Consider the following 82,930-nt stretch of genomic DNA (forward strand, 5'->3'; position numbering starts at 1 on the left):
ATGTTAGGTGCAATGGTCCACTAGGCGACGTGAAAGGGTATAGCGATCTTGTGGAAAAGCATGGCGGTATCGGCCTCCTCGTTGTGGATGTTGCTGTCAGTACGGATAAAAACGGCGACTTCAGAAGATGGCACGAAGAACTGAAGGGTGGATCAAGCGAGTATTCTATGGAACGTGAACGCGATGGGCGACCCCCGCGCGAGCGGAAAACGGAATATCTGATACTGGGAGTCTATGCTTATTTCTTCACCCTCGACGATCTGAACAAAGGCGTCATGGAAGGCTGGACTGACGACGATTTTCAGCGCACAATGAGAAATGCCAACGGAGAACGCCGGAAATCAAAATACCGCCTCAAGAGCCGCGAAATCCCAGATGAACACCTGCTGCTCGTTAAAAATTTCAATGTGGATCCGGAGGAGTTCGAGGAGCAATTCCCCGGGAATACATAATCTATTTTCTTCGGGCTCTTCTCTTGATTTCAGCGCCTTTTTTTCGTGATGTCTGCCATGACCTTGATACGTTGTGGCTTCTGAAATCGAGCGGGATGTTTGCCGTATCAAATGACGGCAGGTCACCACGTTTACCTTCCTTGTCGATGGATAGCACATTGACCAGGGCTCTACCGGGGGGACGGATTATCATAAGTCGCCGGGGCGCTCTGTATGTAACTCTTCGGGAATTCCGAATCGTTCGCTACCTTCGAGACTTTTATATTCCGCCGAGGGCTATAGTGGAGCATGGATGCGACAATCCGACTTCAACCCGCGACCAAATCTCGTCTGGATGCCGTGAAACTCAATCCGCAAGAGTCTGATGACGAGACGCTGAACCGGGTGCTGGACTTGGCAGATATGGCCTATGATCCTGAACCGCTGAGCGAAGAGACAGAGAAAAGGATCGAAGAGGGGTTCGCAGAAATACGAGCCGGACATGTTCACTCTCTCAAAGAGGTATGCCGGGATTTGGGTTTGGAATGATCTGGGACGTTGCCTTCACCACGAAGGCAAAACATGATTTAAGGCGTCTACCGAAGGCCGAGGCGCAACGGATCACGGATGAAGTGACGTCCCTTGCAAACGAGCCTTACCCCTTACACCACGTCAAGAAACTAAAGGACCACCAAAGCAACCCCGTGTACTCTCTTCGAGTGGGTGATTATCGAGTGATTCTCACAATCGAAGACAATCTGATGATTATTACCGTGATCGAGGTCGGAAACCGAAGAACAGTCTATCGGAAATATTGATGCGTCGCGAAAACTGCGAAACTGATGCGCGGGACCGGTTCTCTAATCATCATTTTTGAACGTCCCGCACAGGGGGCACCACCAGCCGACCGCTATCCACGTTCGCCGACCGTCGATCTGTCTCCGGACATGTGCGCGGTACATAGGGGAGGCACACCGGGGCAATGCAGATCTCCCCGTTGCATGGTATACCACATTCTGGATGTGGCAATATAAAAATCATTTGCACAATGCCCTCGAAACCGGATTACTTAGAACATACGGGCTTTTAACCCAAAACGGGATAGGCCAGGGCCGAGATTTGAACCCGGGTCGAGGGATCCACAGTCCCTTAGGATAACCGACTACCCTACCCTGGCAAGGTACTCATTATACTTGGTAGTCGGATTTGATTAAGGTATCTCTTCAGCACGCCTGCCCGGCACACTTTCCTCGCAATCACGAGTGTACAACCGGCCGATGCGTTGCCGGGTTCGAACGACGTTTCGTGAGAACCGGAACTTGAGCCCCGGTAAGTGCGGCGATTGGCGACGGTTCGCCGGGGGCGACTGGCAGGTGAATTATTAATAGACTCCATGTTCTATAACATACCAGTGTTCCGGGCGCCAAACAATGCCCCGGGGGTAGAAGAATCGCCCCTAATCTGGTGCGATTCACAAAAGGCGGTCAATACTCCAGATCTTTTGGGATAATTCATCAAGACCCCATATACCGGAAGGTGATAATCATGGCAAAGCAATCAACGATCAGAACCCCCATCGTCTGCGTGATGGGCCATGTGGACCACGGCAAGACGTCGCTTCTGGACAGGATCCGGGGCTCGTCCGTGGTATCGACTGAAGAGGGTGCGATCACGCAGCACATCGGCGCCACGCTCGTTCCCATCGACGCGATCACCCGCATGGGCGGAGCCCTGAGTAAGGTCAGCGTCAACGTCCCGGGCCTCCTCTTCATCGACACCCCCGGACACCACGCCTTCACCACCCTCCGTGCGCGCGGGGGAGCGCTTGCCGATATGGCGATCGTCGTGGTGGACATCAACGAAGGCTTCCGTCCCCAGACGATCGAGGCGCTCCAGATCCTGCGCAACTACAAAACGCCGTTCGTCATTGCGGCAAACAAAATCGACCGCATTCACGGCTGGCGCGTCCAGGAAAGCCAGCCGTTCGGCAAGACATTTGCGCAGCAGAACGAGCGCGTTCAGGGCATGCTTGAGACAAAGGTCTACGAACTCGTCGGTAAACTCTCCGACCTCGGGTTCAACTCCGAGCGGTTCGACCGGGTCTCGGACTTTGCGCGGAACATATGCATCGTGCCGACGAGCGCCCTTACCGGTGAGGGCCTCCCCGACATCCTGATGGTGCTGATCGGGCTTGCCCAGCGCTACATGACCGAGAATCTCAAGGTCAGCACCGATGGTCCCGGTGCCGGCACCGTGCTTGAGGTGAAGGAGGAGCGGGGGCTCGGGATGACGCTCGACGTGATCCTCTACGACGGCATCCTCAAGGTCGGGGACGAGATCGTCGTCGCGGGGAACGACCAGATCATCGAGACGAAAGTACGTTCCCTCTTGAAACCCCGCCCGATGAAGGAGATCCTGATCGAGGAGCGGTTCGAGCGGGTCAAGTCCGTCACCGCCGCTGCGGGTATCAAGGTTGCCGCCCCGAAACTCGACGCGGTCATCGCGGGTTCCCCCCTTCAGGTCATCCGGGGCGGCAACCGGGACGAGGTGATCGAGCGGGTCCGCCATGAAGTCCAGGATATCCAGGTGAATCTTTCCGACATCGGGGTCATCATCCGGGCGGATACCATCGGCGCTCTCGAAGCGCTCTCGAAAGAACTCGAAGGCCACCAGATCCAGGTGATGCGGGCTACCGTCGGGCCGGTCACCCGCCACGACGTCATTGAGGCCGGGACGATCAAGGACCCACTCTACAGCGCGATCGTCGCCTTCAACACCCCGGTCCTGCCGGACGCGGTCGACACGCTGGCGGATGTCGCGATGTCCCATGTCAGCATATTCGAGGGCGGGGTCATCTACCAGCTCCTCGACGACTACATCGAGTGGCGCGAAGAGAAGAAGCAGGAACTCGAACGGCAGCAGTTTGAGAAACTGGTCATGCCCGCAAAGATCCGGATCCTCCCGAACTGCATCTTCCGGCAGAGCAACCCGGCGGTCGTCGGCGTTCGCGTCCTCGGCGGGAAACTCCAGAGCGGTGTCGACCTTACTCTCCCGAACGGCAGAAAGGTGGGCCGGCTCAAGCAGATCCAGGCAAAGAACGAGACGGTCCAGGAAGCGGAAGCGGGGAAGGAAGTGGCGATCTCCATTGAGGGGCCGACCGTCGGCCGCCAGATCAACGTCGACGACGACCTCTACGTGGACGTCCCGGAGCGGCACGTGAAAGTGATCGAGCGAGAGATGCTCGACCACCTGAGCCCGAGCCTGCGCGAGATCCTCGAGGAGTTCGCCGCCCTTCGGCGCCGGGAAGATCCTTTCTGGGGGAAATGAACCGCTTCAACGTGGAGGGTCTCTACCGCCCAACATTTCTCCTCTACCCCGCAAAGGTAGACTTTTAATACCATATTCCCAAATTGTATAGGTACTTTCGAAGGAGTCGTCAACATGGTAGATTTCAAAATCATCCTCTCAGACCCGGAGACCGGGAGTTCCTATAAGGTTGATGCAACCGGCCCCGCTGCGGGGTCACTCATCGGCAAGCGCATCGGCGACGAGATCGACGGAGGCATCTTCGGCCTTGCGGGCTACACGATCCGGATCACCGGCGGCACGGACAGGACCGGTATTCCCGCACGCCGCGACCTTCCCGGACCTGCACGACGAAAGCTTCTCCTCTCCGAGGGCGTCGGGTTCCACCCGGTCATGGACGGGGAGCGCCGCAGGAAGTCGGTGCGGGGCAGTGAGATCAGCGCCGATTTCGTCCAGATCAACGCCGCTGTTTCACAGAGCGGTTCAAAACCCTTAGCCGAATATTTCAGCCAGCCCGAAGCGGCGGCCGAATAAACCAGAACCATCTAGTCCCGGGGGAGTCTTCTCCCCATATCCACGGGTGGCCGCACCCTCTGCAGCTGCAGGCAAAAATCCCCCGACCATGCTCTCGATCCGTTGCACCGCGTGACGATTGTGCGAACGGTATCGGGAGAGGTCGGTCTCTCCCGACCAGATATGATGCGCCGCGGGATATCGTTCCCCGGGAAGGAATATATTCCCTCCGATGGCCCCTCCCGCTGCCTACCTCTTCTTTTCGACCGCTCGCTCCAGAGCAGCGAGTTTGTCCTCGAACGCCACCCCGTACTTCTTTGCGAGGATGACCACCGCCGCTTCCACCCGGAGGTTGCCGTCGAAACAGTCGGTCACGATCCGGTTGAGTTCGGCGACGACCTCCTGCGGCGTCTTTCCGGTCGCGGCGGCGATCCGCCCAATCAACTCTTCGTAAGGGCTGCTCTCGGCGGCGAGAACATCGGAGGTGGGCTTGAACCCAAGCGGTATCGAGACCTCTGTGAGGTCAAAGAGCGGCCGGATTGCTCCTCCGTCCACCTCGACGAGCCCCTCTGACCGCGCCCGCTCCAGGAGGTGGTTCGCCTGCTCCTTGTTCATCCATTTCCGATCGATGGCGATGTAGAAGACGAACTCGCTCTTCTGCAGCCGTTCCTTGTGCATATGCTTGAACGGCGCGGCAACCGCAATTTTGACGCTCACTCGCAGGCACCCTTGAGCAGTCTTCGCAGGTCCATCGCGTCCAGGTCCCCGAGACGGTTTTCCTTCGCCACGTAACACTCCGTCACCGGACCTTTATCGACAATCCGGAGAAAGAAGACGCTCTCCGAGACCGGCAGCCTTTTTTCGGGGGTGAGCAGCGTCCTCTGAAGATCGACCCGGAAGTCAGCCATCTCGCTGACTTTCTCGGAGAGCGGCTGCAGGGCATCGAGATTCAGGAATTGCGTTCGTCCGTCCGTGATCTGGATGAGAACTCGTTCCTTGACGAGGCCGTCGGCTCCCCGCACGGTCGTATGGGTGTCGTGCATCCGTGCTATACAGGCAAGAACGTCCCGGAACGGCCGGGCGAGTTCAAAATCGAGGTCGATGGATTGTGGAAAACGATGGTATATCCTGCGCATCACTAGAATTGAGGTCTGCGGAACGTAAAAAGGATATGATCCTCCGGGAAGACGCAAAGGTTTTTGGCACCGTCTCTCCTTCCCTGCATCCGGTCACGAGAGAAGTGTATGACGGATCAGGTTACGCTCTTGCAGATGAACGACTCGCACGGGTATCTGGAGCCGCACCAGGAACTCTTCTATGACGCCGGCCGGCCCGAATACCGGGTGGCGGGCGGGTATGCCCGGGCGGCCGCGCTCATCGAGGAGATCCGCGATGCGCGGCCAGGTCGGATGCTCGCGTTCGACTGCGGCGACACCATCCACGGGACCTATCCCGCCGTCCGGTCTAAAGGCGAAGCGCTTGTCCCGGTGCTGAACGCACTCGGATTCGATGCCATGACCGCCCACTGGGAGTTTGCCTACGGCCCGGAGCAGTTCGGAAAGGTGGCCCGCAGGCTCGACTACCCGGTCCTCGCCGTCAACTGCTACGACAATGCGACCGGCGACCTCATCTTCCCCCCTTACAGGATCTGTGAGACAGATGGGCTGCAGGTGGGTGTCATCGGGATCGCGGCCGCAATCGTCGATAAGGTGATGCCGATGCCCTTCTCGGAAGGGGTCCGTTTTACCCTGGGAAATGCCGAACTCCCGGGCCACATCGCCCGTCTCCGCGACGAAGAGGGAGTTGATCTCGTTGTGGCGGTATCGCATCTCGGTTTCCCCCAGGAGGTGCAACTCGCCCGGGAGGTGGATGGTATCGACGTCCTTCTCTCGGGGCACACCCACAACCGCCTTTTTGAACCGGTGGTCGTGAACGATACCATCATCATTCAGTCCGGCTGCCACGGCTCCTTCATCGGGCGTCTCGATCTTACGGTGGAGAACCGGCGGGTGAAGCATTTCGACCACAACCTCATCGTCGTCGGCGAGGAGACCCCGCCTCACCCCGAAGTCGAGGAGATGGTCGGACGGGTCATGGACCCGCACCGCGACTACCTCTCCCGGGTCGTCGGGGAGACCCGGACGGGCCTTTCCCGGAACACGGTCCTTGAAGCCACGATGGACAATCTTCTCCTGCGGGCGCTGCTGTCCGCCACCGGTGCCGAGATGGCGTTCTCCAACGGCTGGCGCTACGGCGCTCCGGTACCGCCCGGCCCGGTCACGGTAAACGACCTCTGGAACATCATCCCGGTCAACCCGCCGGTCTCGACGGTCGAGATCACGGGCCGGGAACTCCGGGCAATGATGGAGGAGAGCCTGGAGCGGACCTTCGCGCGCGACCCCTACGAGCAGATGGGCGGCTACGTGAAGCGTTGCGCGGGAGTCAACCTCTACTGCAAGATCGAGAACCCGCCCGGACTTCGGATTCAGGAATTCTTTGCGGCCGGAAAGCGGCTCGACCCGGACGCTGTTTACCGGGCCGCGTTCTTCGCCGGTCAGGGCGTACCGGGGAAGTACGGGAAGAACCAGGAGGACCTCGACATCCGGGCGGTCGACGCGCTCGAACGCTGCCTGGCAGGGGGTCCCGTCAACGCCGATCTCTCCGGGAGCGTGACGGCGATATGACGTTCGCCTCCGTGAAAAATCTCATCATCGGCTGCAAGGCCGGCGTTAATCGTAGAAAAAAGATGAATCTCAGGCGATCAGGACGGCATTGACGACGCCGTCCTGACTCGGCCTGCTGACGATCCGCGCGCGCCCCATCTCGGTCCGGATGATGGCGCCCCGGGTCAGGAGGTTCCGCCGGACATAGTTCGGGTTGGCGCTGTTTGCCTCAACCGTCTCGATCTTCGCCTTCCGGGTCTCGCCGGTTGCAGGATTTGCAACCGTCGCGTAATCTACCCGGAGTGCCCGGACTTTCTGATTGCCGCCGTAGGTGCGGACAACCTTCTTGCGGTCTTCACCGATATGCGTCTCTGCCGGAGCTCTTCCGATCTCCGATCTCTTCTTGCCCTGGGAGGTGTGGTAGCGTCCACCCGATGGCTTCCGTACTGATCTTCCTTGCCACTGCATTTAACCACCGAACTACTCTCTCTGAGGACGCAATACCCGTTGCGGGATAGCAATCCCTCGTTAAAGTGCTATAACTGTTCGAGATGAAGATATTTAATCGTGCTGATCACGCGAGGATCGCGTCCAGCAACCTGTCTATCCCTTCTCCCGTCTTCATATTCGTCCGGAATACCTGCATCTCCGGGTTATAGCGGTGCATGTCCTGCTCCATCCGGTCGAGGTTGGCACCGACGAACGGGGCGAGGTCGATCTTGTTGATGACGCCGATGGTGCTGCTACGGAACATCATCGGGTGCTTGTTCACCACATCGTCTCCTTCGGTGGAACTGACGACGACGATCCGCTTCTCGGCGCCCAGCCGGAAGTCGGTCGGGCAGACCATGTTGCCGACGTTCTCGATGAAGAGGATATCGATCTCATCGAGCGGCAGGTGCTCGATGGCGTGCTCCACCAGGTGGGCGTCGAGGTGACACTCCTTTCCGGTGTTCGCGTTGTAGGCCGGGACCCCGAGGGCGACGATCCGCTTGAAATCGTCGTCGCCGTAGACATCTCCGGCGATGGCGCCGACGCGGAGCCCCCGCTCCCGGAATAGCGGCACGAGCCGCTCGATCGTGGCGGTCTTTCCGGACCCGATGGCGCCGAGGAGGTCGAACGCCCGGATGCCGTGACCCTTCAGGAGATTTGCGTTGGCGTCAGCGATGCGGTTGTTGACGTCGTAGATGTCCTTTTCCACATGGACGTCGATATGGTGCATAGTAATTACTGTGATCATGATCTGTTTATAGGTTAACACCCAAACTCTACAACAATGAGTGCAGAACGCATCCTGTACCCCTGTTACTTCGACGTCACGCTAACGCGGCGGGAAGGACGTCGCATCGCAAAGAATCTCGGCGTGAAATCCCCGGAGCTCTCTGCCGTCGAGACTATTCTACAGGGGATGAAGGTCCCGCACCGGGTGGAGGAGCGCCACCACCCGGCCCGGTGGGCGCAACACGAAGGCCGGATCGTCGCGGAGTGGGAAGGAAGCAAGGGAGACCTGATCCGGAAGGTCGCAAGCGGTCTTGCCCGCCGGAAGTGACCGGCATGTACGACCTGCACATGCACACCATCCTCTCCGACGGCGAACTCCTCCCGATGGAACTCGTCCGGCGGGCCGCCGTGCTCGGCTACGACACCATCGCCATCACCGACCACGCGGATGCCTCAAACCTCGCGCACCTGGTGGAGACTGTCGCTGCGATCCGGGATTCGGCGCGATATTACGGCGTGGACCTGCTTGCCGGGGTGGAGCTCACCTATGTCCCCCCACCCCTGATCCCGGCGCTTGCGCGCGACGCGAAACGGCTTGGCGCCGATATCGTTGTGGTCCACGGCGAGACGGTGGTGGAGCCGGTTGCTCCCGGGACGAATCACGCCGCCTGCACGTGCGAGTACGTGGACGTGCTCGGCCATCCCGGGCTTATAACGGTTGAGGATGCCCGCGCGGCTGCAGCGCATGGTATAGCGCTTGAGATCACCTCCCGTGCGGGGCACAACCGGACCAACGGCCATGTGGTGCGGGTGGCACGGGAAGCCGGTTGTCCTCTTACGGTCGATTCGGATACGCATGCGCCCTCGGATCTGCTGTCAAAGGAAGCGCGACAGGCGGTTGCACTCGGAGCCGGGTTAACGGAGGCAGAATCGCGGGAAATTCTTTTTCGGGATAGAAAACAACTGCTTCAGAAGTGAGATGAGGTATTTATAATTTAGCAAAAAATTTTTATACTCTTGGGGTTAATATAAATATGTTACTAAATACTTCCAGCTATAATACCCTCTAGAGGTTGCAGTTTGCGGTTAATCGGACGTTCTGTAAGTGTTTGCGGTAATCGCTTGTTAATCTTGCGATGTGATGCTGCACAGTTGCCTCGCCTCTATGGTGAGGCTCTGGATCGCCGGTTAAAACCGTTAGGGAAGGTAGTTGACATCTTTGGGAATATATCATCTCCCTATGCCGTGGTCCTCTGCTATAATAGCTGTCCCGTGCAGGTTGGCGAGAAGATCTTTGCAAAATAGGTGTATCATCAATGGCAGAAGTTGAAAAATTGAAACAGCTGCAGTTGCAGCGCGAAGCCCTGAAGAAGAGAGGGGAGCAGAAAGTCAAAGAGACGGAGAAAAAGCGTACCGAGGAGAGTGTCCAGACAGTCTGTCCCGAGTGCGGCAGCCGCCAGCTCGTCCACGACTATGAGCGTGCCGAGCTCGTATGCCAGAACTGCGGTCTCGTCCTTGACGAGGAGTTTATCGACCGCGGTCCCGAGTGGCGTGCGTTCGACCACGACCAGCGCATGAAGCGCTCCCGTGTCGGCGCACCGATGACGTTCACGATCCACGACAAAGGTCTCTCGACGATGATCGACTGGAGGAACCGCGATTCCTACGGTCGGGCGATATCGAGCAAGAACCGCGCCCAGCTCTACCGGCTCCGGAAGTGGCAGCGGCGTATCCGGGTCTCGAATGCAACCGAGCGGAACCTGGCGTTCGCGCTCTCGGAACTGGACCGGATGGCGTCGGCGCTCGGCCTGCCCCGGAACGTGCGCGAGACCGCGGCGGTGGTCTACCGTGACGCTGTGGATAAAAACCTGATCCGCGGGAGGAGCATTGAGGGTGTCGCGGCAGCGGCGCTGTATGCGGCATGTCGGCAGTGCAGCGTCCCCCGGACGCTTGACGAGATTGCGGAGGTATCCCGTGTATCGAGGAAAGAGATCGGGCGCACCTATCGGTTCATCTCGCGCGAGCTCGGCTTGAAACTCCTGCCGACGTCGCCGATCGATTATGTACCGCGCTTCTGCTCGGGCCTGAACCTGAAGGGTGAGGTCCAGAGCCGTGCGGTCGAGATCCTCCGGCAGGCCGGCGAACGCGAGCTTACGAGCGGCAGGGGTCCTACAGGCGTCGCTGCGGCCGCTATTTACATCTCGTCCATCCTCGGCGGAGAGCGGCGCACCCAGCGGGAAGTCGCCGAAGTTGCGGGCGTGACCGAGGTCACGATCAGGAACAGATATAAGGAACTGGCAGAAAAACTAGATATCGAGATCATACTCTGATCTCATATCCTCTCAAACCCTTGGGCTCGTAGATCAGGGGTAGATCGCTACGTTCGCAACGTAGAGGCCGCGGGTTCAATCCCCGCCGGGTCCATTCCTCTTTCTTCTTGATAACACATTGTAAGAAAATATCATCGGATTTATGGCGTGTTAACCTTCATGGGCGACCGCAGGTCGCCGGGGGTCTGCGAAAGGGGCGCAGCCCCTTCGGTCGGGACAGAGAGGCCGCGGGTTCAAATCCCGCCGGGTCCACTCTGTCTTCTATTTTTTTGAAACATCGGGCTCTCGATGATTATCTCTTCGAGAATTGCCTTTGCCCCAGCCTTTTATCGCCGTTTCGAGCGGTATCCACACAGCCTTCCGCACCGGTTCCAGAGCCGGATGTCACCCGATCTCTGTCGTCACTTCCGTGCGACCGCGGGATCGGCAACGGCTCCCGTCGGAGGACGCAGTCCGAGCACCCGCCGCAGGTCTGCGGTACCGAAGTTCTTTGCTGCGAGAGCCCGCTTCTCGATGACATGCCAGGAGAGGAACGCGAGAGCGAGCGCTGCCGGGAACGAGAGCCCGCAGAGCGCCGGAAGGAGGAGAGTGTTCCCCGTTACCTGAATCAGCATCTGCTGGACCGGGTAATGGTAGATGTAGATGCCGTAGGAGAAGTCTCCCGATCTGCCGAAGTTGTTCAGGAGCGGGATCGGGAGGTGCGCGGCGTAGATGACGAGGTAGGGGATGGCGAGCATCCCGGCAATGGACGGGAACGGGTAGGGTGTCAGGGCCGAGAGCCCGAGCACCAGCAGCAGCCCCCCGGCGACGACCGGCCGGTAAACGATACGTTCCCGGTGGAGGTAGAGGAAGGCCCCGATGAGGAAGTAGAGGGCGAACCGGATCTTTGCCATCCGGGGATCGTCGAACCAGGCAGCCCACAGGAGGACGTTTACGGCGGCGAGGGCAGCGAGGGCGCCCCACCGGCGAAGGAGCCCGGCGATCCCGAGGGCGGCGACGACCCCATACAGCAGGACCTCGACGGGAATCGTCCAGAGCGAACCGTTGACGTAGGTCCACGGGTTCTCCTGAAAGAGGCCTATCGCCGACCCGTCCTCAAAGAACGGGATGGTAGAGAGCCCTGCCGGGGAGAAGAGGGCGGCAAAGTACTCCGCCGGAGATAGGGTCGTCATCAGCGGGCCGATGACGAAGAGGGTGATGAGGATCGCGAGGACAAGGGCCGGAACGACCCGGAGGAACCGCTTCCAGGCGAACCGAAGCGGCGATGCGGTCGACTCCCAGCTTGCCGCGATCAGGTAGCCGCTGATGACGAGGAGGGTGGCAAGCCCTGTCAGTCCCATAAGCAGGACCGGGTCGGTGAGCCCGATGCCCGTATAGCCGAGCCTGAGCGCGTAGGCGTGCGTGACGACGATCATCGTCGCCGCGGCGAACCGCAGAAAGTCGAAGTTGTTCGAGAACCGAGCCGCACCGCCGGGAGTGCTTCTACCCGCCGGTGCCGCTCCCGGGTGCTGTAGATCCATGATTAATCCAGGTAATTTCTCAATTATTCTTCGACAAATATTAAATAGTTAGTCAAATACTCTCCAGCATGAACCTCTCGGTCGTCGCCACGTTCGCCGTCGTCGCCCTGCTCGAGATCGCCGTCCCGCTCGCGCTCGGCTACTGGATCGTCAAAAGGTTCGGTGTCTCATGGCGGATTTTCGCCCTCGGCGCACTCTTCTTCATCGCCGTGCAGGTCGTCCACGTCCCGCTCGTCTTTGTAACACAGACCCCGCTCTACCTCGCCTTCCTGCCGTTCGGACCACCAACCGCCGTCGCCGGTCTCGCCGTCTACCTCGGCCTCCTCGCCGGGCTCTTTGAGGAGATCGGCCGCTACCTCGTTTACCGCTACTACTTCCGACGTCGGGAGATCCCCCTCACCCGCGAGAACGGCCTCCTGTTCGGGACCGGGTGGGGCGGCGTCGAGAGCATGTCCGTCGCGCTCATCGTGATCGCGGGCATGCTCTCCTACATCGTCCTCACGAGCGACGGAGCGACGATCCCCCTGCCAGACGACCCCGCCGTCCAGGCCCAGATCGATGCCGTCCGGGCCCTCACCCCGCTCGATATCCTGCCCGGGCTTGCCGAGCGGATGATGACGATCACCCTGCATATCGCGTGGTCGCTCCTGGTGCTTGCCGCCGTTGTCTACGGCAGACCCCTGCTCCTTGCTCTCGCCGTTCTCTGGCACGCCGCCGTGGACGCCGTCGCCGTCTACCTCGCCCAGACGCAGGGGATTCTCGTGACCGAGGCGGCGGTCTTCGTCTTTGCGGTGCTTGGTCTCGTGTATATCCTGTGGGAGTGGCGGCGGATGGGGAAACGGGTCCCTGCCTAACCGCTCCACTCGTGCAGGTAGCCCCGGCGCTCAAGCGGTTTTCCGTCCGCGAGGACCACCCGCTCCGGTATGACCTTTCCGATGATGTGCGCCTCGACCCCAGGGATCGGGAAGATGGCGGGAGGGGCGGAGAAGAGGAGTTCGAAGTCCCCCCCGCCGTAAAGCGCGAGTTCTCTCGCCTCGTCCTCCGGGACCCCGGCCGGGAGCGGGAGGCGGGCGGTCTCGACGGCAAACCCGCGGTCGTTAACCGCCAGAAGGTCGTGGAGCGAGAGCGCAAGACCGTCGGAGATGTCCATCATCGCCGAGACCCCGGCCCGCCCGAGGACCTCGCCCTCCGCGACCCGGGGCTGCGGTTCGAGGAGTTCCTTTCTGTGCCGGTCGTAGCCGGCGAGAGCGGCCTGGGCTTCTCCGAGCGGTCCCGTGACCGCAATGACATCGTTTGGCCGCACTCCCCGCCTTCGCACGAGGTGCTCCGGGGCGACGGTCCCGAGCCCCGTGCTCACGATTGTCAGTTCCCGGTGGGCGTCGAGGTCCCCTCCCACGATCTCGGCGCCGAACGCCGCGCAGCAGTCCCGGGCGCCTTCCATGATGTCAAAAAGACGTTCCGGCCGGTCGAGGCCGACCGCGAGGAGCACCTCGCCCGGTGTCGCTCCCATGCTCGCGATATCCGAGAGCGTGACCGCCACCGCCATCCAGCCGACCTGCCAGTCGGTCATCCCGGCAGGAAAGTCGGTCGTCTCGTGAAGCATATCGGTGCTCGCGACCGCGAGAAGGTCGCCGCAGGGGATGACGGCGCAATCGTCCGCAAGGCGCTCAGGATCGATGATCGTCCCGATCAGCCGGTGCAGGGCCCGTTCATCCACCGCGGCGCACCTCCTTCTCCCGTTCGCTCCGGTACTCTTTGAAGAGGTACTCGACCCGCTCGGCTTCCTGTTCGCGCAGGAACACCTTCTGCTCCTTCTCCCACGCTCCGAGCGCCTCCTCTACGGCCCCGGTCTTTGCCGCTCCGGTCCTGCCCCGGATGTCCGGCCGGACGGCGTCGGCCGGAAGGAGGGGGAGGTCGGCCTCCCGGGCGATCCGGACAAGGTGCGGGTCGGGGGGCTCCCCGCCGACGACCAGTGCCCGCACGCCCGCCCCGGCAAGGTCTTTCACCACACCCCGCCCCCAGCCGTGAGCCCGCGAGACATAGAGGATATCCCCGGTGGAGACCCCGATCCCCTCCTGGAGGTCCCGCACCCCGTCCCGGGTGAGAGAGTCGAGCACCTTGAGCGGGGTGTAGTCCTCCGAGACCTCGATCTTCGCGACGGCCCGCATCCGTTCCAGGCGTTTCTTCAGTCGCCTGGACCGCCGCCGCTCGCTCCGGAGTTGCTCGCGCAGGCTCTCGATGGTTGCGTCCTTCGTCGCCAGTTCCGCGTCCCGCCGGACCTTCCGCTCGGTCGCGGAGCGTGCCCGCTGCAGGTCCTCTCGTAGCCGTTCCCCCTCCCGGTCGCGCTCCCGGAGGTCTTCCTGCAGTTCCTGAACGTAACTCCGGAGTCTTTTGACCATCCCGTCGAGGGCCATCACCCGTTCATCGTCGACCGGTCGTTCAGGAAGAGTCTCTTCGGGGGTTGCGGCGGCCGGCTTCGGTACCACCGCCCCTCCTTCAAGGTCCGCAAGGACCGTATCGAGAGGCTGGCCCCGGAGGACCCGCGCCCGCACCTCGTCGAGATCGACTCCCGGCCGCACCCTTTTGGCGATGTTCCGGAACTTGCTCTGGAGGCTCCGGTAGGCGTCCAGCGCCGCCGAGAGCGAGTCGCGCTCGTGGTCGTTCGTGTAGGAGAACCGGGCGGTCAGGTCGTACTTCGCCTCCACCGAGAGCGACTGCCTCGGGGTGTAGGGGATGGCGTTGAACGCCCGGCGGATCTTCTCGACCGAGTAGGGCATCTGCTGGACGTCGGAAGCGACGATGAGCGGTTTCCCGGCATGGTAGAGCTCCTCGATGATATCGGACATCGTCATCTGACGGGAACTCGTGAGGAGGACCAGGTTCCCGTCGAGGTCCACAGCGGCGATGCCGGTGGTCGTTCCCGGGTCAAGTCCGACGATCAGATACCGGGGGCGGCGGGAGAGCGGTTCGAACCGTATCCGGTCGAGTTCCCGCCCCGTCACCCGGACCTGCACGTCGGCGCCCCGGGAAGAATGGACCGGGACCATGTCCCGGGGAGCCGTGACCCGGAAGGCGACCCTTGAAAATCCGCCGAAGGCTTTTGTCTCCTTCTTATCGTAGTCGATCCCGGCGTTCCGGAGTCGGGCCTCGATCTCCCGGGCCTTCTGCAGCACGGCGCCGTGGATCTTTCGCACGTAGCGGTTCTGGCTCCACCCGCCCCGGCCCGGCGAGCGGTGTCTGCTCACCACGATGTCGGTGGTGTTCTCGAACGCGATCACCTCGACGCCCGCCCCGAGGGCGGCCACCCGGGCGGTGGTCCGGGCCTCGGCATAGGGGTCGAACCTGTTGAAACTGATGTTGTAGCGGGCGGCGACTTTCCCGAGGCTTTCTTTCCGTTCGCCGCCGGTCACCTGAACAAGTTTCGTCGAGGGAGGAAGCGCCTGCAGGAATCGGTGGAGTTCGTGCTGGTCGGCGGCGATCTCCTGGAGGCTGTCCACCGCAAGGATGTCGGGCTGCTCCGTGGCGAGGAGACGCTGGAGCCGGAACCCGGTGACCTCCTCGACGCCTTGGACCTCGCCGTCTTCCACCCGGCAAAGAGCGTAGACGGGCCGCCGGGTACGGGAGCGAACCGAGCCTTTGATGATATCGATCCCGAAGACCTTCACTCCACCACCCTTGCCAGTGCTTCGTCGAAGGCATAGTCCAGGCCGTATTTTCGTTTGAAGTACTGGAGGATGTTCTCGATATCCCGCGCGAGGATCTCACCGGCGTTCGGGTGGGCGGTCTCCACCCACTGCGGCCAGTCGATCAGCCAGCACTGCTCCTCGTCGACCATGACGTTGAACTCGCTTAAGTCGCCGTGGACGATGCCGAGGCGGTATGCTTCGCGGACGTTATCGAGGATCCGGTCGAGGATGGCCTGCGGCTCCGCAAGGGTTGCCCGCGAGAGGGTGACGCCGGGAACAAACGACATCACTACGACGTGCCGGTTCTGGTCGATGGGGAGCGGCACCGAGACAGCGGAATGAAGGGTCTTTAAGGCGTCGTACTCCATCTTTGCCGAGTTGCTGGAGGCAAATATCCAGGGGCAGTGCCCGGTCTCCGGCATGTAGCCTCGCTTTACGCGGGCCGACTGGAACGACCGCTGTCCGACCCGGTGGAACTTCAGTACGACGACCCCGAGTCCCATCGCCTCAAAAACCTCCGATTCTTTACCGACGCCGATCAGGGTCCCGAGAGCCTGGACGGTGCCCCGGCGGGTGAGGGTGTGGAGGGCCAGACTGTCGTAGCCGTTGAAGACGAGTGCGTAGCCTTCGTAGGGGACTTTCTCGTACCTGACCATGTCCATGGCCATCAACCTGCCCAGCCGGTAAGATAACTCGGACTCGGAGAACCCGGTCGCCGACTTGAGCACTTCGAGCGGCACCCACCGGTACCGCCGCATGAGACGTTCGAGAGCAAGCAGGATCCGGAGTTCGTAGGAGTGCAGGGATCGCACGTATTCTGCAGGAACGGGCATCTTCTACACCATTTATGTGACCAGGTGATAAAAGGATGATCGAGGATACATGCGATGCAGCAAGTGCCGCCGTGATGCGGTCGTCTACCAGCGATACTCCGGGCTGCACCTCTGCGAACAGCACTTCAACCAGGACGTTGAAGCGAAAGCAAAGCGGGCGATCCGGGAGCATCGCTGGGTCAGGTCGGGGGATACGGTGGCGGTGGCGTTCTCGGGTGACGGCGGCTCAAGCGCCGTCCTCTTCTTCCTCCATCAACTCCTCCGTGAGCGCCGGGACGTCCGGTTGATGGCGATCACCGTGGACGAGGGAGTTTCCGGCTACCGGAACCCGGAGCGGGCCCGGGCAATTGCCGAGCACATCGGTGTCCCCTGGGTTATGGCTTCGTTTCGTGATGAGTACGGGGCCGCGTTCGACGAGAAGTTTTCCTGCCGCGCTACACTGCGGCGGACGCTGCTCTCCCGGATCGCCCGAGCCGCGGGCGCAACGAAACTCGCCTGCGGGTATAACCTGGATGACGGGGCCAGGTCGGTGCTGGAAGCCGTTCTCCGGGGCGATCCGGGGAGGCTCACCCGTCCTATGCGGGAGGAGGAGAACGCAATTCCCTGGATAAAGCCCTTCATGTACATTCCTGAGTGCGAGGTGGCGCTTTACGCTTCCCTCCACGTCGAGGGGTACGACCCTGCAGGCTGTCCCTGTGCGGCCGACGCCCTGCAGAATGACGTCCGGGAGTTCCTCGACGACTACACCTCCCGCCACCCGGCGACGAAGTACTCGCTCGTCAACCTCGGCGAAGCCCTCCGGGAAATGGTGGAAACACCCGCAGATGAAGGGTCGGAGGTTGAGCACCGATAGGTGTGCGGGCCGTACGGGGAGGTCTGCCGGACCTGCCGGGTCCTTGATGGGCGGCAGGGTGGGGCGCGGCTGAACCGCAACCCGACACGTTGGAGCGGCGTCCGCTCCACTCAGGTGCTCCCTTCTACCGCATCAGCAGGCACCCGCCGGTCACGTCGGCGAAGATCTCCATGAACTGCTCGGGGTGGTTCAAAAACGCGACGGACCGGGGCCGCCCGATGAGGTCGTAGAGCCCGACTTCTTTCTCGATGCCGATGTCCGGGACCTCCACCGGGTTGCAGTAGCGCACCGGCGGGGCGTCGGGGTAGTGCGGGTTCTTCACCAGGGCCCCCCCCTCCATCTCGTAGTAAGCGGCGCCCTGGAGGTCCACGTAAGGGCCGTAATTGCTGGAAAACTCCGTCGAGACCAGGTTCGCCATCGCAAGGTCTTCCCGACCCGGGTTGATGGTCACATGACCGTACCCCGGCGGGATCAGGATCTTGTCGCCGACGGTGCCCTCGATCATCACCACGTCGCCGGCGTTCTCGGTCTGGAGGAGGTAGTGGCCGGTCCCCGAAAGCACCTCGTAGATCTCCGGGTAGAGCGTCCCGGCCGGGTTCACGGTGTGGTAGTGTCCCTTTGTCTTGACATACTCCCCGCAGAGAGTCCGGGCCGGAATGACGGTGATGTCGTAGCGGACATGGTGCTGCCGGAGCCACTCCTGATCGCTCTCGGTTCTGGCGAGATCCCGGTACATAAAATAGAGGGGCTGATCGGAGGTGCAGCCGGGATCGGCGAGAACCACTCGCATTTCTTCGATTGTCCTCACCTGAGGCTCCGGTTTTGGCCCGTCCCAGTACCCGTTCATCACTTTTTCTTACGGTACACGAATATATAATACCCTGCTCCGATGACGACGGCCGCAACAATGACGATGAAGACCGAACTCGTGAAGGCGGCACTACTCTTCTGCAGTGCGACCGGGACCTTCATCGTGTCCGAGATCTTGCTGTTGTCGAGTTCGTCACGGTAGCGGATCTCGGAATCGATCCCGTATTCCTTCTCGGTGCCGTCGCTGTCGATGCTCACTTCGAACCGTGCCGTTGCGGTCTCTCCAGGGGCGAGGTCGCCAAGGTAGGCGGTGTCATCGCTGCTGGTGAAGGGGTCAACGGTGCTGATCCGGGCCTGGGCATTGTAGGCCGTTGCATCGCCGGTGTTCTTATACACGACCTCAAGGACGCTCTTGCCGCCCAGATTGAGTGTTTTCATCGGGGAGACAACCTCAAAGGCGATCTTTCCGCCGACGGGAAAGCCTATCGTCACCGGCTTGGAAGTCACGGTCGTCTGCTCGTAGTTCTCATAGGTGACCGCGACGTCCAGCGGATACGACTGGGGCTCGGCGCTGTTGGCGACCGAGACCTTGAACTTCACGTCAACCACTTCTCCGGGCTCGAACGTCCCGAGGTAGGCGCTGCCGTCGGTCGGGATGAGCGGGCTTGCGCCGTTCCTCACGATCTTCGCGACGGCGTTGTGTGCCGTGTCATGGCCGATGTTCTTTAAGGTCAGGTAAACGTAGCCTTCCGTGCCGACGTTCAGCGACTCGGACCGCACGTCCGTGACCTCGATGCGGAGATCTGGCGTGACCCGCACCGAGAGCGGCAGGGTCACGGTCTTTGTCTGGTAGTTGTAGCGGAGAACGTCGCTCCCGTACTCTTCTGCATCCTGCAGGTATTGGTAGGTCACGAGAAGCGGCAACGTGTAGGTGCCCGGTTCTGCGGAATCCGCCACCTTCACGTCGAATGTGGCAGTCCGGGAGGCGCCGCCCATGATGTCGCTCAAGAACTGGGGGTCCGTCTTGACGGTGAACGGTGTGTCGTCGCTCTTGAGCGCCACCGTGACCAGTTTCGCGGTGTTCGGCAGATCATCGGGGGCGATGAGCGTCGAACCGACGATCTTGTGGGTATTTACGCCGCTGTTGGATAGAACCACCGTCAGACCTGTCTCGGCGCCCGGTGCGAACTCATTGGTGCCGGCTATCGTAGCAGATAGTTCAGGGTTTCCATAGAGGTACTTGACCCCTGCCGCTGACCCCGGCACAGCCAGGAGTGCCAGCAGGAGGAGCAATACTGTTGCATGCTGCCAACGCATCTCTTCACCTTGTTGTTTTTTTAACAACAACATTTATTGCTGAACAGTATATATATATGCTGGATGAAGGTTCCCCGAGATATTTCAGGTGCTCTTCTCGAATCTCTTAAAGCGTTGGGACTTACGAAGTACGAAGCCCTTGTGTACATCGGACTCCTCCGGGTAGCTGGTGCGACCGCGACGGAGGTTCACGAGACCTCCGGTGTACCGCGCGCGTCCGTCTACCCGGTCCTGGACCGACTCATCGAGAAGGAGCTGGTCAGTGTTTCCCACACAACGCCTAAGCGGTTCGATGCGATTCCCCCCGACCGGGGTATCGAGAACCTGATGCACCGGATCGAAGCCGATGCAGAGAGCGCTAAACTGGCCCTCGATACAATATACCGGGAGAAGGGCCCGGAAGTCCGGGGGAACCAGGAGTTGATCTGGACGATCTATGGCGAGGAGAACATCAGGACCCGCCTTGCCGATATGTTTAAACATGCGGAACAGAGCGTGGCGATGCTCGCAACGTGGGAACTTCTTCAGGGGAGTGTGCTTGAGGTCCTTACGTCCGTTCCCGAATCCGTAGATGTCGAGATCGTCACCGATTGCTGGAAAGGCGAGCAGCCGCCCCGATTCCGGATACGGCTCCCGCTTTCCGAGTCCTTTCACGAGGTCCGTTCCGCGCAGGGAAAGCCCCTGCCGTATGAGAGGTCCGGCGTCTTCCTGGTAGACAACACCCGGACACTGGTCTGGCTGGGCTCGAAGAGCGAGCAACCCTCAGCCCTTTATTCAGAATCTGCGGGGCTCGTCCAGTTCGTCAGGCGGCACCTTGCGAGCGTCACGGAGCACATGAGTGCCGCGGGTCAATAATCCTCCAGGTAGCCCATCTCCCGGATATCGATCAGTCCTTTCAGCGCCCGGGTCACGACCGGCCTTCCTGCCTCCCTGACGGCTGCCATCGCGTTTGTGCCTCCGACTATCGCCACGCCCATGTATTGCGGGCTTACCGGAACCCCGAGCAGAGGGACGTTCGGGGCGCCGACGTCCAGGATGCCGGAGAACCCGATAGCCGAGAATTCGTCGAGCACCGTCCCCACGAGTTGTTCGGCCTCCATGTGGCACTCCCGGATGTTTGCAAGGATGCTGCCGTTCCCGTGGCGCATGACGCCGAGGATCGAGGTGGTCTCCTGGGAGATCAGGACCTCGAGGGGGTCGAGCGTGGTGTCGCGGTAGAGGATCATGCTCGTGAACCGTTGCGCGACCCTTCCGCTGACTTCGACGACCCCCCCGCCGATCGGGTTGAGCGGGATGCCGCGCTGGAGGAGGAGGGCATCGAGCGTGATGCTGCACAGCGTGCAGATCCCGTGATGGCCGTCGGGCACAATATAGCCGCCGACATGTTCTCCCGGTTCGGAGACCCGGATCCGGTCGCTGATGGTGATGCCTGTTCTGTGGGCCTCTTTCATGATGGCGAGCGCAAACTCGAGGTCCCGGCTCTCGATGAGCGAGAGGTTGTAGATAATTGTCCCGGCATCCTCCTCCGGGCGGTAGGTCACCCTGAGCGCGTACTCCTCGATACGGTGATTGGTGAATTTCAGGGGGACATGCATTATACGATCTCTTGTGCGGCAGGGGAAAAAAGGGTTGCTTTCGGTGATGAGATCTCAAGGGTGTTTCCACGGCCCCGGGGCGGTACCGGGCGGGGTAAGTGGTGGGTGCCCCTCGAGAGATGACCGGGTAAGCGTGACGGCACGGAGTGCGTCCTCCTGGCAAATGTATTCTTGGACCGCGTCCGGTGCAGATCTCTGTATCGGCGCCCGTATAACCTCTGATACGAGGCAAGCATGACGAATGAGATGCGGAATCGAGTTGCGGAAAGATGTCCGAAAATAGTGGGGTTAGGGATTACACGACGGTGTTTAGCGTATCGACCAATTCAGTCAGCATATGGAGGAACTCATCGATGGACATCTTGAAACTTGTGAGCATCCCCCGTTCCTCGGCGGGGAGATCGTGAACGGATATCCCGTTGACGTGAGCCTGAATCTGCTGGAGTTTGATCCGGGTATCTACAAACTCGGGTTTCGCCAGTTTTAGTTCTGATTTTGCGCCGGTCATATCTTTCCTGTCGGCGTACTCCTCGGCTTTGAGCATATGCTCCATGCCGTCGGCAAGATCGGTTTTCACTACATTGCAGAGGTCTTTTGCCGCCGTGCACATCACCACGCACGCATCGATCGTCCGCTTCTCTTCATCGTTTGCCGGCTCGATGGTGTAGAGGACCTTCACTGCCTCATCGAGATCGACCTCCGCACCGGCAAACTGGGCTTTAATGAATCCAAGGTTTTCCCGGTTCCATTCCAGATCTTCGACCTCTGCTATCTTCTCATCGGCCGACTCTATCAGTAGAGTTGCCTGTTCCAGTTTTTTTTCCGTATCAGAGATACAGCCGCATACTAGAGCGACGGTCAGAAAACAGAGGATGCAGAGAGTAAAAAGTTGTTTTTTTGCCATTCACTCGCCTTGATGCAACTAACGTCTATTGGGGTAATATTTTTTTCGAAAAGCACGCAAACGTGCCGGAGCCGGGAGTTACGCTGAATCTCTTTTAATCGGAAAAAGGTATCTTTATCCCCTGGAGGGCATTCCCGGCAGAACACCTTCTCCTCCGGGAAGGTGCCCTGAGCCACTCCGGCCGTCCTTATTTTTTATTTCCGTCAACCCGCTCATAGAATCTCTAGATTTTGTTCCGGAACCTCATCCGAATTTTTATTGACATCCACTCGAAGAAATCACGACCCACGGCCGCTCTCACGACGCAACCGTTTGCCTGCTCCTGTTGCGAACTGATGATTGACTCTGATAGTGCGCGGTCCGCCTGCCTGACCGACTCCCAGCCTCCGCTCTCCACGCCAGCCGGCCGACGAAAGGGAAAACTAATTCAACCTCCCTGTGGTATTGTATGGTGAATGGAGAGAGGGACTCGGGAAAAAGCCCGGAACGTGCTGAAGCGGATCCTTGTCGCGGCCTCCTACGATGTCGAAGAGGTCGGCGAGCCGCTGGATCTCTCCGCAATCGGGAGTGAAGACGCCCTGGTGGTGCTCTGCTCAGACGACCCGGAGACGATTAAATCTTTCGATTCGATGACCTACCGGCTACGCACCGGCGACGATGATGTGGTCTGCAGGAAACTGCTCTTTGCCCTTGATCCGGCGGTGCTGCAGACGGAGGACTGCATCCGGTGGGGTGCGGACGAGTTTGTCCGTTACGCGGGCAGGGCTATGCTTGCGGAGGTGCTCGGGCAGAACCTGATCCTGGACTTCGGCGAGCCGGCCCCCGTGATCCGGAGCGACCCGGCAGATCCCGCCTCTCCGCCGGAGGCGGAGGGTCCGGAAGCGGGGCCCGACCTGCCTCACCTCCCCGCCCAGGTTACTGAAAAGCGCGCCTGCGGCATCGCCGGGCTGCACGGGTCTGCGAAGTGCCGGTTCATCCCGTACTGGAGTTACCACTATGTGAGCACCGGCGAGCGCGAGGTGAAGGACCGGCTGGTCTCTTTTGATTCCGAAGCATCCGGGGCCATAAATGCCATCAACGGCTTGAAGATGGAGATCCCCCCCGGCGCCGTCGAGCGCGGGCCGGTCCCGTTCGGCTCCGAGATCTCATCGGCGCGGCTCGTGCGTGAGGACGTCGAGGAGCAGCTCGTGCGGGATGTCATCGACCGGCTCACCCAGCGGGTGCGATTCCGCTACGAGAAGGGCGATGCCATCTTCTACGAGGAGAAGACCCTCAAACCCGACCGGAACAACATCAAGGTCGACCTGGAGATCATTTACGTGCCGGTCTGGCAGGTGCGGGGAGGAAGCAAGATCGTCGAGATCAACGGATCCACCGGCGAAATCCTCTCGATGCCGATGGACGAGGGCGTCGAACTTCTGTAGGTAACCATGATCGTCGTCATCGGCGGCGGACCCGCGGGAAGGTTCGGGGCGATGCACCTGGCACAGGCCGGGAAGGAAGTCCGGCTCATCGAGCAGCGCAGGATCGGCGGCCAGTGCCTCCACGAGCGATGCATGCTGGTTTGCGCCTTAAACGACGTCGCGCGGCTCATCGAGTACGCCCGGACCCAGAAGGACCTCGGCATCCTCGACTCGGTCCCGGCCGTCTCCTATCCGATGATCCGGAGACGGGTCTGTGAGGTCCAGGAGAAACTCTCCTCGGTCCTCGATGCCGAGACCCGCGCGGCGGGTGTCGAGGTCGTCTACGGGGCCGAAGGCCATCTGGAAGGCAGTCGGGCCTTCATCGACGATGAAGAAATCCGGGCCGATGCGGTCCTCGCGGCCACCGGGTCGCGGGCGGCAATCCCCGCTGTCCCCGGCACCGATCTTTTCGGCGTCTACACCTACCGGACGCTTTCGGCGATGCCCGACCTCCCCCGGCGTATGGTCGTTATCGGCGGCGGAGTGGCGGCAGCGGAGTTCGCGCATATATTCCGGGCATTCGGGTCCGAGGTTGAGATCGTCGCCCGGCACGGGCTGCTCCGGGACCTCGATCCGAAGGTGCGCTCGGCCGTTTTGCGCGATCTTGCCGGGGTTTGCATCCGCGAGGGGACCCCTGTCGCGAGTATCGAAGGTGCGGGAAGGGTCCGGTCGGTCCTCCTCTCCGACGGCGGGGAGATCGAGGCCGATGCCGTCCTGCTTGCTACCGGGCTCGTCCCCCGGTCGGAATCGCTGCAGGGTCTCCGCAAAGGCCCGGACGGCGCAATCATCGTTGACCGGCAGATGCGCACGAGCGTGGAGAACGTTTACGCCGCCGGCGACGTCATCGGCCCGCCCTATCTCACCCCGGCCGCCCGGCGGGAGGGTGTGGTGGCGGCCGAGAATATCCTCGGCCGCGACACCGTCATGGACTACGAGGGCATCCCTCAGGCGCTGAGCCTCCGCTACGACTACGCCTTCGCCTCGACCGGCGCCGACGGGGGCGTCACCCTCTCGGCCCCGGCACCTGCAGGCCCCGGCTCGTTCTGGGACGTGACGAAGGGCTGGGCCGGGCTTACCCAGATCCGGGTCGATCCGGAGACCGGCTGCCTTATCGGGGCCGCTGCCGGCGTCCCGGGGGCATCGGCTCTCCTTTCTTACCTCGGCTACCTGATGAAGCGCGGCATCACCGTCTACGATTTCGACGATATCGTCGAGGTCCACCCCTCGACCGACGGCGTCTCCGGACTCTCCCGCTACGCTGCCGGAATGCTTCGGAAGAAAAAGGGTTGAACTGTTCCGGCAGGCTTCTACAACTGCCGGAGCATCTGCCCGAACTTCGGGATAAAGTCTTTTTTCCGGGACATGACGCCCTCAAGCCGGGCGGGCTGGTCCCGCAGGTTCAGTTTATTGATGCAGGCCTCGTCTCCGGCGGCGAAGAGGTCGCTTGCATTGCTAAAGACATTGGTAAAGAGCGCTAAGAAGCAGTCGACCCCCATCGTCGTCCGCAGGTGTTCGAGCTCGGCGCGGATCTCGTCGGCACGGGTCTCTGCGAACGTAAACGACGACGCCATCACCTGAGACACCATGATGCTCCGCCCGAAGAGGTTGTAGCGCTTCATGTCCCGGGTGAGGAGTTCCTCCATCGGGAGGGCGTCGAGATCCATGCCCCTCTGGATCAGTTCGGGCCCGAACTCGGCCGGGTCGACGCCGGCGATCCCCGCGAGGTAGTCCGCCGCCCGGATATCCCCCGGCGTGGTCGTCGAGAGTTTCATCACCATCGTATCCGAGAGGACCCCCGCGAGGAGGAGGCCGGCGGTCGACGGCGTGGGCTCCACGTCGGCCTCGATGAACTTGGTCGTCACGATCGTCGAGGTCGATCCTACGGGATCGTTGAGGAACTTCACCGGCTTGAGGGTGGATATTGCGCCGAGGCGGTGGTGGTCGATGATCTCCAGGATGTCCGCCTGTTCGATCCCGTCCACGGCCTGAGAGTACTCATTGTGGTCGAGCAGGATCACCGACTTCTGGACGTCCTGCATCAGCGTCGTCCGGGATACAAGCCCGATGTGCTTTCGGTTTTCATCGACGACACATGCCGTCCGGAACTTGGAGTTTGAGACGACGCTTTTTGCGAACTCAAGCGAGTCTTCCATCCGCACCGTGGGAACGTCGGTCTCCATGATCATGCTCGCCGGCAGGGAGAGGCTGATCATCTTGCCGACGCTGAATGCGTCAAGCGTCGTCGCGAGCACCGAAGCCCCTCTTTCCCGGGCGGCGGCGATCACCCGCTCGCCGACCGGCGCCCCTTCGGCGATGATGAGCGCGGCGACCCCTGCCGATATCAGGGCAAGTTGGGCCGGTTCATTATCCCCGACGATCGCGATGTCGTCCGGCGTCATCCGGGAGAGGGTGACGTGCAGAGCATCGATGACGGTGTAGACCCGGCCCTCCCCGAGCATTTCACGCGCCGGCACGACGACCCGGGCGTCGAGGATGCGGGCGAGCGTTTCAAGCGGCATCGGGATGAGCGAGAGCCGCTCCCGGGGGTTCTTCCGGACGTATGCCCGGGCGAGGCCGTACTCGCTGACGAGGCCGACCAGCGTCTCCTCTTCGTCCGTGATCGGCATGTTCCGCATGTCGTAGGTATCCATCAGGGCGGCGACGTCGATCGTCGGAACGTCCTTCCTGACGCTCCGGGTATCGAGCGGTATATCGGACACGGCGGGCTCGACGCTTGCTATGTAGACCGGCGCCTCAGCGTTGAACGTCTCGAGCGCAAAACTCGTCTCCGCATTTATCTCCCCGCACCGCGCGGGGATGTACTTCCCCGGCTCGGCGTGGTTGCGGAGTTCCGCGTAGCCGATGACGCTGCAGATGCTGTCGGTATCGGGCTGCTTGTGGCCGATGATATAGATGTTGTTCTGTCCCATGTTTCCTCGGACCCCCGTCGTCAAATGCTTGTTTTTAGAGGTTATCTCTCTGCCGTCAAAGGCTTTATGCCGAATCGCGGGAGCAGGGTTGAAGCAGGAGTTCCCATCGTTCTCCCATGTGGACTCACGACCGTCGAAGACGAAGCAACTCCGGGGCTGTGCCGAAGCGGCCCGACAGATCTTCGAAGGTGACGGACCCCCGGGTCGCAGTTCGCTCGTACCTCCTCTGGCCCTGGAACCGGGCCTTCCTGCCGTATTTTTCGGTTTGCTCATCTCTTCCGAGAATGATACGGCCACTTTTGATTAAGACCGAAGTGAATATCCTTTCTTTAAGGTGGAGTGCAGATGGCCGCTTTCTTCCCGAAGGGGTGCCTCGGTGCCGTTGCAATTGGGGACGGGTATCTGTGGACAGGCCCGTGCATTGTACGGGCTTTTCGTCCCTGATCTCTCACTACAGGAAGAATATATATGGAAAAAGAAAAGGAGAATAACCCCATTTCCCTGCTTCGCCGTTTTGCCCGGCCATATAAGGGCAAATTCGCCGCTTCGGTTTTTCTGGCGGTTCTGGGCGTTGCCTCGGGGCTTGTTCCGTATCTCGCCGTGGCGCGGATGGTTGTCGGGCTGCTCGCCGGGGAGGGGGGGATCTCGTTTTATCTGTTCTGGTGCGCCGTCGCGGCGGCCGGATACCTGGGCAAGGCGCTGCTTGCAAACTGGTCGACGACGATCTCCCATACCGCCACGTTCATGACGCTGCGGGACATCCGCAAAAGCCTGGTTTCAAAGCTTTCCCGGATGCCGATGGGCGCCCTGCTGGACACACCCTCCGGCCGGTATAAGGACGTCATCGTGGACCGGGTAGAGGGGCTGGAGCCTACCCTTGCGCACATGCTGCCCGAGATGACCGCCAGCATCCTTGGCCCGATCCTGCTGTTCGTGTTCCTTTTTGTGCTGGACTGGCGCATGGCGCTTGTATCCCTCATTACGTTGCCGGTGGGAATGATCTTCATGGTGCACGTCATGAAGACCTATCCTGCACAGTATGCCGGGTCGGTGGAGGTCGGAAAAAGGATGAACAGCGCGGTGGTGGAGTATATCGGCGGCATCGAAGTCATCAAGGGGTTCAACCAGAGCGCCAGATCCTACCAGAAGTATGCCGACGCCGTCAACGACAATGCGGCCTATTTCTACAACTGGATGAAGAGCTGCCAGCTTCCGCACGCCGCGTTCTTCGCCATCTGCCCCGCCACCCTTACGACCGTACTGCCGATCGGCTTCTTTTTTTACGCGAACGGCAGTCTGCCGGCGCCCGAATTCATTACCGTGATCATCCTCTCGCTCGGGATTATTGGGCCCATTCTCACTGCCATCAACTTTACCGACAGCATCGCCGCGATGGGGACGGTAGTGCAGCAGGTGGACGACATCCTCTCCGCGCCGGAGCTTGGGCGCCCCACAAAGGACGCGAAGATCTCCGATCCGACCATCGCCCTGAAGAACGTCTCCTTCTCCTATCATGAAAACAGCGCCGAGCCCGCGCTCTGCGGCGTCGACCTCACGATCCGTCCCGGCACGGTCACGGCGCTGGTCGGCCCGTCCGGCAGCGGAAAGTCCACCATCGCCAGGCTGATCGCGGGCTTCTGGGACGTGACGGAAGGCGAGATCATGATCGGCGACGTCAATTTAATGGAGATTCCCCAGCGCCAGCTTTCGAGCCTTATCTCCTACGTGGCGCAGGATAACTATCTCTTCGACGATACCGTCCGCGAGAACATCCGCATGGGCCGACGCTCGGCCTCCGACGCCGAGGTGGAGGCTGCCGCAAAGAACGCCGGATGCGACGCGTTCATCCGCGGGCTGGAGCACGGCTACGATACCCGCGTCGGCGGGGCGGGCAGTCACCTCTCCGGCGGGGAGCGTCAGCGCGTCGCCATCGCCCGCGCCATGCTCAAGGACGCGCCCATCGTCATCCTTGACGAGGCGACGGCTTACACCGATCCCGAAAACGAGGCGGAGATCCAGCGGTCGGTGTCCAGGCTGGTGGCGGGAAAAACACTGCTTGTTATCGCACACCGGCTCTCCACCGTGACCGATTCCGATCAGATCGTGCTCGTAAATAAAGGCAGGGTCGAGGCGAACGGAAAACATGAGGAACTGCTTGCCGCTTCGGAACTGTACCGAACTATGTGGCAGGCGCACATCGGCGTAAGGGATGGTGCATAAGGATGATAGGCGTATTAAGAAAGATCTGGGCGTTTGCAGGCAACAAGCAGAACGAGATCAAAAAATCCGTGATTATAGACTTTTTCAACGCTGTATTCTACGCGTTGATGTTTGTCGCCATCTTTGTCGTTTTGAACGCGCTGGTCACAGGAAGTACCGACATGCGGGTCGCCTGGGCGGCGCTCGGCCTGATGCTGGCAAGCATTCTCGGGAGGATCGTAACGCGGTACTTCTCCATGCTGCAGCAGACCAACGCGGGCTACTTCATGGTTGCCGAAAAGCGCATTCGGATCGGCGACAAACTGAAGGTTATCCCGATGGGGTACTTCAACCAGAACAGCCTGGGGAACATTACGGCGATGGCCACGACGATTCTGGGCGACGTGGAGAATCAGGCGCCAAGGGTTCTGGTGCTGGTGCTGGGAGGACTGATCACCACCGTGGTGTTTACCCTGGCAATACTCCTTTTCGACTGGCGGATCGGCCTCGTCGTGGCGGCCGGCCTCCTGGTGTTTCTCTGGACCGCGTCGCTTACGGAAAGGCGCTCACGCAGCGATTCGCCCAGACGTCAGGCCGCGCAGGAGGGGCTGGTGGAAGCCGTGCTGGAGACCGTCCAGGGTATGGGCGTCGTGAAAGCCTTTAGCCTGGATGCAGAGCGGGACAAAAAAGTGGACCGGGCCATCGAAGAGAGCTGTGCGAAAGAAACAGCGCTCACGAAGGCCCTGACGCCGTATAACGCCCTGCAGCAGGTCGTGCTCTGGCTGTTCTCGGTCGGGATTATACTCGCGTCCATTCTGTTTTACCTCGGGGGCAGTATGACGCTTGTCGTCTGCCTGATGATGCTGATCGTGTCGTTCGTGGTCTTCGAACAGCTTCTGTCTGTGGGAAACGGCGTGGCCCTGCTGCAGCTGACGGCGGCCTCCATCGACCGGGCCAACGAGATCGACAGGGTGCCCGTGATGGGCGAGGGCGGGAAGGCTATTGCGCCCAGGAGCTTTGACATCGAATTTGAGAATGTCGGCTTTTCCTATGGGAAGCGGCCGGTGCTCCAGGACGTGAACTTCAAGATCCCTGAAGGGACCACGACGGCTATCGTGGGGCCGTCGGGCAGCGGCAAGACGACGATATGCAACCTGATCGCGCGTTTCTGGGACGTGGATTTCGGCAGCGTCAGGATCGGCGGGCGGGGCGTGCGGGAATACACTCCGGACAGCCTGCTCTCAAACATCAGCATGGTGTTCCAGAACGTGTATCTCTTCAACGACACGATCGAGAACAATATCAAATTCGGCTCTCCGTCTGCGACTCACGAGCAGGTGGTGGAAGCGGCGAAGAAAGCCTGCTGCCACGACTTCATCACGGACCTGCCGGATGGCTACGATACCGTTCTCGGGGAGGGCGGCGCCACCGTATCGGGCGGCGAGCGGCAGCGCATCTCCATCGCCCGTGCGTTGCTCAAAGACGCACCCATCGTGCTGCTGGACGAGGCGACCGCGAACGTGGACCCGGAAAACGAGGACCAGCTTCAGCGTGCCATTGAATCCCTGACAAGGGAGAAGACCATCGTCATGATTGCCCACCGCCTGAAGACGGTCCGAAACGCCGACCAGATCCTTGTACTGAACGGCGGCAGGGTCGTGCAGCGGGGCACCCACGAGGAACTGCTTTCCCGGCCTGGCTTTTACGCCGATTTCGTGGATGCACGCAAGAAGGCGATCGGCTGGAAACTGGGCGGGACTGTCCCGGCCGCCGGATGACGGGGAGGAGGAAGATGATTCCGCTTAAGGGTGTACAGGAGACGATGCTGATACCCCTTGCCATTAAGGCAAGCGAAACAAAACGGCCCAATGCAAGGATTCACGATCTCAAGGCTGTGGAGATCATAGAAACGTTGAACCTGGATACTTCCAGATATGATATATTCATGAGCCACGAGGGGGTCGTGGCGAGGACCATTCTCTTCGATGAGGCCGTCAGGCGCTATTTGAAAAAATATCCCCGATCTGTGTGTATTTCTATCGGCTGCGGCTTTGATTCGAGATTTTCAAGAGTTGACAACGGAGTGCTGACCTGGTATGATCTGGACTTCCCCGAGGTGATCTGCGCCAGAAAACAATTCTTCCCGGAGCAGGAAAGGGTGCATTTGATAGCGAAATCCGCTCTGGATTCTTCATGGCCCCTGGAAGTAAAAAAAGGCGAGAAAACCATTATTCTCCTGGAGGGGGTGCTCATGTATTTTAACGAGGAGGAGGTAAGGCAACTGTTACGGATTATAAAAGACAATTTCGCTGATGTCATATTGCTGGCAGAGTTGATGCCGCCGATTTCAGCAAAAGGCAGCAAGTTGCATGATACCGTCAAAAACACGGAGGCTACCTTCAAATGGGGCGTAAAGTCGGGGAAAGAGGTCGAAAAACTCTGCGATGGCTTGAAGCTCGTTGATGAAAAGAGTTTTAATTGCGAGATGAAAAAACACTCTCTCAGAGGCAGACTGTTCGCCTCCCTTCCTGTTATTCGAAATTTTAACGACCGGCTCGCTATCTTCACGTTGAATTGGAGAGGACAGGATGTTTAGTTCACAATCCGCACTCCTCCGGCACTTTGCATCCAATTGCATTCGTATTAACGAGAATAACAAAAATTACAACTGATCTCTGACTCCGGTCCTCCGGACAATCGCTGATTGGGTAGACCCCGTAGGGGAAAAGGAATGATAAGCGCCCTTATCTTTCTCATCGGCCTAAAAGCGGCTAAAAACGACATTACTCAGTGTTACGGCGAATCATTCTATAAGGATTTCAAGGCCAGAGCAAAGCGGGAGTACCGGGCGATACGCCCGCAGGTGCCCGATATAGGCGACAGCATATTCAAATTCAACTATGCTTTTACCCCCGCGTACATTGCATGGTATCGGTCGTTCCGGGTCATGGGGCTGGACAGAGCCGGCACTGTTGAGTTGATCTGGAGCATAAACGAAGATATGATTCGGCTCATTCCGTCATGGCTGCTAAAACGATATGGGACGAAAATATACCTTGGCGGGTTTAGAAAGAGAGCGCCCGGGCATGCCGTGAAGTCGGCTCAAAACGACCTGCATAAATATGATTACAAAATCCGGTTTCGTGAGATCGACGGCAACGCCTTTGAAATCGATATCTACGCATGCGGGATGAAAAAGTTATGTGAGAAACTGCATGCTTCGGACCTGTTGCCGGGCGTTTGCCGGCTCGACTATCTGGTCTCTCACTATATGGGCTGCGGGTTTTACCGGACCAAAACACTCGGTGACGGCGACGATTGCTGCAATTGTCGATACGAGATGATGGGAGACTGTGCGTGGGAGCCGGAGCGGGGATTCGAAGACAGGAAATAATCTATGAGGGAAGAGGACGTATTGAAGAAAAATAGGCGCATTGCTAAAATTGAGGTTAGAAACCTCTACCCAGGGGTGATCCCTTGAACGATGGGATAATTTGCCCGTGGTGGGCAGGGCATATGCTGGCCGGTCCGGTGCGCGGGCTGTTTCACAGCCCCTACCGCATAATAAAGCCTTATCTATCCGAAGGCATGACCGTCATGGACGTCGGCTGCGGGATGGGGTTTTTTACTGTCCCGATGGCGAAGATGGTCGGCCGCACGGGGAGGGTTATCGCCGTCGACATTCAGCGGCAAATGCTTGCGGGTATGGTTCGGTATGCAGGCAGGGAAACTGTAGCAGACCGGATTGAACCGCACCTGTGCGGCGCGGATTCCCTGCGCGTCGAACGGTGGAACGGTACGGTTGACTTTGTCCTTGCTTTTATGATGCTGCACGAGGTTTCCGATCAGGAGCGGATGATCCGGGAGATGCACAGCGCGCTTAAACCGGGCGGCAGGCTCCTGTTCGCGGAGCCGGTCATCCATGTCGGCAAAAAGACGTATGACGGAGAACTCTCCGGAATGAAAGCCGCGGGTTTGCGCGTGGCGACCGTCCCGAAAATCCCGATCTGCAGGGCTGCCTTGCTGGAAAAACCGTGCTGTATGGATGAGGGGGTCATCGAATGCCCAGTTTAACATATCGGATTACGGAACGATTGATTGCTTTATCCGGGGCCAGGCGGATGATGGCAAAGGAAGGTGAGGCGTTTTCGAAGATGATCATGAAAATGGGGCGGAAACAATCGGTCAGGGTGCCCCGTTCAATCAATAAAAAATGCGATCTCTCGGAAGGGAAGATAGGCAAACACAGGTACTTTGTCATTTCAAAGAAAGATGCGAAGCCCCGGAGAGCAGTTTTGTATCTGTTTGGCGGCGGATATGTTCTGCCCCCGGATAAAGGCGATTTTCTGTTTGCCGTGGAAACGGCAGAAGCAACGGATGCAGAGGTGTGGTTCCCGGTATATCCTCTTTTGCCCCGCTACAAATTGGTGGATGCCGTCAGGATGGTGATGGAGATCTATGGGATGATGCTGGAGCGCTTCCCGGCCGAACAGATAACCTTCATCGGTTTTTCTTCCGGCGCCGCACTGGCCTGTTCCGTGTGTATACAGAACAAACAGGAGGGCTTCAGGTATCCAATGCCGAGCAGCCTCATTTTGGTATCGTCGGGAACGCAGCTGCCGCCGAGCGGGGAGCAGATGAGAGAGATGGAGCGGCTGGCGCCTAAAGACCCGATGATACCTCCCTCCTTTTTTCAAAACATCGGCCCGCTCTTAGCCGCGCAGGAAGACCGGTACCTCCTGTCGCCCGCGCTGTATGACCTGACAGGCTTTCCCAAGCTGGTTCTTTATTACGGGACGCATGAAGTTATGCTGGCCTTTTTACCGGCCATGCAGGCCGCTGCCGGACGGGCAAACGTGGAATGTACGGTACATATCGGGGAAGGCCTGTGCCATTGCTGGCCCATGCTGGGTTTTACAAAAGAAGGCAGGCAAAGCAGAGAAGAAATATATTCATCCGTCGTTGAACCGCGCAAAAGCCATGCGGCCCTCACCGGAGGGATGAATCAGGAAGGTACAGGAAAAGCCTGAATCCGCAGGCTGACACCGTGCAGCTGATCGACCTTGCGGTCAACTGCGTAAATCCTATGTTCTTTTTCGACTATCCTACGCCCACGCGCCGCTTTCCTGCGAAGGGAAGCAGGCCGTTCGTTTGAGAATGTTCCCCGAGGCTGCAGTCCGCCCGCACCTCCTCTAACCGTGGAACCGTCTCCTCCCATCGTATCTTCGGTTTGCTCACCTCTTCCGAGAATGATGCGGCCACTTTTGATTAAGACCGAAGTGAATACTCTTCCTTGAAAGGAGTGCAAATAGCCGATTTATCCCCGGACGAGTGCACGGGTTCTGCTGCAATCCGTTGTTCGGGCTTTTCATTCGTGAGATCTGACAAAAGGAGAAATGTACATGGTTTCTGCGAAAGGAGATGCGGCTCGGAATTATGGGATCTCCCCGAAAATACAGACGAAACGGCGTAAGATAGGAGCGTGCTGCAATTGACTATCCTGAAGAATTTTTTTCAAAATGCGCGAAAGCCTGAAAGCATAGGCGGCAGGCTGGCTCTGTCCATGATGAACGCCTTTCACAACCCCGTTGCGCTCTGGGGACTTACGCACCTTGAGATCCCGCCGGCAGCCAGGGTCCTGGACATCGGCTGCGGCGGCGGGAAAAATATCAGCAACCTGCTTTCCCGCGTGCCGCAGGGAAGCGTACACGGCGTGGACTACTCGCCGGTAAGCGTGGAAAAATCCAGACGCAAAAACAGAGCGGCGGTCCTTGCGGGACGGGTAAGCGTCCTGCAGGCAAGCGTCTCCTCCCTGCCTTTTGAAGACGGGGAATTCGACATAGCAACCGCGTTTGAAACCATTTACTTCTGGCCGGACCTGCTCCACGATTTCATGGAAGTCCGGCGCGTCTTAAAGGAAAACGGCGTTTTTTTCATCTGCAATGAGGCCGCCCGCCCGGAGGACGCTGAGAACTGGATAAAAATGCTGGATCTGTCTGTATACACCAGGGAGGATCTGTCCAGAACACTCCTCAAAGCCGGATTTTGCGGCATATCCTGCTATGAACATCCAAACGGGAGATGGCTTTGCGTAACCGCGCAAAAGCCATGTGGACCTCGCCGGAGGGACAAATCATGAAGGTGCAGGAAAAGCCTGATGCGTTCGCCTATCTCCATTGGGACGAAAACGGCGTTTTGCTGGATATCGGCTGCGGCAGCGGTACACTGGCCGTCGGGGCGGTAAAATTTATCCACATTCTGCGTAACTGGAAAGGAACTTCATGCTATGGGAGAAGCAACCACCGTATTGAATAAAAACCTTGTTCTCAAATCATTATCCGCCGTCGTTCTGGTTGCGGCCCTGATCTTCATCTGCGCGGGCAAATGGCTGTTCTGGCAGGGCATCCTGTATTCCTTACTGATGATATCCATGTTTATTGTTTCATTCCTTTTCGTCGCGCATAACCCCGGTCTGATCAACGAAAGGCTGAAGCCGGGCCCGGGCGCCAAGGCATGGGATAAAATCTATCTGGCGCTTTCAACGCTTCTTTTTTTCATCACCATCAGCCTTTCCGCGCTGGATTCCGGGAGGCTCGGCCTGTCCCCCGAGCTGCCGGCGGCTGTGTATGCGGTCGCCTCCGTTGTTTACATTGCGGGCAATCTGATCTTCGCCTGGGCCAAGGGGACGAACAATTTCTTCTCTTCGGTCGTGCGCGTACAAAAGGAGCGGGGCCACGCAGTATGCCGTGACGGCCCCTACCGCTACGTCAGGCATCCCGGTTATCTGGGCGGATTTTTATATATGGCCGTCACGCCGCTGCTCTTGGGCTCGCTGTGGGGGCTGATCCCGACCGGCATCATACTCGTTCTGATGCTGGTCCGGACCGCGTTGGAAGACAGAACGCTTGCAGATGAACTCGAAGGATATCAGGAATGTCAGGCGAAGGTGAAATACAGGCTGATCCCGTTGGTCTGGTAAGCATGCATGCAGAATTTTCGCAGAAGAGCAGTTACAATCCCTCCTTCATCCTCTGCAGAGTTACCGGATGCACGGCGCCGCGGCCTCCCCGAAGATCAGGATGGCGACATATCGCTCGTCGGCATAATCATCGTCGTGCTTGTCGCGTTAGGGATAACCGGAGTAATTATCTACTCCCGAAGACGGACGTAACGGCAATGCCCATCATCCGGTTCGAGGACGTTAGCAAGATCTACCGGCTCCCGGCCGGCGACGTTGTGGCGCTCGATCACGTCTCCCTCACGGTGGAACCAGGGGAGTTCATCGCCGTGATGGGGCCGTCCGGCTCCGGAAAATCGACGCTCTTAAACATGATGGGCTGCCTCGACATCCCTACCTCGGGGAGGATCTACCTTTCCGGTCAGGATATCTCCGGGCTCGGCGACGACGCCCTCACCCGGCTCCGACGGGATCGCATCGGGTTCGTCTTCCAGAGTTTCAACCTCATCCCGCTGCTTTCGGCGGTCGAGAACGTCGAATTCCCCATCGTCCTCACCACTGGCCGGGCGGAGAGCCGGCGGCGGGCGGTCGAGGTTCTCGCGGCGGTGGGGATTACCGAGTCGCGCTTCACTCACACGCCGGGCGAGCTCTCCGGCGGGCAGCAACAGCGCGTGGCGATAGCCCGGGCGCTCGTGAACGACCCCGACCTCCTCCTCTGCGACGAGCCGACCGGGAACCTGGACTCGAAGACCGGGACTGCGATCATGGACCTCCTTGCGGGGGAGAACCGGGAGGGTAAGACGATTGTCATGGTCACCCACGACCCCAACGTCGCCGCATACGCTCACCGCACGATCCGGATCGTGGACGGGAGGCTCGCGTGATGTTTTTCTCGTTCGCGGTCCGGAACCTCCGGAGGCACTGGATACGTTCGGCGCTCTCGATCATCGGGATCATCATCGGCGTCGTCGCCATCGCATCTCTGGGCATCATGGCGAGCAGCATCAACCTCCTGCTCGCCAACGTCATCACCGACGTCGGGGACACCCTGGTGATCACGCCACATACTGCGATCGGCGAGACCTTCACCGGAGACCCGCGGACGGCTGTGGATGCCGCCATCCCTGCGCGCGAGGTCGAGGAGATCCGGCGGGCGGCAAACCCGCACCGCACGATCCCGGTGCTCCAGGGCGCGGATGAGGTGGAGTTCAGTCGCGGTGAGGGCGGTTATGCTCAGATCATCGGGCTCGCGCCGGAAGACATCCCCGTCCTGCTGAACATCGCGAAAGGACAGTACCTCCGGCAGAACCAGCCGGGTGCGCTCGTCGGGACCCATCTGGCCCGGGAGTACGGCATAAGCCCGGGCTCGAGGATCACGGTCGGCGAGGAGAGTATCAGGGTGGCCGGCGTGCTTACGGAGCGCGGACTTGCCGCCGATATCAACCCCGATTACGCGATCGTCGTCTCCGATACCTGGTACGAGAGCCACTTCGGAGTCGGGGACGGTTACTCGATGGTCGTCGTCCGGATCGGCGACATCGCCGAGATCGATCGGGTGAAGGGGGTGCTGGAGAACCAGTTCAACCGGCGCGAAGAAGTGGTGGACATCTTCGACTCGCGCGACATGCTCCGACAGTACGAGGAGATCTACCAGCAGATCACGGTGTTCCTTCTCGGAATCGGAGGGCTTTCGCTCATTGTCGCCGCCGTCAACATCCTCAACGTCATGTACATCTCGGTCACCGAACGTATCCGGGAGATCGGCGTCATGAGGAGCATAGGGGCCCGGAGAAGGGAGATTCTCCGTCTGTTCCTGTATGAAGCGCTGGTCCTCGGGCTCATCGGAAGCATCGTCGGCGGCATCGCGAGCGCCATCTCTGGCTACCTGATCAGTCTCGTCGCGGTCGAAGTCTTCACGGCCGGGACGACCTTCGGCGAGGGTTTCACAGTCTTTAATCTCAGTGCGGTCGGGTATATCGTCTTCGGGATAGCGTTCGGTATAGGAACGAGCATCGCCGCCGGGTTCTACCCGGCGTGGAAAGCCTCACAACTGACTCCGATCGAGGCGATGCGGCATAAATGACGGAGTGTGACGGGGCATGATCTTCTTCGATCTCGCTGTACGGAATCTCCGGCGGCACAAAGTCCGCTCGGTCCTCGCAACGGTCGGCATCATCATCGGTGTCGTCGCCATCGCATCCCTGGGCATCGTGGGCGCAAGCCTCTCGGGGCTCATCAGCGGGATGGTCTCCGACGTGAGCGACACCGTGCTCGTCACCCCGCACCTGGCGGCATCGAGCGGCGACCCCTTCGACCCTCGAAGTGCCCTTGCCGCGCGCATATCCGAAAGAAATCTGGGGCTGATAGAGAAGGCCGCCGGGCAGGCCCGTGTCGTCCCCATGATTCTCGCATCAGATCGGCTGCAGGTCAGGGATAAGGGCGGCTACGTGACGGTGTATGCCATGCCGGTGGCCGACATCCCCTTCCTTCTGCAGCAGGAAGCCGGGATCTACCCGCAGGGCGGGTCTTCGGGCGTGATGGTGGGCTCGCTCCTTGCCGAGGAACTCGACCTCCATCCGGGAAGCCGCGTCGAGGTCGGGGGTGAGAGCGTCCGCGTTACGGGGATCGCGGCGGAGCGGGGGATGGGAATCGACATCAACCCCGATTATGCCCTCATTGTCACGGAAGACTGGTACACGGAGCGTCACGGCGCCGGGGACTACAGCCGGGTCGTTGTGAAGGTCGACGATCTCTCTGAGATCGAGGGGGTGAAGGAGGCCATCGACCAGCAACTCAACCGCAGGAAAGAGGTCGTGGACGTCCTGGACTCGCGCGAGATCCTGGAACTCTATTACGAGACCCTCGACGCCATCAACATCTTCCTCCTTGGTATAGGCGCGGTATCCCTCCTCGTCGCCAGTGTGAGTATCTTAAATGTCATGTTCATCTCGGTCACGGAGCGGACGGCAGAGATCGGGCTGATGCGGAGCATCGGGGCGCGGAAACGGGAGGTGCTCTTCATGTTCCTCTACGAAGGCCTGGTTCTCGGGATCGCGGGAAGTCTCATCGGCGGCATCGTCAGCATAACGATCGGCTATTACGTCAGTGCCACGGTAGCGGAGTTCTTCACCGACTTCGCCGTATCGGGAGGGGCGGGAGTCCCTGTTTCCGTGGTGGCCGGCTACGTCGCCTTTGCGATGGCGTTCGGGACAGGGACGAGCATCGTCGCCGGGTTCTACCCGGCATGGAAGGCGGCGCACTTGAACCCTATCGAGGCGCTCCGCTACGAATGACGTGTCGTCGCCGGGCGCGGTCCCGGGAAGGCGGGGTGCTCATCCTCCCGGCGCAGGTTATTTATACCTGGCGCGAAAGGGGGGTGCGGTGAAGAACATGCTTTTTGTCCTGTGGTATAAGTTCGAACCGGAGCACGCTCATCAGGTCCTGGAACTCTGGAAACACTTCCAGTTCCCGTCCGATGTGAAAGTCCATCAGCGCTACCTCCTCATCGGGAGACACATGTCGGTCGCCGTCTTTGAAGCGCCGGACGAGCGCTCCATTCTGAAGGTCACCGCGCCGTTCAGTTCCTACGGGGTTGCTCACGTCGTACCGGCAATGCCGCTCGAAGAGGCGATCAAGACGATCTAACCCCGGCGCCGCACCACATATCGGTAATCCACCTCTTTTCCGGCCCTGCAAGGCTACCGTGCGGCTATTCCTGAGTTTTCCTGAAACGTCGCCGGCTCTTCGCCCGGACAGGGTTGCCGCGACCGGTCGGGGCACGATCCCGGGTCATCATGAGGGTGGGCAATCACGGCGATGTCTTGAGGTCATGCGTAATTTCATAGTTCTGGAAACCGGAAACTCTATGAGCACTCATTGGGTGATAGACTACCCTTGTCAGGGAAGTGCTCCGACCCTCATCCGGTCTCAATACGATAACAATACTCAAGTTGTGTGGAACGAATGTTGCAGATGATAACGTGGCTCAACAAGAACTTCAGCTCGCTTCAGCCGACGCGGGCGATCATCATGAGAGCGCTGCGCCACATGCGCCCCGCGGATCGAAAAAAACTCTTCTCTGAAGATCTCCCCGAGATGCGGACCGCTGAAGGGCGGTGGTTTGAGGCGATTGTTTACGAGATGATCCTCGACCTCTCACTTCAGACCGACCTCATCCATTCCGTCGTGGCCCGGGGGGCCGACGGCCCGGCGAGAGTCAAACATGCGCAACTCGGGCAGAACGGGCTCTTTTACTCGAATATCGGGGATATCAAGGTCAGAGGAAACGGGCAGGACCTCGCCGAGGTCGACATGGTGCTCGTCGATCATACCGGCGCGCTGACGTTTGGCGAGATCATCACTTCGCCTGCCGACTTAAAAGAGTTTGAGGCGGAGATCCGCTACAAGAAACAACTCTTCGGCTATCTTTACGGGCAACCGACGGTGCCGTTCCTCCTCATCTCCTCGGTCGACATATCCCGTACAGCCGTCGTCCGTCGCCTCCTCCGGGAACCCGACAACGTCCTCCTCACGACGCCCACCTGCGAGGACTTAAAATCCCTGATCCGTCCCCGGGACCTGAAGCGAAGCCCGCCCCGCAAGATCCGGCACGAAAAATTGATCTCAATCGCCGACATCCCCCCACGGCGGCCGTTCGACTACAAGAAATTGCACGACGAACGGATGCAGAGCATCATCGCCGCCGTCACTTCCGGGCAGGGTGTCCGGGAACTCGCCACCCCGGACGAGATCCCGCCGATAGTAAAGAAAGTTCTCTTCGGCGGGCTCTATCCTTCGGCTATCCGGATGCTTGACTCCCGGTACCCCATCCATATAAAGGGGAAGACCTACGACCCCGACGCGATCCAGAAGCAGTTCTCAAAGGTCATCCTCGCAGTCAACATCCCGGAGTACCGGCCGATCATCTACCTCCGGGCACGGAACAAGAGGGAATACCTCAAGATGGTGCCCAACCGGACGGGCGGGTTCAAGTTCGAGAGCCGGCGGACGCCTCACATGGCCGGGTTCTTCCTCTGGCTCGAGTCCGTCCGGCCGTCGCTCGGGGCTGAATTGACCCGGGAACTCCTCGACACGTTCCCGGCAATCCATGTTCCCGAAGCGGTGGCTACCGAAGAACCGCAAGGTACCTATGGGGCCGGGGTACATTCATCATCATGATCGTCGGATGTGGTGACCCGGAATGGACCTGATCGCCGAAGTTGTCGGGTTTGTGGGGTTCAGCCTTGTTTCGGTCGCGTCCATCGTCGCGGTGATGAACCCGGCCTCCACGGTTGCCGTATATACGGCGCTCACCGAGGGGATGGGCTGGAGCGAACGCCATAAGGTTATCAGGACCTCCATGAAGATCGCGCTCATCGTGCTCGTCTTCTTCGCCCTCACCGGGCAGTTGATCTTCTCGATCTTCAACATCACCGTCCCGGCGTTCCAGATCGCCGGCGGCATCCTGCTCATCAGCGTGGCGACCGGGATGCTCGGTACAAAGTCCGAGACCTACTCGGCCGAGAACCTGGAAAACGTCGCCGTTGTCCCGCTGGCCTTTCCGCTCTCGTGCGGACCCGGGACGATCACGACGGTGATCCTGCTTGCCTCGGGGCCGGAGGGTATCACCGGCCTTGTTGCCGTCTTTCTCGGGATCGTCGTGGCCCTCGGCATCTCCTACGTGGGGATGATCTACGGCCCCCGGATCTTCTCGCTCATCGGGGAGGGAGGGCTGCGGGTCGTCCCGAAACTGATGGCGATCATCGTCCTTGCGATAGCCATCCAGTTCATCATCAACGGGATCGCGGCGGCGATGCCCCAGCTGCTGGCGAACCTTGACCTCACCGGGCTTGTATGATCGATAGCGAGATCGCGCTCATCCGGGCGCTTCAGGAGCAAGCGGCGTGGCTCGAGGCTCCGATGCAGTTTTTCTCGTTCCTCGGGCAGCCGGAGTTCTACCTGCTCGTCGTCCCACTCCTCTACTGGTGCCGGGACCCGCGCCTCGGCCTTCGTCTCGGGCTCCTCATGGGGATATCGAGCGGGATCAACGAGGCTCTGAAGGTCGCGTTTCACCTCCCCCGCCCCTACTGGGTGAGTCCGGAGGTTCGGGCGCTTGAGAGTTATCCGTCGTTCGGCCTGCCGTCGGCGCACGCCCAGGGGGCGGTGACGTTCTGGGGGCTGATCGCCGCCACCGTCCGGCGGAGGTGGTTCTCCGCTTTTGCGGTCGCTCTGATCTTCCTCATCGGCGCGTCAAGGGTCTTTCTCGGGGTCCACTACCCGGCCGACGTCGTTGCGGGCTGGGTTTTCGGTATCGCCGTCCTCATTGCGTTCTTTGCCCTCGAAGAGCCGGTGGGCCGCCGGGTCGCCGCCCTCCCGCTCTCCCGGCAGGTGCTGCTCGCGTTCGCCGGCTCTCTTGCCCTGGCCCTGGCCTCGTTTGCCGCCCTCGCGTCCCTCGGCGACTGGGAGGTTCCCGCGTCCTGGGCGGCTGGGGCGCTTGAACGGTCGGGGGAGCCGATCCATCCGCTCTTCCTCCGTGACGCCGTCACTGCGTCCGGGCTCTTCTTCGGGTTTGCGGCCGGTGCGGCCGCGGAGCATCGCCGGTGGAGCATGTGCGTCCTCGGAACGGGACCCGTCCGCCTGCTCCGCTACGTCTTCGGGATCACCGTGACCGGGGTGATCTGGTTCGGGCTCGGGCTTCTCGTCCCGCCCGACCCCGTCCCTGCTGCCTCTCTCGTCCAGTTCCTCCGGGCCGCCGCCGCCGGCGCCTGGGTCTCGTTCGGTGCTCCGGCGGTCTTTGCTCGCGCAAACCCGGCTCGGGGCGGAGCATAAGGCAGAAGGCTCCATCCCCCGGCAGATGAGGTCCGCCCTGCCGGCGCGGAGAGCGGAATGGAATCACTATCCGCGCTGGACCGGACGCCCGAAGATGGTTTTCGGACCTGCATCTCCGCCATGGAGCGGCCCCGTGCCGCCGCGGATGGAACCCGGTTGATAACGTCTTTTCAGCAGGCTTTTATAGCCTCAAGCCGACTCGATCTCTATGCTTGTAGAGGGGCTCGCTCTTGGCTGGATACTGATCGTTCTCGGGGCGGTGCTGCTCCTGGTTGAGGTCTACCAGCCCGGGTTCTTCATCGCCGTTCCCGCGACGGTCCTGATCATCCTCGGGGCCCTCCTCCTCCTCGGCGTCGATATCTTCAGTTCTCCCTGGGGCCTGATTATCGGGGTTCTGGCGGCACTCGCCGCGGCTGCCGTCACCGTCTGGCTCTACAGCCGTCTGACGCCGGGAAAAGAGCCGCCGAGGACGCTCTCCCGGGACTCACTCGTCGGTCTCGAAGGGACGGTGGTCGTGCCGGTCGATCCGGAGACGCTCGCGGGGAAGGTGCGGCTTGGAAGCATGGAGTGGAGTGCGCGTTCCGAGTCCGGGCGGATCCCGGCCGGAAGACGGGTTATCGTCGTCCGCTCCGAGGGAGTGCATGTTGTTGTGAAGGAGGTTATGTAAAATGCTTTTTACCGGGGATGTCCCCTGGATCGGTCTGATTACGATCTTTCTGATCATTGTTATCGTCATCATCTTCACCCGCGGCGTGGTGGTTGTGCAGCCGTACGAGCAGGGTCTCCAGATCCGTCTGGGGCGCTACATCGGGAGGATGAACCCCGGGTTCCGGTGGGTAATCCCGCTGATCACGGTGGTCAAGAAACTCGACCTCCGCACAGAGGTGATGGACGTCCCGCGGCAGGAGGTGATCACGAAGGATAACTCCCCGACGAACGTGGACGCGATCGTCTACGTCCGGGTGATCGACCCCGAGAAGGCCTACTTCGAGGTGATGAATTACCGGTCGGCGACTGTGGCGCTGGCACAGACGAGCCTGCGTGGGATCATCGGCGACATGGAACTCGACGAGGTTCTCTACAACCGGGATGTCATCAACGCCCGCCTCCGGGATATCCTGGACCGGGAGACCGACGCCTGGGGCGTGAAGGTCGAGCGGGTGGAGATCAAAGAGGTCGACCCGGCCGGTGCGGTCAAGCAGGCGATGACCGAGCAGACCGCGGCCGAGCGGGAGCGGCGTGCCGCGATCCTCCGTGCGGACGGCGAGAAGCGGTCTGCTATCCTCAAGGCGGAGGGTAACCGGCAGAGCATCATTCTGGAGGCCGAAGGCGAACGGCAGAGCAAGATCCTGCGGGCCGAGGGTGAGCGACTGTCGAAGATCCTGCAGGCGCAGGGTGAGGCGCAGGGGCTGCGCATCCTCTCGGTCGGCTCCCGGCCGCTGGACCGGCGTGCGATCACGGTGCTCTCTCTCGATGCCTTAAAGAAGATGGCCGAGGGCCAGGCGACGAAGATCATCTTCCCGTTCGAGTTATCGAGCGTTGTCAAGCAGGCCGCCGAGTACCTCGGCGCTACGGTTGAGGCTCCCGAGGTTCCCGAAGGCACGGAAGTGCCGCCGGAGGATATCCTCGGGGATATCCCGAGCCGGGAGGAACTCCGTGCCGCGGAGGAGGCGGCACGGAGCATCGAGACCGACGTCGACGTGGAAATACAGCCGAAGAAGCCGCGGGACGTGGTCGGGAAGGACGAGGGACTCTAACCCCTCCGTTCCTTCCGGGAATCGTCCTGCCCTATTTTTGTATGATGGTCTTTTAAATCGTCTATCCTAGAAAATTACTTACTGCCTTTCCCTTCTTGCCGGTACGGTCCGTCATCAGGGTTCCTTGACGTTCGCCCTCCCGCGCGGCGACCTCCCGCGCGGCGAACCCTGATGCACCGTGAACCCGGGATGGATCGACCGCCCGAAGAACTACGCGCCGGAGGAGGTCCTTGAAGTGGTGGCGTCCCGATGGGAAAAAGAGGGTTCTACCCGATCGTCAGCACGAATCGCACCGCTGCGACGATTATCGGCATCGTGATGAGGAGGATCAGCATCAGCATGACGAACCCGCTGATCGAGGCGACGACCCGCTGCGCATACCGGGACCAGCCCAGCCGCTCAAAGAACCGTTCGACCCCTTCCTTCATCATATAGCCGCCGTCGAGCGGGACGATCGGGATTGCGTTGAACATCCCGACCAGAAGGTTGAACCACCCGGTCCAGAAGAAGAGGTGGACCGTGCCCCAGAAGAAGGGGAACGGCTCCTCCCAGGCTATCTGCTCGGGGGTGTCGGTGAGGAGGATCCCGAGTTGCAGTGAGTTACTCAGGATGAAGGCGTCGATCGGCGCAATCGTCAGGTAGAGCGGAGCAAGAAGGCCGAGATCCGCAATTCTCCCGAGATTCTCCTTCACCGTGGGCGCGCTGTAGTAGTAGACTCCCATGAACCCGGAACTCCGGTCGTCGGCAAGTTCTTCCGGCCACTCGTCCAGGGTGAGCGTATACGTACTCTTCGCTCCGTCTTTCTCTGCCGTCAGCGCGACCGTGTCTCCCGGTTGCGTCCCTCCCATGACCGTCGCAATCTCTTCCTGGCTCGTCACCGGGACGCCGTTTATGCTCGTGATGACCGAGTAGCCGGGGAGGCCTGCTTCGGCCGCGGGGTAGTCCTGGTAGACCCCCTGGACGAGCGGTGTGGATAGGGGCGTCGCCATCCCCACGAGGAGGAACATCAGGCCGAAACAGACCAGGCCGACGACGATGTTGTTTGTGATCCCGGCGCCGAGCATCCGTATCTTCGGCATCCCCTTCGCCGCTTCCACATCTTCCTCATCGGGTTCGACGAACGCACCTATCGGGATCACGGCAATGAGAAGGCCCATACTCCGAACCCGCATATCCTCGACCCGGGCGAGGATGGCGTGGCCGAACTCGTGAATGATCATCGTGAGCAGAAGGCCGATGACGACGGCTGCAGTGATCGGTATCGCCTCGTTGACCCCGGGGATCGCGAGGATATTCCGTGGGTCGTAGATCCCGGTCGGGTCCGGAGTCTGCACCAGGTTCTGAGAGACCGTGAGAACCATGGCAAACGTCATGAAGGCCGAGACCACGACGACCATAACGACCCCGAGCGTTGCGTAGGCCCGAAGCGCCGTCTTGAATTTTCGGAACCAGTCGAAGAAGCCGACCCGGTCGGTCTTGATCCCCATGATGGGGCCGAAGAACACGACATGATCGCGAAACAGCCCCCGGTCACGAATATAATGGGCAATCAGGAGGTATGCCGCGACGAGCAGGAGGAGTATCAGGAGCCAGTTCATCACTCAGGGTTGGCGCGCACAAACTATAAATTCTTCCGGATTACGAGAAGTCCTGCATCGTTGTCTGGTAGAGGTTCGCCACCGTCTTCCAGCTCCGGCGGGCGCAGGGCGGCGGGCTCCCGTAATTCTTGATATAGTCCCGAAGAAAATCGATTGTCACCGCATCGGAGGGGTAACCGCTGCCGATCTTCCCGTACTGCTCCCCAAGTTCCTTGATTGCCCGGTCCCGGGTGACCTTCGCGACGATGCTCGCCGCACCGACGATCTTGTAACGGGCGTCCGCCCGATGTTCTGCGATGATCTTGCAGGGAAACCCGAGATGATGCGCAACTATCCGGCCGTAACGCTCGGCATTTACGTCGCAGGCGTCGACGTAGGCAGATTCCGGCTGAAGTCCCGTGATCGCCTCGGCATGGAGTTTTGCAACACACTCGTTCATGCTCATCCGCGTCCGAACCTCGTCGATCTCGGCGGCATCGATGGTGACGATCGAGATCGAAAAATCATGGAAGAGGATCTCGTAGAGGACCTCGCGCTGCTTCGGCCGGAGGACCTTCGAGTCCCGGATGGGAAGGGCTGCGAGGTCCTCAGTCGCCCGGCACCCAACGGCGGCAACCACCATCGGGCCGAGGACTGAGCCCTTCCCCGCTTCATCTACCCCGCAGATCACACTCTTTTGGTTTATTCGCAAGGTATTTCAATGCCGACGATTGAAACCCTCTGGAATGTACACCATCATTGTGGGCCTGGGTGGAATCGGCCGGAGTCTGGCTGCGATCGCTGTCAACGCCGGCGACTCCGTGGTGGTGATCGACCAGGATGAGGAGCGTGCGAGCGATATTCTGGAGCACTTCGACGTCCTCGCCATCACCGGAAACGCAACCGATAAATCCGTGCTGGAGGATGCCGGGATTGACCGGGCCGATGCTCTCGTCGCTACCACGAGCGACGACGCCGTAAACCTGATGACCTGCTGGCTCGCCAAACGCTACAAGGTCGGAACCGTCGTCTCGATCGTCAACCAGAAGGAGCACTCCGACCTTTTCAACGAGGTCGGGGTGAAGATCAGTGAGAATCCCGACGAACTGGTGGCGACCCGGCTCTACTACTGGGCAAAGAGCCCGAACCTCCAGCAGGTCGCCTCGATCCCCGGCGGCACCATCTTCGAGATTGTCGCTGAAGAGGGCGCACCCATCGTGGATCACGAGATCCGGGACCTTGAGGTCAGGGACTTCGTCTTCATCGCCATCCGGCGTGCCGGGGGCGACCTCATCATCCCGAGCGGCACCGTCCGTATCCGGCCCGGGGACGTCATCACGGTCTTTACAAAAAAAGAAGCGGAGGGGGAGACGCTAAAGACTCTCAACAGGCAACTGAGACGGTCAGGCTAGCATGTCTTTGAGCGCCTTGAGTTCGAGAAGCATCTTCGGGTTCCGCTTGATCAGTTCCTTGATGAGCGTCGAGACCGAGAACTCTTTGAGGCTGATATTGGCGATCGAGGCCGCGAGAGTGTTGAGTTTCTTATCGTCGAGAGTGATGAAATACTCCTTGACCTTGTAGTTCCGCTCGATGATCCTGCCCATGTGGGATGCCCGCCATCCGGCATCATAGGTCATCAGCGCTTCTTTCGAGCAGTCCCCCGCCGAGATGCACTCCGAGGCCACCTGAGCGGCAAGCCTTCCGGTGAACATGGCGTTGCCGATCCCGCCGCCGGTGAGGGGGTCGACGACTCGTGCCGCATCGCCGATGACCATGAGGCCGTCGGCGACCGTGCAGGCGAGCGGTCGGCAGACCGGAACGCCGCCTACGATTGCCTCGATCATCTTCCCGTCCGGGAAGTTCTTTGCAACGAACCGGTCCAGGTAATCCTTTGCCCGGGACCCGTCCCGGCTTTTGCGGCCGGATATGCCGATCCCGACGTTTGCCGTCCGGTCGCCTTTGGGGAAGACCCAGAGGTAACCTTCGGGCGCGACTTCGTTGCCCAGATAAAAGTCCGTCGAGCCTGCGTCGATGTCGATACCGGTCATCAGGTACTGGGCGCAGCTCATCATCTCCCGGAGGGGTACGGTGGTGTCGAGCCCGGCCCGGCGGGCGAACTGCGCCTCCGTGCCGTCGGCGGCGAGGACCACTTCGGCCCGGATCTCGGCCGGCGTTCCGGATGAGAGCACCTTCGCGCCCCGGACCCCCCCGTTCTCCATGATCGGTTCGGTCGCCCGGGTCTTGACGACGACGTCCGCACCGGCCTCGGCTGCCTGCCAGACGAGTTCCCGGTCGAAGACCTTCCGGTCGAGAACGTAGCCGACCTCGTTTCCGGCTTTGTCCTGCTCAAGACTGACGGTGGTGCCGTCCGGAGAGATGAGACGGGCGCGTTCGATCTCCGCGGAGATCCAGCGCGGGTCCGGCTTGATGTACTCCTTTAAGAGTTCTTTCCCTACCCCCTCCGCGCATCGGACCGGTGTGCCGATGGCGGAACGTTTTTCGATGAGGCAGACCGAATTCCCGGCTCTGGCTGCCGTCTTCGCCGCAAGAGCACCGGCGGGGCCGCCCCCGACGACGAGTATATCGTAACTACTCTTCATGGACGACCTCCAGTGCTCCGAGCGGGCACGCCCGTGCGCAGATACCGCAGGCGATACAATCCCGTTCAAGGCTGAGATAGGCATCGATCAGTTCGAGGGCATCCTCGGGACAGACTGCAACGCAGGTGCCGCAGTATCCACACTTGTCTCGGTTTATCCTGAGCATCGTATCTACGTTGTTGTTGTGATCGCAAAAACCTTTATGTTCTCCGGTTCCGGGATGCGCCGGGGCCCCCTGTCCGGTTGCGCAATCGACAGGGCGTTCTCCCGCGCCGATGACGACACAGCGTAACCCGGGTCATCCACTGGGCTATTTAATATAAACGAGCACAAATTTATCTGGGAAATGGGGATGCTATGGGACTGAAAGGTGGGCCTACGCAGGACGAAGTCATGGCCGTCTCTCTCGCGAAACTCAAAATTCGCCCGGGCGACCGGGTCGCCGACGTCGGATGCGGGACCGGGAAGGTCGCCATCGCTGCATCGAAGATCGCGGAGCACGTCTACGCGATCGACAAAAGGTCGGAGGCGATCGCCTGCGCCCGGGGGGAGGCGGCTGCCGTCGGCGCCGGGAACATCGAGTTTTTCGAGGGGGACGCAGTCGACATCCTCCCGGGCATCGGCCGGCTCGATGCTGCCTTCGTCGGGGGGTCCCGCCGCCTGCCGGAGGTCCTCGCTCTCCTCGCTGACGCGGTGCAGGGAAGGATCGTCGTGAACGCGGTGATGGTCGGGACGCTCTCCGAGGCGATTGCAAGCATGCAGCGCCTCGGGATCTTCGTCGAGGCCGTCCACCTTCAGGTCTCCCGGTCTGCCGAGATCGCCGGGGGAGTGATGTTTAAACCCATAAACCCGGTCTATGTCATCGTCGGGGGTTCCGGATGCTCGTAGGGGTGGGGCTCGGCCCCGGCGACCCGGAACTTCTGACGCTGCGGGCGGTTCGGCTCCTTCGCGAAGCAACGATGGTATTCGTCCCCGGAAACCTCGCCTTTGACCTTGTGCGGTCGTACCGTCCCGATGCCGTCGTCCTCAACTTCCCGATGACGAACGACGAGGCTTACATCCGGCGGTGTCTTGAAGAGAACGCCGACCGGATTGCTCCGTACGCAAAAGAGGGGCTTGCGGTCTATGGGATCATCGGGGACCCGAACTTTTACTCGACCTTCTCCCGGCTCTGCGAGGTGATTACCGCCCGCTATCCGGACGTTACCTTTTCAACCGAACCGGGGATCAGTTCCATCACTGCGTTCGCCTCGGTGGCGAACATCCCGGTGGCCGGGGGGTTCTTCGTCTCGGACGGGAATGGTCCCGAGTCGCGGATCTTCATGAAGGTCCGGCGCCCGGCGGCGCTTGCGGCCGACCTCCGGAGAGAAGGCTATTCGGAGTTCGTCCTCGTCGAGCGGATGTTCCTTCCCGGACAGCAGGTCTACCGGGGGGACGATCTGCCTGAAAAGAGCGATTATTTCTCGATCCTCTTTGCGAGGCGGTCGCATGCATAAGGTCTATATCGTGGGTGCGGGGCCCGGGGCGCCGGATCTTGTCACCGTCCGGGGGATGGACCTCATCCGGCGGGCGGATGTCCTCATCTATGCGGGGTCGCTTGTGAACCCGGCGCTCGTGGCGGAGTCCGGCGCGGAGCTGAAACTTGACAGCTGGGGGATGACCCTTGAAGAGATCGTCGATGCCGTCGAGGAGCACGCCCGGGCCGGAAAACTCGTGGTCCGGCTTCACTCCGGCGACCCGGCGCTGTACGGGGCGATTGTCGAGCAGATGGCGGAGTTCTCGCGGCGCGGGATCGAGGCCGAGATAGTCCCCGGCGTCTCGTCGCTCTTTGCGGCAGCTGCAGCGCTCAAGACCCAGTTCACGCTCCGCGACGTCTCCGAGAGCCTGATCGTCACCCGTCCGGCGGGGACGACGCTTGCGGAGGACAGGATCGCCGAGTTTTCCCGGCTCGGGCAGACGATGGTGGTCTTCCTCGGGACCGAGCGGATGGAGGAGGTCCTCGCCCGGCTGGAGTGCCCCCCGGACACCCCGGCGGCGGTCGTCTATCACGCCTCCTGGCCCGACCAGAAGATCGTCCGGGGGACGGTGACGGATGTCGCGGCAAAGGCCCGGGCGGCCGGGATCGAGCGGACGGCGCTGATCGTCATTGGGAAAGTGATTGACCCGGAAACGTCGGGGTTCGGGAGGTCGGTCCTCTACTCATGACCGGGACGGCCGTGATCGCGCTTGAGCGGTTCCTCCCCGACGCCCGCCGGATAGCGAACGCGCTCGGCGCCGACGTCATCCCCTACAGTCCGGAAGCCTTCCGGACGGCGTTTGCCGACTACGGCCGGATCATCGCCCTGATGTCGGCCGGGATCGCCGTTCGGGGGATCGCCCCGCTCCTCACCGACAAGTGGCGGGACCCGGCGGTGGTGGTGGTCGGCCCGGACCTGCGCTATGCCGTCCCGGTCGTCGGCGGCCACCACGGAGCAAACGACCTTGCCCGGGACCTTGCCGCCCTCGGGATCGAGCCGGTGATCACGACCGCGACCGAGGCCCTTGGTTTGGAATCGGTCGAGGGGTTCGCCGTTCGGTCGGGATGCGATATCGTGAATCGCGACTCCACCCGGGCGGTGAACGCCGCGATTCTGGATGCCGACGTGCCCCTCTACACGATCGCCGGTCCGGGGCTCGTCGTCGCGGGGCCGGGGGTCGCCCTCCTCGTCCGGAAGGGGGAGTACGCCGTCGGCGTCGGGTGCCGGAAGGGCGTCGGGGCGGACGAAGTGGCTGCCGCTATCCGGCAGGCGCTCGAAATGGCCGGGATCGCCCCCGAGGAGGTCCTCGTCTACGCGACGACCGCAAAGAAGCGCGGGGAGGAGGGCCTCCTCCGGGCCGTCGCGGAGATGGGCGGCAACCTCGTTTTCCTGGACGACGATACACTTAACGCGGAGGAGGCGCCAACCCCTTCACGGGCCTCCCTTATCGGGCTTGCCGGGGTTGCGGAACCTGCGGCCCTCGCGGTCTCGAAGCGGAAAGAATTGGTTCTTGCCAAACAGGCGTATGGGAGTGTTACCGTTGCAATCGCGCGATAGTGAAGGAAGACTGTATATCGTCGGGACCGGTCCCGGCAACCTGCTGCAGATGACGCCCCGGGCGTTCGCCGCCCTCGACGAAGCCGACTGCGTCATCGGCAACGGGTTCTATCTTGACCTGGTCAGGCCGATGCTCGCCGGAAAAGAGGTTATTCGGAGCAGCATGGGCCGGGAAGTCGACCGGGCGGAGAAAGCCCTTGCTCTCGCACGGGACCGCGTCGTTGCGATGGTGAGCGGCGGCGACGCCGGGGTTTACGGGATGGCGAGCATCGTCCTTGAGGTAGCCGAACGTTCGGCTACGGCGGTCCCGATCGAGGTCATTCCCGGCATCACGGCCGCGGTCTCGGCGGCAGCGCGGTTGGGCTCGCCTCTCTCGGGCGATTACGTCACGATGAGCCTCTCGGACCTCCTGACACCCTGGGAGGAGATCGAGCGAAGGCTCGACCTCGCGTTCCGGATGCGGGTGCCGGTCGTCCTCTACAATCCCCGGTCCCGGGGGCGGCCGCACAACCTGGATACCGCGATCGAGATCGCCAGCCGCCACCTCCCCGGCGAGACGCCGGTCGGGGTGGTCAAGAACGCCTACCGGGAAGGGGAGGAACGGTTGATCACGACGCTTGGAGAGTTTAACGACCACATTACCTTCGTGGATATGCACTCGATCGTCTTTGTCGGCGGAGGAGAAACGAGGATCTGGAGGAATGAGACGGATGCGAGAGGAATCATCACGCCCCGGGGATACCACCGGAAATACGTATACTGACCTTGCGGCGGTCACCCCGGAGGCTTATGCGATAGCGAGTATGAGCCGGAACCTGGCCCGGCAGCGGGTGGGGAACGCCACCCCCGAGGACCGGATCCGGCAGCGGTGCTCTATAGCGGTCGGCGATTTTGCGATGGCCGATCTGATGCGGTTTGCTGGCGACCCGGTTAAAGCGGGTCTTGCCGCACTTGAGCGGCGGGCTCCGGTCATCACCGATATCCGGATGGTGCAGGCGGGCATCCTGAAACGCGGGCATGCAAGCGAGGTCCTCTGCGCCCTCGATTTCGGCGAGGAGATCGCCCGGGAGCGCGGGATCACCCGGACGTCTGCCGGGTTCCTTGCCCTGCGGGACCGGATAGACGGTGCGGTTGTGGTCATCGGGAACGCCCCGTCCGCGCTCCTGGTCGTCTGCGATATGGTCCGGGAAGGCGTCCGGCCGGCACTGATTGTCGGGACGCCGGTGGGGTTTGTGAACGCGGCGGAGTCAAAGGAGGTGCTTCGTGCTCTCGACGTGCCGTCTGTCTCGAATGCCGGGACCCGGGGTGGAACGCCGGTCGCGGTAGCGGCGATAAACGAGATCGTCACGATCTTCGCCGAGCGTGCAGGTCATGCGGGACCCGGTTACTGACTTTGAGTATCCCGAAGCATGGGTTACGGCCTGCCGCTCCCCGGACCTCCTCCCCGACGTCCGGCGGGGCTTCGCGGTCCTGACGGCGTCGGGAACGGTCCTCCGCCGTGGGTTCACGACCGGGACGACGGCGGCCGCGGTCTGCAAGGCGGCGGTCCTCTCGCTCTCCTGCGAGACCGTGGACGGGGTGGAGGTCACCCTTCCCTGCGGTATTACGGTCAGGGTCCCGGTGGACGCCTATCGGGGACGGGCGTCGTGCTGGAAGGACGCCGGAGCCTATCCTTCGGACGCGACCGCGGGGCTCGAGTTCGTCGCGACCGCGGTCCCCTCTCTTTCGGGAGGGGTCCAGTTCGTCCCCGGTGAGGGTATCGGGAGTTTCGGCCGCAACACCCGCCGCCACCTGCAGGGGACGCCGGCGATCAGCGCCCCGGCACTCGACTGCATCAGGCGTTCAATCGATGAGGCGGTGGAGGAGGCGGGCCTTCATGGGACGACGGTCATTCTCACGGTTCCCCGGGGTGCGGAGGTGGCCCAGAAGACGCTGAATCCGAAGATCGGGGTGCATGGCGGGATATCGGTCCTCGGGACGACCGGGTTTGTGGAGCCCTGGGACGACCACGTGACGGAGGGGGTGCTCGACCGTATCGCCAGGGCTCCCCGGGGCGTCGTGCTGACGACCGGCCGGCTCGGCCTGCGCTATTCACGGCTCTTCTTCCCGGATCGCGAGGCTGTCCTCGTGGGGAACCACCTTTCGGAGGCGCTGCAGGCGGCCGACGGCGATACTGTGATCTGCGGACTTCCCGGCCTGATTTTGAAGTTCATGAACCCGAACGTGCTTTTCGGGACCGGGTGCGCAACGGTGGAGGAACTCTCGACGACACCGCAATGGGAAGAGGTGGCCGGCCGGGAACTTGCGGCGTTCCTGAACCGCTATCCCCGCGTCAGGGTTGTGATCGTCGATCGCGACGGCCGGGTCATCGGGGAGTCGCCGTGAAGATCGTCGGCGTTGGCTGCGGCCCGGGAATGCTGACCGCGGAGGCGGTGCGTGTTATCGCGGGTGCGTCGCTCATTTACGGGTCGGCCCGCGCAATCGCGCTTGCCCGGGAGACCATTCCGCCGGGATGCGAGGTGCACGAGATCACGGACTACCGGTGCCTCCGGCTTCTTCCGTCTCATGCGGTCGTCCTCTCGACGGGGGACCCGATGCTTGCGGGGCTTGGTTACCTCCCGGGCGAGGTGGTCCCGGGGATATCGTCCCTCCAGGTTGTTTTTGCCCGCCTGAAGGTTCCGCTGACGAAGGCGGCGGTTGTCTCGGCCCATGGAACGGACCACGCCCGGGCGGTCGCCGAAGCCCGGGAGGGAATCCTCGCGGGCCGGGTGGTCTTTCTCCTCGCCGATCCGGCCTTCTCGGTCGGGGCGCTCGCGGCCGTCCTCCCGCCGGAGACGCGGATCGCCGTCTGCGAGGACCTCGGGTACCCGGAAGAACGGATCGTCGTCGGGACGGCGGCGGAGCCCCCGATGCCCCGGGGAGGCCTGTTCGTGGTGGCGGCGGGAGAGTTTTAGGGTACGCCCACGGTGCATCGATTCAATCCGGGGGTGAGGCGCCCCTCAGTCCCGGTCTGGAGCCGCCGTCTTCTGCGGCGCACGGGCCGCTCGTCTCTCCCTTCCAGAACCAGTAGCCCGACCGGAGGAGGTCGAGGAAGATAGCCTGATATGTTCCCCGTTCGCAGAGTTCGAGGTGGTAGCGGTGCACCGTCGATTTCGTCCCGTACTTCCCCGGCACATCGCTCCAGGTGCACCCCGTGGTGAGGACATAGAGGACCCCGTTGAAGAGGTGTCGAGGATCTCGGCGGGGCCGGCCGATGTGAGGTTTCTGGGGCGGGAGATGTCTCTGAACGATCTCCCAGAGGTCGTCGTCGATCTCCCGGAATACCATGAATTTTCATATCGACCGGAGGGTCTTATACTTGTGGGATGGCCGGATCCTCCGGGGTTCCGGTCCCCGAAAATCGTTTGCCGGAGCGTTATCCTTCTCCGGAGTTTTGGGGATCGTAGTTCGTGACGATGATCTCGCAGATCTCGCCCCGCTTCCTCCCATCGCAGTTGATCATCCTTTTCGCCGGAATCCGGTCGATGTGATAGTCGGCGTAGAGTTCGTCAAAGAATCCGTCGCCTGGCTCGCTGTTCTTCGGATCGGAGTTGCTCAACATCAGTCTCGCACCCCTGGCGTCGCACCGTGCGTAGAATGCCGCAAGGCGCTTCTGGTCCTCATCGGTAAATCCGGTCTTTGAATACTGCGTGAACGACGACGTCCGGTTCAGGGGGCGGTACGGCGGGTCGAAGTAGACGAAGGCGTCTTCCGATACGTAAGGTTCCGACTGCGTAAAATCACCGAGATGAACGGTCGTATTCCGGAGTGCAGCGGAATCGGCCCGGAGCAGGTCTGCGCGCAGGATCTTCGGGTTACGGTACCTGCCGAACGGGACGTTAAACCCCCCGCGGGAGTTTACCCGATAGAGGCCGTTGAAGCAGGTCCTGTTGAGGAAGATGAACTGCCCGGCCCGTTCAATCCATCCGCTGTCGTAACGCCTGAAGTCGGTCTCTCCTCTCGCGCGGTTGAATGCCTCCCGCATGCGGTAATAATACTCTTTCCGCCCGGCATCGTTCTCCGAGAGAAATTCATTCGAGATCTCACTTAGATACCTGATGAGGCCAGAAACATCGTTCTTTACAACGTTGTACGCGAGGACCAGTTCCTCGTTGATGTCGAAGAGATGGCACTCCCGGAACCTGAAGATGCTGTTAAAATGGAAGTAAACCGCCCCTCCGCCGAGAAACGGTTCGACGAAGACCGGGAGGGCCCCCGTCTTGAGTTCTCCCGGGACCCTTCCGGTGAACGCATCAAGGAGTTGCGTCTTTCCTCCTGCCCATTTGAGGAACGGTCGCACGGTGGGTGCTGTCATCAGTCTCTTCCGTCGGCGTGGGTGCTTTTTTGTACCTCCAGAAGTTTGCTTTGAAACACATTAGTGTTGTCTGTATCCCGCGGCCGAACGACGATAGAGACAGTAGAGACGGTTGAGCTCGGCCCGTCCGCCCCCGTCGGGGAGCCTCACTGCCGGAGCCCATCCGCATACCCGGAGAACGCGTCCATATCCAGCAGGGTAAACGCTCCCTTCGAGAGCACGCCCACGCGGTCGCACATCACCCGCATCACCTCGGGGTCGTGCGATATGAAGACGGAGGCCGTGTTGTTCTTCCGCTGGAGGTCTTTCATCAGCGAGAGCACCTGCGCCTGCACGGACATGTCCAGCATCGACGTCGGTTCGTCGGCGACAATCAACTTCGGAGAGAGCGAGTAGATCTTCACCATCATCGCCCGCTGGATCTCCCCGCCGGAGAGCTGGTTCGGATAACTGTAGAACTGATCGGGCCGAAGACCGACGGCCTCAACCAGCGGCTGGAGTTCCTCAAAGACCTCTTCCCGCTCCTGCCCACGGTGGTAGACAAGCGGCTCGGTCACACTCTCGATCAACCGCATCCGGGGGTCCAGCGAGACCTCCGGGTGCTGGAAGATCATCTGCATCCCGGGCCGGATCGCCTCCAGGCGTCGGCCCCGGAGCCTGGAGATCTCGATTTCCTCGAAGAAAACCTTCCCTCCCGAAAGCCGTTCGAGCAGCAGGAGACAGCGGCCGAGCGTGGACTTGCCCGACCCGCTCATCCCGAATAGCCCGATCGTCTCCCCGGCGTCCAGCGTGAAACTCACGTCCCGGAAGATGTCCCCGTGGCCGTAGGTTTTGTGGAGACGCTCTACGCGGAGAAGTGGCTGCACCGCACCCACCTCCCCGAGACGTCCAGCATCGCAGGGTGGAAACCCTCACCTTCGGTGCAGGGGTGCGGGCAGCGGTCGCGGAAGTAGCACCCCTTCGGCAGCCGGGAGAGCCCCGGACAGATTCCCGGCATCGGTTTCATGCCGTTCTTCGGCAGCGCCGCGATCAGCCCTCTCGTATACGGGTGCCCGGGTTCCTCGAAGACCTCCGCCGTCGGCCCGAACTCTACAAGTTCCCCGGAGTACAGGACACCGACCGTATCGCCGATCAGCCGGGCAAGTTCCAGATCGTGCGTGATCATCAGGATTGAGTCGTGTCGTTTCTCTTTCAGCGTACGAAACATCGCGATCGAAGCGTTTCGTGCCGCGTAATCCAGACCCTTCGTCGGTTCGTCCGCCACCAGAAGCCGCGGCTCCGATGCAAGCGCGATGCCGGTCGTCAACCGCTGGCGCATGCCGCCCGAGAGCTCGTGCGGATAGGACGCCGCCGTCAGTTCCGGGTCCGGGAAGTTCAGGTACGAGAGAATCCGGCCGGTCTCCCCGCTCAGTCTTTCCCGAGGGACTTCGCGGCACTCCAGAACCTCGGCGATCTGCCGGCCGCACCGCATAAGCGGGTCCAGCGACCCGCTCGGGTTCTGCGGGATGAGTGCGATCTCACGGCCCCGGAGATGTGCATACGCCGCCTCGCTCATCGAGAGGATCTCTTGCCCTCCGTAGCGGATGCTGCCCGAGACGACCGCCGTCTTAGGCAGCAGGTGCAGGATCGCCTGGCCGATGACCGACTTACCGGACCCGGTCTCGCCCACAAGGACGCAGATCTCCCCTCTGTCGACGGAGAAACCGACGTTCTGCGAAGCCCGGATCATTCCCCGGCGGGTCGGAAACGTCACGTTCAACCCGGCCACCTCGAGGATCTTCATAGCGATCCTTCCCCGTCGGACTTCGGGTCCGTGATATCCCGCAGTCCCTCCCCTGCGAGGTTGAAGAGCAGCGTTACGATCGTGATCGCAATGCCCGGTACGATCACGTTCAGAGGCGCAGTCCGCATGGAGTCCAGACCTGCATTGATCATCGAGCCCCATTCGGGGATCGACGGCGGAATGCCGAGCCCAAGAAACGACAGCGTCGAGATCGTCAGGATCGTATGTCCGAGGTCCATCGTCGCCAGGACAACCACCGGCATAATGCAGTTCGGCATGATGTGTTTCGTCAAGATCCACCAGCCCGGAAGCCCCGACGCCCGTGCGGACAGAACATACTCCTGGTTCTTCTCAGAAAGAACCTGCCCCCGCATCAGCCGGGCAAACGAAGCCCACTGCGCTACCGCAAGCATCAGGATCATGTTCACGATGCCCGAACCGAGGAGAGTGATCAGGGCGAGAGCAAGAATGATCGACGGAAACGCAAGAAACACATCGATCACCCGGGCGACGACGTTGTCGACCCAACCCCCTCTGTACCCCGAGTAGCCGCCGATGGCGGTCCCGATGACGAATGTCGCGGCGATCGTCGTCAGGGCGATGGTCATCGAGGTCTGCAGGCCGCAGATCACCCGGCTGAAGAGGTCGCGGCCCAGATAATCCGTTCCAAGGATATGGGCGGCGGACGGACCCTGATTTTTCCCGTAGAGGTCGGTGGCGTTCGGGTCCTGCGGCGCAAGCATCGGCGCAAATGCGCTCGCGAGGATTACCGTCGCGAGCAGTGCGAGCACCACCTGCAGACCGGGTCGCTGCATCAGCCGGGAATACCAGTCCGATTCAAGGACGGATGCCCGCCATCTCCGGAGTTTTCTCGCGCTGCCCACTTCACTCATAGGTAATCCTCGGGTCGATTGCATGGTAGAGCAGGTCGATTGCGAAGTTCACGAGCAAGAAGAGAAGCACGATCACCATGATCGTGCTCTCGATCAGCACGAGATCGCGGGCGGAGATGGCCTTCATCAACAGGCTCCCGATGCCGGGCCACGCGAAGATCGTCTCGATCACCACCGAACCCGCAAGCAGGGCGCCAAACGACATGCCGACGACCGTCAGCACCGGCAGCAGGGCGTTTTTACAGGCGTGGGAGAGAAGCACCTGCCGGCCCGGGAGACCTTTTGCTTTTGCAAACACCACAAACGGTTTCTCCATCGTATCGAGCATGCTGGTCCGCATGATCCGGGCGATGGAGGCCATGGTATGCAGGCCCAGAGCGATCGCGGGCAGGACGATGAACTGCGGGCCGCCGTATCCGGCGACGGGTGTCAGGCGAAGCCAGATGGAGAAGACCAGCATCAGCATGACGGCAACCCAGAACCCGGGCATTGAGACGAAGAAGATCGTTGCTATCCGGATAAGGTGATCCGGGATTTTATTCTGGTGCAGCGCCGAGCAGATGCCGAAGAAGAGACCGAAAACTACGGCAAATGTCATGGATACGGTCGTCAGCAGAAGTGTCGGCGGCAGATACAACATCAGCAATTTATCCACCGGTTTATTGAACAGGATCGAGTAGCCCAAGTCCCCGTGAAGAACACCCCCCATCCAATCGAGATACTGTTCCAGCAGCGGCCTGTCGAGATTGTAGCGGCCGGAGACCTCGGCGATCAGTTCCGGAGGGGCGACCTCTTCCAGCCCGAGATACAGGTGCCGGGCGAGAACCTCGGCCGGCTCGCCCGGGGTGGCGTTCACTACCACAAACGTAAAGATCGACGCGATCAGCAGCGTCAGAATGAGGTATGCGGTGCGTTTGATGATGTAGTGATGCATATCTTTACGCCTGCTTCGTTCCTGAAATGAGATAATAGCACCAGTGATGGTTGATCTTCTGGTACCATTTCAGATATCGCCGCTGATGCTCGCGGATATGCATCAGGTCTTCCAGAGAAATGTCTGTAAGACCCGCATCCGCAAAGTATCTTCGTGCCGTATCCTCCGGAACGCCCCCGAGGTTCGGCAGGGCGGCCGAGACCTCTTCATCGTATGAAGACGGCGTAGAGAGGGGATCAAAAACCTTACCAAGAACCTGACTTACGGTTCTGCGGATCTTCGTCGTTGTCTTTCCGTCGTCCCAGACACCATCGATGACGATGACCCGGCCGCCCGGCCGGACCACGCGCTTCCACGACGCAAGGGCGACATCCGGATGCGGAAGCGTCCAGAGAAGGTGGCGGTTGACCACCGCATCGAAACTCTCATCTGCAAACGACGGGTTTTCCGCGTCCCCCTCCCGAAAGATCATCGAAAGCCCCCGATCGGCGTTTTTCTTTCTGCCGACCTCCATCATACCCTCCGAAAGATCGATGCCGGTGACGTCATGACCCATCTCCGTGAGGATCAAGCCCATCGCGCCGGTACCGCATCCGACATCCAGAATGGAGAGGGGATCTCCTTCCGGTAAAATTTTCAGGAATGCATCCATCCAGAGATCTTTTTCCTCTTTCGTCTGCACACCGTGGGAAACATGCAGGTCGTACCGGTCTGCACTCTTATCCCACTTGCTGGTGATGCCGGATTTGATCTCGCTGTCCTCCATCGTCTCCCCCTCAGGATACCGTCATGAACGGACTGAGCTTGTAGTCGTGTGCCGTCGGGTCGTAGGCGAACCCTTGCACATTGTCCCACATGAGAATGGCGACACCGTAGTAGGCGATGTTGATGGTCGCAACATCATCGTACACAATGCCCTCAACATCGCGGAAGTAGGCATACCGCTCCTCCGGGAGGGTGAGGTTGTGGCCCTCCGCAACGAGTCTGTCGACTTCCGGATTGCTGTAATGGCCGCGGTTTGTAGTTCCGTCGGTTGTGTACCAGGTCTTTAAAACATACTCCGGGTCCGGGACCATGGCAAGGTTCGCTGCGATCAGGTACAGGTCCCAGTCGCCTTCGTTCAGCATGGGAGAGATAGCCCCCGTCTCCATGGCAACCTCCGTCACCTCAACACCTACGTCTTTTAAGTTGGCGGAGATTGCCTCAAGCATCGGCACAAGACCGGGCCGCTCGGTGTAGGTGAGCAGTTTGAGGCTCAGCTTCTTTCCGTCTTTGTCGATGTATCCGTCGCCGTCCGTGTCCTTCCAGCCGGCTTCGGCGAGATACTGTTTCGCGAGAGCGGGATCATACGTGTAGGGAACGAGGGTGGTGTTCGCCCAGGTCATCGTCGGCAGGAACGGTCCTGCTGCCGCATCGCCGACACCGTACAGCACGTTGTCCACGATCCCTTCCCGGTCGATTGCATATGCCAGCCCTTTTCTGACGTTCAGATCGTCGAGCGGAGCATGGTCCATATTTAGATCGAGTTTGTAGGTCCGCGGGGTGTTGAACTTCAGCACCTCAACCCCCGAAAGAGCATCCAGCCGGTCGACGCTGCTGTACGGCGGGTCGAAGGTAAGGTCGACATCGTGATTTTCCAGGACCATTGAACGGGTTCCGGGATTCGGGTAGCCCCGGGTGATGATCTTTTCCAGTGTCGGCGTACCGCCCCACCACCCGGTGTGTTTGACCACAACGACCTCACCGGTCTGCTCGTTGAAGGATTCCAGTTTCATCGGACCGGTCCCGATGGTACCGACATAATTTCCCGCAGCGTCATAGGATTTCGGGCTGATGATTGCGGTATCCGGGGAGTGAAGCGCCGCAGGCAGCAACGGGTTTTTCTCGTTGGACCGGATGCGGAGGGTGTACCTGTCCACGATCTCGGAGCCTTTGTAGTCCAGCAGCGTTGTCCTGCCCGGCTGTTTGGCGTTGATGTTCTCGATGGAGAACTTCACGTCCTCGGCCGTCATCTCATCGCCGTTGTGGAACTTCACACCCCCCCGGAGTTTGAACTCCCAGGTGGTGTCGTTGATCATCTTCCAGCTCTCGGCAAGAATCGGTTTAAGGGAGAAGTCCTCCTCGGTACCGACGAGCGTCTCGGTGATGATGATCTTCTCGGTGATCAGCGTTCCGGTGCCGGTGCCCTGATCCAGCTCGCGTGCGTCGACCATCTTATGATTTCCGACGACCAGCACGTTTTTCTCGGCGTTACTGTCGGTACATCCCGCCGCGGCAATGCAGAGAAAAACCGCCGCGAACATACAGAGCAGGGGTGTCGTCTTCATTTACTCGATTCCTTTCCTGCCGGAGATCAGGTAGTAGGTGCCTCTCGGGTTGATCTTTTCGTACCACTTCAGCCGTTTGCGCTGATTCTCCCGGATGCGGGCAAGATCCTGCACCGCGATATCTCCAAACCCTGCATCGGTCAGATACCGGCGTGCGGTCTCCTCCGGAACGCCGCCGAGGTTGGGCAGAGCGGCGCGCACCTCATCGCTGTACCCCTTGTCGCCGTGGGGATGGGCTTCGACGATCCGGGCGATTCCGGAACTTACGCCGCGGCGGACTTTCGCACCGAAAGACCCGTCGTCCCAGACGCCGTCGATGACCATCACGACGCCCCGGGGCTTTAGCACCCGATGCCAGGATGCAAGTGCCGTCTCCGGGTGGGGAAGCGTCCAGAGCAGGTGGCGGTTGATGACCGCATCGAACGTCTCCGGTTCAAACGGCGGGTGTTCGGCATCTCCCGTCAGAAATGTCATCGGAAGGTTCTGCTCCTCCGCTTTTTTTCTGCCGATCGCCATCATGCCTTCTGAGAGATCGATCCCTGCGACGGTATGCCCCATCCCGGCAAGAATGAGCCCCATCGCACCGGTCCCGCATCCGACATCCAGAATGTGCAGAGCGTTTCCGGGGAGAAGTGCGGAAAATACCTCCATCCAGAGTTTTTTCTCCTCGTCGGTCTGAACCCCGTGAGACACATGATTGTCATAGTATCCGGCTTCCGCACTCCAGGTCTGTGCAATGTGCGATTTCATCGCGTTGTCGTCCATGTTCTCTCTCCTGTAAAATCCCTAATTACTCGCTTCAACGGTCTTTTTTGCTCACAGATTCTATAAATCCGTCGTCGGTATCTTCATCTTCGCGTCTCCTACGGTTACGCGGGCAGCGGGCATTCCCGCCGCTCTGTTTGAGAACTTTCTTCCTTCATGCTTCCGCCCTTCCCGGTTCTTTGCGATCGAAAAATGGGTTCATGCCGAGATGGACATGAACGGATCGATCCGGTAGTCGTGTGCGGTCGGATCGAACTTGTAGCCGTTTACGGTATCTTTCATGACGACGGCGACGCCGTAATAGGCGACGTTGATCGTCGGCAGGTCATCGTAGACGATCGCCTCGATCCGGCGGAAGTGGTCGTAGCGTTCGTCAAGATCGCTGATATTGTGCCCCTCTATGATCATGCGGTCGACCTCCGGGTTGCTGTAGCCCGCCGTGTTGCTGGACCCGGTGGTGGTGTACCAGCCCTTCAGGACATACTCCGGGTCGGGGACCATCGCAAGGTTTGTCGCGGAGAGATAGAGGTCCCAGGTGCCGTCGGCCATGGCAACGGTCAGAGCGCTGTTTTCCATCGAGAGCGTCTCGACTTCGATGCCGACGGACTTGAGGTTTGCCGCAATGGCTTCAAGCATCGGCGGCAGTCCCGGGCGCTCGGTATAGGTCACGACCTTCACCTTGAGGTTCTTGCCGTCTTTGTCGACGTATCCGTCGCCGTCCGTGTCGGTCCACCCCGATTCTGCAAGATACTGCTTTGCAAGCGCCGGATCGTAGGTATAGGGTTTCAGGGTGGTGTTCGCCCAGGTCATCGTCGGGAGGAAGACGCCTCCGGCCGGACTCCCTACCCCGTAGAGGACGTTGTCGACGATCCCGTCGCGGTCGATTGCGTGGGATATCGCCTTACGAACGTTCTTATCGTCCATTTGAGGGCGGTTCAGGTTGACGTCGAGTTTGTAGATCCTCGGCGTGTTGTACTTCTCCACGTGAACCCCGTCGAGAGCGTCCAGACGATCAACCTCGCTATAGGGCGGATCGACGGTGAAATCGACCTCTCCGCTCTCGGCAAGCATTGCCCGGGTTGCCGGACTCTCGTAGCCGCGGATGATCATCCGATCAAGACCGGGCTCTCCGCCCCACCACTCGCTGTTCTTGACGACGACAACCTCCCCGGTCTGTTCGTCGAAGGACTCAAGTTTCATCGGACCCGTTCCGATCGGCGTTATAAACTTCCCGGAGGCATCGTATGAATCCGGGTGGATGATCGCCGTGTCCGGATAGTGCAGCGTTCCCGGTACAAGCGGGTTCAACGTGTTTGTGTGGATGCGGAGAGTATAGCGGTCCACCACTTCGGAAGAGTTGTAGTCGAGAAGCGTTGCGGTGCCGGGAGAACTTTCGGCGACCCGGTCCAGAGAGAACACGACGCTCTCGGCGGTCATCTCCTCCCCGTTGTGGAACAGCACCCCTTCTCTGAGGTCGAACTCCCACGTCGTGTCGTTGATCTGCCGCCAGGCGGTGGCAAGGTTCGGCACGAGGGTGAAGTTGGCGTCCGCACCGACAAGGGTCTCGGTCACGATTGCCTTCTCCGTGATGAAGGTGCCTCCGTCGTGCCCGTCTCCGGGATTGATCGACGACACGCGCCACATCTCCCCTACGACAAGGGTGTTTTCCGGACCCGGCCCGGACGATTGGGTCGATGTACACCCGGCGGCCAGCATGCCTGCCGCCAGAATCAGAACGATGAACAATCCACACGTCTTTCTCATTGTTTTACCTCTCTATCGTCAACTCTGTCCCTGCGGGAGTACACGGAAAAGACCCGTCAACATGGCAATTGTCCGGGATCTCGCCCTTACAGAGTATGGTTTCTATTGAGATCCACCGGTCATAAATTTTACTAAATTATATCTTAATGATAATTGATGTGATGAATTCAAGAATTAATATGAAAAACCGGTTTGCTATTGCGGATAATTACGACCTTTTGTTAGGATCTGCTTAAAATATCCGATGATCGAAGATCCCCCATGGCTTAGAGCATTTTCGCATGTGTTTGCCGGGGGAAAGGTCATATCCGGTGAAACAACGGTAATCGAGAGGGCTAAAAGCCTTCGAGGCGCGAGCACAGTGAGCGTGAGCACCGAGGTGTGAATGGGTGTTCCCTCCGGCGTTCCGGGGCAACATCATAGCATGAACTCGTCTTGCCGTTCGGTCGCGGTGCCTCCCCGTTCACGGACCGGTTCGATCCTGCCTGGTTACGAAAGACGCCGTTCCCGGAGTCTCCTCCCGTGGACCCACCAGCCTGCGACCGCCGCGAGGACGACAACGACGATAGCGGCCAGAATCCCGGTGCCGAGCATCGGATCATCCCGGTAGATATTCAGAAGTACGTCGGCCCCGAGGGCGAAGACGAGGCAGGAGGCGAGCGACCCGATGCAGACGCAGCAAAAGACCCGAAACTCTGCCAGTCCAAGCAGCCGGCCGAGGACCGATCCGCTCATCGCCCCGGTCCCCTGGAGCGGGACAAAGACGAGGAGAGTGAGTCCGACCGTCGAAAACCGCCGTAGCCATGCCTGGCTCTCGATGTAGTCTCGGGCTATCGTCATCCCGCTCTCAAGCAGACGGCCGACGAGCGGGACCTTCAGTGCCAGGTCGAAGTTCCAGACGACAAAGAGGGAGACGGCTACGTCAAGGAGGAAGATCACGGCCGTGATGAGCCACCAGGAGTAGCCCGCCAGGATCGCGAGCGGAATGATCGTCTCATGCCCGGCGGGAGGAATGAAATAGGCGATGATCAGCCCGGACATGATGAGGAACCGTTCGTAGGGCTCGGTCAGGTAAAGGGCCGTAACGACGGCCGGGATGATGGCGAGCGGGAGGGTGAATTTCAGGGCACCTATGATGCAGGGATGCATAAGGAGGGTTTTCCAGCGGCCCTGTCCGGAGGTCTCGGTTGTATGGTCGTCTGTGGTCATGGATCGTCGCCCGGGAGGGAGGATCTACCGTTCAAGATAGTGGGCCGAGGATTCCTGCGACTTAAGTTGTGGGAGGAATCGGCCCTTCGCATATCCCGTTATACTTTCACCCCGCGCATGGGTATACTTAATGACGGAGGAAGTCCAACAGATGTTTGTTGCGCTATGGAAGGCACGAAGCAGGAGCATCTCCTGCGGATCACGGCTATACACCTGGCGCAAACGACACCACAGTGCAGCGACATTGCTGCCAGGGCCGCTGTCAACCGGCCTATTGCGGTCCGCTCCCCCGACATCGGGGGAGAGGTGGAATCGTGAAGCCCCTAAAGAGCATGGTGCCACCTACGGTATCATGCCCCCCACTTCAGTGGGGGGTAGTTGACGGTTTGGGACGTCGGGATAAGACATTGTCGGAGCGGGTTCCAGCAGGTTCAAGTTCCCGGAGGGTGAGGATAGGGGAGTATGACTCCTGTTCCTGTTACCCGGTCGCCCCGCACCCTTCCCATCGTCGATCCCGGTACCCGGGAGAGTGCCTTATGCACGATCGCCAATGTCGGGACCGCGCTCGAAACCCTTCGCGAGGTGAGAAAGCACGTTCGCGGCGACCACAAGCGCCGCCTCGACGACGTCGCGGTGATCCTCCGTGCGGTCGCGTTCGACGCCCAGGCAGCCTATGCGATCACCGACGAGGAAGCCCGGGAATTTATCCGAAAGTGCCGTTCCCCGTGAGTCTCGGGCCGCTTATCCGGCGCGGCTTGCACCGGCTTGCAGAGGATTTAACCGGTTCGGCGCCTATCATTGCAGATGAACGAGTCGCTCCGGCAGGTCGTCCATCTTGTCTTCGGCCTCGGGATCGCGGGTTTTGTCCACTTCTTCGACCGCGACATCACCCTCACCGTCCTCATACTCACGCTCTTTGTGGGGTTCATCTTCTCCGACGCCGTCGCCCGGGGCTACACCATTCCGGTCGTCTCCTGGGTCATTGCGGGTCTTGAACGGCGGGATGCCGTTCCGGGCAAAGGGGCCCTTTTCTTCGCTCTGGGGGCGCTCTTCTGCCTTTTCTTCTTCGGCAGAGAGATAGCCTTCGCCGGGCTCGTGGTGCTCTCGCTTCTCGACAGCGTCACCACCCTCGTCGGCGTCCGGTTCGGCAGGACCCGGATCTACAACCATAAATCCCTTGAGGGGACGCTTGCGGGTGTCGCGGTGACGACGGCCGCCCTTTGCCTCCTCGTCCCGCCGGCGGCCGCTCTGGCGACGGCCGCGGTCACGGGCCTTGCCGAACTGGTGAGCCCCGTGGACGACAACCTCGTTGTCCCGGTCGTGGCCTGCCTCACCCTTACGGTACTGCTCTGAAGCAGTGGCGGAACCGTCGAACCGGTCCATCGGGGACTGTATCTGCATGCCCAAAGATTATGAGGCTGGACCCGGGTTTGCCGGAGATTGAGGGCGTGATTAATGCTCCGCTAACCTCTTCGTGCGGTGGTCGCACACCGGGCAGGTGGTGAAGACCCCGCAGGCAGAGCAGTCCTCTCCGGTGCAGGGCTGGACCCGGATCGTAACGCTTGTCCGGGGGAACTCCCGCTTGACGTCGGTCTCTATATGTTTCACGATCCCGTACGCCTCCTCGAGGGTTGCGGTCTTCGGGACGACGAGATGGAGGTCCACGAACCGGTTCGGCCCCGAACGGCGGGTCCGGAGCCGGTGGAAGTTGATGACTGCCGAGCAGTGCTCGTTGATGATCTCCCGGATCCGGGCCTCCTCTTCCGGGGGCAGGCTCCGGTCGACGAGGTCTTCGAACGAACGCCGGATGAGGTCGAATGCCGCCTTCAGGATGATGACGGCGACCGCGAGCGCGATGAGGGCATCGAGGACCGTAAGACCGGTCAGCCGGATCAGAACGAGCCCCGCCACGACCCCGATAGAGGTGTAGACGTCCGTCCGGAGGTGCCAGGCATCGCTTTCAAGCGCGATCGACTCGGTTTTCTTTGCCACTCGCATCAGCCGGGAGGAGACGTAGAAGTTTACTCCGGCCGAGAGCAGCATGACCCCGATACCCAGTCCTAGCGCCTCCACGTTCAGCGTCTCTTCTCCGCCGAGAAGGTTTTGCGCTGCTTCATTGATGATGATGAGTGCGGCGACGAGGATGAGGACCGCTTCAAGAAGGCCGGATATGCTCTCGTATTTCCCGTGACCGAAGGTGTGACACTCGTCGGGGGGCCGGGCCGACTCCCGGACGGAGAAGTAGGCGATGGCCGCTGCTATCAGGTCGATGCCCGAGTGGATTGCCTCGGATATGAGCCCGACCGAGCCGATCGCGATCCCGGCCGCCAGTTTCGTCACGACGAGAAGCGTGTTGGACGCGACCGAGAGGCGTGCGGTCTTCTCTTTCAGCACGCCGTCCCGTCCCGGTGCGTCCAATCCGCCCAGAACGACCCCTCCCATGATTGATGAGTGTTCGCCCTCCACCGGGATAGGGTTTTTCATGCCCGAAGGGGGAGTCCAGAAGGGTCTCTGGCAGTGTTCCCTCCATCACCCGACCGTGAGGATGATGAGCGAGTCGGTCCCCTCCCGCCCGGGAGAGACCCCTTCGGTGAGCACCACGCGCTCGCCGGACCCGATCAGACCGGAGTCCCGGATTGAGTCGAGGATCGCCCCGTGCCAGTATTCCTTCTCGCTCCGGATCAGGAACGGACAGACCCCGTAGGAGAACGCCAGAAACTTGAGGGTTCCCGGGTTCCGGGTGAACGCAAGGATCCAGGCATCGGGTTTGAACCGCGAGATGCTCCGCGGCGTGCTCCCGGAGCGCGTGGGCGTCAGCACGAACCGGATGCCGAGCGCATCCAGCGCCTCGATGACGTTTAAGGAGACGACGTCGTTGACGGTGATCTTCTCCCGCCCCCTCCCCTGCCGGAAGTACTCGAGCGGGCTGCACACCGCCCCGACGGTCGAACGCTTCTCCTCGGTCGACCGGGCGATCTTTGCCATCATCGCGACCGTCTCGGCCGGGTACTTCCCGATGGCCGTCTCCTCGGAGAGCATGACGGCATCCGTCCCGTCGAGGATGGCGTTTGCAACGTCGGTCACCTCCGCCCGGGTGGGCCGGATGTTGTCGGTCATCGACATCAGCATCTGCGTCGCGGTGATCACCGGCCGACCGAGGATGTTGGCCTTCTGGATTATCCGCTTCTGCACCGTCGGGACCTCCTCGATGGGAATCTGGACCCCGAGGTCGCCCCGGGCGATCATGACTCCGTCGGTCTCCCGGAGGATCTCGTCGAGATTTGTGAGCGCCTCCTGCCGCTCGATCTTTGCTATCACCCTGACGGACTTCCCCGACAGGGCCGCGTGCTCCCGGGCTTTCAGGACATCTTCCGCCCGCTCGATGAAGGATATGCTGAAGGTGTCGAGCCCCTCGGAAAGCCCGAAGTCGATGCACTCGCGGTCCCGGTCGGTCACGGCGCTGAGTGCAACGATCCCGCCGCCGCCGACGAGGCTCATCCCTTTGCGCGAGAGGAGGGGCCCGCCGATGATCACCGTCGCCCGGACGTCGTTCTCCCCGACCTCGTCGACCCGGAGCTGAAGGAACCCGTCGCTGAGAAAGATGATGCTTCCCGGCGCGACCAGTTGCGGGAACTGCTCGAAATCGACGGGGATCTGGTCGGGATCGCTCTGAACCGGGGCGGTCGTGAGGGTGACGGTCTCTCCCTTGCGAAGTTCCATGGGCTCTTTAGCGAGGTCGCCGATCCGGATCTTTGGTCCCGGGAGGTCGATCAGGATCGTGACCGGGAGCCCGACTTCGTCCGCGGCGGTCCGGATGTTCCTGATGTTCTCCCGGTGCTCGTCGAACGACCCGTGGGAGAGGTTGAGCCGGGCGACGTTCATACCGGCCCGGATCATCCGGACGAGCACCTCCTGTGAGCGGGATGCGGGTCCTATGGTACAGACGATCTTTGTTTTGTGGTCGGGCAGGCTCATCCGTTTCCGTTTCGTCTGCTCCGATATCTGATGAATTACCTCTTCGAGCATCATAGTACCCTTCGGGTACCGGCACCGGATTAACCTTCGCCCGGGGTGCGGACATGCCGGGTGCGGACGTATCCCTGGGCAATGCGGCAGGGTTCACCCGCGGGAGGGGACCCGGACGGGTCTCTGACTCTCCGATTCCTGCACCGCGATCACCGCGAGTGCCTGTCCGCTCTCGGCGCTGTATTCGCCGATGCGGCGGTGGACGTGCTCGATCATGCCTCCGGTGGTGATGATGAGCGAGTCTTCTCCGATGAGGGCTTTTAAGATGCACTTGTCGATGACGCCGTAGGTGTATTCGAGAAGAATCCGCTCCCGGTTGGCGAACTCCTTGGCACGGGTTCCCATCGCCCCGACGTGCTCGGCCGTGCTCCGCTCGATGAACGCCTTCAGTTCGTCGCCGCCGATCCTGTCGGCGTTGCAGAGGTAGATCTTTCCGGTTTTGTCCCGAGCCGGGGCGCGGCCGCGCGTCTCCCGTTCGATCCTGTCGGTGAACTCAAGCACGCTCTTCGGGGGAACGCCCCGGTCGATGACTCCCCGGAGACCGAGTTCGTTGTAGAGGTCGAGGAGGGCGGGCGGTTTCAGCCTGGCGGCCGCGAGGAGGGTGTGATCCGAGAAGACCTCTTCCGGCGGCCCGCAGGCGAGGACGCGCCCGTGCTCCATGAGGATGATTGTGTCGGCCCAGCGGTAAGCCAGTTCTACGTCGTGCGTGGATATCAGCACCGTCCGGCCGCCGGCGGCGAGTTCGTCGAGGAGTTCCATCACCTCTTCGGAACTTGCGGGATCGAGGGTATTGGTCGGCTCGTCGAAGACAAGGACCGCCGGTTCCATTGCGAGGATGCCCGCGATGGCAACCCGTTTCTTCTCGCCGCCGGAGAGGTGGTGGGGCGGCCGTTTCTCGTAACCCCGGAGCCCGACGTAGCCGAGCGCGTCCCGGACGGCACGCCGGACGGCGTCGGGCGATAGGCCGAGGTTCACCGGTCCGAAGGCCACGTCCGCTTCGACGGTCGGGGCGATGATCTGGACGTCGGGGTTCTGGAAGACGAACCCGACCCGCCGGCGGAGGTCCCGGAGGCTCCGGTTGTCGTAGGCGAGCGGCCGGCCGGAGAAGCGGACTTCTCCCGAAGCGGGCCGGAGCATCCCGTTGAGCATCAGGAGAAACGTCGATTTTCCGGCACCGTTCGGGCCGACAATGGCGGTCTTTGACCCGGGAGTGATCCGGACGCTCACTCCGGTGAGGGCGGCCGGACCGTTTGGGTAGGTATAGGTGACGTTGTCGGTTTCAAGCAGTGGTGTCGTCATATGAGTGTCAGACCTCCGGTTCGGAGCGATACGCCCGCGACGGCGCCGATGTAGATCAGGGTCGTTGCGAGCGCGAGGCCGGATACCGGCCGGGTTTCGCCGGGTATCCCGAATTTCCCGTCGTAGCAGCGTGCGTCCATCGCAAGGACCAGGGCTTCGCCGCTCTCCCAGGTCCGGAGGAAGAGCGCCCCGGAGAGCATCCCGAACGAATGCACCGACTCCCGGAACCGGCCGTAGCCGAGGCGCATCACCTGCGAGCGGTAGATCTGGCCGGCCTCCTCGATGAGGATGAAGATGAACCGGTAGGTGAGCATGACGAGATCGATGAAGACGGCGGGCACCCGGAGCCTCCGGAAGATATCGAAGACCTCGGTCATCGGCGTCGTGAGCGCGATGAAGAACAGCGAGCACATGCCCCCGAAGACCCGGGCGAGGAGGAGGACGGCGAGATTCGCACCGTCCGCCGTAACTGCAAGGGGGAGGCCGGGGACCTCGAAGAGCACCGTCCCGCTCCCGGTGATGAAGAGAACCACGGCGATGCTCATCACCGCGAACGAGACCGGGATGAGGAGGATGCGGGCGTAAAATCGCGCGGGGATCTTTGCGAGGATAAGGATTGAGGCGCTCATCGAGGCCGCGACCAGAAGAGGGGCGACGGGGCCGGGAGACGAGATGCAGAGGAGGATGCTCGCAAGCCCGATAAGGAGCTTGAGAGCCGGGCTTACCTGACGGAGACCGTTTTCCTGGGCAAAGTCTTCGAGCACCTCATGCATTTGTGTCTCCTATCTTGCGGTACAACCAGAAAAATCAGGCGGTTTTTCTGTTGCCCTTCCAGTAGCCGAAGATGTAGCCGATGACTATCGCACCGACGGCGGCCTGCAGGGCGAAGAGGAGCGACTCAATCTCACCGCTCGGGGGCTCCCAGAAGGGCTCGATCCAGGGTTCGTAACCGGAGGACTCGATGAGCTCGGCGGCTTCGCCGTCGGCCCCGCCCCAGGCTTCCTCCCCGGAAGCCCGGATCGCGGCATCCTGGACGAGGAAGACAGCGGCAAAGATGAGGATGAGCGCGACGACCGCGATCTCCATGCCGTACTTCATGCCGCGGCCTCCCGGAGTTTCTGGATAGTCGCCTCAGGGAGGAGGTTTAAGCGGGTGAGGATCTCGGGCTTGAGCTGGACGATGTACTTGAAGACCAGCGCAATGACCGCACCTTCGATGATGGCGAGCGGGACCTGGGTGACGGCGAAGATTGCGGCAAAGGCCGAAAAGGCCCCGAAGAACCCGACGGTTCCCGGGAACGCGAGCGCGAGCTGGATCGAGGTGACGACGTAGGTGATGAGGTCGGCGAGGGCTGCGGCAACGAAGACCGTCGCATAGGTGTTCGCCCCCATTCGAGTCCCGGCCTTATAGACGAGGTACGCGACGAGCGGACCTGCGATTCCCATCGAGAAGACGTTCGCCCCGAGGGTGGTGATCCCGCCGTGCGCGAGGAAGACCGCCTGGAAGATGAGGACGATCAGCCCGAGGACGGCGGCGACGAAGGGGCCGAAGAGGACGGCGCCGAGCCCGGTTCCCGTGGGGTGGGAGCAACTCCCGTTGAACGAGGGGAGTTTGAGCGAGGAGAGAACGAAGACGAAGGCGCCCGCAACCGCAAGGAGCGGCAGGGTTTCCCGTTTTTCCTTGACGAGCCTGTTCACCTGGTAGAGCCCGATGATGATGAAGGGCAGGGAGACGAGGAACCATATCTCCCACCAGGGGCTTGGTAAGAATCCTTCCATAATATGCATGATTTCTCCACCTGGACCGCCATAGCAACGGCCCATCCAGATCACTTGTTTTAGTGCAAATTACCTTGGTATATGTTAGTTATTCCCGGTCATATTTATCCCCTGCGATATTCAACACTACTGGAGTGATATGCGTTCGATTTCGAGAGTTCTCGTCGCGGGAACCCATAGCGGCTGCGGCAAGACCACGCTCGCAAGCGGCCTGATGGCGGCGCTCGCCGCCCGGGGGCTTGTCGTCCAGCCGTTCAAGGTGGGTCCGGACTTCATCGATCCCACGCACCATTCGGCCATCTGCGGCCGCGTGTCGCGCAATCTCGACCCGTTCATGATGGGGGAGGCGGGGGTGCGGGAGACATTCGTCCGGGCATGTGCCGGCGCCGATGTCGCCGTCGTTGAGGGCGTGATGGGGCTCTACGACGGGATCGATGGCGGCGACGTCGCGAGCACGGCACACGTCGCGAAGATCCTCGACGCCCCGGTCCTTCTCGTCGTGGACGCAAAAGGGGCGTCCCGGAGCGTCCATGCGGTTGTCCGGGGCTACGCGGAGTTTGATCCCGGGGTCCGGGTCGCCGGGGTTGTCTTCAACCGGGTCGGGAGCCCCCGTCATCGGGCGCTGATCGCGGCTACGGAAAGCCTCCCGGTCTACGGGTGGGTCCCCCGGCGGGACGACCTCGTCGTCGGGAGCCGGCACCTCGGCCTCGCGATGGCGGCTGAGACCGGGACGATGGCGGGATTCGGTGCGGTGGTGGAGGAGACGTGCGATCTCTCCGGGGTCCTGGACCTCGCGCGGGCGGCCCCGCCCCTCCCTGCGCCGGCGGAGGCCACGGAGAAGCCGGATGTCGGAGTCCGGATCGGCGTCGCGAACGATGCGGCGTTCTGCTTTTACTATGCCGACAACCTCGACCGGCTCAGGCGGGCCGGGGGGGAGCCGGTCTTCTTCTCACCGATAGCGGACCGGCTTCCGGATGTCGACGCCCTCTATCTCGGGGGTGGTTACCCGGAGCTCCACGCGGAGGCGCTTATGTCTTCCCGGTGCCGGGAGGACGTGCACCGGGCGGTCGACGACGGCATGCCGGTCTACGCGGAGTGCGGCGGGCTTGTCTACCTCACGGAGCGGCTCACGGTCGGCGACGACGATTACCCGATGGCGGACGTCCTCCCGGCATCGGCCGCGATGACGAACCGCATCCAGGCCCTCGGTTACGTGGAGGCCCGGGCTGTCGGCGGTTCGCCGGTGCTTGCACCGGGTTCAACCTTCCGGGGCCACGAATTTCACTACTCCCGTCTTGACTGCGCTTCCGATACGAGATTTGCCCTGGAACTCCTCCGGGGCCGGGGAATCTGCAACGGCCGGGACGGACTCACCGTCCAGAACGTGGTCGGGCAGTACACCCACGCTTATTTCCCGGAGGGGTTCGCAGAAACGCTGGTGCGGGCCGCCGGGACATACCGGCGGGTATAGGACGGGTCCTCGTGCTTCGCCGGTGCGGAAAAAAAGGGGTTAGAAGGTGACGATGACTTCCCCGGAGAACCCGGACGTCATCGACTGGTAGGTGTAGTTACCCGGGGTGCTGAAGGTGTAATTGTACGATCCTCCCGGCTCGATCATCCCGGAATCGAAGAATGCCGCTTCTCCGGTTGCCGAGACGGTCTGGTTCGTCGAGGCGTCGTTGGTCCATTCTACCGTGGTGTCGGCAGGAACGGTGATTGTGTTCGGCACATACCCGTTGTCGGTGATGGAGATGGTCTCGTCAGCGGCGACCGCCCCCGGCGGTCCCGGCGGGGTCTCGGTCGCGTTCGCGTCGGCGGTGGTCATCGGGGTTTCGGTACCTACGGTCGTTGTCGTCGTCATCGGGGTTTCAGTGCCTGTAGCCCCGGTTTCTGCTGGTGTTTCGGTGCCCGTTGTGGTTCCGGTCTCTATCGGGGTTTCAGTGCCCGCGATCGTCTCGGTTTCTGCTGGTGTCTCTGTCCCTATCGGTGTTTCAGTTTCCATCGGGGTTTCGGTCAGTCCCGGTGTTGTGCCGGGGGTCGCCGTCTCGTTGCCCGAAGGCTGCACACACCCTGCGATCATGATGCTCGCGATCACCATGAGGGCAAGGATACCAAACATTCTCTTCATGGGGTGGATGATGCCTCTTTGCGTAGATAAACTTTACCCTCCTCTGAAAACTGAGCCTGTATTGGTCAAATCTTTTACAGCAGCGTTGTGTCCCGGCATCATGGAATTGAGCGACGTTTATTTACCGTTATGCCTGGAAAGCCCTGTAGATCTCACCTTAGACTGAATAGCCGTCAGTGAGTCCGGATCGAGGACTGGACCTGTGTTGCCCACCCCGGACGCTATGTTCTTTGGGTCCGTGGTGCCGCACCGGAGCGTATCTGCAGCTGAAGATATTTATAGCCGGGCACGGATAGGACGGCCCATGACGGCACTGGGCAAGCGCAGGTTCGGGAAGACCGGGCGTGGGGTTACCCCCGTGGGGCTCGGGGGAGAGGGTGTCCTTCGGACGTACGGGCGGCATGCGGAGGCAAACGCCGTCATTATGGAAGCGCTCAATCAGGGGATAACCTATTTTGACTCGGCGAAGGTCTACGCGGAGAGCGAGGACTACTACGGTGAGGTCTGGCGAAGCCGTCCCGACCTCCGGACATCAGTCTTTCAGGCAAGCAAATCCGCGAGCAGGAACCATGCGGATGCCGAGATGGACCTCCAGGAGACCCTTCAGAAGATGGGCATCGCGACCCTCGACCTCTGGCAGATCCACGATGTCCGGACCTTCGCCGAGGTCCGGGAGATCGAAGGAGCGAGCGGTGCCCTTGAGGCATTTATCGAGGCGAAGGAGTCCGGCATCGTCCGGCAGATCGGGGTGACGGGACACCACGACCCGGATGTTCTCTCGCACGCGGTGGAGAACTGGCCGGTCGATGCCGTGATGATGCCCGTAAACCCGGTGGAAGGTGCACTCGGGGGTTTTCTCTCCTCGACGCTCACGACCGCAAGGGAGCAGGGGGCTGCGGTCATCGGGATGAAGGTGCTCGGCGGGTCGAATTTCCTTGTTCCTGATGCGGGGGTGACGCCGGAGGCCCTCATCCGCTACGCCCTTGCCCAGGAGATCTCCGTTGCAATCGTCGGCTGTTTTACACCCGCCGAGGTGCAGGCGCTTGCCGCCGCCGGGAGGAGCGATCCGTTGCCCGACGACGACGCGGAGGCGCTCATTGAAGCGTTTCGCCCCTACGCCCGCGAGGTTGCGTACTACCGGGGGCCCCTGTGAGATCTCCTCCGGCCGGTTTTCTATATCTGCTGAAGGCGCCAATATACCGTGAGGGATACTGCCATGACAACCAGGGAATCGGACCGGGACCGCATCGCCGCATCTCCGGACGCGGTCATCGTGCTGGTCGTGCTCGTCATCTTCCTGGACATGATGATCTACGGCCTCCTCATCCCGGTCTTTCCGCAGTATGCCCCCCGGCTCGGGGTGGACGAATCGGTCATCGGGCTCATCTTCGGGCTCTACGCCGCCATGCTCCTCATCTTCTCCATCCCGATGGGCCTCCTCTCCGACCGTGTGGGCCGCCGCCCCCTCATCATCGTCGGGATGCTCCTCCTGGCCCTCGCGACGGCTCTCTTCGGCGTCTCGACCACGGTCGTGCACCTGGTCGTTGCCCGGACGGTCCAGGGGATAGCGGCTGCGGCAACATGGTCCGCGGGGCTTGCGCTCCTTGCCGAGACCTGCGACCCGGCCTGTCTCGGGGAGAGGATGGGGATCGCGCTCTCGGCGGTCGGGGTCGGGACCGTCCTCGGACCGGTTTTCGGCGGGCTGCTCTTCGAGTATCTGGGCTATGCCGCCACCTTCCTCATCCCGGCGGTGCTGGTGGCCGCGGTCGGCCTCCTTGTCTTCGCCGTCCCGGTGCGCACCGCAAGATCGGAGGAAGGTCCGGGGCGGTCGTCGATGTTGCCCCCGGGAAACCTCGTTCCGCTTGCAGCCTGCGCGGCTGCTATCATCGCGGTTGCCGGGACCTATGGTGTCGTGGACCCCTACCTCCCGGTCTACCTGCACGCCGCCTTCTCGGCCTCCCCGGCGACGATCGGATTCGTCTTTGCGGTGCTGGCGGTTGCGGCAATTTTCGCCATGCCGGCCGCAGGACGGGTCTACGACCGTTACGGGGGCAGCCGCTACCTCATCGGCGGCGGGCTCATTCTCTCGGGAATTGCAATTGCCGCCGCCATGCGGGCGCCGACCCTTGCGCTCGTCGCCGTCGCCGTCTTCGTGCTGGGGGTCACGCTGAGTTGCGTCGTGGTGTCGGTGGTGCCGATCCTCTCCGGCATCTACCGCAACCATGGTTCGCAGGGCGCTGCCTACGGCATCTACAACACTCTCTACTCGGTGGGGCTCTCGGTCGGCCCGTTCGTGGGTGCCGGTCTTGCGGCGAGGTTACCGTTGCCAGCGATATTCCTGCTGCAGGCGGCGGTCCTCACGGTTATGGGTGTGCTCGGCTGGTTTGTCATCGGGAGGCTCGGGTGGCGTTAAGTTATGTTCATCATGCCGCGGGGCCAACAGATCCTGGATCGATGATACCATGCCGATTGAACTCCGCTACCATGTCCCGGAACTACTGATCGTCTTCTTTGGCTTTGTCTTCCTGGTCGCGGCCTTTGGGGTTGTCGGCGGTGAGGCGGGGACGTTTCTCTCCTCCGCACTTGATGTGGCGCTCTTTGTCGTTCTCGCGATGCTTGTCTACCTGGCGGAGGACCGGTACCGTGTGTTCCGGTGGGTCGCCGTCGCCTGGCTCTTCGTTCTCATCGGGGGGCTTGCGGTCGCTGCGGCCGGTATCGGGGTGATCTCGATCCTGCCGGCAGAGGTGCTCACGACCGGAGAACTCGACCCGGACGCGGTCACGCTTGCCCTGGCCGCGGATGTGGCGCTTCTCCTCCTCGGCGTCCTTGTCGCGGGGCTTGCAAGCCTCATTGGGTTTTCCCGAAGGTTCCGGGTCCGGCTTGCCCGGTACCTTCCCTTCGACCCGGACTCCCTCCTTCATACGGTTGCGCTCGTGGTCGTCATTGCCCTGATCCTGATACCGCCGGTACCGCTCCTGGTGACGGGAGGTCCGCCCTTCCTCTCGCCGCAGTTCCTCGACCTCCTGCTCGAGTCCGGGGACCTCCTCGCGGACACGGTCACGCTGAACGCCTACACCCTCTTCTGGACGCTCATCGGCTCGTTCTTTATTGCGGGGGCCTACGTCCGCCGTACCCCCGGCGAGACCCTGAAACGGCTCGGGCTCGTCCGGCCGACGGGAAGGGAGGTCGTTCTTGCCGTTGCCGGAGCTCTCGCGCTGGTCCTCGCGTTCCACTTCATCGACCCGGTGCTTGCTACGCTGGTGGGCTGGCTCGGTCTCCCGGTCACCGACGGGGAGGCCGTCAACCTGCTTTTTTCCGGCTCGCTCACCCTGCCCGGGATCATCATGGCGTCCATTGCGGCAGGTTTCGGCGAGGAGGTGAGCATCCGCGGTCTGCTCCAGCCCCGGTTCGGCATCCTTCTCCCGGCACTCCTTTTTGCGTCGCTCCACGCATTCCAGTACAGCTGGGACGGGATCATCTCGGTCTTCCTTGCGGGGATCGTTTTTGCCTATATCCGCCGCTACTCAAACACTACGACGTCGGCGATCACGCATACGGTCTACGACCTGGTGCTTTTTTCCCTGCTCCTGGCCGGGATGTCGTCGTGAGCGGGACCCCGGGTTCAGTCGGGGAAAAGTGGGTCGGCGACGTCACCATCCGATATGGTTTCCGTCGCAGAACGGTTTGTTCCACGATCTCCCGCACCGGCAGAGCGTAACCCGGTTTCGGATCGTATAGGTTCTTCCGTCGGCGGACTCGACAGGGATTCCGCCGCGGACCCAGAGCGGTCCATGTTCGCTTCTGGCGGGGTTCTCTACCACGACAACGGAGCGTTCAAGAACGGGCTCGATCGTCTCTCCCGTCTTGCGGTCGCGGAGAACGAGCCGGCCGGAAGGACAGTTGCACGCTTCTTCTACTGCCGTGTCCCGGGCGGATGGGACGTTGGACTGTTCCGTGAGGTTCCAGATCCCCCCGGCCCGCATGCAGAACCGTGCGTGTACACAGAGCCCTTCATAATCGGTCAGTTCCAGTTCCGGTCCTCTGATGAGGGTCGGGCTCTGGAGATACGGTTCATTCCCGGCGGTTTCGGTACCGTCAAAGTGGACCTTTTCATGTGTCCCGTCACAATAGGGTTTGTTCTTCGAATGTCCGCAGCGGCATAAGGCATACTCTTCCTGCAGAGGATACTCCTCCACCTTTCGCCATGAACGGCAGTCGCTCTCGTCATCGTAGGAGATCTCCATCGTCATGAGCGGGACACCCCCGGTCACGATATATGGACCATTTCTGCTCACCTGAATCTTCATGGTCTCTTCCTTTCCGTTTTTTTGTATTATCCGTCACGGTCGCGCTCTTTTTACGGGGCGATCTCGGGTCTATTATGAGTCGAGAATAAAAGGGTTCCGTCCTAACTTTTCTTCACGATAAAACTGGAAACAATGCCCACGTCATATCCGTGCCCGATTTGCTACAATCAACTGTCCTCGGACCTTTGGATCGGGGTTCGGGCATCTCCTGAAGATTGTTCCTGCGCCTCCAAGATGTATCTGTAAGCACGTGCCCGGAACTCGATATTCTGGGGGTTTCTCGGATCGGCATGGAGTGAATGCCCGCAACGTTTGTAGACGGCCTCATGATGGTGTAATTCTGCTGCTTATGGGTCGCCGCCCGGTCCTTGATCCTGGTAAAATTTCCCCGGCACGATCACGTCGACGTTGTTTTGGAAAATACGGTCATACGGGGTCCGGCCAGTGCTTCCGGTACATCTTCGACCGGTGAACCAACTTCGTAGTGGGGAACCTCGCGAAGGTGCCGCGAGTGTCGGAACCCTTTTTACTCGTTTCGGGAGGAGGGTATCGTGCTATTTTGGATATGCTTCTGATCGTTGCGGACGCGAACCGTCGACGTGAGTGTTACTGCGTCGCCACATCGCCTGCAACTCGGCGCGCACCTCCTCCAGGACATACAGGCGGCCTGCTCTGATGTTTCGAGAGACTCCTCGACTCCCCGATAACTTCTTTGATCAGGGGCTCTCTTTGTCCTCGGCGGTCCCCATAAGCCGCCCTCATGAGACCTTTGGCGATGTTATCAGCGTCGTCTCATCCTCAATCCCTATCGGTCTCATCAGCTGAGACGGACCCCGCGTCCGAAGACCGGCCGCCCCTCAGTTAGTTTCAATCCCTATCGGTTTTCTCATCAGCTGAGACCGGTCTGCTCCAGGTTGAACACATGGTAGTACCGCATGTTTCAATCCCTATCGGGTTTTCTCATCAGCTGAGACATCTTCCAGGAGGAGAAGGGCGTGATCTGCCGGTACGTTTCAATCCCTATCGGGTTTTCTCATCAGCTGAGACTGCTCTACCCGCTGCAGATCCACTTCCAGAACATGATGTTTCAATCCCTATCGGGTTTTCTCATCAGCTGAGACGTATGCCCGGGAAAGGGGCATGCCCTCAACGCGGAGGTTTCAATCCCTATCGGGTTTTCTCATCAGCTGAGACGCGCGGAGGGGGTATGATGTCGGGGACTAAGCGATGGTTTCAATTCCTATCGGGTTTTCTCATCAGTTGAGACCTCCTCTGGGCTGTAGAGGCCAGAGATCGAGAACGGTTTCAATCCCTATCGGGTTTTCTCATCAGCTGAGACGAACTCGTTGTCCGTCGCACCCTTCGCGAACATGTGTTTCAATCCCTATCGGGTTTTCTCATCAGCTGAGACGAGCCAGTATCAAGCGCCATACCGCCGACGATCTGTTTCAATCCCTATCGGGTTTTCTCATCAGCTGAGACGGTAGCACAATCGCGTCGATGAGTGTTACTGAGTAAGTTTCAATCCCTATCGGGTTTTCTCATCAGCTGAGACCTGTTCTCCCGGACCACCCCCGCCCCCGCCGCGATGTTTCAATCCCTATCGGGTTTTCTCATCAGCTGAGACTGCAAGGGGGGGAGCATGCTCTCCCGGGATGACATAGTTTCAATCCCTATCGGGTTTTCTCATCAGCTGAGACGGGCTGCCTCGAGTCGAGGTCGTGGTCTACGAGAGGTTTCAATCCCTATCGGGTTTTCTCATCAGCTGAGACGACGGTCGCGGCGGCGATGCTGCCGGCGAAGGTCATGTTTCAATCCCTATCGGGTTTTCTCATCAGCTGAGACTCAGGCATGAGCAGCCCTGGACAGCGCCGAACCAGGTTTCAATCCCTATCGGGTTTTCTCATCAGCTGAGACCCTAATGGCCAGAGCGTAGAGGGGCGATTGTGGGAGTTTCAATCCCTATCGGGTTTTCTCATCAGCTGAGACGACGAACAGAAGGCACGGGCGGCGGCTGCGCAGACCTGTTTCAATCCCTATCGGGTTTTCTCATCAGCTGAGACTCGACCATGAGGAGGGCCTGGTCCACGTCGCCATGTTTCAATCCCTATCGGTTTTCTAATCAGCTGAGACAACAACCGAGAGAAGGTCAAGGTGATCCGGGAAGTGTTTCAATCCCTATCGGGTTTTCTCATCAGCTGAGACACGAGGGATTCACGTTTGTCTGGGCGCGAGAGGTGGCGTTTCAATCCCTATCGGGTTTTCTCATCAGCTGAGACGAGCTCGGGGATTGATATGGCCTGCAAACACTGCAAAGTTTCAATCCCTATCGGGTTTTCTCATCAGCTGAGACGTTCCTCTCGCTCCTGCCGGCAGACAGCGAGGTTTCAATCCCTATCGGGTTTTCTCATCAGCTGAGACGGATCGGGCGCCCAAGGGTTCCGGGCGCGCTCCTCGGTTTCAATCCCTATCGGGTTTTCTCATCAGCTGAGACAATATGATCATCAGGCCGAATAATAATTTTGCGAGTTTCAATCCCTATCGGGTTTTCTCATCAGCTGAGACCCCCTATGATACTGCTCCACTTTCTGGTTAATGTCGTTTCAATCCCTATCGGGTTTTCTCATCAGCTGAGACCAGAATCGACATCAGGGGTGGTTTAAATATCGCACAGTTTCAATCCCTATCGGGTTTTCTCATCAGCTGAGACGGATGGTTTGTCGGGCTCAAAGCGGTAGATTTTAATGTTTCAATCCCTATCGGGTTTTCTCATCAGCTGAGACTGGATGATGACCCCTTCCGCCTCGCCTGCGATCTGTTTCAATCCCTATCGGGTTTTCTCATCAGCTGAGACCTTGCGGCGGGGTGACGTTGACGCCCATCTACCGCACGTTTCAATCCCTATCGGGTTTTCTCATCAGCTGAGACTCAGGTCCTCTGCAGCTTCGTTGATGGCACGCTGGTTTCAATCCCTATCGGGTTTTCTCATCAGCTGAGACATAACTGGGGCGGCGTTCTTGCCCCACCACTGCCCTGGTTTCAATCCCTATCGGGTTTTCTCATCAGCTGAGACCATCCATAACGAAGTTATGGCATGTGACGTAACGGTTTCAATCCCTATCGGGTTTTCTCATCAGCTGAGACGCCGCCGCCCTTGCCGACGCCCCTCTCCCGTTCATCGTTTCAATCCCTATCGGGTTTTCTCATCAGCTGAGACAAGATCCCGGAGAGCGAATGGCATCGACAATCCGGGTTTCAATCCCTATCGGGTTTTCTCATCAGCTGAGACTGCTGGATATCGCCTACAAGCCCGGCACCGAGTACGTTTCAATCCCTATCGGGTTTTCTCATCAGCTGAGACTAGGTGCGGTGGTGCACTTAGTGCAGATATTCTCAGAGTTTCAATCCCTATCGGGTTTTCTCATCAGCTGAGACCCTGCCCCCTTTGGGACCGGATCAGGAGTGGTTCCGTTTCAATCCCTATCGGGTTTTCTCATCAGCTGAGACCAGATTTTCGCGCCCGGGATGAACTGGAACTCTTGGTTTCAATCCCTATCGGGTTTTCTCATCAGCTGAGACCAAAGCCACGGCGACAATCCAGCCTCTCGACGAGTTTCAATCCCTATCGGGTTTTCTCATCAGCTGAGACTGTATCAACTCATCACCGGCAGGATGCTGGGGGATGGTTTCAATCCCTATCGGGTTTTCTCATCAGCTGAGACTCACTGTCTCGGACCGGACACCTATCAGTGCGAGTGCGTTTCAATCCCTATCGGGTTTTCTCATCAGCTGAGACTACCGATCAGGTATTTCCGATACCGGTACAGCAGGGTTTCAATCCCTATCGGGTTTTCTCATCAGCTGAGACTCCGATCTCCTCGCGTTCCGGGACTGGTACCGTTAGTTTCAATCCCTATCGGGTTTTCTCATCAGCTGAGACTTGAGCGTCATCGTGTTTCGGCAGGCATATATACCGTTTCAATCCCTATCGGGTT

At 60.7% G+C, this 82,930-nt stretch carries 83 protein-coding genes, 2 tRNA genes and 2 CRISPR repeat arrays; of the genes, 48 read left to right on the top strand and 37 right to left on the bottom strand.

The genetic code is table 11. The features are described 5' to 3' along the window. The 3 genes from BP737_RS01560 to BP737_RS01570 all read left to right on the top strand — a co-directional run. Window positions 1-452 (top strand): hypothetical protein (locus BP737_RS01560; RefSeq protein ID WP_342685835.1); only part of this gene is annotated, 452 nt, incomplete at its 5' end. A gap of 288 nt (window positions 453-740) precedes the next feature. Continuing rightward, window positions 741-980: a hypothetical protein gene (locus tag BP737_RS01565; protein WP_292410097.1), complete on the top strand. Its 240-nt coding sequence runs from the start codon at window positions 741-743 to the stop codon at window positions 978-980. Beyond that, window positions 977-1,249, top strand: coding sequence for a type II toxin-antitoxin system RelE family toxin (locus BP737_RS01570; protein WP_292410107.1), 273 nt, complete (start codon window positions 977-979; stop codon window positions 1,247-1,249). Before BP737_RS01565 ends, BP737_RS01570 begins: the two co-directional genes overlap by 4 nt. A 286-nt stretch (window positions 1,250-1,535) precedes the next feature. Here BP737_RS01570 and BP737_RS01575 read toward each other — a convergent pair. Further along, window positions 1,536-1,608, bottom strand: a tRNA-His gene (locus BP737_RS01575). A 368-nt stretch (window positions 1,609-1,976) separates the two neighbouring features. Between BP737_RS01575 and infB the strand changes: the two genes are divergently transcribed. Both infB and BP737_RS01585 read left to right on the top strand, forming a co-directional pair. Further along, entirely contained in the window at window positions 1,977-3,758 is a 1,782-nt protein-coding gene (infB, locus tag BP737_RS01580; RefSeq protein ID WP_292410095.1) for a translation initiation factor IF-2, read from the top strand. A 114-nt stretch (window positions 3,759-3,872) separates the two neighbouring features. Continuing rightward, window positions 3,873-4,271, top strand: coding sequence for a 30S ribosomal protein S6e (locus BP737_RS01585; RefSeq protein WP_292410093.1), 399 nt, complete (start codon window positions 3,873-3,875; stop codon window positions 4,269-4,271). Window positions 4,272-4,499: 228 nt separating this feature from the next. Here BP737_RS01585 and BP737_RS01590 read toward each other — a convergent pair whose 3' ends face one another. Together BP737_RS01590 and BP737_RS01595 are read right to left on the bottom strand one after the other, a co-directional pair. Further along, the gene (locus BP737_RS01590; protein ID WP_292410092.1) at window positions 4,500-4,967 is read right to left on the bottom strand and encodes a DUF2240 family protein; all 468 of its coding nucleotides are present in this window, start codon (window positions 4,965-4,967) and stop codon (window positions 4,500-4,502) included. Further along, on the bottom strand, window positions 4,964-5,386 hold the full coding sequence (locus BP737_RS01595) for a hypothetical protein (protein ID WP_292410091.1): 423 nt from the start codon (window positions 5,384-5,386) through the stop codon (window positions 4,964-4,966). The genes BP737_RS01590 and BP737_RS01595 overlap by 4 nt, the downstream gene beginning before the upstream one ends. Window positions 5,387-5,494: 108 nt before the next feature. Between BP737_RS01595 and BP737_RS01600 the strand changes: the two genes are divergently transcribed. Next, on the top strand, window positions 5,495-6,934 hold the full coding sequence (locus tag BP737_RS01600) for a bifunctional metallophosphatase/5'-nucleotidase (protein WP_292410090.1): 1,440 nt from the start codon (window positions 5,495-5,497) through the stop codon (window positions 6,932-6,934). Between the two features lie 69 nt (window positions 6,935-7,003). On the opposite strand, the gene BP737_RS01605 is transcribed toward BP737_RS01600, so the two are convergent. Continuing rightward, a complete protein-coding gene (locus BP737_RS01605) occupies window positions 7,004-7,381 on the bottom strand; it encodes a 30S ribosomal protein S8e (RefSeq protein WP_292410088.1) in 378 nt (125 codons plus the stop codon). Window positions 7,382-7,487: 106 nt separating this feature from the next. After that, window positions 7,488-8,135 (bottom strand): hydrogenase nickel incorporation protein HypB, encoded by a 648-nt coding sequence (gene hypB, locus BP737_RS01610; protein WP_292410105.1) that lies wholly within the window; start codon window positions 8,133-8,135, stop codon window positions 7,488-7,490. Between the two features lie 54 nt (window positions 8,136-8,189). On the opposite strand from hypB, the gene BP737_RS01615 reads away from it, so the two are divergent. The 4 genes from BP737_RS01615 to BP737_RS01630 all read left to right on the top strand — a co-directional run bounded on the left by BP737_RS01615 (window position 8,190) and on the right by BP737_RS01630 (window position 10,558). Then, window positions 8,190-8,462, top strand: coding sequence for a signal recognition particle subunit SRP19/SEC65 family protein (locus BP737_RS01615; RefSeq protein ID WP_292410087.1), 273 nt, complete (start codon window positions 8,190-8,192; stop codon window positions 8,460-8,462). 5 nt (window positions 8,463-8,467) lie between these two features. Next, on the top strand, window positions 8,468-9,112 hold the full coding sequence (locus BP737_RS01620; protein ID WP_292410085.1) for a histidinol phosphate phosphatase domain-containing protein: 645 nt from the start codon (window positions 8,468-8,470) through the stop codon (window positions 9,110-9,112). 338 nt (window positions 9,113-9,450) lie between these two features. Then, the gene (locus tag BP737_RS01625) at window positions 9,451-10,464 is read left to right on the top strand and encodes a transcription initiation factor IIB (RefSeq protein WP_292410083.1); all 1,014 of its coding nucleotides are present in this window, start codon (window positions 9,451-9,453) and stop codon (window positions 10,462-10,464) included. Between the two features lie 22 nt (window positions 10,465-10,486). Continuing rightward, window positions 10,487-10,558, top strand: a tRNA-Ala gene (locus BP737_RS01630). Between the two features lie 307 nt (window positions 10,559-10,865). Here BP737_RS01630 and BP737_RS01635 read toward each other — a convergent pair. Next, window positions 10,866-11,984: an acyltransferase family protein gene (locus tag BP737_RS01635; RefSeq protein WP_292410080.1), complete on the bottom strand. Its 1,119-nt coding sequence runs from the start codon at window positions 11,982-11,984 to the stop codon at window positions 10,866-10,868. Between the two features lie 68 nt (window positions 11,985-12,052). Here BP737_RS01635 and BP737_RS01640 point away from each other — a divergent pair, with 68 nt between their 5' ends. Beyond that, a complete protein-coding gene (locus BP737_RS01640) occupies window positions 12,053-12,838 on the top strand; it encodes a YhfC family intramembrane metalloprotease (protein ID WP_292410078.1) in 786 nt (261 codons plus the stop codon). On the opposite strand, the gene thiL is transcribed toward BP737_RS01640, so the two are convergent. From thiL to BP737_RS01655, 3 genes are read right to left on the bottom strand one after another with little or no spacing between them, the layout of a single operon-like run. After that, window positions 12,835-13,701: a thiamine-phosphate kinase gene (gene thiL / locus BP737_RS01645; RefSeq protein WP_292410076.1), complete on the bottom strand. Its 867-nt coding sequence runs from the start codon at window positions 13,699-13,701 to the stop codon at window positions 12,835-12,837. The genes BP737_RS01640 and thiL overlap by 4 nt on opposite strands. Beyond that, the gene (locus BP737_RS01650; RefSeq protein WP_292410074.1) at window positions 13,694-15,649 is read right to left on the bottom strand and encodes a DUF460 domain-containing protein; all 1,956 of its coding nucleotides are present in this window, start codon (window positions 15,647-15,649) and stop codon (window positions 13,694-13,696) included. Before BP737_RS01650 ends, thiL begins: the two co-directional genes overlap by 8 nt. Further along, a complete protein-coding gene (locus BP737_RS01655) occupies window positions 15,646-16,503 on the bottom strand; it encodes a serine/threonine-protein kinase RIO2 (RefSeq protein WP_292410072.1) in 858 nt (285 codons plus the stop codon). The genes BP737_RS01650 and BP737_RS01655 overlap by 4 nt, the downstream gene beginning before the upstream one ends. A 49-nt stretch (window positions 16,504-16,552) precedes the next feature. Between BP737_RS01655 and BP737_RS01660 the strand changes: the two genes are divergently transcribed. After that, the gene (locus BP737_RS01660) at window positions 16,553-17,356 is read left to right on the top strand and encodes an ATP-binding protein (RefSeq protein ID WP_292410070.1); all 804 of its coding nucleotides are present in this window, start codon (window positions 16,553-16,555) and stop codon (window positions 17,354-17,356) included. Between the two features lie 124 nt (window positions 17,357-17,480). On the opposite strand, the gene BP737_RS01665 is transcribed toward BP737_RS01660, so the two are convergent. Both BP737_RS01665 and BP737_RS01670 read right to left on the bottom strand, forming a co-directional pair. Further along, complete coding sequence (locus BP737_RS01665) at window positions 17,481-18,203, bottom strand: glucose-6-phosphate isomerase family protein (RefSeq protein WP_292410067.1); 723 nt, start codon at window positions 18,201-18,203, stop codon at window positions 17,481-17,483. Then, a complete protein-coding gene (locus tag BP737_RS01670; RefSeq protein ID WP_292410066.1) occupies window positions 18,203-19,483 on the bottom strand; it encodes a COG1361 S-layer family protein in 1,281 nt (426 codons plus the stop codon). The genes BP737_RS01665 and BP737_RS01670 overlap by 1 nt, the downstream gene beginning before the upstream one ends. A 63-nt stretch (window positions 19,484-19,546) precedes the next feature. On the opposite strand from BP737_RS01670, the gene BP737_RS01675 reads away from it, so the two are divergent. Then, the gene (locus BP737_RS01675) at window positions 19,547-20,338 is read left to right on the top strand and encodes a TrmB family transcriptional regulator (RefSeq protein WP_292410065.1); all 792 of its coding nucleotides are present in this window, start codon (window positions 19,547-19,549) and stop codon (window positions 20,336-20,338) included. Here BP737_RS01675 and BP737_RS01680 read toward each other — a convergent pair. After that, entirely contained in the window at window positions 20,332-21,078 is a 747-nt protein-coding gene (locus BP737_RS01680) for a DUF128 domain-containing protein (RefSeq protein ID WP_292410063.1), read from the bottom strand. The genes BP737_RS01675 and BP737_RS01680 overlap by 7 nt on opposite strands. Window positions 21,079-21,373: 295 nt before the next feature. After that, window positions 21,374-21,982 carry a hypothetical protein gene (locus tag BP737_RS01685; RefSeq protein WP_292410061.1) on the bottom strand — a complete coding sequence of 203 codons (609 nt, stop codon included), beginning with the start codon at window positions 21,980-21,982 and terminating at the stop codon, window positions 21,374-21,376. A gap of 455 nt (window positions 21,983-22,437) precedes the next feature. On the opposite strand from BP737_RS01685, the gene BP737_RS01690 reads away from it, so the two are divergent. Then, window positions 22,438-23,406 carry a hypothetical protein gene (locus BP737_RS01690; RefSeq protein WP_292410060.1) on the top strand — a complete coding sequence of 323 codons (969 nt, stop codon included), beginning with the start codon at window positions 22,438-22,440 and terminating at the stop codon, window positions 23,404-23,406. A gap of 6 nt (window positions 23,407-23,412) precedes the next feature. Beyond that, window positions 23,413-24,735 carry an NAD(P)/FAD-dependent oxidoreductase gene (locus tag BP737_RS01695; protein ID WP_292410058.1) on the top strand — a complete coding sequence of 441 codons (1,323 nt, stop codon included), beginning with the start codon at window positions 23,413-23,415 and terminating at the stop codon, window positions 24,733-24,735. A gap of 17 nt (window positions 24,736-24,752) precedes the next feature. On the opposite strand, the gene BP737_RS01700 is transcribed toward BP737_RS01695, so the two are convergent. Then, a complete protein-coding gene (locus tag BP737_RS01700; RefSeq protein ID WP_292410056.1) occupies window positions 24,753-26,375 on the bottom strand; it encodes a putative manganese-dependent inorganic diphosphatase in 1,623 nt (540 codons plus the stop codon). Window positions 26,376-26,843: 468 nt separating this feature from the next. On the opposite strand from BP737_RS01700, the gene BP737_RS01705 reads away from it, so the two are divergent. The 18 genes from BP737_RS01705 to BP737_RS01790 all read left to right on the top strand — a co-directional run bounded on the left by BP737_RS01705 (window position 26,844) and on the right by BP737_RS01790 (window position 44,117). Beyond that, window positions 26,844-28,595, top strand: coding sequence for an ABC transporter ATP-binding protein (locus BP737_RS01705; RefSeq protein ID WP_292410054.1), 1,752 nt, complete (start codon window positions 26,844-26,846; stop codon window positions 28,593-28,595). 2 nt (window positions 28,596-28,597) lie between these two features. Then, the gene (locus BP737_RS01710) at window positions 28,598-30,352 is read left to right on the top strand and encodes an ABC transporter ATP-binding protein (protein WP_292410052.1); all 1,755 of its coding nucleotides are present in this window, start codon (window positions 28,598-28,600) and stop codon (window positions 30,350-30,352) included. A gap of 14 nt (window positions 30,353-30,366) precedes the next feature. Beyond that, window positions 30,367-31,170, top strand: coding sequence for a class I SAM-dependent methyltransferase (locus BP737_RS01715; protein WP_292410050.1), 804 nt, complete (start codon window positions 30,367-30,369; stop codon window positions 31,168-31,170). A gap of 135 nt (window positions 31,171-31,305) precedes the next feature. Then, window positions 31,306-31,968 carry an L-2-amino-thiazoline-4-carboxylic acid hydrolase gene (locus BP737_RS01720; protein WP_292410048.1) on the top strand — a complete coding sequence of 221 codons (663 nt, stop codon included), beginning with the start codon at window positions 31,306-31,308 and terminating at the stop codon, window positions 31,966-31,968. A 122-nt stretch (window positions 31,969-32,090) separates the two neighbouring features. After that, window positions 32,091-32,648, top strand: a complete 558-nt coding sequence (locus BP737_RS01725; protein WP_292410046.1) for a class I SAM-dependent methyltransferase — start codon at window positions 32,091-32,093, stop codon at window positions 32,646-32,648. A gap of 50 nt (window positions 32,649-32,698) precedes the next feature. Further along, entirely contained in the window at window positions 32,699-33,604 is a 906-nt protein-coding gene (locus BP737_RS01730) for an alpha/beta hydrolase (protein WP_292410044.1), read from the top strand. Window positions 33,605-34,065: 461 nt separating this feature from the next. Then, complete coding sequence (locus BP737_RS01735) at window positions 34,066-34,713, top strand: class I SAM-dependent methyltransferase (RefSeq protein ID WP_292410043.1); 648 nt, start codon at window positions 34,066-34,068, stop codon at window positions 34,711-34,713. Beyond that, window positions 34,710-34,889: a hypothetical protein gene (locus tag BP737_RS01740; RefSeq protein WP_292410041.1), complete on the top strand. Its 180-nt coding sequence runs from the start codon at window positions 34,710-34,712 to the stop codon at window positions 34,887-34,889. The genes BP737_RS01735 and BP737_RS01740 overlap by 4 nt, the downstream gene beginning before the upstream one ends. Further along, the gene (locus BP737_RS01745; RefSeq protein ID WP_342685837.1) at window positions 34,861-35,553 is read left to right on the top strand and encodes an isoprenylcysteine carboxylmethyltransferase family protein; all 693 of its coding nucleotides are present in this window, start codon (window positions 34,861-34,863) and stop codon (window positions 35,551-35,553) included. The genes BP737_RS01740 and BP737_RS01745 overlap by 29 nt, the downstream gene beginning before the upstream one ends. Window positions 35,554-35,750: 197 nt before the next feature. After that, window positions 35,751-36,416, top strand: coding sequence for an ABC transporter ATP-binding protein (locus tag BP737_RS01750; protein ID WP_292410038.1), 666 nt, complete (start codon window positions 35,751-35,753; stop codon window positions 36,414-36,416). Further along, window positions 36,416-37,615 (top strand): ABC transporter permease, encoded by a 1,200-nt coding sequence (locus BP737_RS01755; protein WP_292410035.1) that lies wholly within the window; start codon window positions 36,416-36,418, stop codon window positions 37,613-37,615. The genes BP737_RS01750 and BP737_RS01755 overlap by 1 nt, the downstream gene beginning before the upstream one ends. Window positions 37,616-37,631: 16 nt before the next feature. Next, window positions 37,632-38,825, top strand: a complete 1,194-nt coding sequence (locus BP737_RS01760; RefSeq protein WP_292410033.1) for an ABC transporter permease — start codon at window positions 37,632-37,634, stop codon at window positions 38,823-38,825. Window positions 38,826-38,922: 97 nt separating this feature from the next. Next, window positions 38,923-39,177, top strand: a complete 255-nt coding sequence (locus BP737_RS01765) for a DUF3303 domain-containing protein (RefSeq protein WP_292410103.1) — start codon at window positions 38,923-38,925, stop codon at window positions 39,175-39,177. A gap of 318 nt (window positions 39,178-39,495) precedes the next feature. Beyond that, the gene (locus BP737_RS01770; RefSeq protein WP_342685839.1) at window positions 39,496-40,710 is read left to right on the top strand and encodes a hypothetical protein; all 1,215 of its coding nucleotides are present in this window, start codon (window positions 39,496-39,498) and stop codon (window positions 40,708-40,710) included. 22 nt (window positions 40,711-40,732) lie between these two features. Beyond that, the gene (locus BP737_RS01775; RefSeq protein ID WP_292410029.1) at window positions 40,733-41,389 is read left to right on the top strand and encodes a MarC family protein; all 657 of its coding nucleotides are present in this window, start codon (window positions 40,733-40,735) and stop codon (window positions 41,387-41,389) included. After that, entirely contained in the window at window positions 41,386-42,360 is a 975-nt protein-coding gene (locus BP737_RS01780; RefSeq protein WP_292410027.1) for a phosphatase PAP2 family protein, read from the top strand. The genes BP737_RS01775 and BP737_RS01780 overlap by 4 nt, the downstream gene beginning before the upstream one ends. 208 nt (window positions 42,361-42,568) lie before the next feature. Beyond that, complete coding sequence (locus tag BP737_RS01785; RefSeq protein WP_292410026.1) at window positions 42,569-43,027, top strand: NfeD family protein; 459 nt, start codon at window positions 42,569-42,571, stop codon at window positions 43,025-43,027. A gap of 1 nt (window position 43,028) precedes the next feature. Continuing rightward, window positions 43,029-44,117, top strand: coding sequence for an SPFH domain-containing protein (locus tag BP737_RS01790; RefSeq protein ID WP_292410025.1), 1,089 nt, complete (start codon window positions 43,029-43,031; stop codon window positions 44,115-44,117). Between the two features lie 266 nt (window positions 44,118-44,383). On the opposite strand, the gene BP737_RS01795 is transcribed toward BP737_RS01790, so the two are convergent. Next, the gene (locus BP737_RS01795; RefSeq protein ID WP_292410024.1) at window positions 44,384-45,715 is read right to left on the bottom strand and encodes a site-2 protease family protein; all 1,332 of its coding nucleotides are present in this window, start codon (window positions 45,713-45,715) and stop codon (window positions 44,384-44,386) included. A 40-nt stretch (window positions 45,716-45,755) separates the two neighbouring features. After that, on the bottom strand, window positions 45,756-46,385 hold the full coding sequence (gene rnhB, locus BP737_RS01800; protein ID WP_292410022.1) for a ribonuclease HII: 630 nt from the start codon (window positions 46,383-46,385) through the stop codon (window positions 45,756-45,758). A gap of 55 nt (window positions 46,386-46,440) precedes the next feature. On the opposite strand from rnhB, the gene BP737_RS01805 reads away from it, so the two are divergent. Beyond that, a complete protein-coding gene (locus tag BP737_RS01805) occupies window positions 46,441-47,106 on the top strand; it encodes a potassium channel family protein (protein ID WP_292410021.1) in 666 nt (221 codons plus the stop codon). On the opposite strand, the gene BP737_RS01810 is transcribed toward BP737_RS01805, so the two are convergent. Further along, window positions 47,098-48,294 (bottom strand): NAD(P)/FAD-dependent oxidoreductase, encoded by a 1,197-nt coding sequence (locus BP737_RS01810; protein WP_292410019.1) that lies wholly within the window; start codon window positions 48,292-48,294, stop codon window positions 47,098-47,100. The two genes, BP737_RS01805 and BP737_RS01810, sit on opposite strands and share 9 nt — an antisense overlap. Further along, window positions 48,284-48,460 (bottom strand): 4Fe-4S binding protein, encoded by a 177-nt coding sequence (locus BP737_RS01815; RefSeq protein ID WP_292410017.1) that lies wholly within the window; start codon window positions 48,458-48,460, stop codon window positions 48,284-48,286. Before BP737_RS01815 ends, BP737_RS01810 begins: the two co-directional genes overlap by 11 nt. A gap of 191 nt (window positions 48,461-48,651) precedes the next feature. On the opposite strand from BP737_RS01815, the gene cbiT reads away from it, so the two are divergent. Genes cbiT through BP737_RS01855 form a run of 8 tightly spaced genes read left to right on the top strand, consistent with a single transcriptional unit; the run spans window position 48,652 to window position 54,322 of the window. Then, the gene (gene cbiT, locus BP737_RS01820; protein ID WP_292410015.1) at window positions 48,652-49,182 is read left to right on the top strand and encodes a precorrin-6Y C5,15-methyltransferase (decarboxylating) subunit CbiT; all 531 of its coding nucleotides are present in this window, start codon (window positions 48,652-48,654) and stop codon (window positions 49,180-49,182) included. Then, window positions 49,173-49,790 (top strand): cobalt-factor II C(20)-methyltransferase, encoded by a 618-nt coding sequence (locus BP737_RS01825; RefSeq protein WP_292410013.1) that lies wholly within the window; start codon window positions 49,173-49,175, stop codon window positions 49,788-49,790. Before cbiT ends, BP737_RS01825 begins: the two co-directional genes overlap by 10 nt. Then, window positions 49,783-50,499 (top strand): precorrin-4 C(11)-methyltransferase, encoded by a 717-nt coding sequence (cobM, locus tag BP737_RS01830; protein ID WP_292410011.1) that lies wholly within the window; start codon window positions 49,783-49,785, stop codon window positions 50,497-50,499. Before BP737_RS01825 ends, cobM begins: the two co-directional genes overlap by 8 nt. After that, complete coding sequence (gene cbiG, locus BP737_RS01835) at window positions 50,496-51,368, top strand: cobalt-precorrin 5A hydrolase (protein WP_292410009.1); 873 nt, start codon at window positions 50,496-50,498, stop codon at window positions 51,366-51,368. Before cobM ends, cbiG begins: the two co-directional genes overlap by 4 nt. Further along, window positions 51,337-52,131 (top strand): precorrin-3B C(17)-methyltransferase, encoded by a 795-nt coding sequence (gene cobJ, locus BP737_RS01840; RefSeq protein WP_292410007.1) that lies wholly within the window; start codon window positions 51,337-51,339, stop codon window positions 52,129-52,131. Before cbiG ends, cobJ begins: the two co-directional genes overlap by 32 nt. Continuing rightward, window positions 52,079-52,759 carry a precorrin-8X methylmutase gene (locus tag BP737_RS01845; RefSeq protein WP_292410005.1) on the top strand — a complete coding sequence of 227 codons (681 nt, stop codon included), beginning with the start codon at window positions 52,079-52,081 and terminating at the stop codon, window positions 52,757-52,759. Before cobJ ends, BP737_RS01845 begins: the two co-directional genes overlap by 53 nt. Further along, complete coding sequence (locus BP737_RS01850; RefSeq protein ID WP_292410102.1) at window positions 52,740-53,753, top strand: cobalt-precorrin-5B (C(1))-methyltransferase; 1,014 nt, start codon at window positions 52,740-52,742, stop codon at window positions 53,751-53,753. The genes BP737_RS01845 and BP737_RS01850 overlap by 20 nt, the downstream gene beginning before the upstream one ends. Further along, complete coding sequence (locus BP737_RS01855; protein WP_292410003.1) at window positions 53,750-54,322, top strand: cobalt-precorrin-7 (C(5))-methyltransferase; 573 nt, start codon at window positions 53,750-53,752, stop codon at window positions 54,320-54,322. Before BP737_RS01850 ends, BP737_RS01855 begins: the two co-directional genes overlap by 4 nt. A 22-nt stretch (window positions 54,323-54,344) precedes the next feature. Here BP737_RS01855 and BP737_RS01860 read toward each other — a convergent pair whose 3' ends face one another. The 11 genes from BP737_RS01860 to BP737_RS01910 all read right to left on the bottom strand — a co-directional run bounded on the left by BP737_RS01860 (window position 54,345) and on the right by BP737_RS01910 (window position 65,397). Next, window positions 54,345-54,695, bottom strand: a complete 351-nt coding sequence (locus tag BP737_RS01860; RefSeq protein ID WP_292410001.1) for a transposase — start codon at window positions 54,693-54,695, stop codon at window positions 54,345-54,347. A gap of 88 nt (window positions 54,696-54,783) precedes the next feature. Then, window positions 54,784-55,722 carry a DNA adenine methylase gene (locus tag BP737_RS01865; protein ID WP_292409999.1) on the bottom strand — a complete coding sequence of 313 codons (939 nt, stop codon included), beginning with the start codon at window positions 55,720-55,722 and terminating at the stop codon, window positions 54,784-54,786. A gap of 146 nt (window positions 55,723-55,868) precedes the next feature. Then, a complete protein-coding gene (locus tag BP737_RS01870) occupies window positions 55,869-56,588 on the bottom strand; it encodes an ATP-binding cassette domain-containing protein (RefSeq protein ID WP_292409997.1) in 720 nt (239 codons plus the stop codon). Then, window positions 56,567-57,505, bottom strand: a complete 939-nt coding sequence (locus BP737_RS01875; protein WP_292409995.1) for an ABC transporter ATP-binding protein — start codon at window positions 57,503-57,505, stop codon at window positions 56,567-56,569. The genes BP737_RS01870 and BP737_RS01875 overlap by 22 nt, the downstream gene beginning before the upstream one ends. Further along, complete coding sequence (locus BP737_RS01880) at window positions 57,502-58,398, bottom strand: ABC transporter permease (protein ID WP_273259219.1); 897 nt, start codon at window positions 58,396-58,398, stop codon at window positions 57,502-57,504. The genes BP737_RS01875 and BP737_RS01880 overlap by 4 nt, the downstream gene beginning before the upstream one ends. After that, a complete protein-coding gene (locus tag BP737_RS01885) occupies window positions 58,391-59,332 on the bottom strand; it encodes an ABC transporter permease (RefSeq protein WP_292409991.1) in 942 nt (313 codons plus the stop codon). The genes BP737_RS01880 and BP737_RS01885 overlap by 8 nt, the downstream gene beginning before the upstream one ends. Window positions 59,333-59,336: 4 nt before the next feature. Then, the gene (locus BP737_RS01890; protein ID WP_292409990.1) at window positions 59,337-60,098 is read right to left on the bottom strand and encodes a class I SAM-dependent methyltransferase; all 762 of its coding nucleotides are present in this window, start codon (window positions 60,096-60,098) and stop codon (window positions 59,337-59,339) included. Window positions 60,099-60,108: 10 nt separating this feature from the next. Continuing rightward, window positions 60,109-61,659: an ABC transporter substrate-binding protein gene (locus BP737_RS01895; protein WP_292409988.1), complete on the bottom strand. Its 1,551-nt coding sequence runs from the start codon at window positions 61,657-61,659 to the stop codon at window positions 60,109-60,111. Further along, entirely contained in the window at window positions 61,660-62,424 is a 765-nt protein-coding gene (locus BP737_RS01900; RefSeq protein ID WP_292409986.1) for a class I SAM-dependent methyltransferase, read from the bottom strand. It lies immediately after the preceding gene. A gap of 198 nt (window positions 62,425-62,622) precedes the next feature. Then, on the bottom strand, window positions 62,623-64,188 hold the full coding sequence (locus tag BP737_RS01905) for an ABC transporter substrate-binding protein (RefSeq protein ID WP_292409984.1): 1,566 nt from the start codon (window positions 64,186-64,188) through the stop codon (window positions 62,623-62,625). 489 nt (window positions 64,189-64,677) lie between these two features. After that, window positions 64,678-65,397 (bottom strand): small multi-drug export protein, encoded by a 720-nt coding sequence (locus BP737_RS01910; protein WP_292409982.1) that lies wholly within the window; start codon window positions 65,395-65,397, stop codon window positions 64,678-64,680. A 462-nt stretch (window positions 65,398-65,859) separates the two neighbouring features. Between BP737_RS01910 and BP737_RS01915 the strand changes: the two genes are divergently transcribed. After that, a complete protein-coding gene (locus tag BP737_RS01915) occupies window positions 65,860-66,126 on the top strand; it encodes a hypothetical protein (protein WP_292409980.1) in 267 nt (88 codons plus the stop codon). Between the two features lie 75 nt (window positions 66,127-66,201). After that, window positions 66,202-66,750 carry a diacylglycerol/polyprenol kinase family protein gene (locus BP737_RS01920; protein WP_292409978.1) on the top strand — a complete coding sequence of 183 codons (549 nt, stop codon included), beginning with the start codon at window positions 66,202-66,204 and terminating at the stop codon, window positions 66,748-66,750. Window positions 66,751-66,849: 99 nt separating this feature from the next. Here the strand turns inward: BP737_RS01920 and BP737_RS01925 are convergent, their stop codons facing one another. The 6 genes from BP737_RS01925 to BP737_RS01950 form a co-directional block, all read right to left on the bottom strand. Next, complete coding sequence (locus tag BP737_RS01925) at window positions 66,850-67,839, bottom strand: cation diffusion facilitator family transporter (RefSeq protein ID WP_292409976.1); 990 nt, start codon at window positions 67,837-67,839, stop codon at window positions 66,850-66,852. A gap of 87 nt (window positions 67,840-67,926) precedes the next feature. Further along, window positions 67,927-69,426, bottom strand: coding sequence for a pyruvate kinase (pyk, locus tag BP737_RS01930; RefSeq protein ID WP_292409974.1), 1,500 nt, complete (start codon window positions 69,424-69,426; stop codon window positions 67,927-67,929). Window positions 69,427-69,516: 90 nt separating this feature from the next. Continuing rightward, complete coding sequence (locus BP737_RS01935) at window positions 69,517-70,722, bottom strand: energy-coupling factor ABC transporter ATP-binding protein (RefSeq protein ID WP_292409972.1); 1,206 nt, start codon at window positions 70,720-70,722, stop codon at window positions 69,517-69,519. After that, window positions 70,719-71,495 (bottom strand): cobalt ECF transporter T component CbiQ, encoded by a 777-nt coding sequence (gene cbiQ, locus BP737_RS01940; protein ID WP_292409970.1) that lies wholly within the window; start codon window positions 71,493-71,495, stop codon window positions 70,719-70,721. Before cbiQ ends, BP737_RS01935 begins: the two co-directional genes overlap by 4 nt. A 34-nt stretch (window positions 71,496-71,529) precedes the next feature. Continuing rightward, window positions 71,530-71,820, bottom strand: coding sequence for an energy-coupling factor ABC transporter substrate-binding protein (locus BP737_RS01945; protein ID WP_292409967.1), 291 nt, complete (start codon window positions 71,818-71,820; stop codon window positions 71,530-71,532). Continuing rightward, the gene (locus BP737_RS01950) at window positions 71,817-72,509 is read right to left on the bottom strand and encodes an energy-coupling factor ABC transporter permease (protein ID WP_292409965.1); all 693 of its coding nucleotides are present in this window, start codon (window positions 72,507-72,509) and stop codon (window positions 71,817-71,819) included. The genes BP737_RS01945 and BP737_RS01950 overlap by 4 nt, the downstream gene beginning before the upstream one ends. A gap of 130 nt (window positions 72,510-72,639) precedes the next feature. Between BP737_RS01950 and BP737_RS01955 the strand changes: the two genes are divergently transcribed. After that, window positions 72,640-73,971, top strand: coding sequence for a cobyrinate a,c-diamide synthase (locus BP737_RS01955; protein WP_292409962.1), 1,332 nt, complete (start codon window positions 72,640-72,642; stop codon window positions 73,969-73,971). A gap of 39 nt (window positions 73,972-74,010) precedes the next feature. Here the strand turns inward: BP737_RS01955 and BP737_RS01960 are convergent, their stop codons facing one another. Continuing rightward, the gene (locus tag BP737_RS01960; protein ID WP_292409961.1) at window positions 74,011-74,628 is read right to left on the bottom strand and encodes a cupredoxin domain-containing protein; all 618 of its coding nucleotides are present in this window, start codon (window positions 74,626-74,628) and stop codon (window positions 74,011-74,013) included. Window positions 74,629-74,932: 304 nt separating this feature from the next. Between BP737_RS01960 and BP737_RS01965 the strand changes: the two genes are divergently transcribed. The 3 genes from BP737_RS01965 (at window position 74,933) to BP737_RS01975 (ending at window position 78,236) form a co-directional block, all read left to right on the top strand. Then, window positions 74,933-75,781 carry an aldo/keto reductase gene (locus BP737_RS01965; protein ID WP_292409959.1) on the top strand — a complete coding sequence of 283 codons (849 nt, stop codon included), beginning with the start codon at window positions 74,933-74,935 and terminating at the stop codon, window positions 75,779-75,781. Window positions 75,782-75,844: 63 nt separating this feature from the next. Beyond that, window positions 75,845-77,041 (top strand): MFS transporter, encoded by a 1,197-nt coding sequence (locus BP737_RS01970; protein ID WP_292409957.1) that lies wholly within the window; start codon window positions 75,845-75,847, stop codon window positions 77,039-77,041. Window positions 77,042-77,090: 49 nt separating this feature from the next. Further along, the gene (locus tag BP737_RS01975) at window positions 77,091-78,236 is read left to right on the top strand and encodes a CPBP family intramembrane glutamic endopeptidase (protein WP_292409956.1); all 1,146 of its coding nucleotides are present in this window, start codon (window positions 77,091-77,093) and stop codon (window positions 78,234-78,236) included. A gap of 42 nt (window positions 78,237-78,278) precedes the next feature. Here the strand turns inward: BP737_RS01975 and BP737_RS01980 are convergent, their stop codons facing one another. Next, window positions 78,279-78,935, bottom strand: coding sequence for a CDGSH iron-sulfur domain-containing protein (locus BP737_RS01980; RefSeq protein WP_342685841.1), 657 nt, complete (start codon window positions 78,933-78,935; stop codon window positions 78,279-78,281). Between the two features lie 937 nt (window positions 78,936-79,872). Further along, window positions 79,873-80,999: direct repeats of the CRISPR family, unit length 37 nt; unit sequence GTTTCAATCCCTATCGGGTTTTCTCATCAGCTGAGAC. A 104-nt stretch (window positions 81,000-81,103) separates the two neighbouring features. Continuing rightward, a CRISPR array of direct repeats spans window positions 81,104-82,875; the repeat unit is 37 nt; unit sequence GTTTCAATCCCTATCGGGTTTTCTCATCAGCTGAGAC. Window positions 82,876-82,930: the final 55 nt, after the last annotated feature.

Source organism: Methanoculleus sp. UBA291 (genome assembly GCF_002499755.1).
Taxonomy (GTDB): domain Archaea; phylum Halobacteriota; class Methanomicrobia; order Methanomicrobiales; family Methanoculleaceae; genus Methanoculleus; species Methanoculleus palmolei.

Bases quoted from the DNA above. Each gene is read 5' to 3' on its own strand.
- BP737_RS01565 (WP_292410097.1), top strand. From the start codon at position 741: ATGGATGCGACAATCCGACTTCAACCCGCGACCAAATCTCGTCTGGAT.
- BP737_RS01570 (WP_292410107.1), top strand. From the start codon at position 977: ATGATCTGGGACGTTGCCTTCACCACGAAGGCAAAACATGATTTAAGG.
- infB (WP_292410095.1), top strand. From the start codon at position 1,977: ATGGCAAAGCAATCAACGATCAGAACCCCCATCGTCTGCGTGATGGGC.
- BP737_RS01585 (WP_292410093.1), top strand. From the start codon at position 3,873: ATGGTAGATTTCAAAATCATCCTCTCAGACCCGGAGACCGGGAGTTCC.
- BP737_RS01595 (WP_292410091.1), bottom strand. From the start codon at position 5,386: ATGCGCAGGATATACCATCGTTTTCCACAATCCATCGACCTCGATTTT.
- BP737_RS01600 (WP_292410090.1), top strand. From the start codon at position 5,495: ATGACGGATCAGGTTACGCTCTTGCAGATGAACGACTCGCACGGGTAT.
- BP737_RS01605 (WP_292410088.1), bottom strand. From the start codon at position 7,381: ATGCAGTGGCAAGGAAGATCAGTACGGAAGCCATCGGGTGGACGCTAC.
- hypB (WP_292410105.1), bottom strand. From the start codon at position 8,135: ATGCACCATATCGACGTCCATGTGGAAAAGGACATCTACGACGTCAAC.
- BP737_RS01615 (WP_292410087.1), top strand. From the start codon at position 8,190: ATGAGTGCAGAACGCATCCTGTACCCCTGTTACTTCGACGTCACGCTA.
- BP737_RS01620 (WP_292410085.1), top strand. From the start codon at position 8,468: ATGTACGACCTGCACATGCACACCATCCTCTCCGACGGCGAACTCCTC.
- BP737_RS01625 (WP_292410083.1), top strand. From the start codon at position 9,451: ATGGCAGAAGTTGAAAAATTGAAACAGCTGCAGTTGCAGCGCGAAGCC.
- BP737_RS01635 (WP_292410080.1), bottom strand. From the start codon at position 11,984: ATGGATCTACAGCACCCGGGAGCGGCACCGGCGGGTAGAAGCACTCCC.
- BP737_RS01640 (WP_292410078.1), top strand. From the start codon at position 12,053: ATGAACCTCTCGGTCGTCGCCACGTTCGCCGTCGTCGCCCTGCTCGAG.
- BP737_RS01655 (WP_292410072.1), bottom strand. From the start codon at position 16,503: ATGCCCGTTCCTGCAGAATACGTGCGATCCCTGCACTCCTACGAACTC.
- BP737_RS01660 (WP_292410070.1), top strand. From the start codon at position 16,553: ATGCGATGCAGCAAGTGCCGCCGTGATGCGGTCGTCTACCAGCGATAC.
- BP737_RS01665 (WP_292410067.1), bottom strand. From the start codon at position 18,203: ATGAACGGGTACTGGGACGGGCCAAAACCGGAGCCTCAGGTGAGGACA.
- BP737_RS01670 (WP_292410066.1), bottom strand. From the start codon at position 19,483: ATGCGTTGGCAGCATGCAACAGTATTGCTCCTCCTGCTGGCACTCCTG.
- BP737_RS01675 (WP_292410065.1), top strand. From the start codon at position 19,547: ATGAAGGTTCCCCGAGATATTTCAGGTGCTCTTCTCGAATCTCTTAAA.
- BP737_RS01680 (WP_292410063.1), bottom strand. From the start codon at position 21,078: ATGCATGTCCCCCTGAAATTCACCAATCACCGTATCGAGGAGTACGCG.
- BP737_RS01685 (WP_292410061.1), bottom strand. From the start codon at position 21,982: ATGGCAAAAAAACAACTTTTTACTCTCTGCATCCTCTGTTTTCTGACC.
- BP737_RS01690 (WP_292410060.1), top strand. From the start codon at position 22,438: ATGGAGAGAGGGACTCGGGAAAAAGCCCGGAACGTGCTGAAGCGGATC.
- BP737_RS01695 (WP_292410058.1), top strand. From the start codon at position 23,413: ATGATCGTCGTCATCGGCGGCGGACCCGCGGGAAGGTTCGGGGCGATG.
- BP737_RS01700 (WP_292410056.1), bottom strand. From the start codon at position 26,375: ATGGGACAGAACAACATCTATATCATCGGCCACAAGCAGCCCGATACC.
- BP737_RS01705 (WP_292410054.1), top strand. From the start codon at position 26,844: ATGGAAAAAGAAAAGGAGAATAACCCCATTTCCCTGCTTCGCCGTTTT.
- BP737_RS01710 (WP_292410052.1), top strand. From the start codon at position 28,598: ATGATAGGCGTATTAAGAAAGATCTGGGCGTTTGCAGGCAACAAGCAG.
- BP737_RS01715 (WP_292410050.1), top strand. From the start codon at position 30,367: ATGATTCCGCTTAAGGGTGTACAGGAGACGATGCTGATACCCCTTGCC.
- BP737_RS01720 (WP_292410048.1), top strand. From the start codon at position 31,306: ATGATAAGCGCCCTTATCTTTCTCATCGGCCTAAAAGCGGCTAAAAAC.
- BP737_RS01725 (WP_292410046.1), top strand. From the start codon at position 32,091: ATGCTGGCCGGTCCGGTGCGCGGGCTGTTTCACAGCCCCTACCGCATA.
- BP737_RS01730 (WP_292410044.1), top strand. From the start codon at position 32,699: ATGGCAAAGGAAGGTGAGGCGTTTTCGAAGATGATCATGAAAATGGGG.
- BP737_RS01740 (WP_292410041.1), top strand. From the start codon at position 34,710: ATGAAGGTGCAGGAAAAGCCTGATGCGTTCGCCTATCTCCATTGGGAC.
- BP737_RS01745 (WP_342685837.1), top strand. From the start codon at position 34,861: ATGGGAGAAGCAACCACCGTATTGAATAAAAACCTTGTTCTCAAATCA.
- BP737_RS01750 (WP_292410038.1), top strand. From the start codon at position 35,751: ATGCCCATCATCCGGTTCGAGGACGTTAGCAAGATCTACCGGCTCCCG.
- BP737_RS01755 (WP_292410035.1), top strand. From the start codon at position 36,416: ATGTTTTTCTCGTTCGCGGTCCGGAACCTCCGGAGGCACTGGATACGT.
- BP737_RS01760 (WP_292410033.1), top strand. From the start codon at position 37,632: ATGATCTTCTTCGATCTCGCTGTACGGAATCTCCGGCGGCACAAAGTC.
- BP737_RS01765 (WP_292410103.1), top strand. From the start codon at position 38,923: ATGCTTTTTGTCCTGTGGTATAAGTTCGAACCGGAGCACGCTCATCAG.
- BP737_RS01770 (WP_342685839.1), top strand. From the start codon at position 39,496: ATGTTGCAGATGATAACGTGGCTCAACAAGAACTTCAGCTCGCTTCAG.
- BP737_RS01775 (WP_292410029.1), top strand. From the start codon at position 40,733: ATGGACCTGATCGCCGAAGTTGTCGGGTTTGTGGGGTTCAGCCTTGTT.
- BP737_RS01780 (WP_292410027.1), top strand. From the start codon at position 41,386: ATGATCGATAGCGAGATCGCGCTCATCCGGGCGCTTCAGGAGCAAGCG.
- BP737_RS01785 (WP_292410026.1), top strand. From the start codon at position 42,569: ATGCTTGTAGAGGGGCTCGCTCTTGGCTGGATACTGATCGTTCTCGGG.
- BP737_RS01790 (WP_292410025.1), top strand. From the start codon at position 43,029: ATGCTTTTTACCGGGGATGTCCCCTGGATCGGTCTGATTACGATCTTT.
- BP737_RS01795 (WP_292410024.1), bottom strand. From the start codon at position 45,715: ATGAACTGGCTCCTGATACTCCTCCTGCTCGTCGCGGCATACCTCCTG.
- BP737_RS01805 (WP_292410021.1), top strand. From the start codon at position 46,441: ATGTACACCATCATTGTGGGCCTGGGTGGAATCGGCCGGAGTCTGGCT.
- BP737_RS01810 (WP_292410019.1), bottom strand. From the start codon at position 48,294: ATGAAGAGTAGTTACGATATACTCGTCGTCGGGGGCGGCCCCGCCGGT.
- BP737_RS01815 (WP_292410017.1), bottom strand. From the start codon at position 48,460: ATGCTCAGGATAAACCGAGACAAGTGTGGATACTGCGGCACCTGCGTT.
- cbiT (WP_292410015.1), top strand. From the start codon at position 48,652: ATGGGACTGAAAGGTGGGCCTACGCAGGACGAAGTCATGGCCGTCTCT.
- BP737_RS01825 (WP_292410013.1), top strand. From the start codon at position 49,173: ATGCTCGTAGGGGTGGGGCTCGGCCCCGGCGACCCGGAACTTCTGACG.
- cobM (WP_292410011.1), top strand. From the start codon at position 49,783: ATGCATAAGGTCTATATCGTGGGTGCGGGGCCCGGGGCGCCGGATCTT.
- cbiG (WP_292410009.1), top strand. From the start codon at position 50,496: ATGACCGGGACGGCCGTGATCGCGCTTGAGCGGTTCCTCCCCGACGCC.
- cobJ (WP_292410007.1), top strand. From the start codon at position 51,337: ATGGGAGTGTTACCGTTGCAATCGCGCGATAGTGAAGGAAGACTGTAT.
- BP737_RS01845 (WP_292410005.1), top strand. From the start codon at position 52,079: ATGCGAGAGGAATCATCACGCCCCGGGGATACCACCGGAAATACGTAT.
- BP737_RS01850 (WP_292410102.1), top strand. From the start codon at position 52,740: ATGCGGGACCCGGTTACTGACTTTGAGTATCCCGAAGCATGGGTTACG.
- BP737_RS01860 (WP_292410001.1), bottom strand. From the start codon at position 54,695: ATGGTATTCCGGGAGATCGACGACGACCTCTGGGAGATCGTTCAGAGA.
- BP737_RS01865 (WP_292409999.1), bottom strand. From the start codon at position 55,722: ATGACAGCACCCACCGTGCGACCGTTCCTCAAATGGGCAGGAGGAAAG.
- BP737_RS01875 (WP_292409995.1), bottom strand. From the start codon at position 57,505: ATGAAGATCCTCGAGGTGGCCGGGTTGAACGTGACGTTTCCGACCCGC.
- BP737_RS01880 (WP_273259219.1), bottom strand. From the start codon at position 58,398: ATGAGTGAAGTGGGCAGCGCGAGAAAACTCCGGAGATGGCGGGCATCC.
- BP737_RS01885 (WP_292409991.1), bottom strand. From the start codon at position 59,332: ATGCATCACTACATCATCAAACGCACCGCATACCTCATTCTGACGCTG.
- BP737_RS01890 (WP_292409990.1), bottom strand. From the start codon at position 60,098: ATGGAGGACAGCGAGATCAAATCCGGCATCACCAGCAAGTGGGATAAG.
- BP737_RS01895 (WP_292409988.1), bottom strand. From the start codon at position 61,659: ATGAAGACGACACCCCTGCTCTGTATGTTCGCGGCGGTTTTTCTCTGC.
- BP737_RS01900 (WP_292409986.1), bottom strand. From the start codon at position 62,424: ATGGACGACAACGCGATGAAATCGCACATTGCACAGACCTGGAGTGCG.
- BP737_RS01905 (WP_292409984.1), bottom strand. From the start codon at position 64,188: ATGAGAAAGACGTGTGGATTGTTCATCGTTCTGATTCTGGCGGCAGGC.
- BP737_RS01910 (WP_292409982.1), bottom strand. From the start codon at position 65,397: ATGACCACAGACGACCATACAACCGAGACCTCCGGACAGGGCCGCTGG.
- BP737_RS01915 (WP_292409980.1), top strand. From the start codon at position 65,860: ATGACTCCTGTTCCTGTTACCCGGTCGCCCCGCACCCTTCCCATCGTC.
- BP737_RS01920 (WP_292409978.1), top strand. From the start codon at position 66,202: ATGAACGAGTCGCTCCGGCAGGTCGTCCATCTTGTCTTCGGCCTCGGG.
- BP737_RS01925 (WP_292409976.1), bottom strand. From the start codon at position 67,839: ATGGGAGGGGTCGTTCTGGGCGGATTGGACGCACCGGGACGGGACGGC.
- pyk (WP_292409974.1), bottom strand. From the start codon at position 69,426: ATGATGCTCGAAGAGGTAATTCATCAGATATCGGAGCAGACGAAACGG.
- BP737_RS01935 (WP_292409972.1), bottom strand. From the start codon at position 70,722: ATGACGACACCACTGCTTGAAACCGACAACGTCACCTATACCTACCCA.
- cbiQ (WP_292409970.1), bottom strand. From the start codon at position 71,495: ATGCATGAGGTGCTCGAAGACTTTGCCCAGGAAAACGGTCTCCGTCAG.
- BP737_RS01945 (WP_292409967.1), bottom strand. From the start codon at position 71,820: ATGAAGTACGGCATGGAGATCGCGGTCGTCGCGCTCATCCTCATCTTT.
- BP737_RS01950 (WP_292409965.1), bottom strand. From the start codon at position 72,509: ATGCATATTATGGAAGGATTCTTACCAAGCCCCTGGTGGGAGATATGG.
- BP737_RS01955 (WP_292409962.1), top strand. From the start codon at position 72,640: ATGCGTTCGATTTCGAGAGTTCTCGTCGCGGGAACCCATAGCGGCTGC.
- BP737_RS01960 (WP_292409961.1), bottom strand. From the start codon at position 74,628: ATGAAGAGAATGTTTGGTATCCTTGCCCTCATGGTGATCGCGAGCATC.
- BP737_RS01965 (WP_292409959.1), top strand. From the start codon at position 74,933: ATGACGGCACTGGGCAAGCGCAGGTTCGGGAAGACCGGGCGTGGGGTT.
- BP737_RS01970 (WP_292409957.1), top strand. From the start codon at position 75,845: ATGACAACCAGGGAATCGGACCGGGACCGCATCGCCGCATCTCCGGAC.
- BP737_RS01975 (WP_292409956.1), top strand. From the start codon at position 77,091: ATGCCGATTGAACTCCGCTACCATGTCCCGGAACTACTGATCGTCTTC.
- BP737_RS01980 (WP_342685841.1), bottom strand. From the start codon at position 78,935: ATGAAGATTCAGGTGAGCAGAAATGGTCCATATATCGTGACCGGGGGT.